Genomic DNA, 113,581 nt, shown 5'->3' with positions numbered 1-113,581 from the left:
AAGGCAAGCGGACGGCGGCCCGGTGGTCTCGGATTGCAGCCTAGCAACTCGGAACGTCTTGGGAAAAAGTGGAGTCGGAGTAACGCACCCGGGGGAGCCGCTCGCCTTGCGAACGGCACAGGCCGCCTATGCCGCGCCGATACGGCATCCCACAAAGAAAAACGCCCGCCACATGGGCGGGCGCTTTCAGCCGGGACTTGGCCGTTGCGGTTACAGCTGGGTGCCGACGCGCAGGAACACGAGGTTGTCCTTATAGTCGAGGCCGTTCACGTTCGACTTGCGGGTCTCGTAGGTGTAGCCGCCGGTCAGGTAGAGATAGCGGTTGACCAGGTAGGTGGCGCCGGCGCCGGCGGTGTAGACGTTGTCGGTGCGGTCGACGCCGGAGAAGTCGTCCTGGCGCCACTGCAGCCGGCCGTTCAGCAGCAGGTTGCGCAGCAGCTCGTGATCGACGCCGAGCGCGGCGATGGAGCGGGCGTAGCTGGACGCCACGCGGCCGCCCTGGGTCAGGTCGCTCTCGTGCACCGAGCGGCTGGCGCGGCCGGAGATGGTGGTGAGCTGGGTGACCGCCCAGTTCAGCTGGCCGCCGAACGCCAGACCGCCGAAGTCATCCATGCGCGGGTCGGAGTACTTCTTGGTCAGGTAGCCGGCGTACACCTCGCCGGTGATCAGGCCGGTCAGGTCCAGGGTCGTGCCGGCCACGAACTCATAGCCGTTGGCGTCGCGGTTGCGCCCGGCGAAGTCGGCGCTCAGGCGGTAGTTGGTGCGCGTGTAGCTCCCCTGCACGAACGGCTGGATGCCGGTGCCGAGGTCGTAGCCGACGCGCAGCGCGGTGCCGTACTCCCAGCGGTCGCGGTCGTCCAGGTTGGCCTTCGGGCCGCCGACCGTCGCCACGTCGTTGTAGCTGTAGTTGACGGCGGTGGCGCTCAGCCGCGCCCGGATGCGGTTGAAGCTCTGGGTGAGCGCCGCCTCGCCGCCGGTGGCGTAGTAGGTCACCGGCTCGGCGTACGAACCGATCCCGAAGGTCCCCTGCCCCACGGTGAACACGTCCGGATCGGAGCGGCCCTCGTGCAGGCGGCGGTGGAAGACGTCGCCGCTCACCGCGGTCTCGCGCGCGATGTCGTAGCGGCCGTTCAGGTCCAGCCGGTAATCGGTGTAGTTCTCGCTGGAGAACCGGTGGTAGCGGCCGAAATCGCCCGAGGCCGAGAAGTTCAGCGCGTGGTTGCTGAAGTCCGAGCGGATGTCGAGGCTCGGCCGGGCGACGAAGATCCAGTCGCTCTGCGTGTTGCGCTCGGTCAGGAAGACGTTGCTGTCGTAGGTCTCGCCGAGTTCGAGGCGCGGCAGGAAGTTGAAGGAGCCGGCGCGCACGCCGAGCTGCTCGACCTCGGGGCGGCGGCGCTGCAGGACGGTTTCGCCGCGTTCCAGCTCTTGCGCGGACGCCGGCATGCCGGTCAGGGCGGTCGCCACGGAGGCGAGGGCGAGGATCGACAGGGACGTGTGCTTCATTTTGGACACCGCGCTTGGGCTCGTTGGCCGTTATTTCTGTATGTCCGCCGACTCGGGATCCCGAAGGCAGTCGCCGCAAAGTCAACCCATACCGTGCTTCCAAGGCAACAGTGAAGCAGCCGCGCCCCGGATTTTGCCCGGCGCTGTGTTGTCGCGGCCACAAGACTTGCGCGTTACAGGCGGGTGGAAGCGTCGTCTCGCGCGCATTTCCTCCAAAGGTCATACGCCGCGGCCCGCCGGGACGAGCGAGGCCCCTGGTTGTTGTCGACGCAAGTCCACACAGGAGAGTCGAGCATGGCGAACCCACCGGAGGCGCCCGGCCATCTTCCCCAGTCGCCCAAGCGCCCGGATGACCAGACCAGCCCGCCCTACACGCCGGGCGGCGTGCCGGCGCCCCAGGGCGACCCGCCGCAGTCCCCCGCCGAGCGCACCCCGCCGCCGGACACCTACCCGCCCAAGCAGCGCCCGTGAGCGCGCCCGCCGGTTGCCGAGTCGGGCGGGCGCATGCTCGTGTATGTCGCATTTTACGGAAGTTTTTCTCAACTGTGTCCCTATGACGCAGGGGTTGGTGTTGCGATGCACACCCACAACCACTAAACTTCCGTAATAGACCTACAACGTTGGTGATATTCGTCTGGGCAGGTCTGATCGACAGGGGGGACGGCATGCGCGCGACTGCATTGAAGATTCCGTTCGAGGCCGATGTGCCGACCGACCTGCCGGCCGACGGCGGCTATGCCCTGGCCGAGCAGATCAACCACCGGCTCCGGCGCGCCCACCAGCGCGCCAGCGCCATCTTCCTGGAGACCATCGGCGACCTTCAGCTCACCCCCACGCAGTGGGCGGCCCTGGTGACGCTGCACGCCGAGGGCGCGCTGTCGCAGAACCAGCTGGGCCGGCTCACCTGCATGGACCCGGCGACCACCCAGGGCGTGATCCTGCGCCTGGTCGACCGCGCGCTGGTCGAGCGCCACCCCGACCCGCACGACCGCCGCCGCACCAGCGTGCGGCTGACCCCGGCCGGCCAGTCGCTGGTGACCGCGCTGATGCCGAAGGCGCAGGAGGCGCACGCGCGCACCCTGGCGCCGCTGTCGGCGGAGGAGCAGGACGCCTTCCTGCGCCTGCTGGCCCGGCTCATGTAGCCGAATTGCGCGGGTGCGGCAGCGGAACCGTGACTTTTCGCGTCGGTTTGGTATGAACGCGGGATCCCCTGGGGCATCCCCTGTCCTTCACGCCCGACGCAGGACGCCATGAATCGCCGCCACATCCTTCATCTCATCGGCGCCGCCGCCGCGGCGTGGTTCGCCGTTCCTTCCCCCGCCTCCGCGCAGCAGCCCATCAAGATCGGTGAAGTGAACAGCTACACCGGGCTGCCGGCCTTCACGATCCCCTACCGCCAGGGGTGGCAGCTGGCGGTCGAGGAGGTCAACGCCCGCGGCGGGCTGCTCGGCGGGCGGAAGCTGGAGGTCGTCTCGCGCGACGACGCCGGCAAGCCGGACGACGCCGTGCGGATCGCCGGCGAACTGGTCGCCAACGAGAAGGTGGACCTGCTGTCGGGCACCTATTTCTCCAACGTCGGGCTGGCGGTCGCCGACTTCGCGGCGCGCGAGAAGATCCCCTTCGTGGCGTCCGAGCCGCTGTCCGACGCCGTCACCTGGCAGAAGGGCAACCGCTGGACCTGGCGCCTGCGCCCCAGCACCTACATGCAGGCCGCCATGCTGGTGGAGGAGGCGGCCAAGCTGCCGGCCAGGCGCTGGGCCACCGTCGCACCGAACTACGAGTACGGCCAGTCGGCGGTGAAGTGGTTCAAGGAGCTGCTGAAGGCCAAGCGCCCGGACGTCGAGTTCGTCGCCGAGCAATGGCCGGCCCAGGGCAAGCTGGAGGCCGGGCCGACCGTGCAGGCGCTCGCCGCCTCCAACCCCGACGCCATCTTCAACGTCACCTTCGGCGCCGACCTCGCCAAGTTCGTGCGCGAGGGCGACAACCGCGGCCTGTTCGCCAAGCGCAGCGTGGTCAGCCTGCTGAGCGGCGAGCCGGAATACCTGGAGCCGATGAAGGACGAGGCTCCGAAGGGCTGGATCGTCACCGGCTATCCCTGGGACCAGGTGAAGACGCCGGAGAACACCGCCTTCGTCGAGGCCTACCGCAAGCGCTTCAACGAGCCGCCGCGCATGGGCTCGGTGGTCGGCTACGCCACCTTCACGGCGATCGCCGCCGCCATCGGGAAGGCCGGCTCGACCGACGGCGAGAAGCTGCTGGCGGCGCTGGCCGGCCTGAAGATCGACAGCCCGTTCGGCCCGGTGCTGTTCCGCGCCATCGACCACCAGTCGACCATGGGCGCCTTCGTCGGCCGCACCGACGTGAAGGACGGCAAGCCGACCATGGTGGACTGGCGCTACGCCGACGGCGCGGCGTACCTGCCGCCGGACGACGTGGTCCGCACGCTGCGGCCGGCGGAATAGCGAAACCCAGTCCCTCCCCCAGCCCCGCTGGGGGAGGTTAGGAGGGGGCAGCGGCCTTCCCGACAGGCCGCTGCCCCCACCCCTCCCGCGCTTCGCGCGGGGCCCTCCCTCCCCTCGCGGAGCGTGGGGAGGGCACGATGGACGCCCATGGACTTCTACCTCGTCCAGTTCCTCAGCGGCTTGGCGCAGGCGGCGACGCTGTTCCTGGTGGCGTCGGGGCTGTCGATCATCTTCGGCGTCACCCGCATCGTGAACTTCGCGCACGGCTCCTTCTACATGCTGGGCGCCTACCTCGCCTGGACGTTCGTCGAGCGCTGGGGCTCCGATGTGCTGGGCTTCTGGGGCGGCGTGCTGCTGGCGGCGCTGCTGGTGGGCGCGCTGGGCGCGGTGATGGAGGTGCTGCTGCTGCGCCGGCTGTACCGCTCGCCGGAGCTGTTCCAGCTGCTCGCCACCTTCGGCGTGGTGCTGCTGGTGCAGGACGCTGCCTTCGGCGTCTGGGGGCCGGAGGACCTGCTGGGCCGCCGCGCGCCGCTGCTGAAGGGTACGGTGGACATCCTCGGCCGGCCGTTCCCGCTGTACGACCTGGTGCTGATCGCGCTGGGGCCGGCGGTGCTCGGCCTGCTGTGGCTGCTGTTCAACCGGACCCGCTGGGGCACGCTGGTGCGCGCCGCGACGCAGGACCGCGAGATGACCGCGGCGCTCGGCGTCGATCAGGCCAGGCTGTTCACCGGCGTGCTGTTCCTCGGCTCGGCGCTGGCCGGGCTGGGCGGCGCGCTGCAGGTGCCGCGCGAGGCGGTCAACCTGCACATGGACATGGCGATGGTGGTCGAAGCCTTCGTGGTCGTCGTGGTCGGCGGCATGGGCAGCCTGCCCGGCGCCTTCCTGGCGTCGCTGCTGATCGGCCAGTTGCAGGCGTTCGGCATCCTGGTGTTCCCGCAGATCACGCTGGTGCTGGTGTTCCTGTTCATGGCGGTGGTGCTGGTGCTGCGCCCCTACGGCCTGCTCGGCCGCAAGGAGGAGGCGCCGCCCCCGGCCGCCGCTGCCGGTCCGCCCTTCGCGCCTACCGGGCGGCGTGCCGGCCTCGCGGCGCTGGCGGCGCTCGCCGCGCTGGCCGCGGTGCCGCTGCTGGCCGGCGAGTACGCGCTGATCGTGCTGACCGAGGTGGCGATCCTGGCGCTGGCGGCGGCCAGCCTGCACCTGCTGGTCGGCTTCGGCGGGCTGGTGTCGTTCGGGCACGCGGCCTATTTCGGCCTGGGCGCCTACGGCGCGGCGCTGCTGGTCAAGCACGTCGCGGCGCCGATGCCGCTGGCGCTGCTGGGCGCGCCGGTGCTGGCCGGCGCCGCGGCGCTGATCGCCGGGTGGTTCTGCGTGCGCCGCTCGGGGCTGTACTTCGCCATGCTGACGCTGGCCTTCGCGCAGATCGCGTGGTCGATCACCTTCCAATGGTACGGCGTCACCGGCGGCGACAACGGCATCCTCGGCGTCTGGCCGCCGGCGTGGGCGGCGTCCAGGGCCGTCTATTACGAGGTCACGCTGGCGCTGGTCGCGGCGGCGCTGTGGGCGCTGCGCCGCGCCGCCTTCGCGCCGTTCGGCTACACGCTGCGCGCCGGCCGCGATTCGCCGCTGCGGGCCGAGGCGGTGGGCATCGACGTGCGGCGCCACCAGTGGCTGGGCTTCGCGCTGGCCGGCACGGCGGCGGGGCTGGCCGGCGGGCTGTACGCCTTCGCCAAGGGCAGCGTCTTCCCCACCCTGCTGGCGGTGCCGCAGTCGGTGGACGCGCTGGTCATGGTGCTGATGGGCGGCATCCAGACCGTCGCCGGGCCGGTGGTCGGCGCCGCCGCCTTCCATCTCCTGCGCACCACCCTGATGGCCTCGGAGCATTGGCGGGTCATCCTCGGCCTGGTCATCGTGGCGCTGGTGCTGCTGTTCCCGCAGGGCATCGCCGGCTTCGCCCGCCGCCTGTGGAACCGGGGAGCCGAGGCATGAGCCGCCTCGTCGTCGAGAACCTCGCCCGCTCGTTCGGCGGCGTGCACGCGGTGCGCGGCGTGTCGTTCCGGCTGGAGGCCGGCGAACTGCTGGCGCTGATCGGCCCGAACGGCGCCGGCAAGACCACCTGCTTCAACCTGCTGAACGGCCAGCTGCGCCCCGATTCGGGCAGCATCCGGCTGGACGGCGCCGAACTCGTCGGGCTGGAGCCCTCCCGGATCTGGAGCCTGGGGGTGGGCCGCACCTTCCAGATCACCGCGACCTTCGCGTCGATGACGGTGCGCGAGAACGTGCAGATGGTGCTGCTGTCCCGCCACCGCCGCCTGCTCGGCCTGTGGCGCCCGGCGGCGCGGCAGTTCCGCGACGAGGCGCAGGCCGTCCTGGAGCGCGTCGGCATGGGCGGGCAGGCCGAACGCCCGTGCGGTGTGCTGGCCTACGGCGACCTCAAGCGCGTCGAGCTGGCCATGGCCATCGCCGGCGCGCCCAAACTTCTCCTGATGGACGAGCCCACCGCCGGCATGGCGCCGGGCGAGCGGCAGGAGCTGATGGCCCTCACCGATTCGCTGGCGCACGAGCAGGGCATGGCGGTGCTGTTCACCGAGCACGACATGGACGTGGTGTTCGGCCACGCCGACCGCGTCATCGTGCTCGACCGCGGCCAGCTCATCGCGGAAGGAGCGCCGGACGCCGTGCGCGCCGACCCGCGGGTGCAGGCGGTCTATCTGGGAAACGCCGCATGACCGCCCTCCTGACCGTCGACGGCCTGCACGCCTGGTACGGCCGCGCCCACATCCTGCAGGGCGTCGGCCTGACGGTCGGGCGCGGCGAGGTGGTGGCGCTGATGGGCCGCAACGGCGCCGGCAAGTCCACCACCATGAAGGCGGTCATGGGCCTGCTGGCCGAGCGGCGCGGCCGGGTCGCCTTCGCCGGCACCGACGTCTCCGCGTGGCCGCCGCACCGCATCGCCCGGCTCGGCCTGGGCTACGTGCCGGAGGACCGCCGCGTCTTCGCCGAGCTGACCGTGCGCGAGAACCTGGAGGTCGGCCGGCAGCCGCCGCGCGCCGGGGCGCCGTTGTGGACGCCGGACCGCCTGTACGCGCTGTTCCCCAACCTCGCCGAGATGAAGGACCGCCGGGGTGCGCGCATGAGCGGCGGCGAGCAGCAGATGCTGACGCTGGCCCGCACGTTGATGGGCAACCCGTCGCTGCTGCTGCTCGACGAGCCGTCCGAGGGACTGGCGCCGCGCATCGTGCAGCAGATGGCCGACGCCGTGCGCACGCTGAAGGCCGAGGGGCTGTCGGTGCTGCTCTCCGAGCAGAACCTCGGCTTCGCCGCCGCCGTCGCCGACCGCGCCGTGGTCATCGAGAAGGGCGTCGTGCGCTGGGACGGGGCGATGGCGGCGCTGCTGGAGGACGGGGACGCGCGGCGCGCCTATCTGGCGGTGTGAAGCGCCGCGTCGTCCGCCGCGCCGCGTTCCGCCGGCGGGGCGTCGGCCCGCCCGACGAAGACGATCACCACGCAGATCAGCAGCATGCCGGCGGCCTGCGGCACCTCGAACCGTTCGCCCAGCAGCAGATAGGCGGTCAGCGCCGCGAAGACCGGGTCGAGCATGCCGACCACCGTGGCGGGGAACGGGTCGATGTGGCGGAGTCCCTCCAGGTAGAGCCCGTAGGGCACGACGGTCCCGAAGACGCCGATGAACAGCGTGAAGCCGACGACCGGCCACGACGGCTCGACCGTCGTGTAGTCGATCAGCGGAGTCGCCAGCAGCCAGAACGCCGCCGAGACGAGGAACGGCCACGCGGTCATCCCCCAGCTGTCAAGGCCGCGGGCATGGCCCTTCGCCCCGTAGACGTTGTAGGCGGCGAAGCAGACGGCGCACAGCATCCCGGCCGCCACGCCCAGCGCATTGCCCCTCCACAGCCCGGCGTCGTAGCCGCCGACCAGCAGGAAGCACCCGGCCGCGTTGCCGGCCAGGATCAGCAGCACCGGCCGGGTCAGGCGCCGCCGGCCCAGAACCACCCCGGTGAACACGATGACCAGCGGCGCCGTGTACTCCAGCATCAGGGCGATGGCGACGTTGGTCAGCGCGATGGCGTAGAAGAACGTCACGTTGACCAGGGTCAGCAGCACGCCCATCAGGAGGAGGAACGGCCAGTCGGCCCGCCGCACGCGGATCGGCCGGCCCAGCAGCGGCATCATCGCCATCATGGCGGCGGCGGCGATGAAGCTGCGCACGGCGACCATCACCAGCGGCGGCAGATCCGCGACGAACAGCATCTTCGCCAGCGTGCCGGCGATCCCGAACAGCAGCGACGAGGCGGTGATGAGGCCATAGCCCAGCAGGCGGCTGCGGGTCCCCCGCGCGGTGCGCTCCATGACGTCCGGCTCCATCTGGTCCGCCGGACAGTATCGCGCGCCTCCCCGCCCGCCGCTGCGGCATTTCGCGCCGCGTCACCGCCCCTCCAGCGCCCCCGCCAGCCTTTCCAGGAACACCCGCACCTCGGCCGGATCGCCCAGGCTCCACGCCGCCGCGGTGTCGTCCGGCCGGTCCATCACCCGGATGCCGATGCCCCGCCCGGCGAGCGCGCGGAAGGCGTCCTCGTCGGTCTCGTCGTCGCCGATGTAGACCGGCACGGCGCTGCCCAGCCCCAGCGCGTCGATCAGCGCAAGCACCGCGCGCCCCTTGTCCCACGGCAGGTTCGGGCGCAGCTCGTGGATCTCCTTGCCGCCGGTGACGCGCAGGTCCGCCTCTCCCGCCGCCGCGGCGAGCACCGCCGCCGCGACCGCCGGCTTGGCGGCGGGTTCCACCAGCCGCGTGTGCACCGCGATGGCGAAGCGCTTGCGCTCGACCAGCGCGCCCGGCACGGCGGCCAGCCGCTGCCGCAACGCCGCGTCGGCGCGCTCCAGCGCCGGGGCGTACTCCAGGCCGATCTGCGTGCGCAGGCCGGGTCCGCGGATGTCGAAGCCGTGGCTGCCGGCGTAGACCAGTTCCTCCAGCCCGACCATCCCCGCCACGTCGTCGAGGTCGCGCCCGCTGACCACCGCCAGCGGGCACAGCACCGCCAGCCGCGCCACCGCCGCGCGCGTGGCGTCGTCGATCCGCGCGCGCTCCGGCCGGTCGACGATCGGCGTCAGCGTGCCGTCGTAGTCGAGGAACAGCGCCGGGCGCCGGCCGGCCAGCGCCTCCAGGAACGCCGCGAAGCCCCGCCCGGCGGACGGCGGCGTGTGGGGGTGGGTCGGCCTTGCCTCGCCCATGCGGAAGCCTCCGTGTCCTGGGTTCACGGCAACTTCAACACTGAGCACTGTAATTATGTTTCCGATCGGCCGCCGGAACGCGCACGAATTGTGGCGCGGCAGCAACAGCATACCCCGAAAAGCGACGGCCCCGTAAAAGGGGCCGCGCTTCGGTGTTGCCACACCTGGGTTTTTTGATATTTTTTGCAGCGCAGCAAGAGATTGCTGCTTCGCCCTTCTTGGGCGTTTCCTCCCTAAAACTCAGGCCGCTGAACTTCAGCGGCCTTTTTTCTGCCATAAGCTTGGCCGGCCGGCAAGCCCTGACAAAGGGAATAATCCTACCATACCAACGGTCTGACCGTTGCGGCCTTGCCGAATGCGTAGGCAGCGGGTTAGCTGGGCGGACAACCCATGCCGAACGGACGGTGACGCCCCGTGGACGCCCTGCTCGACGCCCAGATCCACACCGGCAGCGCGGTGCTGACCGACTCCGCGGTGCTGATCGACGGCGGCTCGATCCTCGGCGTCGTGCCGCGGTCCGAGGTGCCGGCCGGCGCGACTCGCCATGCGCTGGGCGGCGGCATCCTGGCGCCCGGCTTCATCGACCTGCAGGTGAACGGCGGCGGCGGCGTGCTGTTCAACGACCGGCCGGACGTCGAAGGCATCCGCGCCATCGTCGCCGCGCACCGCCGCTTCGGCACCACCGCGCTGCTGCCCACTTTCATCACCGATTCGCGCGACAAGCGCGCCCGCGCGGTGGAGGCCGTCGCCGCGGCGCTGGCGGCGGGCGAGCCCGGGGTGCTCGGCATCCATCTGGAGGGTCCGCATATCGACGCCGGCCGGCGCGGCGTGCACGACGCCCGCTTCATCGCCCCGCCGGACGACGTGGACCTCGCGCTGATGACGCGCCTCGGCCCCGGCCGCACGCTGGTCACCCTGGCGCCGGAGACGGTGCCCTCCGAGGTGATCCGCGACCTTGCCGCGCGCGGCGTCCGGGTCTGCGCCGGCCACACCGCGGCGACCTGGGAGCAGATGGAGGCCGGCATCGCGTCCGGGGTGAGCGGCGTCACCCACCTCTACAACGCCATGAGCCCGCTCGGCCACCGCGAGCCCGGCGCGGTCGGCGCGGCGCTCACCGACGACCGCGTGCGGTGCGGCATCATCGTGGACGGTCACCACGTGCACGACGCCGCGGTGCGCCTCGCCTGGACGGCCAAGCCGGCGGGCACGCTGTTCCTGGTCACCGACGCCATGCCGCCGGTCGGGGCGCCCCCCGGCGATTTCCAGCTGTACGGCGAGACGGTGACGGTGCGCGACGGCCGCTGCGTCAGCGCCGACGGGCGCCTGGCCGGCTCGGCGCTCGACATGGCGACGGCGGTGCGCAACTGCGTGCGGCGAATCGGCATTCCGCTGGACGAGGCGCTGCGCATGGCCGCCGCCTACCCCGCCGACTTCCTGGGAATCGCCGACCGCCGGGGCCGCCTCCTGCCGGGTCTGGCGGCCGACCTCGTGCACTTGGACGACGACGTGCGTCCCCTGGCCACCTGGGTCGCCGGAAAAATGGAGCGGTGCTGAATCGGGGGCTCCCCCCGCCGCGCGATCCGGCGTATAGAAGCGTCCGAACCCGCTTCAACCCTTACAATCCTGGGAGTCCCGTCATGGACATCGCCCTGCTGGCCCTCGCCGCGGTCTTCTTCTTCTGGCAGACGATCAGCGACTGAATCCCGTCCGCAAAGAGCCCCCTCCCCCGCGGTGCGGGAGAGGGGCAGGCTCCGCTCTTACTCCACGCCGCGGACGATCCGCAGCGTGTCGCGCGTCTCCAGGCTGCTGTAGGCAGTGTTCAGCAGACGCAGCGTCTCCATGATGGTGCCGATGGCCTCGTGCACCTCGTCCGCGCCGTGGGCGTGCGGCGACGGCAAGGCATCCAGCACCCCTTCCAGCTCCTCCACGGCGTCCTGAAGCAACACGCAGGCCTGCTCCAGCCGGCGGCGTGGCGGCTTGGCGCTTTCCATACCGCGATATGCAATTCGGTTTGCAATCTGCGACGCGTTCAGTTTGGCCACGCGCTCGAATCCGCCATTTCCGTGAATCATAGGGCACCGCTTTCCGTGTGATGCCCCATTTCCCGCAAACATCGTGCCAATCAGCGGTTGTCTTTTGGCCACAGCCAGGCGGCGCCGCGCATGCCGCTCTCGGCGCCATGCCGCGCCCGGACGATCCGCGTGCGCGGCGCCGGCGCCAGCGTGTAGCGGCCGAGCCTCGCCGACGCCGCCCCGGCCAGTCCCGGCAGGTGCGACAGCCCGCCGCCGATCACCACCGCGTCGGGGTCGAGGATATGCACGACCACCGCCAGCGCCCGCGCCAGCGCGTCGGCGTGGCGATCCAGGGTGGCGCGCGCCGCCGGGTCGCCGGCTTCGGCGCGCCGGGCGATCTCCGGCGGGTCCAGCGCCTCGCCGGTGTGGCGGTGGTGCAGCCGGGCGAGCCCGGCGCCGCACAGCAGCGTCTCGACGCAGCCCGGCCGGCCGCAGCCGCAAGGCTCCGCCGGGCCGTCCTCCGCCTCGTTCCGCCAGGGCAGCGGCGTGTGCCCCCATTCCCCGGCCAGCGCGTTGGCACCGGCCAGGATGCGCCCGCCGGCCACCAGCCCACCGCCGACGCCGGTGCCGAGGATGACGCCGAACACCACGTCGCACCCGGCGGCGGCACCGTCCACCGCCTCCGACAGCGCGAAGCAGTTGCCGTCGTTGGCGATGCGCACGCAGCGCCCGCAGCGCGCCGCGAGGTCGGCGGCGAAGGGCCGCCCGTCGAGCCACGGCAGGTTGACCGCCCGCACCGTCCCGGCCGCCGGATCGACCACGCCGGGCAGGCTGATGCCGACGCCGCGCGCCGGCCCGGCGGCGCGCTCCAGTTCCGCCACCGCATCGGCGAGATCCGCCAGCGTGGCGTCGTAGGCGCGCGGCGTGCCGGCGCGGGTGCGGGCGCGTTCCACCCCCTGGTCGTCGAGGGCGACGGCGGCGATCTTAGTGCCGCCGAGGTCGATGCCGATGCGCATGGAACGGGCTCGGGGTGAGGGCGTGCGGGGGCGGCAGCCTATACCGCGCACCCGGCGTCCGGCCAGCCCTCCCGTGGTGCCCCGCTCCCCCGGAAGAGGGTGGGGACCGCCCGTTTGCACCGTCGCACAGGGCGAGTCCGTCACTAGACTCAAGGTCGGGTCTCGAATTTGCACAGGCCGACGCAGCTCCATGGACCGTCACGCTCAGCAACCCTCGCCGCGCCGCGGCGCCGCTTCCCTTCGCACCGACCAGCAGGAGGCTTACGACGGACTTCTCCTCGCCCTGCTCGCCCGCAAGCGCCTGATGGTGCTGGCCGGCGGCACCGGGGCGGAGCGTACCGACGTGTTCGCCCGCGTCATCGGACAGGTGGCGGCCGACGGCTCGCTGGTGCTGCCGGTGGTGGCGCAGCACGGCATGCAGGTCGAGGATCTGGTCGCCGCCGCCGCGGACGCCGCCGGCATCCGGCCCGCCGGGGAGGAGGCCGACTTCGACGCGCTGGTCGGCGAACTTGAGAGCCAGCTCGACCTCGCCGGCAGCGGCCTGCTGGCGGTGGACGACGCCCACCTGCTGGCCCCGGCGACGCTGGCCGACCTCGCCGACCTCTCCCGGGCGGAGACCGCGAGCGGCCGCTTCGTGCAGATCCTGCTGTCCGGCGCGCCGGAGCTGGAACGCCTGCTGTCCCGCCCGGCGCTGCAGCAGGCGGTGCGCGACCTCGGCGTCATCTACCGCCTGATCGGCGGCGCCCCGCCCTCGGCGGCGCCGCAGGAGCACGACGACGCGGCGGTCACCCCGATCAGCTTCGCCCGCACCCATCGCCCGCCCGTCGCCGTCGCCGAGTCGCTCCCAGAGCCCGAGGCGCGTCCCGCATCGGAGTGGACGGTGCCGCCGTCGCTCGGCGTCGCGCCGCCGCGCCGTGGCCGGGCCGGCGCGTGGGCGGTGGCGGCGCTGGCGCTCGCCGTCGCCGGGGCCGGCGCGATGGTCGCCGTCCAGCCGTTCGGCGAGGACATGGACATGGACTTCGACCGCACCGCCGCCGACCTGCGCGGCAAGGCGGACGCGCTGTGGACCGACGCCGGCGCGGCGGTCGGCGCGTGGTCGCGCGACACCTTCGGCTGGCCGCCGGGCGGCGAGAGCGCCGAGAACAGCGACGCGCTGGCGCTCGAACGCAGCCGCTACCCGGCGCTGGCCGACCTGGCGCCCGCCACTCTCCCGCCAGCCACTCTCCCGCCCACCAATCTCCCTCTGGCCGAGCCGCACACCGGCGAGCGCGTCGCTGCGCTGCCGCCACCCGTCCAATCTCCCGCCGGCGAGCGCCCGCACCCCCGCCCGCCCGCTGCCGAACCACCGGCGCCCGCCCCGATGGCTCCGGCCCCGCTGGTACCGCCGCTGCCGCGCTCCGAATCGGCACCCGATGCCGGGCCGCTGCCGCCGACCATCCCGTGGGCCACGGCCCCCCAGATCGCGCCCGTGCCGCTGCCCGACCTCCCGCCGCCGCCCGCCGCGCCGCCCGCGGTTGCCGTGGCGCCGGCCCCGACGCCGGGCGCCCCGCCGCAGAACGCCGCGCCGGCCGAGGCCGCCACCGAACGCGTCCAGGCTCTCGTCGAGCAGGCGCGCCGCCAGATCGCCAGCAAGCGCCTGACCACCCCGCCGGGCGACAACGCCAACGAAACGGTGCAGCGCCTCCGCGAGCTGGCGCCCGATTCTCCGGAAATCCCCGCGCTGGTGGCGGCGATGGTGGACACCTACCGGCGCTGGGCGGCCTACGCCGAGAAGGACGGCAACAGCTCCGAGGCGCGCCGCTACCTGGAGCGCGCGCTGGCGGTCAGCCCCGACGACCCGGCGCTGCGCGCCCAGCTCAAGGGCGAGACCACCGCGGCCAAGCCGGAGCCGGCCAAGCTGTCGCCCTCCGACGCCGCCGACGTCTTCGCCGACCAGGAGGCGACGCTGGCGATCCTCGGCCAGCCGGCGGCCCTGCGCGCCGCGCTGGCGGCCGGGCACCACGACCCGAACAAGCGCCTGGAGAACGGCAAGACGCCGCTGATGCTCGCCGCCGAGGCCGGGCTGCGCGACGCGGCGCGCCAGCTGCTGGAGCGCGGCGCCAACGCCAACCTGCGCACCCGCGACGGTGCCACCGCGATCATGTACGCGGCGTGGAACGGACGCGACGAGATCGTGGCGATGCTCGCCGACGCCGGGGCCAACGTCAACGCCGGCAACGACGACGGCAAGACCGCGCTGATGGCGGCGGCGGCGCGCGGCCACGCCGGGGTGGCGCGCGCCCTGCTGGCCCGCGGCGCGGCGGTCGACCGCGCGGCCAACCACGGCTGGACGGCGCTGATGTACGCCGCGCACGCCGGCAACGAGGCGGTGGTCCGCCTGCTGGTGGACGCCGGCGCCAACCCGAACCGCACCGACCAGATGGGCAACTCCGCCATCACGCTCGGCCGCCAGCAGGGGCACACCCAGGTGGTGGGCACGCTGATGGGACGGTAGCCATGGAAGCCCTCCCCCGCCTCCGGCGGGGGAGGGGTGTTTTATTTCCCCGCGCTGGTCTCCAGCAGCGCCAGCAGCCCCGCCAGCAGCTCGACCGGGCGCGGCGGGCAGCCGGGGATGTGCAGGTCGACGGGCACCACCTCGGACACGCCGCCGGTCACCGCATAGCCGTCCTTGAACAGCCCGCCGTCGATGGCGCAGGCGCCGCAGGCGACCACCCACTTGGGGTCCGGCGTGGCGTCCCAGGTGCGGTGGAGCGCTTCCCGCATGTTCTTGCTCACCGGGCCGGTCACCAGCAGCACGTCGGCGTGGCGTGGCGACGCCACGAAGCGGATGCCGAAGCGCTCCAGGTCGTAGACCGGGTTGTTGAGCGCGTGGACCTCCAGCTCGCACGCGTTGCACGAGCCGGCGTCGACCTCGCGGATCGACAGGCTGCGGCCCAGCCGCGCCTGCGTCGCCGTTCGGAGCCTGGCGCCCAGTTCCTCCAGCGCGTCGCGCGACGCCGGGGGTGCATCTTCGGTGACCGGGCCGCCGCGCAGGGCCTTGAGGATGTGCGTCAGCATCAGAGGTCGTGCCCGGAGTAGGAGCAGTTGAACGACTTGTTGCAGAGCGGGAAGTCGGCCACGATGTTGCCCTCGATCGCCGCCTCCAGCAGCGGCCACTGGAACCAGGACGGGTCGCGCGGGTGGCAGCGGTCGATGGTCCCGTCCGGGTTCACCCGCACCCACACCAGGATCTCGCCGCGGAAGCTCTCCACCAGGGCCATGCCCTCGCCGCCGGGACCCTCAACCGGCACGCGCGGCAGCGGTCGCTCGCCCTTCTCGTTGCGCGGCGCGCCGGGCATGCGCTTGACGATCTGCTCGACGAGGCCGAGGCTCTGCTCCACCTCGCAGATGCGGATCCAGACGCGGGCGTTGACGTCGCCCTCGGTGCGCACCGGCACCTCGAACTCCAGGTCCTCGTAGGGCGCGTAGGACGGGGTGCGCCGTGCGTCCAGCCCGCGCCCCGAGGCGCGCCCGACGTGCCCGCCGGCGCCGAAGCGGTTGACCAGGCTGCCCGAGACGACGCCAGTGCCCACCGTGCGGTCCTGCAGGCTGGCCTTGTTCTCGTAGATCGCCACCAGCGGCGGGAAGCGGCGGCGCAGCTCCGCCACCAGTTCCAGCAGGCGCGCCGGGCCGTCCTCGCTGATGTCCACGGCGACGCCGCCGGGCACCACGCGGTCCATCATCAGCCGGTGGCCGAAGCAGGCGTCCGCCGTGCGCGCCACCAGCTCGCGCAGTCGGCTGAGTTCCGCAAGCATGAAGGCGAAGGCGGCGTCGTTGCAGACGGCGCCGATGTCGCCCAGGTGGTTGGCGGTGCGCTCCAGCTCCGCCATCAGCGCGCGCAGCCACACGGCGCGCGGCGGCACCGCGACGCCCAGCGCCGATTCCACCGCCTGCGCGAAGGCCAGGGAGTAGGCCACCGTGCTGTCGCCGGACACCCGGGCGGCGAGCTTCGCCGCATCCTCGACCGGCTTGCCGCGCATCAGCCCCTCGATGCCCTTGTGCACCCAGCCCAGCTGCTCCTCCAGCCGCACCACCGTCTCGCCGTTGCAGGTGAAGCGGAAGTGGCCGGGCTCGATGATGCCGGCGTGCACCGGGCCGACCGGCACCTGATGCAGCCCCTCGCCCTCGACGGGCAGGAAGGTGTAGGGCGGCGGGTTCGGCATCGGCGCGGCGGGCTTGTCCGACAGCGGCCGGCGCACGCCCCAGCGGTCGTGGTCGAGCCACGGGCGCGCGTCGGTCAGCCGCTCCGCCGTCAGGCCGAACAGGTCCTGGATGGCGCGCTCCAGCCGGATGGCGCCAGGGCGCGCGGCACTCAGGCTGGGGAACGTGCCGTCCGGGCAGTCCAGCGAGACGACGGCGAGATCGCCGGCCATGTCCTCGCGGATCGCCGCGTGCACCGTGCCGGGCTCGGCCCACAGCCCCAGCAGCGACCAGCCGTTGCCGCCCAGCGCCTCGATCATGGTGCGCCAGCCGCCCGCCGTGGTGGCGTAGCGCGGCCAGGGGCGGTGCCCCGCGACCGGCTTGCCGATGCGCCGCAGAAGCCCGAACAGGGGATCCTCGCCGAAATACATGGCCCGTTACCCCAACAGATGCGCGACGGTCTGGAACCACGCCACCAGCGGCCCCGGCAGCCAGACGCCGGCCACCAGCACCAGCCCGAGATGCGCGTAGAGCGGCACCAGCGAGCCGTGGATCGGCTGGGACTCGCCCTCCGCCTCGCCGAAGCACAGCTGCTGCACGCGCAGCACCAGCGCGCCGAAGGCCAGCAGCACGCCGGCGGTGAGCGGCAGCGCCAGCAGCGGCTCGCGGGCGAAGGTGGAGGTGATCAGCAGGAACTCGCTCATGAAGATGCCGAAGGGCGGCAGGCCGGCGATGGCGACCACGCCGACCAGCAGGCCCCAGCCCAGCGCCGGGTGGCTGATGGTCAGGCCGCGGATCTTGTCGATGGCCTGCGTGCCCTTGGCCTGGGTGACGTGGCCGACGGCGTAGAAGATCGCCGACTTGGTCAGGCTGTGCATGGCCATGTGCAGCAGGCCGGCGAAGTTGGCCAGCGGCCCGCCCATGCCGAAGGCGAAGGTGATGATGCCCATGTGCTCGATCGAGCTGTAGGCGAAGAAGCGCTTGATGTCGCGCCGCCGGTACAGCATGAAGCCGGCCAGCGTCAGCGACGCCAGCCCCATGGTCACCATCAGCGGCCCCGGGCTGAGCGCCGCCCCGTTGGCCGCCAGCAGCATCTTGAAGCGCAGCACCGCGTACAGCGCGACGTTCAGCAGCAGCCCCGACAGCACGGCGGAGATCGGCGTCGGCCCCTCGGCGTGCGCGTCGGGCAGCCACGCGTGCAGCGGCGCCAGCCCCACCTTGGTGCCGTAGCCGACCAGCAGGAAGACGAAGGCGAGGTTGAGGATCGCCGGGTCCACCTTGGCGACGAACCGCATCAGCTCGGTCCAGGTCATCGCCGCCATGCCCGGCCCCATCACCGGCTGCGCCGCGAGGTACATCAGGATGGTGCCGAACAGTGCCAGCGCGATGCCGACGCCGCACAGGATGAAGTACTTCCAGGCCGCCTCGATGCTCTCGGCGGTGCGGTACAGGCTGACCATCAGCACGGTGGTCAGCGTCGCCCCCTCCACCGCCACCCACATGACGCCCAGGTTGTTGGCGCTGAGCGCCAGCAGCATGGTGAACATGAACGCCTGATACATGGCGTGGTAGAAGCGCAGGTTGAGCGGCTTCAGCTTGCCCACCGCGATCTCGTGGCCGATGTAGGTGGCCGAGAAGATCGAGGTGGTGAAGCCGACGAAGCAGGTCAGCACCACGAGATAGATGTTGAAGGCGTCCACCACGAACAGCGCATCCGCGCCCGGTTCCCGCGCGAACAGCAGCAGCGACAGCAGCAGCGTCAGCCCCGACGCCGCCACGTTGAGCCACGCCCCCAGCCGGTAGCCGGGCACCAGCGCCAGGACCCCGCCGGCCAGCAGCGGCAATGCCACGATGCCGTAGATCGGGCTCAATGGCTTTCCCCCCGGAAGGACTCGATCTTCTGCATGTCCAGCGTGTCGAAGCGCTCGCGGATGTGGAACAGGAAGATGCCGAAGACGATGAAGGCCACCATCACCGAAAAGGCGATGGACATCTCGACGATGAGCGGCATGCCGGCGACGCCGACGGCGGCGAGGATCAGCCCGTTCTCGATGGACATGAAGCCGACCACCTGACTGACCGCGTTGCGCCGCGTGATCATCATCAGCAGCCCCAGCAGCACGACGGACAGCGACAGCGCCAGATCCTCGCGGGTCAGCGCCGAGGCGCTCTCGGTGACCGGCATCACCAGCAGGATCGACAGCGTCACCAGCGACACGCCGGCCAGCATGGTCAGGCCGACCGACAGCGCCGGCTCGATGGTGCGGTGGATGTTCAGCTTGACGACGATCCGGTGCAGCGCCACCGGCATGACGATGGCCTTCAGGCCCAGCGTCAGCAGCGCCGTGACGTAGAGGTGCGGCGCGTGCTGGATGTAGCCCTGCCACGCGGCGGCGGCGGACAGCGCCAGCGCCTGCGCGGTGAAGACGTGCAGCAGCGCGAACAGCCGGCGCTGGTAGAGCAGCGCGAAGCTCATCAGCAGCACGACGGCCCCCAGCAGGTGCGCGGCATCGTACCCAAGATCGTGCATCACACCCCCCGCGACACGTAGAGGAAGATCGCGCCGAGCAGGCTGAGCAGCAGCGCGCCGCCGAGGAACTCGCCGACGCGGAAGACGCGCATCTTGGCGATGGAGGTCTCGAACACCGCCAGCAGCACGCCGGCCACGCCCAGCTTCAGCACGAAGGTCGCCAGCCCGCGGATCACCGCCGCGCTGTCGGCGCCCGGCCCGGCCATGCCCCACGGCGCGAAGACGCAGCCGATCAGCGCGGCGTAGAGCAGCAGCTTCAGCATGCTGGCGCCCTCGATCAGCGCCAGGTGGCGGCCGGAGTACTCCAGCACCATGGCCTCGTGCACCATGGTCAGCTCCAGGTGCGTGGCCGGGTTGTCCACCGGGATGCGGGCGTTCTCGGCGATGGCGACCATGACCAGCGAGATCAGCGCCAGCGCCAGCGAGATGCGTAAGCCCACCGCGCCCGACATCATGAAGTCGGCGATCTCCGCCAGCGAGGTGCTGCGCACCAGGATCGCCACCGAGAACACCACCATCAGCATGGCCGGCTCGGCCAGCGCCGCGATCATCATCTCGCGCGACGAGCCGATGCCGCCGAAACTTGTGCCCACATCCATGCCGGCCAGCGCCAGGAAGAACCGCGCCGAGCCCAAGAGCGCGATCAGCGCGATCAGGTCCGCCGTCGGCGCCAGCGCCAACTGCGTCGAGAAGGTCGGGATCAGCCCCGCCGCCAGCCAGATCGCCGTGAACATGATGTACGGCGTGGTGCGGAACAGCCAGGAGGCGTTGTGCGCCAGCACCGCCTCCTTCTTCAGCAGGCGCAGGATGTCGCGGTAGGGCTGCAGGATCGACGGCCCGCGCCGCGCCAGCAGCCGCGCCTTCACCCAGCGCACGAACCCGGTCAGCCCCGGCGCCAGCGCCAGCACCACGAGCATCTGCACGATCTGCAGGAACACGGAGGTCAGGAGGGTCATCGCTGCGTCACCGCCACCATGACCAGCAGCACCACCAGCGCGAAGAACATCAGCATCAGGTAGCGGCGGATCGTCAGGAATTGCAGACGGTTCACCAGGTCGGCCAGGCGCGCCACCAGCCGGACCAGCGGCGTGAAGATCGCGTGCCACGCCGGGTCGGTCCAGGTGACGTGGAAGCGCGCGGGCCGCGTGTCGCCCGGCTGCGGCATGTCGACGTGGTCGCGGGCGCGGAACACCGTGGATCCGAAGGCACGGCGGATCGGCTGGCCGAAGCTGGACGCCGTGTACTGCGTCACCGCCAGCGGGTCGAGCCCGTCGTAGCCGCAGCCCCAGGGGATGGAGCGGCGCACCTTGGCCGAGGCCCAGCGGTGGATCGCCACCACCAGCACCATCGACAGCACGCCGATCACCAGCGCCATGACCAGCCCGTTGTACGAGTTGCCGATGGCCGAGGTCGGCGCCAGCCAGAACCAGGGCTGGTAGGCGCGGTCGTCGAACGGCCCGGCGTCCACCATCAGCCGCGTCGCCGGCTCGAACAGGCGCAGCAGCGGCGTCGGCAGCACGCCGAGCAGCACGCACAGCACCGCCGGCACCGCCATGCCCAGCCGCATGGCCGCATTCACCTCGCGCGCCTCCTCGGCTTCCCTGCCCCTGGGGCGGCCGAGGAAGGCGGTGCCGTACATCCGCACGAAGCACGCCGCCGCCAGCGCCGCCGCCAGCGCCAGCGCCGCGCCGATCACCGCGATGAGGATCTTCAGCGACCATTGCGGCAGCGCCGGCCCGTTGAGGATGGCCTGGAACAGCAGCCACTCGCCGACGAAGCCGTTGAGCGGCGGCAGCGCCGAAATCGCCGCGGCGCCGACCAGCACGAACACCGCCGTCACCGGCATGCGGTGGATCAGCCCGCCCATGCGCCCGAGGTCGCGGCTGTGCACCGCGCTCAGCACGGCGCCGGAGCCGTAGAACAGCAGGCTCTTGAACAGCGAGTGGTTGATGACGTGCAGCAGCGCCGCCGACATCGCCAGCGCCGCGATCACCGGCACGTGCGCCGCCTTGAACACCAGCGCCATGCCCAGCGCCGCGACGATCACCCCGATGTTCTCCACCGTGGAGTAGGCGAGCAGGCGCTTCAGGTCGTCCTGCAGCATGGCGTACAGCACGCCCATGATGGCGGTGACGGCGCCCAGCACCAGCATCACGCCGCCCCACCACCACAGCGGCTCGCCGATCAGGTCGAACAGCACGCGGGTGATGGCGTAGACCGCCACCTTGGTCATCACGCCGGACATCAGCGCCGAGACGTGGCTGGGCGCCGCCGGGTGCGCCAGCGGCAGCCAGACGTGCAGCGGCACCAGCCCGGCCTTCGACCCCGCCCCGACCAGCACCAGCAGCACGCCCAGCGTCGCCGCCCATCCCTCCGGCGCGTGGCTGCGGATGGCGTCGAAGCGGTAGTCGCCGTGCGCCCCGGCCAGCAGCCCGAAGGCCAGCAGCAGGCAGGCGGTGCCGAAGCTGGCCATGATCAGGTAGATGCGGGCAGCGCGCGGCGTGTCGGGGTCGCGGTGGGTGGACAGCACCAGCAGCCAGGAGGCCAGCGACATGAACTCCCACGCCACCAGGAAGCCGAAGGCGTCGTCGGCGATCAGCACCGCGTTCATCCCGGCGATGAACAGCGGGTAGAGCGGCAGCACCGGCCCGCTCCGGGCGTCGTGGTGCGCCCGCTCGTAGCCCCAGCCGAACAGGCTGGCGGTGGCGCCGGTCAGGTTGACGACCAGCAGGAACACCGCCGACAGCGCGTCGGCGCGCACGTGCGCCGTCATCCACGGCAGCCCGAGCGGCAGCGCCAGCGCCTCGGTCCCGGCGCCGCCGGCCAGCGACAGCACCGACCACAGCGCCAGCAGCGTGCACAGCGCCCCGGTGCCGCCATAGACGATCCCGCGTGCGAACGGAATACGGGACGCCGCCACCCCCACCGCCGCCAGCAGCAGGAGACCGACAATTGCCGAGACCACGAAAGCCAAAGCCGCGGACCTATGAAAGGAGTACGCACTTAGTAAGGATCTTTCCCCCCACTCGTTGCAAGGGGAAAAACTGTGGCTCGGCAATTTGCCGCGGTGTTGCTGCCGGGAGAAAGGCGGAGCGGCTGTTCCTGCCCCTTGGCCTGCCCTGTTCACGGCGCATCCAGCGTTCGTTCACAGTTGGAGCACTTTTTTAGCCGTCATCCCCGCGAAGGCGGGGATCCATAAGCCCCATGACGTGCAGTTGTGGAACGTATGGATCCTCGCCTTCGCGGGGATGACGGTCCGGAGGGAGCGCGGAACCCTTGAAAACGCGCGCAAAAAAGAAAGGCTCCCGGACTTGCGTCGGGAGCCTGAGGTTTGGTTCGGGAGGAAACGCAACCAAGTTGCTGAAGACCGTTCTACGCGGGTTTGGTTAAGGCAAGGTAAAGATATTAACCAAAATTCTTAACCCTGTTTCTGTCACAGCCGGCGACTCCGAACCGTGCCGTCAGCGCCCATGGATCAGCGCAGATCGGCCGGCGCCTCCGCCCGTTCCGTCATGCCGTAGTCGCGCAGCACCGCGGCGACCCGCAGGCGGTAGTCGCGGAACAGTTCGCCCCGCCCGCGCGCCTGCGCCACGCGGTGCTCGGCCTTGCTCCGCCACGCCGTCACGGCGTCCTCGTCGCGCCAGAAGGACAGCGACAGCACCTTGGCCGGATCGGTCAGGCTCTGGAACCGCTCCACCGAGACGAAGCCGTCGATGCGTTCCAGCTCCGGCCGCAGCCGGGCGGCGATGTCCAGGTACTCGGCGCGGCCGTCCTCGGCCGGCCAGACTTCGAAGATCACGGCGATCATGGGACCTCCCTCCCCAGTGTCAGGCCGGGCGCGCCGCCCGGCGGGTGAACGCGCCGGCGGGCAGCGTCATGGCGGCGACGCCGGCCACCACGCACAGCAGGCCCGCCCACGCCGTCGGCGGCAAGCCCTCGCCGAGGACGGCGCCCCCGATGGCGACGCCGATCGGCACGCGCAGGTACGCCTGCGCCGTGGCGCCGACCGAGCCCAGCGTGCGGAACAGCCGGAAATAGATGACGAACGCCAGCGCCGTGGAGAACACCGCCAGCCCGCCCAGCGCCAGCAGGGAGTCCGCCGACGGCGCCAGCGTCCACGGCCGGTCCACCGCGAGGCTGACCGGAATCAGCACGACGGTGCCGCAGAGCAGCGATCCGGCGGCCGGCACCATGGAGTCCAGGTGCTTGAATCGCGTGCCGAAGATCGCCGCCCCGGCGTAGGCCACGGTGGCGGCGACGATGGCGAGTTGCGCCAGCAGATCGACGCCCAGCCCGTCCAGCGCCCGCACCCCGACGATCAGCCCGGTCCCCGCCAGCCCGGCGGCGACGCCCAGCAGCTTGCGCCCGCTCACCGCCTCGTGCCGGGTCAGGCCCCAGGTCAGCAGGAAGGTGAACACCGGCGTCGTCGCGTTGAGGATGACGGCGAGGCTCGCCTCGACCCGCAGTTCCGCCCAGGCGATCAGCGTGAACGGCAGCACGCTGTTCAGCCCCGCCTGGATGAGGAACTGCCCCCAGGTGGCGCGGTCGCGCGGCAGCCGCACGCCGCGCAGCCGCAGCACCGCCAGCAGCACCAGCCCGGCGACCAGCGTCCGCCCGGCGATGAAGGTCACCGGCGGGATGGTCGTCACCCCGACCCGGATGAAGGTGTAGGAGGCGCCCCATAGCACCGCCAGCACTCCCAGCAGCGCCAGTTCTCTGGTCAGACCGCCGCTTCCCGTACCCCGCTCCGCCATCGCCCTGCCCTTTGTCGTGTCGCCGGGAAACCTGCCACGGCATTCCGCTCCTGTCGCGGCGGAACGCTTCGGCCGCGGCCGAAGCGTCGCGGCGTGACCGGACCGGCGCCCGCGGCTATGCTGGCCGTCATGAACACCATGGTCTCGGGCACCACGCTGGCCGAGGTCGCCGCGGCGATCGGCGACACCGCGCGGGCGAACATCCTGGCGGCGCTGATGGACGGCCGGGCGCTCACCGCCGGCGAGCTGGCGTGGCATGCCGGCGTGAGCGCACCAACCACCAGCGGCCATCTCGCCCGGCTGCGCCAAGCCGGCCTCGTCGCCGAGGAGCGGCAGGGCCGCCACCGCTACCACCGCCTCGCCGGGCCGGAGGTGGCGCACGCGCTGGAGGCGCTGATGGCGGTCGCGGCCTCCGGCCCGCCGCGCCACCGTCCGACGGGGCCGCGCGACGAGGCGTTGCGCGCGGCGCGCACCTGCTACGACCACCTCGCCGGCCGGCTCGGCGTCGGGCTGGCGGACGCGTTGCAGGCGCGCGGCCATGTGGTCATCGCCGACGGCGCCGGCAGCCTCACCGAAGCGGGAGGACGCTTCCTCTCCGGCGCCCTCGGAATCGATCTGGCCGCCGCGCGCAGCGGGCGCCCATTGTGCCGCACCTGCCTGGACTGGAGCGAGCGCCGGCCGCATCTGGCCGGCCGGCTGGGCGCCGCGCTGTGCGCGCGCTGCTTCGAGTTGGGCTGGATCGAGCCGGTGCGCGACAGCCGGGCCGTCGCCGTCACGGAAGCCGGAAGGCGCGGCTTCGCCGAGGCGTTCGGGTTGGCGTTTTGAAGACGATTCGCAGGTTGGGCTGAGCGCAGAAAAGCCCGACTTACCCTCATCCCCGCGAAGGCGGGGATCCATACGTTCCACCACCAACCGCTTTGAGAATTATGGATCCCCGCCTTCGCGGGGATGACGGCAATGTATTGAATCAATTTATGATTTTTGCATCACGGCAAGCGGACATGTCGCTGAATAGGAAATGTGTCGTCCTCCAAGCGATTGCCCTGAACCGCCTTCTTGCCAAACGCCGCGGCTTGTTCTAGGATTGTATACCTAGAAACACCCCGCGCCGGGTGGCGTACTGAACACGCGGCGCACAGTGTTTCACGGTGTTCCACAGCGTTCCATTCGGCGCCCGCCCCGGGCTCTGCCATCTCGCCAGTGGCGCGGCGGGGGCGGACGGGGGTATAGGAGCCTCCCTCGGTTCCACCACGGTCACGACCCGCCATGCTCCCGATCAGCCAGCGCATCGCCGATGAACTCCAGGTCCGCGAAGCCCAGGTCGCCGCCGCCGTCGCGCTGTTGGACGAAGGCTCCACCGTCCCCTTCATCGCGCGCTACCGCAAGGAGGCCACCGGCGGCCTCGACGACACACAGCTCCGCAACTTGGAAGAACGCCTCGGCTATCTGCGCGAGCTGGAGGACCGGCGCAAGACGATCCTCGCCTCCATCGCCGAGCAGGGCAAGCTGATGCCCGAGTTGGAGCGGCAGATCAAACAGGCGGACACCAAGACCCGCCTGGAGGACCTCTACCTCCCCTACAAGACCAAGCGCCGCACCAAGGCGCAGATCGCCCGCGAGGCCGGCCTGGAGCCGCTCGCCGACCTCCTGCTCGGCGATCCGTCCAAGGCCCCGGAGGCCGAGGCCGCCGCCTTCATCGACACGGACAAGGGCGTCGCCGACGCCAAGGCCGCGCTGGACGGCGCCCGCCACATCCTGGTCGAACGCTTCGGCGAGGACGCCGAACTGGTCGGCAGGCTGCGCACCACGATGGCCGAGAAGGGCAAGGTCTCGTCCAAGGTCATCGAGGAGAAGCGGGCCGAGGGCGCCAAGTTCTCCGACTATTTCGACTTCGACGAGCCCTGGGCCAAGGTGCCGTCGCACCGCGCGCTGGCGCTGTTCCGCGGCCGGGCGCAGGGCGTGCTCGACCTGAGCCTCGACCTGGAGGTGCCGGAGGGCGAGAAGCACCCGGCCGAGCGCACGATCTCCGCCCACACCGGCATCCACGACCAGGGCCGTCCCGCGGACAAGTGGCTGTCCGACGTGGTGCGCTGGACCTGGAAGCTCAAGATCGGCCCGCACATCGAGACCGACCTGATGGGGTCCTTGCGCGAGAAGGCCGAGGACGAGGCGATCCGCGTCTTCGCCCGCAACCTGCACGACCTGCTGCTGGCCGCCCCGGCCGGCATGCGCGCCACCATCGGCCTCGACCCCGGCATCCGCACCGGCGTGAAGGTCGCCGTGGTGGACGCCACCGGCAAGCTGGTGGAGACCACCACCATCTACCCGCACCAGCCGAGGAACGACTGGGACGGCTCCATCGCCGCCATCGCCGCGCTGGCGGTGCGCCACAAGGCGGAACTGGTCGCCATCGGCAACGGCACCGCGTCCCGCGAGACCGACAAGCTGGTCGCCGACCTGTTCAAGCGGCACCCGGAGCTGAAGCTCTCCAAGATCATGGTGTCGGAGGCCGGCGCCTCGGTCTACTCCGCCTCCGAGACGGCGGCGCTGGAGTTCCCGCAGCTGGACGTCAGCTTGCGCGGCGCGGTGTCCATCGCCCGCCGCCTGCAGGACCCGCTGGCCGAGCTGGTGAAGATCGAGCCGAAGTCCATCGGCGTCGGCCAGTACCAGCACGACGTGGCGCCGCAGAAGCTGGCGAAGTCGCTGGACGCGGTGGTCGAGGACTGCGTGAACGCGGTGGGCGTCGATCTCAACACCGCGTCGATCCCGCTGCTGACCCGCGTCTCCGGCCTCAACGAGACCATCGCCCGCAACATCGTCGAGTATCGCGACGCCAACGGCGCCTTCCGCTCGCGCAAGCAGTTGCTGGAGGTGCCGCGGCTCGGGCCGAAGACCTTCGAGCAGGCGGCCGGCTTCCTGCGCATCCAGGGCGGCGAGACGCCGCTCGACGCCTCCTCGGTGCACCCCGAGGCCTACCCGGTGGTGCAGCGCATCCTGAAGACGAGCGGCCGCGAGTTGGGCTCGGTGATCGGCGACGCGCGCTTCCTGCGCTCGCTCAGCCCGGAGGCGTTCACCGACGAGCGCTTCGGCGTGCCGACGGTGGAGGATATCCTCAAGGAGCTTGAGAAGCCCGGCCGCGACCCCCGCCCCGAGTTCAAGACCGCCGAGTTCAAGGAGGGCGTCAACGAGCTGAAGGACCTTCAGCCCGGCATGGTGCTGGAGGGGGTGGTGACCAACGTCACGGCCTTCGGCGCCTTCGTCGACGTCGGCGTGCACCAGGACGGTCTGGTGCACATCTCGCAGCTCGCCAACACGTTCGTGAAGGACCCGCACGCGGTGGTGAAGGCCGGCGACATCGTGAAGGTGAAGGTCCAGGAGGTGGACATCCCGCGCAAGCGCATCGGCCTGACGATGCGCCTCGGCGAGCCGGCGGCCCGGCCGGCGCCGCAGCAGGGGCCGCGGGAGGAGCGGCGCGGACCGCCGCCGGCGAAACCGCAGGGTGGCCGTCCGGCCCCGAAGCCGCAGCCGGCGAAGAAGCCGGAGCCGGCGGCGGACGGCACCCTGGCCGACGCCTTCGCCCGCGCGCTGGCCGCAAGGAAGGGCTGAGGCTGCCGGTCAGAAAAAAGCCCCTCCCCGCGGGAGCAGGGAAGGGGCCAGGATGGAGAGTCTACAGTGGAGCGTCAGCTCATTCCGCCGCCACCAGGAAGCGGTGCCCCCCGGGCTCGTGGTCCCCGTCCACGGCGGGTGGAACGAGGCCCAGCGTGCGGCCGACCTCGTTGAAGGTCGGCTGGCGCCGGTAGCCGGCGGCGTAGCGCTCCAGCGCCGCCAGGCATTCCGCGACCGTCCCGGACCCCACCGCCTTGCAGTCCTCGAAGGCGTAGGGGTCGGGGCGGAACCAGTGCGTCAGGTACGCCTCCTCGGCCCCGCCGGGGGGGCCGGTCAGCGACAGGGTGAGGGCGAAGCGGCCCTCGTTCCCGATGCGGGCGTGCGCCGCGCGCAGTCGGGCCCGGACCTCCTCGATGGTCATGGCTTTCGTGGTCCTTCTCATGTCAGGCGGCCCTTTCCGCCGGCTGGAGTTCCTCCACATGACGCGCCCACTCGGCGTCGCGGGCCAGCAGGTCCACCATCCGGCGCACCGCGCCGGCCGTGTCGGCCGGGGTGTCGGGGCGCAGGTGGTAGGACAGCTGCATCGCCATGCCCTCGGCCTCGGCCTCCACCCAGCGGACGAACTGGCGGTGCCGCTGGGCGCGGTCCCAGTACCAGCGCGGCATCTGGGCGTGGCGTCGTTCCATGTCGCCCTCCCAGGCGGCCATGCGGAACAGGCCGCTGGGGGAGCGTTCGGCGTTGGCGGTTGCCATGGGCGTTACTCCGCGGCTTCGCGGGACTCCTCGCGCTTGATGATCTCGGTCTTCTTCTGGGCGAACAGGCCGGTGATGCGGTGCTGCGCCGCCTTGTCCACCGCGCCGATCTCGCGCAGCCGGGTGCCGACGCCGGCGCGCCAGACCTCCTCCAGGTCGTCGAGGTCGAGGCAGGCGTTCAGGCGCGTCTTCACCTCCGCCTCGAAGGCGGCGATCGCCTCCGGCTGCAGGTCCGGGTTGGCCTTGGCGGCGAAGAAGGCTTCCGACTCCTCGCGGTACTTGGAGTCGTCGAACTGCCCCATGTAGACGTCGGCGGCGAGACCGATCTGCAGCAGGCACTTCCCCACCGCATCGGTCATCGACATCTTGAAGCACTCGTCGTCCGGCGCCTCGATGCCGTTGCGCCGGCGCACCATCTCCGTGCCGCCCCACTGCGGGCCGGTCCAGCACGTCTCGCCGGAGGTCGGGTCGATGTACCAGACGCGGGCGCAGATGAAGATCATGCGCTCGGCGATGGTCCAGTCCATCTGCTCGTAGCCCCAGCCCTTGCCGACCGGGCCGAACACCTCGGTCATCATCTGGAAGCGCCAGGTCGGGTCGATCTGCGTGCCGCGGAAGCCGCCGGCCCGGGTGAACGGCTTGGTGGCCTTCGGGTCGGTCCGCTTCAGCCGGTTCCACAGGTCGAGGTTGTCGAGGCGCACCACTTTGCCGGCGGGCGTCTCAACCTTGGTCTCGGCCTTCCCGGTCTCGGCCACGGTGTCGGTCTTGCTCATACGTCCCATCGCGGGGATCCCCTATACAAGCTGTTCGTCTTTCCCCTCACCCCAGCCCCCGTCCAGCACGGCGGACAGGCTGAGGTCAGGGGACAGAGCCGGTTCCCAGATCTCCACGCGCTCCAGCGCCCGCCGGGGCGGCTCGCCGTAGCGCAGGCTCAAGCGGCCCTCGCGGTCGCGCGCGAGGTACAGGCCGGCGACGAACGCCACCTTGGCGTCGGCCGGCATCAGCGCCTTCAGGGCGGCTTCCGCCTCGCGGCACTCCAGCGCCGCCGGGCGGCGCTCCACCAGCGTGGCGGCGAGCGCGGCGAAGCGGTTGTGCCGCTCCATGCTCACCACCCGCAGCGTCTCGTAGCGCGGCGCGTCGGCGGGCAGCGGATCGCTCGGCTCCACGCCGTTCGCCACGTGCCACCAGAAGGCCTGGAGATTGGCGAGCAGCCGGTCGCACTCCACCTCCGAGCGCCGCACCCGCATCAGCGAGTGCCCGGTCGGCCGCAGGATCGACAGCAGCCCGCGCTGCATCCCGGTCGCCAGGAACTGGTGCTGGAGTTGCCAGTGGTAGCGCTGCGCCAGCTCCGCGTCCGACTGGAAGCCGCCGGAGAACTTCGCCTCCACCAACGTGTCCGGCGCGCCGACCGGTTCGCCGTCCCAGCTCAGGAAGTCCGGGTGGGCGACCAGCCACGCGTGCTCGGGATGGACGGCGGTGTCCTCGGCGGCGATGCAGGGAATGCCGGTGGCGTGCTCGACGAAACGTGGGTGCAGGTGCTCGGTGGCGATGCCGATCTGCACGGCGGCCACCAGATCGAGGTTGGCCGGCTCGGCACGCCCGGTCTTCTCGCGCCACAGCGCGAGCCAGTCGCCGGCCATCACGCGGCCGGCGTCGGACGACCCGATCCGCCCGGCCCGCAAGGCCTTCTGCTGCTCCGTAATCGCCATGCCACGCCGCCCGATGCGAGTTCGCAGTCACTCCGGCGTTAACCATGGCGCCGGACCCTAAATATGGCTGCTTTTTCGCATCGTTCAAGAACAAAAAGAGAACCTGTAGCGTGGCCGTAAGGTCCGAAGGATCGAAGATTCGAGTGGGAAAATGGAATGGCGAAGCTTGAGCTTCCCTTGTCCTTTGACATCCTCCAGATCGTCACGCCCAGGCATGACGGTTAGGGAGCGTCACTCTTTCAGAGCCCGCACCACATGCACCGCCACGCCCGCCACGTGGGCGTCATCAATGGGCGTCGGCGAACAGTCGGGGTCGGTGGACACCGGCAGCAGGTGCGGCGGAAAGAAACGGTAGCCGCACACGGTGTGGTCCGACACGGTGACCACCACATCGCCGGGCTTCGGCGGCAGCAGGTCGGGCGGCTCCAGCACCACCCGGTCGTTGGGCAGCACCCCCGCCGCGTTCAGGCTGCGCGAGCCGATCTTCAGCGCGAAGGCACGGCGCGAGGCCGGGCGGTCCACCGCCACGCAGGGGTTGCCGTCGCGCAGCGCCGCGGCGAGGTATGCCTCCCCCGCCCGCCGGCCCAGCGCCATCAGCGCGCGCACCTGGTCGAGGTCGAGCAGCGGCACCCGGCACACCGCCGGATGGGCGCCGTCGTCGAGGAAGCGCGGCTCCGACCCGGCGACGCGGGCCAGCCGGCCGATGGTGTCGGCGCTGGGCAGGCTGGCGTTCACCGGATCGCGCAGAAAGCGGGTGAGGTTGGTCGGCGTCACCCCGGCCGCCCGCGCCCAGGCGCCGGCGCTCCAGCCGTGCGCCTCCATGACGCCGGTCATCCAGCGCAGCAGCGCCCGCCGCGTGTCGTCCATGCCCGCACCCTGACCCTTCGAGACCTGCCAGAAAGGTGCATGGGCTCTGCGCATGCGCAAGGGTTTCCTCTGGGGCGACCCCAAAAGCCACCCTCGAACGTGCAAAGTCGCAGGGGGGGGGTATCAGACGCCGACGTCGCGCTCCAGATTGGCGATCAGCAGCCCCAGCAGACGCATCGCCTCGCCCTTCTCCCCATCGTCGAGGCCTTGGGCGGCGGCGTCGCTGGCGTCGCGGGCCAGCGCCGTCACCGACTCCTCCAGCGCGCGGGCCCGGTCGGTCAGGAAGATCAGCACGCGGCGGCGGTCCTCCGGATCCGGTTCGCGGCGGATCAGGTCGTCGCGTTCCATGCGGTTCAGCGTGTTCGCCATGGTCGGCTGCTCGACCTGGACGATGCGGCAGAGTTCCGCCTGGCTGATCCCCTCGCGTTCCCACAGGGCCAACAGCGCCGGCATCTGGCCGGGGAACAGCCCGTGCTGGCCCAGCCGCCGCTCCAGCGCCCGCGTGAACAGACGGCCGAGATAGTTGACCTGATACCCAAAGGAGTCGGTGCGACGCAAGGACATGACGGCTTCCGGACGAGACGGTTTTCCCCCCAGATAAGAAGGGGCTTTGGTCTTACCACTCTTCGGCGCGGCACGAAAGTGGAAGCAACACGCTGCGTGTCACAGCCGCCGCCCCTGCCCTTCGCCCGGCTGGACAAGCGGGATTGCCCGCGTAGACTTTCCCAAAAACGATAAACAGGATCCGACGCTCCAAGACACGTCGATCATCCGGATACGGGAGAAAACTGCATGCGCAGAATGGTTTGGGCGTTGGGAAGCCTGGCGGTGGCCGCCGGGCTGGTCTTCGGTGCGCCCGCCTTCGCCTACGATGGCATCGTCGAGAAGAAGGTCTTCGAGATGCCGAGCTACACGACGCTCGGCAGCGAGACCATCAAGAACGTGCGAATCGGTTGGGAGAGCTACGGCACCCTCAACACCGCCAAGGACAACGCCATCCTCGTCACCCATTACTTCAGCGGCACCTCGCACGCCGCCGGCAAGTACAAGGCCGAGGACAAGGCGCCCGGCTACTGGGACGCCATCATCGGCCCCGGCAAGCCGCTGGACACCGACAAATACTTCATCATCAGCTCCGACACGCTGGTCAACCTGGGCGCCAAGGACCCGAACGTGGTCACCACCGGCCCGGCCAGCATCAACCCCGACACCGGCAAGCCCTGGGGCATGACCTTCCCCGTCGTCACCATCCGCGACTTCGTGGAGGTGCAGAAGGCGCTGGTCGAGAGCCTGGGCATCAAGACCCTGCACGCGGTGATGGGCGCCTCCATGGGCTCGCTCCAGGCGTTCGAGTGGGGGGCGGCGCATCCGGAGATGGTCAAGCGCGTCGTCCCGGTGATCGGCGGCGCGGAGGCCAACGCCTTCCTGATCGCCTGGCTGAACGTCTGGGCGGCGCCGATCAGGCTCGACCCGAACTGGAACAACGGCGACTACTACGGCAAGGCGGAGCCGGTGAAGGGCCTCGCCGAGGCGCTGAAGGTGGTGACGCTGCAGGCCAACTACTGGCAGTGGTTCGACGGCAAGTTCGGCCGCAGGTTCGCCGAGGAGGGCAAGGACCCGCGCGCGGCGATGGCCAACCAGTTCGAGGTGGAGGCCTTCCTCGACAAGGCCGCGACCGCCCGCGCCGCGACCAGCGACGCCAACCACTTCCTCTATCTGGTGAAGGCCAACCAGACCTTCGTCACCGGGCACGGCGGCTCGCTGGAGGAGGGCTTGGCGAAGCTGAAGATGCCGGTGCTGCTGATCCCCTCGGCCAACGACATCGTGTTCTTCCCGGACGAGAACCTGCGGTCGCTGAAGGACAGGCTCGGCAAGACCACCAAGGTCGAGTACAGCGAGGCGATCACCGGTCCGATGGGCCACCTGGACGGGCTGTTCAACATCGCCAAGGCCGGGGATACGATCGCGAAGTTCCTGGCGCAGTAACCCACCTCTCTGGCCGTCATGCCCGGGCTTGACCCGGGCATCCACGCGGAGGTGCTCAAGTTTGCACGTGGATGGCCGGGTCAAGCCCGGCCATGACGGCCAGAGGAAAGGCAATAGCGTCCTCAATCCCCCGGCAGCGGCCCCACATAGTGCGGCATCAGCTTGGCCTGATCGCCGACCCACACGCTGCACATCCCCTCCGGCTCCTCGAAGAAGTACACCTTCCCCGGCTTGCGCTTGTTCTGCGGGTCCACGAGGTTGGCACCGCCGGAGAACGCCACGCCGAAGGTGCGCTTGGGCGTGCGCGCCCAGTAGAAGCCGTTCGTCTCCTGGACGAACGCGCCGCGTCGGCACAGCTCCGACAGCTTGGCGTCCAGCTTCGCCAGTTCCGGCACGTCCTTCGGCAGGCGGTAGACGACCTGCGCGCGCTTGATCCGCGTGCGCGGCGGCGGGGGCTGCGGGGTCACGTACAGGTTCAGGATGCCGCGCTGGTGGGCTGGATCGGTGCGCTCCGGCTGCTGCTCGGCCAGGGCGGGCGTGGCAAGGAGCAGCAGTCCGGCGCACAGCCTCCGCATCATCGTACCGACGGGTTGTTGGCGACGAAGGCGATGAACGGCAACCGGCGCAGCGCGTCCGCCGCCAGCAGGTAGGCCAGCGCGAAGGCCAGCAGCGACGCCAGGAAGTAGCCGTAGCCGTACCACGCGAAGCCCAGTTCGCTGAACAGCGTGGTCAGCCCGGCGTTGGCGACCAGATAGAAGACCTGGACGAACAGGTTCCGCAGCCGCAGGTCGAAGTAGGCCAGGATGATGCTGGTGAACATGAACAGCACCTGGAAGAACGCCCCCAGCGTGCCGAAGCGGAACATGCCGATCTGCGTGTAGCTCAGCCCCAGCGCGCTGACGAGGGTCGGCGCCAGGAAGATGGTGATGGCGCACACCGCGCCCTGCAGGATGACGAGGTTGCGCGCACTCTCCAGCAGCGCGCGGATGATCGCCTTGTGGTTCCGCGCGATCTGGGCGTAGGTCGCGTGCTGCTGGATGTCGCGGTAGAAGGCCTGGTAGCGCTCGAAGAAGCGGGTCTCGACGTTGACGGTGAACATCGTCAGCGCCGGCACGATGGTCAGGCAGGCGATGAACATGGCGCTGTCGTAGGCGGTGTAGATAACCATGGAGCCGGTCACCACCTCGCGCTCCGGCGCGCTCCACATGATCCACTTGTCCACCCAGACCGCCAGGTTGCCGACCAGCCCGATCAGCGCCAGGTCCCAGTAGCGCCGGAAGTAGGACAGGAAGGCGAAGATGCGCGCCACCTTGTACGGGTACTCGGCGAACACGCGGGCGATCAGCGCGAACTGGATGCCGGCCAGCCCGATGTTGCCGCCCCACACCATGCCGGTCCCGCCGAAGGCCACGCCCAGGCCGATGGTCGCCAGGAAGCTCAGCAGCATGCCCGCGCCGAACGCCGTGGTGACCATCACGTAGTCCTTCAGCGCCGACAGGAAGATCGACACCACCCAGATGCCGCAGACCAGGAAGAAGTTGACCAGCGCGGCGTGCATCATCGCCGGCGGCAGGTCGCTGAGGAACAGGTAGAACGGCCCCGCCGTCAGCGCCGCCAGCCCGTACGCCACGCCCAGGTTGGCCAGCAGCATGCCGGGCGCGGTGTCCACCTGCTTCAGGTAGATGGCGTCGGCGAGGTAGCGCGTGGCGATCAGCACCAGCGGCCCGGTCAGCACCACCGAGAAGCAGAAGTTGTAGATGATGACGACGCGGAACAGCATCAGCTCGGCTTCCGGCGCCACGTCGCGGCCGACGAGGTTGATGCCGGCGATGGCCAGGATAGTGAACATCCACGGCCCCGAGGAGATGAAGGCGGAATGCGCGTAGCCCTGCAGCACGCCCAGCAGGTCGTCGCGGCGCGCCAGCTTGCGCAGCGTGAAGCCGATGCCGGCCATCAGGCGGCCTCCACCTTGGTGTCTGGCAGGACAATGTGCTCGTCGTAGAGGGCGCGGTAGATGCGGTCGATCTCCACCTTGTCGTAATGGAGCCGCACCCGCTCCTTGATCGCCGCGGCGCAGCGCTCGCGCCAGATCGGGTCGAGCAGCAGCGCGCGCAGCTCGCGCGCCGTCTCCAGCGGCGACGCCAGCGCGGTGATGGCGCCGCCCGCCCCCAGCGGCGGCTCCTCGTCCGGCCGGCCGAGGAGGAGTTCGGAGCAGGAGCCGACGTCGGTCGCCACGGTCGGCACGCCGGACGCCCCGGCCTCCAGGATCACCAGCGGCTGCGCCTCGGACACCGAGGTCAGCGCGATGGCGTCGACCTTGCCGAGCCAGTCGGTCAGTTTCACGCGGCCGGCGAAGATCACCGTGTCCTCCAGGCCCAGGTGGGCGACGATGGTGCGGCACTCCTCGACGTACTGCGGGTCTTCCTCCAGGGGCCCAAGGATCATCGCCTTCAGGTCGGGGATGTCCTCGCGCAGGATGCCGGCGGCGCGGATGTAGGTCTTCACGTCCTTGATCGGCACCACGCGGCCGATCAGCGCGATGGTCGGCGACCGGGGAGCCGTGTCGCGCACGACCTTGCTGTAGCCGGCGTAGTCGATGCCGTTCGGGATGATCGTCAGCTTCGCCGGGTCGGCGCCCTGGCGGCGCTGGAACTCCTGGTTGCCGCCGTACAGCGTGAGGATGCGGTCGCAGGCGTCGTAGCAGGCCTTCGAATAGCTGGCGAAGGTGTCGAGCCAGAGGTCGCGCAGGTCGCGCTTCTTCTTGTCCACCGACAGGCTGACGTCGGCGCCCTCGAACAGCCATTCGGCCATCAGGATCTCGATACGGCGCTCGTTGGTGTAGATGCCGTGCTCGGTCAGCAGCACCGGGCGCCCGGTCTCCAGCTTGGCCCGCGCGGCGAACAGCCCGGCGTAGCCGGTGGAGATGGCGTGGTACACCCGCGCCTTCGGCATCGGCGCCAGCATGGTGGCGAACAGCCCGCCCATCAGCGCCCGCAGGCCCCAGAAATACTCCAGGAACGAGGCGTCCGGCAGCGTCCCCTCGTACAGCCGCACCACCATGCGGAACGCGTCCTCGGAGTTCAGCAGCACCCGCCGGCCGGTCCGCCCGCGCTTGGGCGCCAGCAGCTTGGCCACCGCGGCCACCTCGGCCAGCCCGCCGCCCTGCTGGAGGCGGCGCAGCGGCTCCTCCAGCCGGCGGAACAGCTCGCCCTGGCCGGGCACCCACGGCCAGCCGGGGTCCGGGTCCTGCAGGTAGACGTGGGTCATCCCGGTGACGTTGGCCGGCAGTTCGTAGGCGAGCTTGCGGGTGCTGCGGTCGGCGACCAGCGCCACCACGTGGAAGGTCAGGTCCGGGTGCGCCTTGATGAGGTCGTGCGTCCAGGTGGACACGCCGCCCGCCACGTACGGGTACGATCCCTCCATCAGCAGGCAGACGTCTGCGGTGTCCGTCATGCGGCCTCCGCGAGCCCGTTCCAGAGCCCGATCACGCCCCGCAGCGTGTCCGGCAGCTCCGCGTCCGGCCCGAGGATCTCCGGCCGCCGCGCGCACAGCGCGCGCAGGTCGGCGAAGCGGCCCAGGCGGAACAGGCTTTCCGCGTACCACACCAGCAGCCGGCGGTCCGAGGCGCTGGCGACCAGCGACTCCAGCGTGTCGGCGGCCTCTTCCACGAGGTCGAGGCGCAGCAGCAGCCGGCCGAAGTCGTGGCGGATCTCGTCGTCGTCCGGCGCCATGGCGACGCAGGCGCGGTAGCCGTCCAGCGCCTTCTGCCGCACCTCGGCCTCGCGGTTGGCGTCGAGCAGGCCGCAGAACGCGTAGTCGTCCAGATGCCGGGCCAGCGCGACGCGCGTCGTCACGTCCTGCGGGTTGCTGGCCACCGCCTTGTCGAGGCTCTGCCAGCGCTCGTTGAACTCGTGCTCCACGCGCGCGGTGGCGGTGGCCGCCTGGACGCGGACCGAGGGGTCGGCGTCGGACAGCCCCAGCTTCAGCGCCGGCGTGAAGGCCGGGCGGAAGTGCCGCGCCACCAGCGCGATCACCGCCTGCTTCTGCTGCGGCGTGCCGACCGCCATCACGTCGGTGAAGGACTCCGCGGCGGCGAGGTGCGCCTGCTCGCGGCCCGAGACGATCAGCTCGTACAGCTCCTGCGCCGGCTCGATCTGGCTCTCCGGGAACAGCGACAGGTACCAGTCCTGGAAGCCCATGGCGTAGCGGCTGAAGACCGCGAACAGCAGCGCGCAGCCCAGCGTCGCCGCCGGCCCCATCGGCCCGAGGAACAGCGTGGTCACCGCCAGCAGCCCGGGCAGCCGCACATCCAGCCCGCGCCGGCGCCGCCACGGCAGCCACAACGCCAGCAGCACCGTCAGCCCGAGATGCCCGGCGATGCCGCCGTATGCTGCCCCCGGCACCGGCCAGACTCCCAGCGTCAGCAGCGTGACGCCGGCCTCGGCGCCCTGCGCGAGGAGCGCCACGGCGACGAACTCCGCGCTGCCGAGGCGCGGGGCCTCGTTGGGGAGAAGGGCGTCGGTCATGCTTCCCTCCCCCAGCCCCGCTGGGGGAGGGTCAGGGTGGGGGCAGCGGCCTGCGCGGGAGGCCGTAGCCCCCACCCTGACCCTCCCCCGCCGGGGGCGGGGGAGGGAGTGAACAAGCCCTCCATCATCCCTCCCCCACGCGTTCGGCGATGAACTCGATGCGCACGCCGGCCAGCGGGCGCGGCAGGGCGGCGCGCACGGCGGTCTCCAGCTTGGCGGCGACCACCCGCGCCTGCTCCACCGGGGTGCCGGGCAGCACCACGCCGTAGACGGTGCCGCTGTTGCCGAAATCGCCGGCGAGGTCGGTGTCGCGCAGGCTCGCGCGCACCGCCTTGCCGATGGCCGCCGCCACCTCATGGCGCTGGTGTGCGCTGAGGCGCGCCATGCCCGACGGCTTGATGGTCACCATCGTCGTCTCGAAGCCCAGCCGGCGTCCGAGATGCCCGAGGAACGCCGCCTGCCGGCCGATGTAGTCGGAGGTGTAGAGCGCGCCGTCCTCGGTGGTGACGCGCTGCGCCGCCGCCTCGCGGTACTGCCGCGCCTTGCCGAGCGCGGTGCCGATCCATTCGCACAGGATGCGGAAGTTCTCGACGCTGTTGACGCTGAGGTCCATGAACCCCAGGCTCTCGATCTTCACCATGCCGACCACGGTGCCGGTGTCCTCGCTGAGCAGCGGGCCGGCGAGGATGCCCTCGCCCTGCAGGATGCGCTCGTCCTCGGTGCGCGCCACGCACAGGAAGCGCTGGCGCCCCACCACCGTCTCGAAGATCGGCGAGCCGGCGTCGAACCAGCGGGCGTAGCTGTCGTCGTCCTCCCAGCCGTCGTTGGTGACCGACTCCAGCACGTCGTTGTTGAGCAGGAACAGCGAGAACTTGTCCGGCTTCATCACGGTGCGGATCAGGTCGGCGACGCCCAGCATAATCTCGCCCTCGTCCAGCTTGTCGATGGACTTGGCGGCCTGGTAGAGCGTGAAGACGGTGCGCAGCTGGCCGGCGACGCGGGTCTCCAGGCTTTCCTTCACCGTCTTCAGCTGGCGGTAGGAGCGCGCGATGGCGTCCGCCTCCTTGCGCGCGAGGTCCATGCCGGCGCGAAGCTCCTCGCGCTCGCGCAGCTGGCGCATGCGCAGCTCGCCGAACAGCACCGCGGCGACCAGCCACAGGATCGGCTCCCGGCTGACGGCGTAGAGGTACTGGTAGAAGTCCTGCGAGATCAGCTGCTCCGGCATGTTGCCGACCCGCAGCGCCAGGGTGGCGGCGATGGCCGCCAGCACGCCCTCGCCGGTGCCGTACTGCACGGCCAGCAGCAGCACCGGCACCCAGAACGGGTGCGGCTGGAGCCCCTCGAACCGCCCGCCGGCCAGCAGCAGCGTGTCCACCGCCAGGGCGGCGCCGAAGAACAGCACCAGTTCGACCAGCGCCGCCCGGCGGAAGCCCAGCAGGCGCGCCGGCGCGTCGTCGCGCACCGCGGGGGCGGCGTCCGGCGTCGGATCCGGATCGAGGGTGGAGGCGCTGCTCATGCGTGCAAGGTCCGCGTCGCGTGCATCCGACCAGTCTTAAAGCGGCACGGATAGCAAGTGGTTAATGCCGCCACAGCAGGTACCCCCCCACCGCGTTCACGGTGCTGCCGGTGCCGCGGGTGGTGCTGATGGTGTGGCTGGCGCGCAGGCCGCTCTCCAGCCCGTCCAGCATTTCGTACCCGAGCGTCCCGGCGGCGAACGGCCCGCCCTTGCTGAAGCGGTCGTACGACCAGCCCGCCTGCAGCGCATAGCGGAAGCCGCCGTCGTAGCTGTCCTCGAGCGCCACCTGCAGCGAGTGCACCTCGCGCCGCGCCACCGGCAGCGGGACGTAGAGGTTGCCCAGCGGATCGAAGCGCTCGACGCGGCGGCCGACGTACTCCGCATCCAGCACGTAGGCCAGCGAGGCGATCGGCCGCTCCACCCAGAAGGTGTAGCGCAGTGATCCCTCCACCGACGCCGAGCGCGCCAGATCGCCCTGCCCGGCCAGGCCGTAGCGGTTGAGCGCCCCGCCCAGGGTGGCCCCCCAGCGCTCCGAGAGACGCTGCTCGCGCAAGACCCACAGCCGGTCGCGCCGGCCGGCGTTGACGATGCCCTCGACGAAGGCGTAGGTCGGCTCGCTGAACCCGAGGCTGAAGCGCGTTTGCCCCGTGGTGTCGCGCAGGTCGTGGCCGATGCCGACGCCCAGCGTCCGCGGCGCAGCGAACAGGGTGAGCCTCGACTGGTCGAGGTTGTCCCAGTCGTGCAGCAGGCTCATCTCGCCGCGCAGGCGCTGGCCATGGAACGGTTCGAGCCGGCCGTCGGCCTGGCGCGCCTGGTCGACGTCCAGCGTGCGGCGCTCGATGGCGTAGCGCAGGGTGCTGTTCCAGCCGACGTCCTGGTTGCCGGTCAGCCGGGTGATCCGCTGCACGTCGGCGTTCTTCACATGGAACAGGTCGAAGTCGAGCCGCGTCTGGTCGCCGTACTCGCGCAGCAGGCGCTTGCGGGCGTCGAGCGCCGGCTTGTTGTCGGGGCTGAGGTTCAGGGCGCGGCCGTACAGCGCCACCGCCTCGCGCCAGCGCCCCTGCCGTTCCGCCACCTGGGCCAGCAGGTCGACCGCCTCGCGGTCCGCCGGGTCGTGCTCCAGCATGGTGCCAAGCAGCGTGCGCGCCGCGCCGACGCGGCCGTCCTCCATCATCGTCACGGCGCGGAAATAGTCGAGCCGGCGCTCCGCCGTCTGGTCTTCGGCACTGGGGGCGCTGGGCGCGGCGGCGCGCGGGGCGGGGGCGAAGGCGACGCGCACCCCGTCGCGGTCCACGCCGACCGTGGCGGCGACGTCCGGCGCCAGCACCAGCAGCAGGCTGTCGTAGCCGTACTGCACGCCGTCCACCCAGCCGGACAGCCGCTCGGCGATGGCGTCCACGCGCGCGTCGCCGATGGGCTTGCTGAAGCGCAGCGTCAGCTCGCGCCCGTCCTGCGCGTGCTCGGCCTTCACCGCGCCGGGCCAGGACAGGACGAGCGAAGCGGCGGCCTCCTGCCGCTCGGCGGCGATGCGCATCTGCGCGTGCGCGGGCGTGGCCGCCAGCAGCATCGTGGCGAGCGCCGCGCTACGGACCCAGCACATGGCGCGCCTCCTCCAACCGGCGGTTCTCGATGAGCATGGCGGCGTAGTCGGCTCGCAGTTGGCGGTCGTTGGGGCGGGCGCGCAGCAGCGCGCCGAACAGGGCGACGGACTCGTCTATACGGCCCAGGCGGTGCAGCAGATTGGCCTCGGTCTGGCGCACCGCGTCGCTGCGGTTCGGCATCGCCTGGACCTGCGCCAGCGCGCGGCGCAGGAAGGGCTCGGCCTCCTTCGGCCGCTTCTGGGCGACCAGCGCCTCGCCCAGGAAGTAGTTGGCCTCGTAATCGCCCTCGGAGCGCGCCAGCAGCCGACCGAGCGTCCGCTCCGCGTCGGCGAAGCGCGCCTCGCCGTAGGCGGTCATGCCGACCTGCCGCAGCGCCTCGGCGTCGTCCGGCCGCAGCGCCAGCACCGCCCGCCACGCCTCGCCGGCCGCCGCGGTCTGCTTCTCGCGCTCGGCGAGGCGAGCCCAGCGGCGCAGCTTCTCCGGGTCGCGCTCGCCGGGCACCGCGGCGCGCACCGCGGCGCCCAGCTCGGCCGGCTTGCCGGCGTTTGCCAGGGCCTCGATGTAGGGGCCGCGCAGCGCGCCCTCGTTGCCGCGCGCCGCCAGCGCCGCGGCGACGCGCTTGGCCCCGCCCAGTTCAGCCAGCTTGTCGTACCACGCGCCCTGCTCGGCCGGCGCCGCGGCGCGGGCGCGCGCCTCCAGCCAGTCGAGCGCCACCCCGCCCGGCCGCGGTCCCCACAGGAACAGCAGTTGCCGCACGTCCGGCCCGTCGATGCCCTGCTTGGCCGCCAGCGCGCGGAAGGTCGCCTCGGCCGCCGCCCGCTCGCCCATCTCCAGCAGGGTGAAGGCGATGCCGCGGCGGTCCTGCGCCGGCATGCGCTCATCACCGGCGCGGGCCAGCAGGTGGCGGCGCAGCTCGTCCCTGCGGCCCAGCTTGCCGAGGGTCTCGCGGTACAGGCTCTCCCACGGCCCGGCCGGCGCGGCGTCGGCGAGGCGCTTCAGCGCCGGCAGCGCCTTGGCCGGCCCGGCGGTGTCCACCAGCAGGCCGGCCATCGCGTCGCGCGCCTTCGGGTCGAGGCCCGGCCGCTCCAGCGCCGCCGCCAGGAAGCCGGCCAGCTCGTCGACCGCCCCCGCCCTGGCGGCGAGGTCGGCGTACGCGTACACCCACTCCATCCCGCGCGTCTCGGCCCGCGCCCGCACGTACGGCAGCGCCGCCCGGTACGCCCGCCCGTCGATCAGCGTCTGGACGAGCTGGTCCTTCTCCGCCTCGCCGACCGCCGGGTCGTCCAGGCGGGCCGTCACCGCGCGGGCCAGCTCCGCCACCTCGCCCGCCCCGGCGAGCGCCGTGACGTACAGCGCCAGCACGTCCGGCGCCGCCCCCTCGGCGACCAGCGCGCGCAGGTGGCCCAGCGCGTCCTTCGGCCGGCCGGCGGCAACCAGCGCGTTGGCGAGCGCCAGCCGACTGCGCGGCGTCGGCGCCTGGGCGTACACCCGCTCGGCCGCCTTGACCGCCAGCGCCGCGGCGCCGCGCTCGGCGGCCAGCGATGCGACGTCCTGCAACAGGCCCGCATCGAGGCGCGGGTGCGCGTCCAGCCACGCCGCCACCGCGTCGGCGTCGCCGGCCCTGGCGGCCAGCCGCACCCAGCCGAGGTCGGCGCCGTTCGACGGCCGCGCCGCGCGCCGCGCCTCGAACCACGCCAGCCCCTCCTTGACGCGGTCGAGGTCGAGGAACAGCAGGCCCAGCTCCTCCAGCAGATCGTCGGGCACGCGGGAGTCGGGCGCCAGCCGGTCGAACTCCGCGACGGCCCGCTCCTTCGGGCCGGTTCGGGTGAGCAGGCGGGTGGCGCTCAGCCGCTCGGCGAAGGTGCTGTCGCGGTCGGCCAACGCCCGCCCGGCCCAGCGCGCCGCCGCCCCGCGGTCGCCGCGCGCCCAGGCGATCTCGCCGGCCAGCAGCGGGCGTTCCGCCAGGAACGTGTCGCCCAGCTCGTCGATCAGGCGGTCGAGGAACGGGCGGTCCTGGCCGCGGTAGGCGGTCTCGGCCAGCGACACCAGCGCCCAGTCGGGGAGCAGGCGCAGGTCGCGCCGGCGCGCCACGTCGAAGGCGAGGCGCGTCTGCCCGGCGTTGATGCTCAGCGCGACGAAGCGGCCGAGGGACGCGTCGTCGATCGGCTTGCCCCCGGCCCAGGCGCGCAGCTGGCGCTGCGCCGCCTCGACGCGGCCCTGGGCGATCTCCAGGTCGATCAGCGTCAGTTCCAGCGCCGGCTCGCGGCTGGCCCGCTCGGCGAAGGGGGCGATCAGGCGGTAGGCGTGGTCGGGGCGGCCGATCTCCATCATCAGGCCGGTGAGGCTGAGGATGGCGTAGCTCGGCGGGTCGCCGGTCAGCCAGCGCTCGGCCCGGCGGAACGCCTCGTCGGCGCGGTCGAGGTCGAGCAGCAGGCTGGTCAGCAGCACGCGCCCGTCGTACTCGATGCCGCCGTTCTTGCGGTCGTCGGCCGCGGCCAGCGTCCCGGCCGCCTCGGCGAGCCGGCCGCGCGCTGCGAGCAGCTGGCCGAGATCGACCGACGCCTCGGCGTCGTCGGGCCGCAGCGCCACGAGGCGCTTCAGCGCCTCCGCCTGCCGGTCGAACTCGCCGTAATAGGCGTAGGCGTCGGCCAGCTCGCGGAGGACGGCGTCCGACGGCTTCAGGCGCGCGATGGCCTCCAGGTTGTCCAGATAGTCGAACGGGCGCTGGGCGTGCTTGTACAGCGTGCCGAGCAGCTCGCGCGCCTCCAGCTGCGCCGGCTCGTGGGCGACGTAGCCCTCCATCAGCGCAATGGCCCGCTCGACGCTGCCGTCGGCCAGATACAGCCGGGTCAGCGGCATCACCGTTCCCGCGGTGCGGTCGCCCTGGGCGTAGCGCGCCTCGTAGGCGGCGAGCGCCGGGGCGAACTCCTGGTCGCGGAAGCGCTGCAGGGCCAGTTCGCTGCCGCGCGGGATCAGCAGCAGGCTGACCGCGATGCCCGCCAGCAGCACCAGCACGACGACCAGGAGGTTGGCGCGCATGGGATCAGCGCCCCTCGCGCGCGAAGCGCAGCGTCAGCGGAACCTCCGCTCCCGTGGCGACCGTGACCGCCAGCCGCCCGTCCGCCCCGGCCTCGGCGGCGCCCTGCCACAGCGTGCGGCCGTCGCGCTCGGCGACGATCGTCCAGCGGCCGGCCTCCGGCACCCGCCACGCCATCGCGCCGGGACCGAACCCCTGCGCCCGCACCGTGAAGCCGCCGCCATCCAGGGACAGCCCGGCCAGCGCCCAGCGCCCCTGCACCAGATAGGGCCGGGGCGCGGCGGGATCGGCGTCGGCGCGGTCGATGTCGGCCAGCGCCACCACCGGCTCCGCCACCGCGGGGTCGAGCGCCACGTAGAGGCTGCCTTGGTGGTGGCGCTGGCCGATCACGCCCGACGAGCGGGCGAAGTCCACGCCGCGGAACACCGCGCGGTCGAAGCGCAGCGTCGCGAGGTCGCCGCGGTCCACCACGCGCCAGCGCCCCGGCCCCTCGGCCACCAGCCGCGTCGTGTAGAAGCCGTCGGCGATGGCGGCGTAGGCGGTGGCGGTGACCGGCGCCAGCTCCGCGGCTTCAGCAAAGGCGAGGTTCTTCTTCAGCGCGTTGACGCTGGCCAGCTTCTGGCCGGAATACATGTGGTAGTAGATGTTGAACGGCTTGAGCCGCACCGGCGTCTCGGTGCCGCGCACGGTGTGCAGCAGGTTCTGGAAGCCGAAGAAGCGGCTGCTCCACAGGTCGGTGTAGGTGTTCTCGTTGCTGGCGGCGGAGTAGATCTGCCGCTCCGCCCCCACCGGCACGCCGATGGGCGACACCGAGGTGAGCGACGGATACTCCGGGTCGTAGCGGGTGTCGCCGCCGTTCATGTTGCGCGCACCCGCCCGGCGCGTCTCGGTGACCGCCGCCTCGAAGGGCGTGGTGTCGCCCGGCCACTGGATCAGCCGCGCCGCCTTGCCCTCCGGCGCCAGCCGGGAGAAATAGTCCAGCGAGCCGCCGATCTCCTGCCTGAGGTCGAACGGCGTCTGCAGGAAGGCGCGCGGCACGGCGTAGCGCCCGATGTCCGCGCCGGGAGCGGATTCCGCCACCTCACCGACGTTCTCGTAGTGGTCGTCCGCCCCGCCCTTGCGGAAGCGGGCGAGGAAGCCGCCCTTGCGCGCCGGCGCCCGGTCCCGGAACTCCTCCTCCCTGGACGGGTCGTAGTCCTTGAAGAAGCCCCAGAAGAACGGGTGGGTCCAGGTGTGGCTCGCCGGCTCCACCTGCGGCAGGGCGAACAGGCGCCTGGCGGCGGCGAGCGCCTGCGGCGTTCCCTTCCACCCGGCGTCGAGGTCGCCGACGATCGGTGCCACGGTGACCGGCAGGTCGGGGTGCGCCTCGATCGCCTCCTTCAGCACCACCTCGGCGGCGAGGCGGGACTGCTCGGCGTAGGGCTTCACCTCGGTAACGTTGCGCCACCCGTCGCCGTCGATGTGGCTGAAGTACATCCGGCGGCCGGACAGCGTGGTGACGTCCGGCTTGGGCAGGTCGTCGGTGGCGAACACCCGGCGGAAGAAGGCGAACGGGTCGATGATCCAGCGCTTGCGCAGCGATTCCGGGTCGAAGTAGCGGGCATAGCCTTCGGTGACCAGACCGCCGCCCGGGCCGGTGACGATCAGGTGGCTGTCCGTCGCCGGATCGTCGGCGCGCCGCATGACGAGGTGCGAGGTGAAGCGGCCGTCCAGCAGCCGCAGCCGCGGATAGCCGGGCAGGACGCCGTCCAGCTTGCGCTCGAACCCGACGAGCGCCGGGTCCTGCACCACCGGGCGCGAGCGGTAGGTGAGATCCGAATAACCCTCGTCGTCGAACAGACCGAAGGTCCGGAGAAAGCGGTTGACCAGCGCCATCGGCATCGCCTTGCCGCCGCGCGCCGCGCGCACGCCGTACTGGCCGAGCACGGCGATGCGCACGCCGCGCTCGGTCAGGGAGCCCAGCCACGCCACGTAGGCCGGCGGATCGTCGAACGGCTCGCTGGCGAACCACGTGACGACGCCGCGCAGGTCGGGATAGGCGGCCGGGTCCGGCAGGCCGTTCGCCACGTCCCAGTACGCCACCGTCAGGCCGAGGTGGTTGAGCGGCATCTCCACCATGGAGTGGATGCGCGACTGCTTGATCTTCGGCTCCTCGCGGCCGTCGTACAGGGCGAGGACGGTGCGCGGCATGGTCTGCGCCGCGGCGGGGACGACGGTCAGGAGAAGCAGCAGGAGGGCGGCGAGGGCGCGGCCCGTCACGGCTTCGGCTCCCGCACCACGCGGTCCAGCTCCACCGTTGCCACGTAGGGCGAGAAGCCGCGCGCGCGTTCGGTGGCGTAGAGCCTCGCCACGCCCGCCGCGTCGTCCGGATTCCAGTAGTCGAGCGTCATCACCTCCAGCGCCGGGTTGGCGCGCTTGGCGGCGGTCAGCGCCTCGACCTGGAAGGCGGTGTCGTCCGCCGGCTGCAGGTGCGGCGTGCCGCCGGCGAAGTCCCAGCCGGCGGTGACGGACTCGCCCAGCGCATAGTCGATGACGCCCGCCGTCTGCGGCAGCAGCTCGTACGCCCGGTTCTGCATGATGCGGATGCCCGGGTAGTGCCGGCGCAGCGCCGTGACCAGCCGCGCCGCCGCCTCGGTCATGCCGGCGAAGGCCTTGGGATCGGTGCGCTCCAGGTGCGGCGGGTTGTCGAGCGTGTCGAGGAAGATCCCGTCGAAGCCCTTGCGCAGCAGCGCCGGCACCAGCTCGGCCACGACCAGCTCGGTCCAGCGCTTGTCGCGCACGTCGACGTAGAAGCTGCCGGGCCAGTTCGGGTTCTCCGCCGACAGGATGCCCCAGCCCTTCACCGTCTCGTACCAGGGCCGGTGGCTCTCCACCTCGCCCAGGCTGATGTAGCCGAGCAGCGTCTTGCCGCGCTCCTTCAGCGGGCGCAGCGGCGGGTGGTGCTCGCTGTCGAGGACGACGAGTTTGTAGGGCTCGAAGGCCGACAGCGGCTCCTTGTCGGCGTAGTAGACGACCCAGGGCGTCTCGGCCCGGAGGGATGGCGCCGCGAGCGTCATGCCGGCGAGAACCGCGGCCGCCAGGGCCCGTTTCACCCCAGCCATGCCAGCGTGTCCCGCAGACCGTCCTCCAGGGCGGTCTCGCAGGCCGTGCCGAAGGCGGCGATCAGGCGCGCCGGGTTGCCGATGGAGACCCGGATGTCGCCGGACCGCGCCGGCCCGTGGCTCTTCGCCAGGGAGCGGCCGGACAGCTCCGCCAGCACCTCGGCCAGCCGGTTCACCGACGTCGCCTTGCCGGTGCACACGTTGTAGACCGGGGCGCCGGCCTGCGGCCGGTCCATGGCGGCGGTCAGGCAGCGCACGAGGTCCTTCACGTAGACGAAGTCGCGCACCTGCTCGCCGTCGCCGTTGATGGTGATCGGCTGCCCCTGCGCGATGCGCCCGGCGAAGATGGAGATGACGCCGGAATAGGGCGACTTCGGGTCCTGCCGCGGGCCGTAGACGTTGAAGAAGCGGAAGCCGGTCGTCGGCACGCCGTGCACCCCGTCGGCGACGCGGGCGTGCAGCTCGCAGCCCAGCTTGTCGGCGCCGTAGGCGGACAGCGGACGCGTCGTGGCATCCTCGGTCAGCGGCATCACCGGGTTGTCGCCGTAGACGGCGGCGGAGGAGGCGTAGACCACCGGCACCGGGCCGTCGGCGCGCGCGCGGCGCGCCGCGTCGAACACCGCGACGGTGCCGGACAGGTTGGTGTGGTGCGTCTCCAGCCACGCCTCGCGCGAGCGCTCGACCGAGGCGACGGCGGCGAGGTGGAAGCAGCCGTCCACGCCCCGCATGGCCTCGTCCACCACGGCCGGATCGGCGACGGTGCCGACGGTGACCGGCACGCCGGCGGGCAGGTTCTCCCGCTTGCCGGTGGACAGGTCGTCGAGGACCCGCACCTCGTGCCCTGCGGCCAGCAGCCGCTCGATCAGGTGCGAGCCGATGAAGCCGCAGCCGCCGGTGACGAGATAGCGCGCCATGGGGATCCGTTCCGTCGTGGTGGGGTCAGGCCGGGTGGGGTCAGGCCGGCTCCGCCGCCGCGGTGCCGAAGAAGGAACCGACCGTGGCGATGAAGTCCTTCGGCTTGATCGGCTTGGAAACATGGCCGTTGAACCCGGCATCGGCAAGGCGCCGCTTGTCCGCCGGGGTGGCGAGGTTGGTCACCGCCAGCACCGGCGTCCTCGACAGCCGCGAATCGCCGCGGATCAGCTTGATCAGCTCCACCCCCGACATGCCCGGCATGACGATGTCCATCACCACCATGTCGGGCGTGGCGTCCAGCATCAGCTCCACCACGTCGCGCGGGTCCTCCGCCTCGATCACGGTGTAGCCGCCTTCTTCCAGGCAGCGGACGAACAGCTTGCGCATCAACACGTTGTCCTCGACCACGAGGATGGTGCGTGCCTGCTCGAGCGTGTCCATGTCCAAACCACCCATCAGCTTGAGGTGCCCGGCGGCGGGCCGGTCGGTCGTCAGCGGGTCCATGCCGTAAGATGTCCTGTCGGTGAATCCAGTACTACGCCGTCTAAGGAAAGTTTCTCGCAAATTTTAGTTAACAGCGAGTTACCGGTCGGCGCGGCATGAACATTAGACTTCGTCCAACGGTTGCGACCAATCAGCGCGGCACACCACCGGACGCGCCCTCGGCATGCGCGCCGGCGTCCGCCCACCACGCATCGAAGGCCAGCCCGTAGGGCGGCACGGCTGACGGGCGCTTCAGCCGGGTCCAGTAGGCGACGCGGAAGGCCCCGAAATGCCACTGCGGAATGACGTAGTGGTTCCACAGCAGCACGCGGTCCAGCGCCGCCACCGCGGCGTACAGGTCCTCCCTGGTGCTGGCGCGGACGATGGCCTCGATCAGCGTGTCCACCGCCGGGTTGCGGATGCCGGCGAAGTTGCGGCTGCCCGGCCGGTCGGCGCTGTCGGTGCCCCAGAAGTCGCGCTGCTCGTTGCCCGGCGTCAGCGACTGGCCCCAGACGTTGACGATCATGTCGAAGTCGAAGTCGCGGGTGCGGTTCTCGTACTGGGTGGTGTCCACCGTGCGCAGGCTGGCCTGGACGCCGAGGCGCTTGAGGTTCTCGATGAAGGGCAGCGCCACCCGCTCGAAGGTCGGCGAGTCGAGCAGGATCTCGAAGGCCAGCGGCTGGCCGGTCTTCCGATTGACCCGCGTGCCGTCCTTCACCGCCCAGTCGGTCTCGTCGAGCAGGCGCTTGGCCTCCAGCAGGCTCTTGCGGATGCCCTGTTGCCCTTCGGTCTTCGGCGGCTTGTAGCGCTTGGTGAAGACCTCCGGCGGGACCTTGTCGCGCAGCGGCTCCAGCAGTTTCAATTCGCGCGGCCCGGGCAGCCCCTCGGCCTGCAGGTCGGAATTCTCGAAGTAGCTGTCGGTGCGCTTGTACGCCTTGTAGAACAGCGTCTCGTTCGCCCATTCGAAGTCGAAGGCGTAGCCGATCGCCTGCCGCACCTTGGAATCGGCGAACACCGGCCGCCGCGTGTTGTACACGAAGGCCTGCATGCCCGAGGGGATCTTGTTGGGGATCTCCTCGACCTTGACCTTGCCCTCCTTGACCGCCGGGAAGCTGTAGTCGGTCGCCCAGGCCTTGGCCGAGTTCTCCTGCCGGAAGTCGGCCAGCCCGCCGCGGAAGCCCTGCAGGGCGACGGTGGCGTCGCGGTAGTACTCGAACGCCATGGTGGCGAAGTTGTAGCGGCCGCGGTTGACCGCCAGATCCTTGCCCCAGTAGTCGGCCACCCGCTCGTAGGTGATGGAGCGGCCGGGATCGACCGCGGCGATCTTGTAGGGACCGCTGCCCAACGGCGGCTCCAGCGTCGCCTGGCTGAAGGTCCGGCCCTCCCAGTAATGCTTGGGCAGCACCGGCAACTGGCCGATGATCAGCGGCAGCTCGTGGTTGTCGCCCGGCTTGAAGGTGAAGCGCACCTTGCGCTCGCCCTCCGCCTCGGCCTTGGCGACCGGGGCGTAGTAGCTCTTGTACAGCGGGTGCGCGTCGGTCAGCGTCTTGAAGGAGAAGACCACGTCCTCGGCCGTCACCGGTTTGCCGTCGTGCCAGCGCGCCTGCGGGCGCAACGTGAACACCACCGAGGAGCGGTCGTCCGCCACGTCGATGCTCTCGGCCAGCAGGCCGTACTCCACCGACGCCTCGTCGGACGAGCCGGTCATCAGCGTGTCGTAGGTCAGCCCCAACCCGGCGGCTGGCACGCCCTTGATGGTGTAGGGGTTCAGCGTGTCGAACGACCCGATGGAGGTCGTCGTCACCTTGCCGCCCTTCGGCGCGTCGGGGTTGACGTAGTCGAAATGCGTGAAGTCGGGGCCGTATTTCGGCTCGCCGTACAGCGCCATGGCGTGCCGCGGCGCCGCCTGCGCGCCCGCCGCCATGCCGGCAACCATGAACACCAAGGCCAGCGCCGTCCGTCGCATCCCGATCCTCCCCTTCGCGGTCGAAGCATCCTTACTACAATGGGGTAGCAGGGCGCGCACTCCCATTCTCCTTTCGGAACCTTCACGGCACAGGTCCGGTTTACCGGCCAATCCAGGTTCCTTCGGGAGCGTCGCCATGCCCTACCACCCCGTCGACACGCAACACGTGCTGATGCTTCTGCGGCAATGGCTGAAGGCGGCAGCCCCGCCGGAGGGAGTGGACTGGCTGGACACCCAGCGCGACGCGCTGAACGACGGGGCGCCGGACGAGGCGTTCTTCACGGCGATGGCCCAGGCGCCGCGCCGGGTCGGCACGTCCCTGCTGCGCCTGCGCCCGGAGGACCGCAGCGAGGCCGAGCGCGCCCGCGCCGGCTGGCGCCCCACCCTGTGGACCGCCGACCAGGCGGCGCGGGCGACCCTGCTGCTGGTCTACGACGACAGCGATCCGGTGGCCTACGGCGACATGCTGAACCACATCCTGCGCGGCGGCGACCGGGTGCAGGCGGCGGCGCTGTACCGCGCCCTGCCCCTGCTGCCCTACCCCGACCGGCACCTGCACTGGGCGCAGGAGGCGCTGCGCGCCGACGACCGCGCGCTGTTCGAGGCGGTGGCGCTGTTCAATCCCTACCCCGCCGACGTCTTCGACGAGCCCTGCTGGAACCGCATGATCCTCAAGGCGGTGTTCCTAGGCGTGGCCGTCGCCGGCATCGTCGGGCTGGAGCGGCGCGCCAACCCGGTGCTGGCGCACGAGCTGCGTGACTTCGCCAGGCAGCGCCGGACCTCCGGCCAGCGCGTGCCCATCGATCTCTGGCAGGCGGCCGGCGACGCGGTGAGCAACCATGTCGTGGATGAACTGGCGGCGGAGCTGGACGGCCCCGATGTCGACACCGCGATGGCCGCGGCGCTGGCCCTGTCGCGCAGCCGCGACCCGCGCGCCGCCGACGCGCTGGCCAAGCGCCCGGAGCTGGCCGAGGCGATCCGCAAGGGGCAGCTCACCTGGGAGCGGCTGGCCTCCGGCTCGCCGAGCCTGCGCGCGGTGGGGTGATCGGGCTACCGCCCGCCGACCATCCGCTCCAGCAACCCGGCCAGCGGCACCAGCAGCAGCAGCGTCAGCCCGGCGACCGTCCCGGCGAAGCCGGCGGCCAGCGCGGCGGCGAGCGCCGGGGCGGAGAGCCGGCCGGCGGTCAGCGCCGTCTGCACCGGCAGCGGGCGCGGGTCGCTCGCCCCCCACAGGAAGTCCGGCAGCACCCACCACGTCAGCACGGCGGCGAACGGCAGGGCGCTCATGCCCGCATAGTCGTCGAACCAGCCCAACGTCAGCGGCAGCAGCAGCGCCGTCAGCAGCAGCCCGATGGCCAGCAGCGCCGGCCGCTGGTCGCCGCGCCACAGCGGCCCGTGCCGCACGATGCCGAAGGCCGCGCCATAGCACACCGGCGCCAGCGCGGCCGGCGCGGCCGGCACCAGCGCCGCCGGCTCCTCCGCGGCACCCAGCAGGAACAGCGCGCCGAACGCCAGCCCCGACAGCAGCGGCCCCAGCCACGGGCTGCGCTCGCCGCCGAGATGCAGCGCCGCCAGCAGCGCCCCCGCCACCGCGGCCAGCACGCCCGCCCCGGCCGACGCCTGCGCCGCCATCGCCACGGCGCCGAGCAGCAGCCCGCCGGCGATCCCGCCCATGGCGCGCCCGACCGCCGGCGCCTGCATCACCCCGCTCGCCAGGCCCAGCGCCGCCGCCGCGCCGAGAATCCACGCGAGCCCGGACGCGCCCTCCGGCAGATGGGCGCCGGCCGCGGCGTGCCCGGCCAGCGCCGAGGCGAGCGCCGCCGCCACCGCCGCCGGATGCAGCAACGCAAGACGCGCCACGGCGGCGCGGGCGGGAATTGGGTCGGCGGACTGCACGGATGTCATGCGGCCTTTCTCCGACGGAAAGAACCTACGAATTGAACCCGGCGGACGCGCGGGTGTTCCCCGCTACCCCTCCCGGACGGTCGGTGCATTGGAAGGAACGCCGATCGGCAGGGGAGTATTCCCGGAGCGAGCGGCAGTCCCTCCCCCCGCGGCGCGGGGGGAGGGCGTTCAAGCCCGCTTCAGCCCGAGGAACGCTCCCAGCGGCGGCAGCACCAGCGCGCGGCCGTCACCCGTGATCTCCACCTCCGGCATCCCCGGCAGGACGAGCGGGATCGGGATCTGTCCGCGTGCCAGCGCCACCTCCGCCGGCCGGTCGGCAAGGTTGAACACGGCCAGCAGGCTTTCGCCCTCGGCCGAGCGCTCGAAGGACAGCACGTCGCCCCTCGCCTCCACCGCCGAAAGAGCCCCCACGGACAGCGCCCGGTGGTTGCGGCGCAGGCGCAGCGCGGCGCGCCAAACCTCCAGCGGGGTGCCGGAGCGGCGCTCCTGCGCGTCGACGGCCAGCACCCGATGCGCCGCGGGCACCGGCAGCCACGCCTCGGACGCGGTGGTGAAGCCGGCGTGCGGCGCCGCGGCGCGCCAGGGCATCGGCGTGCGGGAGCCGTCGCGGCCCTTGAACTCCGGCCAGTAGGCGATGCCGAACGGGTCGCGCAACCGTTCGCGCGGGATCTCCGCCTGCGACAGCGCCAGCTCCTCGCCCTGGTACAGGCACAGCGTGCCGGGCAGCGCGCAGAACAGCGAGGCCAGCAGCGCCGCGAAGCGCCCGGAATCGGCGCCCTCCGGCAGCCAGCGGCTGACCGCGCGCTCGACGTCGTGGTTGGAGAAGCTCCAGCAGATCGCCCGCGCGTCCGGCGTGCCGGTCAGCGCCGCCGCCAGCGCCCGCGCCGAGAACGGCTGCTTGGCGAGGCTGAGGCTGTAGGCGGCGTGCAGCCGCCCCGGCGCCCCGTACGAGGCGATGCGCTCCGCCGCCCCCGGCTGGCTCGACAGCTCGCCGAGCAGCACCGCGCCGGGATAGCCGTCCACCGTGGCGCGCAGCCGCTCCAGCACCGCGTGGATCGACGGGTGCATCATGTCGTGGAGGTGACGCTGCAGGGCGAAGGGCTTCAGCGGCGGCTCCCCCTCCCAGGGCATGGCCGGGTTGGAGCGGAGGTCCGGGTCGTGCGCGAAGAAGTCCACCGCGTCGATGCGGAACCCGTCCACCCCGCGCTCCAACCAGAAGCGGGCGGTGTCGAGCACGCCGTTCAGCGCCGGCTCGTGGTGCAGGTTCAGCGCCGGCTGGCTGGCGAGGAAGTGGTGCAGATAGTACTGCCGCCGCCGCGGCTCCCACGTCCACGCCGGCCCGCCGAACACCGACAACCAGTTGTTGGGCGGCGCGCCGTCCGGCCGGGCGTCGGCCCAGACGTACCAGTCGGCGAACTCCCCCTGCCGCGACCGGCGCGAGGCGGCGAACCACGGGTGCTCGTCCGAGGTGTGGCCGCACACCAGATCGACCAGCACCTTGAGCCCCAGCCCATGCGCCCGCGCCAGCACCCGGTCGAACGCCGCAAGGTCGCCCAGGCGCGGATCGACGGCGCGGTGGTCGGCGACGTCGTAGCCGAAGTCCTTCAGCGGCGACGGGTAGAACGGGCACAGCCAGACCCCGTCCACCCCCAGCGAGGCGACGTGGTCAAGCCCGGCCAGCACGCCCTCCAGGTCGCCCCAGCCGTCGCCGTCGCCGTCGAGGAAACTCAACGGATAGATCTGGTAGAGGGCTGCGCCGTGCAGCCAGGACGATGCGGTCGACAAGAGGCCACCCTCCGCGCGGGATATCCTGCGGAGGCTGGACCTCTACTCCTAACGATTGGCTAAGGGCCGGAAATGGTCACCATAACCCCTCTCCCGCCCCGGGAGAGGGTGGCGCCGAAGGCGTCGGGTGAGGGTAAAACCAAGGATCCTTGAAGGCGCCCTCACCCTCCCGCTCGTCCCGAGCGGGCCCCTCCCTCTCCCGGGGCGGGAGAGGGGCTTTACTTCCGCTCCAGCAGCCTCGCCCCCGCGCCCATGACGTTCAGCCAGGGCGCCCACGCCTGCTGCACCAGCCCGGTCCACGCCTGCATCGGCGCCATCCACAGCGCCAGCAGCGGCAGGTTCGGCGCCAACATCCTCGACGCGGCCTCGAAGTTCGGCGTCGCCGTGAAGGTGATGGAGATGGCCTCGGCGTTCTGCTCGGGCAGCGCGCGGTGCACGATCTGCACGTCGAGGTTCGGCAGAGCGGCGGTCAGCTTGGTCTCGTCCATGCCCTTGGCTCCTTCTTGTGCGGCGCAGCACGATAGCCGCTTCCCCATGACGGCAACAAGCGCGGCGGCGCGCCGTTGTGCTGGCATGGACGCATACTCCCCCGATCCCGCCGACCCGCAACAGGCCGCCGCCTGCGCCGGGCTGACCTACGTCTCCGACGAGGAGCCGGGCATCCGCCGGCGCCGCGCCGGCAAGGGTTTCAGCTACCGATGGCCCGACGGAACCACGGTGACCGAGGAGGACACGCTGGCGCGCATCCGCAAGCTGGCGATCCCCCCCGCCTACACCGGCGTGTGGATCTGCACCGACCCGGAGGGCCACCTCCAGGCCACCGGCCGCGACGCCAGGGGGCGCAAGCAGTACCGCTACCACCCGCGCTGGACCGAGCTGCGCGAGGGCACCAAGTTCGGCCGCATGCTGGAGTTCTGCCGGGCGCTGCCGAAGATCCGCGCGCAGGTCGAAGAGGATCTGTCGCAGCGCGGCCTGACGCGGGAGAAGGTGCTGGCCACCGTGGTGCGCCTGCTGGAGACCACGCTGATCCGCGTCGGCAACGAGACCTACGCGCGCGAGAACCGCAGCTACGGCCTCACCACGCTGCGCGACGGCCACGCCGAGGTCGAGGGCGCGCAGATCCGCTTCGCCTTCAAGGGCAAGTCCGGCAAGGAGTGGGAGGTCGAGCTGAAGGACCGCCGCCTCGCCCGCATCGTCCGCGCCTGCCGCGACCTGCCGGGCGACGAGCTGTTCCAGTACGTCGGCGAGGATGGCCAGCGCCACGCGGTCACGTCGGGCGACGTCAACGACTACCTGCGCGCCATCACCGGCGAGGACTTCACCGCCAAGGACTTCCGCACCTGGGCCGGCACCGTGCTGGCCGCGCTGGCGCTGCGGGAGTTCGAGAGCTTCGACAGCAGGGCCAAGGCAAAGCGCAACGTCACCCGCGCCATCGAGCGGGTGGCGGCGCGCCTCGGCAACACGGTCAGCGTCTGCCGCAAGAGCTACGTCCATCCCGAGGTGCTCGACGCCTACCTGGAGGGCACGCTGCTCGACGCGCTGAAGGCCGAGGTGGAGGCCGAACTGCGCGACGACCTGCACGGGCTGAAGGGCGAGGAGGCGGCGGTGCTCGCCTTCCTGCACGAGCGGCTGGAGCGCGAGCGGGCGTCGCGGGCGCGGGAGGGCGCCCAAAGTCGGAAAAACCGCAGACGCAACGCCGCGTGAGGCCGGCTGTTCGACTCCCAGAGGTGCCACCGCGAAGGGAGGCCGCCATGGCCAAGACCACGACCGACCACGAGAAGATCCGTCACTGGGCCGAGCAGCATGGCGGCAAGCCCGCCGTCGTGCGCAGCACGCACGGCGAGGGCAAGGCCCGCAGGACAGGAGTCGGCCTACTGCGCCTGATGTTCCCCAAGGCGCGCCAGAGCGACCACGACGAGTTGGAGGAGATCGGCTGGGACGAGTTCTTCAGGCAGTTCGACGACTCGCAGTTGGCGCTGCTCTACGAGGAGGGGTCGAACTTCAACAAGCTGATCGGCCGCGACACCGCCGAGAAGCGCGCCCACGGCGACCACAAGGCCAGCCGGCACTGAAAATCCCTCTCCCGTCCCGGGAGCGTGGAGCCGATGCCGTAGGCAACGAGCACCGAAGGCGATCGTAGGCGGAACGCGGTCGCCCGACTTGCGGGCGGCCGGTGGAGGGGCCCGCTCGGAACAAGCGGGAGGGTGAGGGTTGCATCAAGGATTCATGACCGCACCCTCACCCGGCGCCTTACGGCGCCACCCTCTCCCGGGGCGGGAGAGGGTTGTTTCCCCACGGCAGCATGCGCGCCAGCACGCCGTCCTTCAGCACGTATTGGTGCACCAGCGCGGCCACCGCGTGCAGCCCGGCGAGGATCAGGATCGCGTTGCCCAGCACCTCGTGCACCCCCTCGGCGGCCTCTTTCAGCCCCGGATTGGGCGGCAGCAGGGTCGGCAGCGTGAACAGGCCGAACACGGCGATCGGCCGCCCGCCCGACCACGACATCACCATGCCCACCACCGGCACCGCCACCATCAGCACGTAGAGCGCCACGTGCGCCCAATGGCTCGCCCTCTCCATCCACGGGGCCATCGGCGGCAGGGCCGGCGGCGGGCTGAGGTGGCGCCACGCCACGCGGATCAGGACCAGCGTCAGCGCGGTGACGCCGAACGACTTGTGCAGGCCCATCATGAAGGCCCGGGTGTCGCCCTTGGGCAGCCCCTCGACCACCTGGATCAGCACGAAGGCGCCGACGATCGCCAGGGCGGTCGCCCAGTGCAGCGCCTGCATGCCAAGGTCGTAGCGGGTCTTCGGAACGGAATCGGTCACGGCTCTCTCCTTGCCTCTCAGCATCTGGAGGACACCATACCGTACCCCGGCTGAACCCAAACTGAACAGATCGTTCAGGGTTCCGCCACCGAAGGTTCGGCCTTCAGCTTCTCGGCGGTCTGCTCCAGCTTCGCCGCGCGCAGCTGGAGTTCCGCCTCCAATCCCTGCTCGCGCGCGTCGATGGAGGCGGCCATGGCGCGGAAGGCGCGGGCCAGCCGGCCGACCTCGTCCGGGCGCTCGCGCAGCGGGTCGAGGGTGAAGGGGTTGAAGCGGCCGTTCTCCATGGCCGTCGCCGCTCCGGTCAGCGTCGCCAGCGCCGCCGTCTGCCGCCGCAGCGCCAGCCACACCGCCCAGACGCCCAGAATCACCGCCAGCGCGCCGGCCGCCAGCCCGATCCACAGCGTGGCCGGCAGCCCCGGCAGCGCCACGCGCACCACCGCGGCCCCGCCGCCCTCCACCGGCGCCACCGCGCTCAGCGCACCGCCATCGGCCACCAGGGCGGGCTTCCGCGCGCCCTTGGCAACCTCCAGCTCGGCCGGGGAGAGCTGTGCCTCGGCGTGACCGCCGCGCGCCAGCACCGCCGCGTCGCCGCCCAGCACCCAGGCAGCCGCAGCGCCGCCGGACAGCGCGTCGGCGACGGCGCGGTCGAGGGTACCCAGGCGCTTGGCGATGTCGGTGAGGCGGCCGACGTCGGCCGTCACCTGCACGATGCGCGGCTTGTCGGCGCCGGCGACGCCGACGCTCCGGACGGTGCGGCCGTCCTCGCGCTTGGCGGCAGGAGCGACGACCTGGGCCGGGCTGCGCGACAGCAGGCCGTAGAAGGCGGCGCCCTTGCCGTCCGGCGTGAAGGTGACGTCGAGGTTCGGCGCGCTGCCCAGCACCACCTTGCCGCGGGAATCGGTGATCTGGATGTCCTTGAGCGCGGTGGAGTCGGTCACCGCCTTCAGCCGGTCGGTCACCGCCTTGACCGGCAGCTTGGCGCCTTCGGCCGAGGCGGCGTACTGCGCCACCAGCGCCGCCTGGGCGACGATCTGCTCGGTCACCGCCGCGTCCACCTCGGCCGGGATGGTGCGGATGAGTTGCGCGGATTGGGCGAGATGCCGTGCGGCGCGTTCGGCCTCGGCGCGGGCGCGGCCGTGGGCGGCGTCGCGCACGCCCCAGGTCAGCGCCCCGGCGGTGGCCGCGACGGCCAGCGCCAGCAGGCCGGCGACGAGCAGGAGGATGCGGCGTTCGAACGTCATGGCTGTCCCGGACTTGCGGCCTCGCTGCCGTCGCTTCTAGGGGAGCAACGGCCGGTTTGTCCAGGACGCCAAATGCCTCAGCAACCGTTGTCTCAGCGTTCGCCGGTTATCGCTCGACGAACGCCTTCTCGACCACGTAGTGGCCCGGCTCGCCGCTCGAGCCTTCCTCGAAGCCGCGCTCCTCCAGGAGGTTGACCGTGTCGGTCAGCATCTCCGGGCTGCCGCAGATCATCACGCGGTCGTTCTCCGGATCCAGCGGCGTGGTCCCGACGTCGGCGAACAGCCGGCCGGAGCGGATCAGGTCGGTGATGCGGCCCTCGGTGCGGAACGGCTCGCGCGTCACGGTCGGGTAGTAGGTCAGCTTCTCGCGCACGCCCTCGCCGAAGAACTCGTTCTCCGGCAGAGCGTCCCGGATCAGCTCCTGGTAGGCCAGTTCGCCCACCGTGCGGCAGGTGTGGGTCAGCACGATGCGCTCGAAGCGCTCGTACACCTCGGGATCCTTGATGATGCTCATGAACGGCGCCAACCCGGTGCCGGTGGAGAGCAGGTACAGCGTCTTGCCCGGCAGCAGGTTGTCGACCAGCAGCGTGCCCGTCGCCTTGCGGCTGATGATGATCGGGTCGCCTTCCTTGAGGTGCTGCAGGCGCGAGGTCAGCGGCCCGTTCGGCACCTTGATGGAGAAGAACTCCAGCGTGTCCTCGTAGTTGGCGGACGCCATGGAGTAGGCGCGCAGCAGCGGCTTGCCCCCGACCTCCAGCCCGATCATCGTGAACTGCCCGTTCTCGAAGCGGAACGACTGGTCGCGCGTGGTCTGGAAGCTGAACAGCGTGTCCGTCCAATGATGCACGCGCAGCACACGTTCCGTGAGGAGGTTGCTCATGAAGCCAGAATCCGTTTTTTATGGCGCCGCAGAACGCTGGCATAAATATTACCCCAGCGCCTGCCGCGTCAATAATTCACAATTCACATGATTTTTTGGCCTTATTGATGATGCGGTTAAGCGGCCGCAGCTTGCACGGCACCTTGGAATCGTTCGCAACACCATCAATACCAACAGCCGGTGCCCCGGTCGTGCGGGCAAGGTCACTTCACCATCGGCAGCCGCTCGAACTGGTGGTGCGGCGGCGGGCTGGAGAGCGTCCATTCCAGCGTCGTGGCGCCCTCGCCCCAGTAGTTCGCCGCCACCCGCTGGCCGTACCGGATCGTCCAGATCGCCGTGACGATGAAGACGATGTGCCCAGTGAACGAGATGTACGAACCGAGGCTCGACACCATGTTCCAGCCGACGAAGGCGTCGGGGTAGTCCGGGATGCGGCGCGGCATGCCGGCGACGCCCAGGAAGTGCTGCGGGAAGAAGGTCAGGTTGGCGCCGATGAAGGTCAGCCAGAAATGCACCTTGCCCCACCGCTCCGGGTACTGCCGCCCGCTCATCTTGCCGATCCAGTAGTACCAGCCGGCGAAGATCGAGAACACCGCGCCCAGCGACAGCACGTAGTGGAAGTGCGCGACGACGAAGTAGGTGTCGTGCAGCGACTTGTCCAGTCCGCCGTTGGCCAGCACCACGCCGGTCACGCCGCCGATGGTGAACAGGAAGATCACGCCCAGCGCGAACAGCATCGGCGTCTTGAACTCGATGGAACCGCCCCACATGGTGGCGATCCAGCTGAAGATCTTGATGCCGGTCGGCACCGCGATGATCATCGTCGCCGCGGTGAAGTAGGCGCGCGTGTCGACGTCCATCCCCACCGTGTACATGTGGTGCGCCCACACGACGAAGCCGACGACGCCGATCGCCACCATCGCATAGGCCATGCCGAGATAGCCGAACACCGGCTTCTTCGAGAAGGTCGACACCACGTGGCTGACGATCCCGAAGCCCGGCAGGATCATGATGTAGACCTCGGGGTGGCCGAAGAACCAGAAGAGGTGCTGGAACAGGATCGGGTCGCCGCCGCCCTCCGGGTTGAAGAAGGTCGTCCCGAAGTTGCGGTCGGTCAGCAGCATGGTGATGGCGCCGCCGAGCACCGGCACGGCGAGCAGCAGCAGGAACGCCGTCACCAGCATCGCCCAGACGAACAGCGGCATCTTGTGCAGCGTCATGCCGGGGGCGCGCATGTTGAAGATCGTCGTGATGAAGTTGACCGCCCCCAGGATCGACGAGGCGCCGGCGAGGTGCAGCGCGAAGATCGCCATGTCCACCGACGGCCCCGGATGGCTGGAGGACGACAGCGGCGGATAGATCGTCCACCCCGTCCCCGCCCCCTGGCCGACGAAGGCCGAGCCCATCAGCAGGATGAACGCCGGCACCAGCAGCCAGAAGCTGATGTTGTTGAGGCGCGGGAACGCCATGTCCGGCGCGCCGATCATGATCGGCACGAACCAGTTGCCGAAGCCGCCGATCAGCGCCGGCATGACCACGAAGAACACCATGATCAGCCCGTGCGCGGTGACCACGACGTTCCAGAACTGGCCGTCGCCGACGATCTGCAGGCCGGGGTGCTGCAGTTCCGCCCGGATGATGGCGGAAAACGCCAGTCCGGCGATGGCGGCGATGATGGCGAAGATCAGGTAGAGCGTGCCGATGTCCTTGTGGTTGGTGGAGAACAGCCAGCGCTCGGCGAAGCCCGGCGCGTGGTGGCCACCATGGTGGTCGTCGTGAACGTGTGCCTCGGCCATCTCAGTCCTCGCTCGTCTGCGCTCAGCGCCCGGCGCTGGCGACGTCCTGCTTCAGGGGTTCAGGGGAGGGATCGCGCGCCGCGAACCTGGCTTTGGCCTGCGCCGCCCACTGGGCGAAGCGCTCCTTCGAGACCACCTCGACGGCGATCGGCATGAAGCCGTGGTTGGTGCCGCAGATCTCCGAGCACTGGCCGTAATAGACGCCCTCCCTGGTGATGCGCATCCACGTCTCGTTGATGCGGCCGGGCACCGCGTCGTCCTTGATGCCGGAGGTCGGCAGCGCCCAGGAATGGATGACGTCGCCGGCGGTGATCAGCACCCGGACCGTGGTGTCCACCGGCAGCACGACGCGGTTGTCCACCTCCAGCAGGCGGCGCTGGCCGGGCTTGATCTCCTCGCTGGGAACCATGATGGAGGAGAAGGTAAAGCCGCCCTGGTCGGGATACTCGTAGTCCCAGTACCATTGCCGGCCGGTGACCTTCAGGGTCATCTCCGCCTCGGCGTTGCGGTCGAGGAAGTAGAGCAGCCGGAACGACGGCACCGCGATCACCACCAGGACGATCACCGGCACCACGGTCCAGATCACCTCGATCAGCGTGTTGTGCGAGGTGCGGGACGGCACCGGGTTGCGCCTGGCGTTGAAGCGCACGAAGACGATGCCCATCAGCACCATCACCAGGATCACGATGGCGACCATGATCCACAGCAGCAGGTGATGGAAGCTGTTCATCATCTCCATCACCGGCGAGGCGGCGGGCTGGTGCCAGACCTGCCAGTTGTGCGGTTCTCCGCGCACCGGCGGCGCGGCGTCCTGCGCGTGCGCCGCCCCCGCCACCATCCAGGCCAAAGCCCAGCCCAGGGCCGCCACGGCCCAAGTTCCCGCGCGTCTCATCGTTCCTCCCGCGCCTTGGATTCCGTCTGAAGCGCTGAACAGCGGAACGGGGAGGAAAGTTCATTGCCCGCTACAGGCGCCCCTCCTCCTTCAGCAGCGTCCGGTGGATCGTCGTGGCGGCGATGGCGGCATGCCCCATGGCGACGGAGATCTGGTTCAGCCCTTCCACCACGTCGCCGATGGCGAACAGCCCCTCCACATCGGTGCGGCAGTGCGCGTCCACCTCGAACCGCCCGCTGGCCCCGGTCCGCGCCCCCGCCGGCCGCGCCGGATCGGTGCGCGGCACCGCGCCCAGCGCCGAATAGAGCGTGTCGAAGGCCAGCCGCTCCCCCGCCGCCGTGGTCAGCGCCGCGATGCGCCCGGCCTCGGCGTGCACCTCGGCCACCGGCTGCTCCACGGCGCGGATGCCCCGCCCCGCCAGCCGGCGGCGGTCCCCGTCGGACAGGCCGAGCGGCTCGCCCAGGGTCAGGAGCGTTACGTCGTCGGTGTAGGTGCGCATCCACAGCGCATCCCCCACCGCGTCGGCGCCGTGGCCGAGGACGCCGATCCGCTGCCCGATCACCTCGAAGCCGTCGCAGATCGGGCAGTGGCGGATCAGCCCGCGCTGCACCGCCTGGTAGAGGTTGGGCAGCACCGGCTCCACGTCGATGACCCCGGTCGCCATCACCGCGGTCCGCGCCGCCACCTCGTCGCCGGCCTCGGTTCGGGCGACGAACAATTCGCCGCTCTTCCGTAGCGAGGCGACGCAGCCGCGCTCCACCGGTGCGCCGTAACGCTTGGCCTGCGCCCGCATGCGGGCCAGCAGGTCCATGCCGGTGACGCCGTCGGGAAACCCCGCGTGGTTGTGCGACAGCGGGATCCACGCGGCGCGCGGCGCCCCGGCGTCGATCACCAGGAAGCGCCGGCGGTAGCGCGCCAGATAGATGGCCGCGGTCAGCCCGGCCGGCCCGCCGCCGACGATGATGCTGTCCAGGGGGGTGTCGGCGGCGCCCGCCATGATCCCTCACGCGCGTGATCCGGACCCGGACAACGCCGTCCGCCACGTACGGTTCCCGCGATACGGCGAGCGTCCTTTCGTCGCGCCCGCCACGCGTTGACGCCCCCTGGTTGCTTGGAAAGCATCTTTGCATCTCTCAAGGATGCATCGCCGTGCCCGCAGCAACCCATCCCGGCCGGATCTCCGACGCCGTCATCGACCCGGAGATCCTCGACCTCGAACCGATGGTCCGCAACTTCGGCGGGCTGACCGCGCTGGTGAACGACCTCTACGCCCTGTTCCTGCGCAACGAGGAACAGCTGCGCGACGACCTCGCCGCCCGGCTGGCGGCCGGCGACCTCCAGGCCGCCCGCCTCGCCGCGCACGCCGCCGGGGGCGCCGCCCGCACCGCCGGCGCGCGCCGGCTCGCCGAGCTGTGCACCGCCATCGAGGAGGCGCTGGTGCGCGGCGACCCCGCCGCGGCGAGCCGGCAGTCGGCGCTGCTGCCCGACGCCATCGCCGACGTCCGCAGCATGGTCGCGCGGATCTGACGCCGACCCACGCACGGTCGAACGCGTACATTATTGTTTTAGCAACCAATCCGGCCTAGACCTTGAGCGTGGCGCAACGGGAGGTGCCCCATGCCCTTGAGCGTGCTGGAAGTCGCGATCTACGCCATGGTCCTGACCGCGGCGGACCCCAAGCCCTACGAATGCGTCACCGTCCAGCCCGACGGCGTGAACTGCACCAACGGCCTGTTCGCCGAGCCGCTGCCGACCGGCGGCATGAAGTTCAACACCGGGGTGACCGTCGCCATCGGCCGCGACCGCAGCGTCACCTTCTCCAACGGCATCCAGATCCATCTGGATTCCTCGGCCTGGGCGCACTTCAAGCGCGGCACCGCCACCATCGTCTCGGCCCGCCGCACCGACCCAAAGGGCACGCGCTTCACCTTCAACAACGGCTACGCCTGCCAGATCATGGACCAGGAGATGGCCCGCTGCTTCAAGGTGCTGTAGGCGCCCCGGCTATTTGGCCGTCTCCGCCGTCTGCGGCGCGAGGTCGCCGACCGGCATCATGATGTGGGCGTAGGGCGTGCCGCCCCACATCACGTAGGGGACCCGCGGGTTCTCGGCGCTGCGCGGGTGGCCCTGCATGGAATCGACGCCGTTCAGGATCATCACGTGCGGGCCGGTGTCGACCCAGGTGTGGCCGGCGGCCGGCGCCGCCGCGTACGGGTCGTCGTTGCTGGCGTCGGAGCCGCCGGCCAGCATGTAGCCGAGGCCGATCTGCCCCTTCGGCGGTTCCGCGTGCTCCATCCACGCCTTCGCCCACGCCATGCCGTTCTTGTCCAGGCACATGGGGTCGTTGCCGGGCGTCATGGGATTGTCGGGCATGCAGGTGAAGAGGCCCGTTCCCGGGCGCAGCGTGCGCATCTCGCCCTTCTCGTTCATGGCGATGATGGTCGCCGTCTCGGCCACGGCGCGCGGCGCGGCGGACAGGGCGTTGGTGATCATCTCCGCGTCGGTCTTCGGAGTCATGGCGCCGTGGCCGCCGCCCTGGGCGAGCACCCCGGCGGAGGCCGCGGCGAGGACCGTGGACAGGCACAGGATCGTCCGGAAAGGAGTCATGCGTAATCCTCCCTCATGCGTGCAGCGGACATCGCTGCCGGAGGAAGCATGAACCCTTAGGCCCCGAAGAAAACAGCGCAGGAGGGGATACGCCCCCTGAGACGGAACCCGGCGGCGCCCTCTCCCAACGGTGGGGAACGTTACGCCGCCACCAGTTCGAACCGGTCGACGTCCACCAGCCCGCGGTCGGTGATCTTCAGGTGCGGGATGACCGGCAGCGGCAGGAAGGCCAGCTGCAGGAACGGCTCGGCCAGCGGGCAGCCCATGCCCTCGCGCACGGCGCGGCGCAAGGTCCGCAGCTGGCGCTCCACCTCCTCGAACGGCTCCAGGCTCATCAGCCCGGCGAGCGGCAGCGCCAGCTCGGCCAGCACCCGGCCGTTGCGCACGGCGACGAAGCCGCCCTGCAGCTCGATCAGCCGGTTGACCGCCACCGCCATGTCGCCGTCGTCGGCCCCGACCACGCAGACGTTGTGGCTGTCGTGCCCGACCGAGGACGCGATGGCGCCCTCCCGGATCTCGAACCCGCGCACGAAGCCGCGCCCGATGTTGCGGTTCACCCCGTGCCGGGAGAGCACGCAGACCTTGAGGATGTCGCGCTCGGGATCGGCCACCGTCTGCCCGCCGCGTCGCGGCACGTCGAGCGCCAGCCGCTCGGTGAGGATCTTGCCGGGCAGCACGCCGATCACCGGCTGCGTCGCGTTGCCGGCGGGCACCGCGAAGTCCGCCGCCGTCACCGGATCGAGCTTCACCGAGCGCAAGCCCACCGGCTCCACCGCCGTGCGGTGCGCGAAGCTCTCCGCCGTGACCACGCGGCCGTCCTTGATGACGCGGTTGACCGCGCAATCCTCCAGGTCGTCGAGCAGCACGAGGTCCGCCTTCTGCCCCGGCGCCACCAGCCCGCGGTCGAACAGGCCGAAGCCGCGCGCGGCGGACCACGTCGCCGCCCGGTAGACGTGCGCCACCGGCGCGCCGAGCTTGATGGCGGCGCGGATCAGGTGGTCCATGTGCCCCTCCTCGGCGATGTCGAGGGGGTTGCGGTCGTCGGTGCAGAAGCCAAGGAACGGCGAGGTCTCCGGCGCGATCACCTCGGCCAGCGCGTGCACGTCCTTCGACACCGAGCCGTCGCGGATCAGCACCTGCATTCCCTTGCGCAGCTTCTCCATCGCCTCGGCGGCGCTGGTCGTCTCGTGGCAGTTGCGGATGCCGCAGGACAGGTAGGCGTTCAGCTCCCGCCCGTGCATCAGCGGGGCGTGGCCGTCGATGAGGCGGCCGTCGAAGGCGGCGAGCTTGTCGAGCACCGCCGGCAGCTTGGCGAACACGCCGGGGAAGTTCATGAACTCGGCCAGCCCGAGCACCCGCGGGTCGTCGCGGTGGCGCACGAGGTCCTCGGCCTCCAGCCTGGCGCCGGAGGTCTCCAGCTCGGTCGCCGGCACGCAGGAGGACAGCTGCACCCGCAGGTCCAGCGCCATGGTGGACGCGCTGTCGAGGAAGTAGCGCAGCCCCCGCTCGCCCAGCACGTTGCAGATCTCGTGCGGATCGCAGATGGCGGTGGTGGTGCCGCGCGGCAGGACGCAGCGGTCGAACTCGGGCGGCGTGACGCAGGTGGATTCGCAGTGCACGTGCGTGTCGATGAAGCCGGGCACCACGGTCAGCCCGCGCCCGTCGATCTCCTCGACGCCGTCATAGCTTTCGTAGGTGCCGACGATGCGGTCGCCGCACAGCGCGATGTCACCGTGCGCCGTCTCGCCGGTCACCACGTTGAGGAAACGCGTGTCCTTGATGACCAGATCCGCCCGGGCGTTGCCCAGCGCCTGGTCGATGCGCTTCCTGAGATCGTCCCGGCTCACCGCCATGCCCCGTCTCCCGCTGCCGTCCAAGGAAAGTGGGGGGCGCGGAGTGATATTTGAGTCCCTCCCCCAGCCCCGCTGGGGGAGGTTAGGTGGGGGCAACGGTCTGCCCAGAAAGCCGTAGCCCCCACCCTCCCCACGTCGTGGGTCCCCTCCACGGCCACCCGCAAGTCGGGTGGCCGCGCTCCGCCTACGATCGCCTCCGGCGCACGTTGCCTTCGGCACCGGCTCCACGCCCCCGCCGGAGGCGAGGGAGGGCACGATTATTTGTACACCTTCGTCCGGGAGTTCCGCTCCGTCCACTCCTTGCCGTCGCACTCGGGCTTCTCGATGCGCTTCAGCAGGGTCATCGTGTCCGCCTGGACGCGGTACAGCATGTGGGTGCCGCAGTCGCCGGCGCCGCGGCCCTGGTCGAAGACGTCCACCATGTCCTTCGACACGGTCAGGGTGCCGGTGGTCAGCGCCGTCGGCACCTTGCGCGGCACGTCGCCCTTGTCCGGCATCTCCACCGCGAGGCGCGCCGCCGCGCCGGCCTTGCGGTCGAGCACGAAGGGCATCGCCGCGCACTGGTAGGCGCCGCACTCGTCCGGTACCGCGACGAACAGCCGGCCGTCGGACAGCGGCGCCATCAGCGTGAAGCCGGAGTACAGCTCGTAGGTGGACAGCACGTCGCCCTCGTCCGGACGCTTCGGCGCCGGCGGCTGCGGGAACATCGTGGTCAGCACGAAGGCGACGAAGGCGGCGTTCTCCTCCGCCGCCGTTCCCGCCTCGCGCAGCGGGTCGATCGGCGAGGCGGCGGCGATGGCGGCGGCCAGCCCGCGCCGGCCGGCCTTGGCCAGCAGCTCGCGCAGCCGCAGCTCGTGGGCGCGGATCAGCGGCAGGACGTTGGTCTGCGTGTAGGCGGCGTCGCGCGCGGCGATCCAGCGCCGGTGGTCGGCGCGCAGCGCCTCCGCCCCGGCGGGGTCGGCCTCCAGCGCGAATCGCAGGCCGCGGGCGACCAGCCGGTCCAGCCCGGCGAGCGCGCCGTCGTCGCAGATCGCCTTCTCGACCTTCGAGGCGGGCCTGGCGCAGTCGATGGCCTGCGCGGACACGGCGGCCGGCGACAGGAAAGCGGCGGAGACGGCGAGGACGGCGAGCAGACGGCGCATGCTGGGTTCCGGGTGCCTGCGGAAAGGGGCGACAGGACACCCAACCGACGCCCGCCTGTCAACAGCCCTTATTTCTTGAGCCCGCCGCCGACGCGCGCGCAGTCGTAATCGTCGGTGCCGGGATCGGCGGCGCCGGTGGTGACGGCATAGCGCGGGTCGTCGCACTTGCCGTCGAAGGCGTAGCGGTAGCCGGTGCCGGACTTGCCCCAGGCGGGGTTGGCGGTGGTGGCGCGGGCCGACACCTTGGCGGCGTCGCCGGGGCCGAAGGCGTTCGGCAGGCGGTCGAAGGCGAACGCGCCGCCGGCGAGCAGCACGGCGAACGACGCGAGCAGGCGAAGCGAAGCGGATCGCATCATGGCGGCGGACATGGAGAAGCGGCGGACGGTCGTCCCAATGACGAACGGGCGCAGCGCGCCTTTATTCCACATCACCCGGCCGCGGGCAAGCGGACTCGCACGGTGGTGCCGCGCCCTTCCACGCTGTCGATCGACAGCGTGCCGCGCATCAGGTCGACGAAGGAGCGCGCCAGCGGCAGCCCCAGCCCGGTGCCGCCGTGCCGCCGCGCCAGCTGGCTGTCCACCTGCCCGAACGGCTGCAGCGCCACTGCGATCCCCTCCTGGCTCATGCCGATGCCGGTGTCGGCCACCTCGATCAGCCCCCAGTCCCCGTCGCGCCGGGCGCGCAGTTCCACCCGGCCGCCGGCCGGGGTGAACTTCACCGCGTTGGACAGCAGATTGATGAGGATCTGCTTGAGCCGCACCGGGTCGGCCAGAACCGGCGGCGTGTCCTCGGCGACCTGGACGCTCAGCTGCACCCCGCTTTCCCCGGCCCGGCCGCGGATGAGCTGCACCGAGCTGGCGACCGCGTCCCGCGCGTCCACCGGCTGCGGGTAGATCTCGAACTTGCCGGCCTCGACCTTGGCGATGTCGAGGATGTCGTTGATGACCGCCAGCAGGTGCTCGCCCGAGGCGACGATCAGCCCGCCGTACTCGGCGTAGCGCGGCGTTCCGACCGGGCCGACCAGTTCGCGATGGATCATCGAGGCGAAGCCGATCACCGCGTTCAGCGGCGTGCGCAGCTCGTGGCTCATGTTGGCCAGGAAGTCGGACTTGGCGCGGTTGGCCAGTTCCGCCTGCTCCTTGGCGGCGAGCAGCGCCTCCTCGGCGCGCCGGCGCTCCTGCACCTCCTGACTCAGCTCGGCGGTGCGGGCGCCGACGCGCGCCTCCAGTTCGTCGTGCGCCTCGCGCAACGCCAGCTCAGCGCGCTTGCGCCGGGTGATGTCCTGCCCGACGCAGACGATCGCCGAAGCGACACCCTCCGCCTCCGGCATGCGGTTCATGTTCCACAGCACCACGCGCTCGACGCCGTCGCGGTCGCTCCAGGCGTGCTCGAAGTTGCGGATCTCCATGCCCGTCATGGCGGCGACCAGCTGATAGGCGAAGGGACCGCCCTGCTGCTCCGGAATCAGGTCGCGCCAGGTCCGGCCCACGGCGCCGCCGGCCGGCAGCGCGAAAGCGCGTTCGGCCTCGCGGTTGGCCTCGGCCACCACGCCGTCGGCGTCGAGCACCAGGATGATGCCGCCCGCGGTCTGCACCAGGGAGCGGAAGCGCGCCTCGCTGGCGCGCAGGTCGTTCTCGCGCCGCTTCAGCTCGGTGACGTCGCCGATGGAGCCGACCATGCGGTAGGCCCGCCCGTCCGCCCCGCGCAGCGCCAGGCCGCGGGCCAGCACCCAGCGCCAGTTGCCGGCGTGGTCGGCGACGCGGTAGGCGTGCTCGAAATGGCCGGTGGCGCCCTTCAGGTGCCCGGACACCGCGCGCTCGTAGGGGCCGCGGTCGTCGGGGTGGACGATCTTCAGCCACTCGTGCGTGGTGGTGCGCAGCTCGTTGCTGCCGAAGCCGAGGATCGAGAGCAGACGGGCCGACAGGTACAGGTCCTTGGTGATCGGGTTCCAGTCCCACAGCCCCTCGTTCGGCCCGCGCATGGCGAGGCTGAGCAGCTCCTCCCGGTCGCGCAGCAGGTCGATGGTGCCGGTCAGGCGGCTCTGGTCGGCCTGCAGCTCCGCGACGCGACGCTCCAGCCGGAGGATGCGCTCCTGCGGTGTCTCGAAGGGCCAGTCGGCGGCGGGTGCGGGTCTCGGCACGTCGGCGCGGTCCTCGTCGGCGGCGAGCGCGGCGGACGCGCGCCGGTATCCCGCGAGTATGCCGGCCGCAGCACGACCGAATCAAGGGCATCGGCAACCATTCCATGCGGAAGGCTCTTGACTCGTAACAGTTACGACACTAAAGTTAACATTGTCTGATGTTTTGACGGCCTTGCAGCGGGGTGATGGGATGGAGCGGGCTGACGGGGCGCGCCGGTTGCTGCCGGGGGTGAGATGGCTGCTCCTCCTGTTCGTCCTCGGGATCGCCGCGGCGGGCGCCCTGGCGTCCCGTGCAGCCACCGATGTGCACGGCAAGCTCGCGGCGGCCCAAGCGGCGACCGCGTTGCGCGCGCAGATCGGCCGCGTCGGCGCGCTGGTCGCCGCCTCCGGAGACCCCCGCCCGCTGCGCCGGCCGGACGTCGCGGCCCGCCACCTCGACACGCTGGACCAGCTCGACGCCGCCGCCACGGCATTGGGCGCCGCGACCGCGTCGGACGACCGCCAGCGCGCCGAGGCGCTGGCCGCCCGCGTCGCCGAGTTCATCCACCTGCGGCGCGAGGCGGCCCGCGTCGCCGCGGAGCGCGGGCTCGACGACGTCCGTCTGCTGCCGGGCAGCGAAGCGATGCGCCTGAACCGCCTGTCGCTGACGCACGAGTTGGACGCCCTGGCCCTCGCCGCCGACGAGCGGATCGTCCGCAGCGCCGCCGCGCTGGCCGAGGCGCGCCAGCACTGGCTGTCGCTGCTGGTGGGGCTATTGGCGGGGGTAGTGCTGCTGGCCTTCCTGCAGGTGGTGCGGCTGGCCCGCCGGCCGGTGCGGCTCGCCGATCCCTTCACGCTGCAGGCCGGCTGAGCCCGCCTTCAACTGCGGCATTTTGTCCCGGCCGACGTCCGGTCGGGTGCCGGCCCCGGCGCATTTTCCGTGCACGCAGCAATTGCCAAGCACGTTTTTTCCGACTTTGGTCGGACCGATCCTTTCGTGTTCACCAACCCTCCCGACACAAATCACCGGTGACAGCACCCCCGGATGGTGCAATACCCTTACCCAAACTATGCCTATTCGCCGGTTCCGCCATACGGACCGGGCGGCGGGGCTGTGCAGCGTTTCGGGGGGAAGTCATGCCGGATGGTCTTGTGGGTCTCGATGCCGAGCAGCTCGGCGACCTCGACAGCTACGAGGGAACGCTGGGCGGCCTGACGCGCCGGGAGTTCATCAACTACTGCGCCGGCGTGGCGGCGTTCCTCGGCCTGCCGTCGGCGATGGGCGTGAAGATCGCCGAGGCCGCCGCCGGGGCGGCGAAGCGCCCGTCGGTGATCTGGCTGTCGGGCTCCGCCTGCACCGGCTGCACCGAGACGCTGCTGCGCACCAACCACCCCAGCCTCGACACGCTGATCCTCGAGCAGATCTCGCTGGAGTACTGCGAGACGCTGAGCGTCGGTTCCGGCCACCAGGCCGAGAACTGGAAGAAGAAGGCGATGCAGGAGAACCACGGCAAGTACCTGATGGTGCTGGACGGCGCGGTGTCCACCAAGGACAACGGCATCTACGCCAAGGTCGCCGGCCAGACGGTTCTGGAGATGGTGCAGGAGGTGGCGGCCGGCGCCGCTGCGGTGGTCTCCATCGGGTCGTGCGGCTCGTGGGGCGGCTGGCCGTCCACCGGCGTCAACCCCACGGGGTGCAAGGGCCTGCCGGAGGTGCTGAAGGGCAAGCCGGTGGTCACCATCCCGGGCTGCCCGCCGAACCCCTACAACTTCCTCTCGACCGTGCTGCACTTCGTCACCTTCGGCAAGCTGCCGGAACTGGACGACAAGGGCCGGCCGAAGTTCGCCTACGGCCGCCTGATCCACGAGAACTGCGAGCGCCGCCCGCACTTCGACGCCGGCCGCTTCGCCATCGACTTCGGCGACTACGGCCACCGCCAGGGCTACTGCCTGTACAAGCTGGGCTGCAAGGGGCCGGAGACCTACGCGAACTGCCCCTCGATCGGCTTCAACGACGTCGGCCAGGGCAACTGGCCGGTGGGCACCGGCCACCCCTGCTTCGGCTGCACCGAGAAGGGGGTCGGCTTCTCCAAGTCGATCCACGAGCTGGCCAGCCTGAAGTCGGTGGCGCCGCCCAACACCTACCCCGACGTGCGCTCGGAGAAGGGCAACGGCGCCAGCCCCGGCGCGGTCGCCGCGGTGGCGGGCATCACCGGCGCCGCCATCGGCGCGGGCGCGGTCATCGCCAGCCGCCTCGGCAAGCAGGACAAGGCCGACGATACCCCGAAGACCGGCGCGTGAGGAGACGGCCATGACCCTCTCCCGCCGCAATTTCCTCAGCAAGGCGGCCCGCGGCAGCGCCGCGGCGGCCACGGCGGCCTGCGCGGCCGTGGCCGCCGCGCCCGAGGCCAACGCGCTGCAGCGCCCGCCCAAGCCGATGCCGGCAGAGGCCGTCGGCCTGCTCTACGACAGCACGCTGTGCATCGGCTGCAAGGCCTGCGTGAAGGCGTGCAAGGACGCCAACGGCATGCCGGTCGAGGTCGCCCCCGACCAGACCGCCTGGAACGGCGGCGAGTGGGACACCCCGGTCGAGCTGTCGGGCAAGACGTTGAACGTCATCAAGGCCTACACGAACGGCACGATGGCCGAGAAGGACCGCGAGACGGACGGCTTCGCCTTCATCAAGCGGCAGTGCCTGCACTGCGCCGACCCGTCCTGCGTATCGGTCTGCCCGGTCACGGCGATGACCAAGGACGCCAGGACCGGCATCGTCAGCTACAACCCCGACGCCTGCATCGGCTGCCGCTACTGCGTGCTGTCCTGCCCGTTCGGCGTGCCGAAGTACGAGTACGACTCGCCCACCGGCCAGATCCGCAAGTGCCAGCTGTGCAAGCACCGGCTGGCGGAGAACCAGCTGCCGGCCTGCTCCGACGTCTGCCCGACCGGCGCCACGCTGTTCGGCCGCACCGAAGACCTGAAGGCCGAGGCCAAGCGCCGCGTCGCGCTGAAACCGGGCGAGCGCACGCACTACCCGCGCGGCGACATCGCCGGCAAGGTCGGCGGCAGGCGCGACGGCCACGAGGCGACGGTCCGCGTCGCCTACCAGCAGCACATCTACGGCGAGAAGGAACTGGGCGGCACGCAGTGCCTCGCGGTCTCCGCGGTGCCGTTCGACAAGCTGAACCTGCCGACCAACGTGCCGGAGACCGGCTATCCCACGGTGTCGGAGGGCATCCAGCACACGCTGTACGCCGGCATGGTCGGCCCGGCGACGCTGCTGGCGGGGCTCGTCTACCTCGCCCACCGCAACACCAAAGACCACGACGTGGATTGAGGGGAAGCCATGAGCAGCATCCTTTCCGACCAGACGCCAAATTCCCCTGGCGCCCCCTCCGGGTCCACGTGGGTCAACCCGCACAAGCCGATCGGCGGACGCCTCATCACCGAACCGTTCCTGATCGCGCTGGGCTTCGTGGCCATCGGCGGCGTGCTGATGGCGCAGCGCTTCATGGGCGGCCTGGGCGCGGTCGCCAACATCTCCGACGGCTATCCCTGGGGCATGTGGGTGGCGGTGGACGTGGTCATCGGCTCGGCCTTCGGCTGCGCCGGCTACGTCATGGCCTTCCTGGCCTACATCATGAACAAAGGCAAGTACCACCCGCTGGTCCGCCCGGCGGTGCTGGCCAGCCTGTTCGGCTACGGCCTCGCCGGTCTGGCGGTGCTGGTCGACCTTGGGCGCTACTGGAACTTCTACCACCTGCTGCTGCCCTGGTACGCGCAGCCCAACTCGGTGATGCTGGAGGTCGGCCTGTGCGTGGCCACCTACACCATCGTCCTGACCGTGGAGTTCGCGCCGGCCTTCCTGGAGAGATTCGGCTTGGAGAACGCCCGGCGCAAGCTGAACCGCCTGCTGTTCCTCTTCGTGGCGCTGGGCGTGCTGCTGCCCACCATGCACCAGTCGTCGCTGGGCACCATGATGGTGATCGTCGGCCACAAGCTCTCGCCGCTGTGGCAGACGCAGCTGCTGCCGGTGTTCTTCTGGCTCACCGCCGTGCTGATGGGCTTCGGCGTGGTGGTCTGGGAGTCGGTGATGGCGTCCCTGTGCTTCAACCGCCCGACCGAGAAGGCGGTGCTGCGCAAGGTGGCGGAGCTGATGCTGGTCACCACCGCGGTGTTCGTCGTGCTGCGCATCGTCGATTTCGCGGTGCGCGGCCAGCTCGGCGCCCCGTTCGGCGCGCACGGCACGCTGATGTTCTGGGTGGAGACGGCGCTGTTCCTCGCCGGCATGCTGGTCGTGCTGCCGAAGAAGGCCCGGACGGAACGCAAGGCGCTGTTCCTCGGCTCCTCGCTGGTGCTGTTCGGCGGGATCATCTACCGCCTCAACGTCTACATCGTCGGCTTCATCCCGGCGGTCGGCCCGTGGAGCTATTTCCCCTCGCTGGCCGAGATCTTCGTCACCGTCGGCATCTTCGCGCTGGAAGTGCTGCTGTACCTGATCTTCGTGAAGACCCTGCCCGTCATGCACGCCGTCGGCGCTAAGCACGGCTGATTTAGGAGGAACGTACCGTGGCTCAGCGAATTACCGTGGACCCGATCACCCGCATCGAAGGCCATCTGCGGGTCGATTGCGAAGTCGATGGCGGCAAGGTGACCAAGGCCTGGGCGTCCGGCCAGATGTGGCGCGGCATCGAGCTGATCCTGCAGGGCAAGGACCCGCGCGACGCCTGGGTGTTCACCCAGCGCATCTGCGGCGTCTGCACCACCTCGCACGCGATCACCTCGGTGCGCACCGTCGAGAACGCGCTGAAGCTGGAGATCCCGCTGAACGCGCAGTACATCCGCAACATGATCCAGGGCGCCCATGCGGTGCACGACCACATCGTGCACTTCTACCACCTGTCGGCGCTGGACTTCGTGGACATCGTCTCGGCCCTCAAGGCCGACCCGGCGGCCACCGCCAAGCTGGCGCAGTCGCTGTCCGACTGGCCGAACAACTCGGTCGCCGACTTCGCCACCGCGCAGAAGCGTCTGGCGGCGTTCGTCAACTCCGGCCAGTTGGGCATCTTCGGCTCCGGCTACTGGGGCCACCCGGCGATGAAGCTGCCGCCGGAGGCCAACCTGATGGCCGCCACCCACTACCTGCAGGCGCTCGACTACCAGCGGCGCATCAACAAGGTGGTGGCGATCCTCGGCTCGAAGACGCCGCACATCCAGAACGTCGCGGTCGGCGGCGTCACCAACCCCATCAACTTCGACAGCCAGTCCACGTTGACGCTGGAGAAGCTGATGTATATCAAGACGCTGATCGGCGAGGTCGGCGACTTCATCACCAAGGTCTACATCCCCGACGTCTGCGCGGTGGGCGCGCTCTACGCCGACTGGACGGCGATCGGCCGCGGCGTGGTCAACTACCTGACCACCCCCGACATGCCGATCGACACCAAGGGGACCAAGTTCGCGCTGCCCGGCGGCTACATCGAGAACGCCGACTTCGCGACCTTCAAGCCGATCACCAGCTTCTCCGACCCCTACTTCGAGCAGGGCGTCAAGGAGAGCACCAAGCACTCGTGGTACGAGACGGGTTCGGGCCCGCTCCACCCCTACAAGGGCGAGACCAAGCCGCAGTACACCGACTGGCAGGACGACGGCAAGTACAGCTGGATCAAGACGCCGACCTTCTACGACAAGCGCGCCCAGGTCGGCCCGCTGGCCAACGTGCTGGCCATGTACGCCGCCGGCCACGCCCGCACGAAGTTCTGGGTGGGCGAGGTGCTGAACACCGTGTCGGCGATCGCCGGCGCGAAGGTCGGCGCGGACGCGCTGCACTCCACCATCGGCCGCCACGCCGCGCGCGCGGTGCGCTGCGTAGTGCTGCACGAGGAGCTGTCGAACCAGTGGAACTTGCTGATGGAGAACATCGGCAAGGGCGACACCACCACCTTCAACAAGCCGGTCTTTCCGAAAGAGGAGATCCGCGGCTACGGCGTGCACGAGGCGCCGCGCGGCATGCTCTCGCACTGGGCGGTGATCAAGAACGGCAAGATCGAGAACTACCAGGCCGTGGTGCCGACCACCTGGAACGCCGGCCCGCGCGACGAGAAGGGCAACCTCAGCGCCTACGAGGCGGCGCTGATGGACAGCCCGGTCGCCGACGCCGAGCAGCCGCTGGAGGTCATCCGCACCATGCACTCCTTCGATCCGTGCCTCGCCTGCGCCGTGCACCTGACCGACACGGAGAGCAAGTCGACCTATCAGGTCAAGGTGGCCTAAGGACGGGAAGGCTCTACCCCCACCCCAAACCCTCCCCCGCTGGGCGGGGGAGGGAGTTCCGCCGCCATCCCTCAATCCCCTCCCCCGCCCAGCGGGGGAGGGTCAGGGTGGGGGCTCGTACAGGCACGCTTCCAAGCTAACGGACCCTTATGAACTCCCCCATCCTCGTCCTCGGTCTCGGCAACATCCTGATGCAGGACGAAGGCATCGGCGTGCGGGTGGTGGAGGCCCTAGAACAGGGCTGGACCTTCCCGGATCATGTGTCGCTGGTAGACGGCGGCACCTGCGGCATGGACATGCTGGACATCATCGCCAGCCACCGGCACATGGTCGTGGTGGACGCGGTGAAGACCGGCGCGCCGCCCACCACGCTGGTCCGCCTGGAGGGCGACGCGGTGCCCGCCTTCTTCAAGGGAAAGCTGTCGCCGCACCAGGTCGGCCTGTCCGACCTGCTGGCCACGCTGCGCCTGCAGGGCGAGGGGCCGGAGAGCACCGTCGTCATCGGCTGCGTCCCGGCCGGCATGCGGATCACCCTCGACCTCACGCCGGAAGTCGCCGCCAAGGTGCCGGACCTGGTGCGGATGGTGCTGGACGAGCTGCGCGCCCTCGGCGTCGAACCGGCGCCCCGCTGAAAGTCTGCGACCGCAAGCGTCAGGCGCGGAAACCTTTCCCTTACCAATTCAAGAGATACTCCCGCCCCAAGCAGAAAAACGTCTGGTAGCACCAGCGCATCCATCGGGAGTTTCGCATGGCTCGCCTTCTCAACCGGCTGACCCTCGCGCAGAAGCTGGTCGCCCTGAACATCGTCGGCACGCTCATCAGCTGCGCCGCCATCGTCTTCATCGCCCTGTACTTCGTCTCCAGCCAGCTCAAGCAGCAGGAGATCGAGCGGCAGGACATGAACATGAAGGTCGCCCTCGAACTTCTGAACCCGAAGAACGAACCGTACGCGCTGGTCGACGGCAAGCTGAGCGTCGGCGGCCGCACGCTGGACGGCAATTTCGGGCTGGTGGACAGCCTGAAGCGCATCCTCGGCATCACCTCCACCATCTTCCGCGGCGACAGCCGCATCGCCACCACGGTGTTCGCCGCCGACGGCTCCCGCGCGCTGGGAACCAAGATGCTGCCGGCGATCCACGACCAGGTGATGCAGCGCGGCGTGCCGTTCCTCGGCGAATCGGACGTGCTCGGCACCAAGTATCTGGTTTCCTACGAACCGCTGAGGGACGCCCAGGGCAAGGCGCTGGGCGCCATCGCGGTGGGCATGAAGTCGTCCGACTTCTACGCCATGGTCGGCGCGCTCGGCTGGCGCATCGCCGGCGTGGCGCTGCTCATCGGCGTCGCGCTGTGCGCGCTGACCTACCTGTACGTCCGCCGGCAGATGGACGCGGTGCACCGGCTGTCCGACGTGATGGGCGCGCTGGGCCGCCGGGACTACGCCGCCACCGTCACCGACACCGAGCGCGGCGACGAGATCGGCGTGATGGCCCGCACGGTGTCCGGCTTCAAGGACTCGCTCCAGCAGGCCGAGGAGGCCGAGCGCCGCCAGCGCGAGGCCGAGGCCGAGCAGGCCCGCCGCCGCGCCGAGATCGACCGCGCCACCCAGAGCTTCGCCGGCAGCATCGACGTGGTGGTGCGGGCGGTGTCCGACAGCGCCACCCGCATGCGCGGCAACGCCGAGCGCCTGTCGCGCTCCGCCGAGGAGACGCAGGCGGCGGTCGGCACCGTGTCGTCGGCCTCGCAGCTCGCCTCCGCCAACGTCGAGACGGTCGCCGCGGCGGCCGAGGAGCTGACCGCCTCCATCGGCGAGATCAGCCGCCACGTCGGCGAGGCCAGCTCGGTCGCCGACCGCGCGGTCGGCGAGGCGCAGACCACCAACGAGACCGTGCAGGGCCTCGCCGACGCCGCCAACCGCATCGGCGAGGTGGTGAGCCTGATCAACTCGATCGCCAGCCAGACCAACCTGCTGGCGCTGAACGCCACCATCGAGGCGGCGCGGGCGGGCGAGGCCGGCAAGGGCTTCGCGGTCGTCGCCTCGGAGGTGAAGAACCTCGCCAACCAGACCGCCAAGGCCACCGAGGACATCCAGGCCCAGGTCGGCGCCATCCAGGGCGAGACGCAGCGCGCGGTCGGCGCCATCTCCGGCATCGTCGACACGATCCGCCGCATCAGCGAAATCACCACGACGGTCGCCGCCGCGGTGGAGCAGCAGGGCGCCGCCACCAACGAGATCGCCCGCAACGTCCAGCAGGCGTCCAGCGGCACCCGCGCGGTGACCGGCAGCATCGACGGCGTCTCCCGCCAGGCGCAGGAAACCGGCGCCAACGCCGAGGAACTGCTCGGCGCCGCGCAGGCGCTGCTGGGGGAGAGCCAGAAGCTGAGCAACGAGGTGTCCGGCTTCCTGCACATCGTGCGGCGGGCTTAAGCCCCGCCACCGTTGACCCACATCAATGCGGCGGACCGCCGCAAACCCGAGGCTTTCCCACACCATCCCGGAACGACCAACGATGTGTCTCGGCATCCCCATGCAGGTCCTGGAGACCGACGGAATCCTCGCCCGCTGCGCCGGGCGGGGCGAGGAGCGCATGGTCAACCTGCTGCTGGTCGGCGAGGTGCCGGCCGGTGGCTGGGTGCTGGTGCACCTGAGCAACGCCGTGCGCGAGTTGGAGGAGGATGAGGTCGCGCCGCTCAACGACGCGCTCGACGCCATCCTGCTGTCGGCGCGCGGCGAGAACACCGACCACCTGTTCGCCGACCTGATCGCCGCCCGCGAGGCTACCCCATGACCAGCGCCGGCTTCGCCCTCGACGAGACGCTGCGCTGCGGCGCCTGCGGCACCGCCTACGACGGGCGCAAGGGCGACCTTCTGCGCGAGGTGCCGCCCGGCGTCAGCTTCGGCCGGCTGCCGGCGCACTGGCGCTGCCCCGGCTGCGGCGGGCCGCAGCACGGCTTCTTCCCCGCCACGCCCGGCGCCGACCCGATGCGGGAACGCGTCGACGCGCTGGTCGCCGCCCACCGCGTCGTCGCCGACACCGACATGAAGGGCCTGTCGGTCTGCAACACCGCTTTGGAGGTCGAGGCCGTCGGCTTCCATGACATCGATCTGTCCGATGGGGGCTTCGCCTGGCTCGGCGTGCTGATCGCGCCGTGGACGCTGAACGCCGTGCTGATCCCGCACGACCCGGCGCGCTGGATGGCGCTGAGCGACGGCGATCGGACGGTGGAGACCCTGCCGGCCGGCGCCTTCGCCTTCAAGGCGGCGCGCGTCGGCGCGCTCGGCACGCTGGCGGTCATTTCCGCGGTGTCCGACATGACCGTGCTGCGCGGCCAGGACGACGCCCGCGAGGCCGCGCACGCCGCCCTCGACGCGCTGCTGGTGCCGAAGGCGCCCGACGAGCCGCCGGAGATTCCGGAACCCACCCTGCCCCCCACCCCGCCGCCGGTCGGCGCCAAGCCGGCGAAGCCGCCGCGCTCGCGCCGCGCGCTGTTCGGCGGACGGGGATGAGCGGCGGGCTCGAAGGCAGCGTCGCCGTCCGCCTGACGGTCTCCGGCGGCACGGTCCGCGCCGCGCACGTCGCCGTGCACCGCCCCACCGACGTCGCCGCCGCGCTGCGCGGCAAGACCGTGGCCGAAGCGCTGCGCCTGATGCCGCTGCTGTTCAGCGTGTGCGGCATGGCGCAGGGGGTGGCGGCGCTGTCGGCGTGCGAGGCGGCGCTCGGCCTCGAACCGGCCCCGGCGCACCGCACGGCGCGCAGCCTGCTGGTACTGGCCGAGACCCTGGCCAGCCACGCCTGGAACGTCTTCATGGACGGCCCGCACCGCCTGGGCGAGCCGCCGGACACCCAGCACCTCGCCACCCTGCGCGCGGTGACCGCGGGCATCCTGCCGGCGCTCTACCCGGCGCGCGACCACCTGCGCCCCGGCGGCGGCGCCCTGCAGCCGAACCGCGAAGCCCTGGCCGTCGCCGCCGCCCGGCTGGACGCCCATGTCGCGCAGACGGTGCTGGGCGGCGTGCCCTTCCCGGTGGAGATCGACGGCCTCGCCGCCTGGGCCGAGCAGGGCCTGACGCCGGCCGCCCGGCTGCTGCGCCGCGCGCTCGGCGCGCCGGGCTTCGGCGCCTGCGCCGTCGCCCCGCTGGCCGACCGGCCGGCGGACTGGTTCGCCCGCCGCCTCGCCGCCGATCCCGCTTTCGGCGCCCGCCCGCACGACGACGGCGCGCCGGCCTACACCGGCCCGCTTGCCCGCATCGCCGACCGGCCGCCGGTGGCCGAGATCCTGGAACGCTTCGGTCCCGGCCTCGCCGCTCACGCCGTCGCGCGGCTGGCCGAGCTGGCCGGGCTCCCCGCCCGCATCGCCGAACTGGCCGAGGAGGTGCCGCCCGCCGGCCCCGGCGTCGAGCGCACCCCGCCCGGCGAAGGCGCCGGCGTGGTGGAGACGGCGCGCGGCCGGCTGGCGCACTGGGTGCGGCTGGAGCAGGGGCGCATCGCCGATTACCGCACCGTGGCGCCCACCGAGTGGAACTTCCACCCCGACGGCCCGCTCGCGCGCGGCCTCGCCGGTGCGCCCGCCGACGCCGATCTGCCGGAGCGCGCCGGGCTGCTGGTGGCCGCGCTCGACCCGTGCGTGGCCTTCGCCATCGACATCGGGCGGGAGGGCTGACCGGCATGCCCCGCAACAACCGCGTCACCCCGTTCGGCGCCTTCATCGCGACGCCCGCGCGCGGGGCCTTCCTGGGCAACCGCGGCTGCCTGACGGGGCGCTCCGACCGCATCGGCGCGCGGCGCTGGGGCGTGCGCGCCTGGATCTGCTGCCGCCTCGACTACCCGCGCGCCACGCCGCTGCCGCTGTCCGGGCCGGGGCTGTATACGCAGCTGTTCTTCCTCGACGAGGCGACGGCGTTCGCCGCCGGGCACCGCCCCTGCGCGCTGTGCCGCCGCGCCGACTTCGAGCGCTTCCGCCGCCACTGGGCGCACGGCAACGGCCTGCCCGCCCCGCCGCGCGCTCCCGAGCTGGACGCCCGCCTGCACGCCGAACGCCTCGCCGAACACGCCGCCGCCCTCGATACCCTGCCCGACGGCGCGATGGTCGCGCTGCCCGGGGCGCCGGACACCGCGTGGCTGCTGCACGGCGGCGCGCTGCACGCCTGGACGCCCGGCGGTTACGGCGAGCGCCGGCCGCGCCCGTCCGGCACTGCCCGCCTGCTGACGCCGCCGTCCGCCGTCGCGGCGCTGGCCGACGGCTATGTCCCCCACACCGCCCTTCCCGCCTGACGGAGCCCGCATGCACGAGATGGCCCTGTGTCGGAGCATCATCGAGTTGTGCCGCGAACAGGCGGAACAGCAGGGCTTCCGCACGGTCAAGACCATCCGTCTGGCCATCGGCACGCTTTCCCACGTGGAGCCGCAGGCGCTAGAGTTCGGCTTCGACGCGGCCAGCCGCGGCACGCTGGCGGAAGGTGCGGTGCTGGAGATCGAACGGCCACCCGGCCAGGCTTTCTGCATGGTGTGCGAGGCGACGGTGCCGCTGGCGCAGCGCTTCGACCCGTGCCCGCGCTGCGACGGCCACCAGCTGATCGTCACCGGCGGCGAGGAAATGCGCGTCAAGGATTTGGAGGTCGAGTGATGTGCACGGTCTGCGGTTGCGGCGACGGCGAGACGAAGGTCGAGGGCCATCACCACCACGATCACCATCATGACCATGGGCATGACCATGGCCATCATCATCACGATCATGGCGACCACGAGCACGTGCTGCCCGACGGCACGGTGATCCGCCACGGCCACCACGAGCACCACGATCATCACCACGGGCACGGGCACCATCACCACCACGACGACGGCGTGATCGACCTCGGCCGCGGCCCGGCGGGCACCGAGGTGCCGGGCATGAGCCAGACCCGGCTGGTGCAGATCGAGCAGGACATCCTCGCCAAGAACGACAGCTTCGCGGCGGTGAACCGCCAGCTGTTCGCCGCCCGGGGGGCCTTCGTCCTCAACCTCATGTCCAGCCCCGGGTCGGGCAAGACGACGCTGCTGGCGCGCACGCTGACCGACCTGAAGGGCCGTTTCCCGGTGGCGGTGATCGAGGGCGACCAGCAGACCAGCTTCGACGCCGACCGCATCCGCGCCACCGGCGCCCCGGCCATCCAGATCAACACCGGCAAGGGCTGCCACCTCGACGCCCAGATGGTGACGCAGGCGCTGGGCCGGCTCGGCACACCGGAGAACGGCGTGCTGTTCATCGAGAACGTCGGCAACCTCGTCTGCCCGGTCGGCTTCGACCTGGGCGAGGCGCACAAGGTGGTGGTGCTGTCGGTGACCGAGGGCGAGGACAAGCCGCTCAAGTACCCGAACATGTTCGCCGCCGCCGACCTGCTGCTGGTCACCAAGGTGGACCTGCTGCCGCACCTGACCTTCGACGTCGAGCGCATGATCGCCTACGCCCGCCAGATCAAGCCGAGCCTGGAGGTGCTGCCGGTCTCCGCCACCTCCGGGGAGGGGCTGGAGGCGTGGTACGCCTGGATCGACGCCGGGCTGGCGAAGGCGCGGCGGTAGCAGGGCCGCGCGAAGCAAACACTGGAAAAGGACTAATGTCCTATGATAACCTGTCCGTCCCGGTGCCCCAGGCGACGCTTGCGCGGATGAAACCAACCCCTGACGAGCGTTTCATAGCGTTTCATCCGGTATCATCCGCCCGCCTGCGCGTCCGGGTCCGCGGCCAGGTGCAGGGGGTGGGCTTCCGCCCCTACGTCCACGCGCTGGCCCGCGCATACGGCCTGACCGGCTGGGTGCTGAACGACGGCGAGGGCGTGCTGCTGGAGGTGCAGGGGCCGGACGCCGCCGGCTTCCTCGCCGCCCTGCCCGCGCAGTTCCCGCCGCTCGCCCGCGTCGACGCGGTGGAGCCGCAGGAGGTCCCGCCCGTCCCCGGCGAGGCGGAGTTCGCCATCCGCGCCAGCGACCCGACGCAGCGCGTCACCACCGCGGTCACCGCCGACGCCGCGGTCTGCCCGGCCTGCCTCGCCGAGCTGTTCGACCCGGCCGACCGCCGGCACCGTTACCCGTTCCTGACCTGCACCCACTGTGGCCCGCGCTTCACCATCACCCGCCGGCTGCCGTACGACCGGCCGCAGACGTCGATGGCCGGCTTCCCGCTGTGCGACGCCTGCGCCGCCGAGTACCACGACCCCGCCGACCGCCGCTTCCACGCCCAGCCCACCGCCTGCCCCGCCTGCGGCCCGCGCCTGTCGCACCCGGTGGAGGAGATCCTGGCGGCGCTGCTGTCGGGGAAGATCGTCGCGCTGAAGGGCCTGGGCGGCTTCCACCTCGCCTGCGACGCCACCGACCACGCGGCGGTGGACCGCCTGCGCCGGTTGAAGCAGCGCAACGACAAGCCGTTCGCCATCATGGTCGCCAACACCACGTCGGCGAAGCGGTTCGTGGAGGTGAGCGAGGCAGAGCGCGCGCTGCTGGAAGGGCCGGCGCGGCCGGTGGCGCTGCTGAAACGGCGCGACGTGCCCCCATCCCAACCTTCCCCCGCTGGGCGGGGGAAGGGGCTCAATTTCCCTCCCCCGCCCAGCGGGGGAGGGTCAGGGTGGGGGCAGGAGCTGGCACCGCAGATCGCCCCCGACCTCGCGTGGCTCGGCGTCATGCTGCCCTACACGCCGCTGCATTACCTGCTGTTCCACGAGGCCGCCGGCCGCCCCGACGGCACCGCGTGGCTGGCCGGGCCGCAGCCGCTCACCCTGGTGATGACCTCGGCCAACCCCGGCGGCGAGCCGCTGGCCATCGGCAACGAGGAGGCGCACCGCCGCCTCGCCGGCATCGCCGACCTGATCGTCGACCACGACCGCGACATCGTGGTGCGCGCCGACGACTCCGTCGTGCGCGTCCTGGCCGGCGCCCCGGCCTTCCTGCGCCGCGCCCGCGGCTTCGTGCCGGTGCCGGTCCACCTGCCCCACGCGGTGCCGCCGATCCTCGCGGTCGGCGGCCACCTCAAGGCCACCGTCTGCGTCACCCGCGGCGCGGAGGCGTTCCTGTCGCAGCACGTCGGCGACCTCGACAACGCCGCGACCGTCGGCTTCCTGGAGGAGACCGTCGCCCACCTCCTGCACATCCTGGAGGTGGAGCCCATCGCCGTCGCCCACGACCTCCACCCCGACTTTCAGAGCACCCGCTTCGCCGAGCGCCTCGGCCTGCCCGCCGTCCCGGTGCAGCACCACCACGCCCACGTCGCCGCGGTGCTGGCCGAGCACGGCGTCACCGGCCCGGCGCTCGGCCTCGCACTCGACGGCTTCGGCCTGGGCACGGACGGCGGCGCCTGGGGCGGCGAGATGCTGCTGGTCGAAGGCCCACGGTTCCAACGTATCGGCCACCTCGCGCCGCTCGTCCAGCCCGGCGGCGACGCGGCGGCGCGCCAGCCCTGGCGCATGGCGGCGGCGGCGCTCGCCCATCTCGGCCGCGCCGACGAGATCGCCGCCCGCTTCAAAACGCACGGCCCGGCCGAGGGCGTGCGGCGGATGATCGAGACCGGCTTCAACGCGCCGCCGACCACTTCCTGTGGACGCTGGTTCGACGCCGCCTGCGGCCTGCTCGGCGTGCGGGCGGTGGCCGGCTTCGAGGGCGAGGCGCCGATGGTGCTGGAATCCCTGGTGTGCGCGCCGACGGTCGCCGACGGCGCGTGGCGCGTGGCCGGCGGCGTGCTCGACCTCGCGCCGCTGCTCGAACGATTGTTGCAGGTCAATGCGGCTGATGGTGCCGACCTGTTTCATGGCACCCTGACCGCGGCGCTGGTGGACTGGGCGATGCCGGAACTGGCGGCGCGCCGCCTCGACCGCATCGCGCTGTCCGGTGGCTGCCTGATGAACGGCGTGCTGGCCGAAGGGCTGGTGACGGCCTTCGCGGCGCGCGGAGTCACGGCGCTGCTGCCGCGCCGCGCCCCGGCCAACGACGGCGCCCTCAGCCTCGGCCAGGCCTGGGTCGGGGCGCTCAGTGTGATGGAGACGTGAAGCGATGTGCCTGGCCGTACCCGCCCGCGTGGTGGCCCTCCTGGACGACGACCGCGCCACCGTGAACCTCGGCGGCGTGACCATGCCGGTGTCGCTGGCGCTCGTCGAGGGGGTGGAGGTGGAAGACTACGTGATCGTCCACGTCGGCTACGCGCTCACCCGCCTCGACCGCGCCGAGGCGGAGAAGACGCTGGCGCTGCTGGCGGAAGCGGGCGTGACCGCGGAGGCCGGCGCATGAGCCGCCTGTTCACCCGCAAGCTCGACCTCGCCGCCGGGGCCGTGGACATGAGCCACGGCTCGGGCGGCAAGGCGATGGCGCAGCTGGTGCGCGACCTGTTCGCCGCGGCCTTCGCCAACCCGTTTCTCGACCAGCAGAACGACCAGGCGGCGTTCGACGCGCCGGCCGGGCGCATGGTGGTGAGCACCGACGGCTTCGTCGTCTCGCCGCTGTTCTTCCCGGGCGGCGACATCGGCTCGCTGGCGGTGCACGGCACGGTGAACGACGTGGCGATGGCCGGCGCCCGGCCGCTCTACCTCACCGCCGGCTTCATCCTGGAGGAGGGCTTCCCCCTCGCCGACCTCAAGCGGATCGTCGACTCCATGGCCGCGGCGTCGCGCGACGCCGGCGTGCCGGTGGTCACAGGCGACACCAAGGTGGTGGAGCGCGGCAAGGGCGACGGCGTCTTCATCACCACCACCGGCATCGGCGTGGTGCCGGCCGGCGTGGCCCCCTCCGGCGACCGCGCCCGGCCCGGCGACGTCATCCTGGTCAGCGGCACCATGGGCGACCACGGCGTCGCCATCATGTCCACCCGCGAAAACCTGACCTTCGAGACCGCCGTCGTCTCCGACAGCGCGGCGCTGCACACGCTGGTCGCCGCCATGGTGGCCGCGGTGCCGGACGTGCGCGTGCTGCGCGACCCGACGCGCGGCGGGCTGGCCACCACGCTGAACGAGATCGCCAACCAGTCGGGCGTCGGCATGCTGATCCGCGAGGCCGACGTACCGCTGCGCGGCGAGGTGGCGGCGGCGTGCGAGCTGCTCGGCCTCGACCCGCTCTACGTCGCCAACGAGGGCAAGCTGATCGCCATCTGCGCGCCCGCGGACGCCGGGCGCCTGCTGTCCATCATGCGCGCCCACCCGCTGGGCCGCGACGCCGCCGCCATCGGCACGGTGCACGAGGACGCGCACCACTTCGTCCAGATGGAAACCCGCTTCGGCGGCAAGCGGATCGTCGACTGGCTGAGCGGCGAGCAGCTCCCCCGGATTTGCTAGCCCTCCCCCGTCGCGGTCATCCGGATGCGCTCCGCCTCTCCGATGATCCGCGTCTCCGGCGTTCCGGAATCCCGCCCGGCCTGTTGAACGCGGCGTCCCGGATGACGGCCCCGATGAAGGCGAGGATGCGATGGCGACGCTGCACACCCTACGGCTGGCCGGCCTTCCCTCGGCGCCGCCGCGCCCGCTGCACGCCAACCGGCTGAAGCGGACGATGGATGTGGCGGGGGCGCTGGCGCTGCTGCTGGTGTTCGCGGCGCCGATGCTGCTGATCGCGCTGCTGGTCGGGATGGACCGCGGCCCGGTGGTGTTCGGCCACCGGCGGATCGGCGCCGACGGGCGGACCTTCACCTGCTGGAAGTTCCGCTCCATGGTCGTCGACGCCCACGAGGTGTTCGAGGAGCTGCTGAAGCGCGACCCGGCCGCCCGCGCCGAGTGGGCGGCGACCCACAAGCTGAAGGACGACCCGCGCGTCACCCGGATCGGCCGCTTCCTGCGCCGCACCAGCCTGGACGAGCTGCCGCAGCTCCTCAACGTGCTGAGGGGTGAGATGAGCCTCGTCGGCCCGCGCCCGATCGTCGACGACGAGGTCGCGCGCTACCGCGTCTGCTACGCCGTCTACACGCAGTGCCGGCCCGGCCTGACCGGCCTGTGGCAGGTCAGCGGCCGCAACGACGTGGACTATGGCCGGCGCGTGCAGCTCGACACCGCCTACGCCTTCGGCTGGAGCTTCTGGGGCGACGTGGCCATCCTGCTGCGCACGGTAAGGGTGATGGTGTCCGGCCGCGGCGCCTACTGAGCGCCGCATTTCCGCCGATTTCGCGTGATTCGATACGACGCGCCGGGCAAACCGCGCGTCCCGACCCCATGTCTGGTACGGAAACGCGGCCAAGCCCTGGTCAATTTGTGATCGGCGGCGCGCCATGCTACCTTTCCGGCGGGTCGCCGGGGCCCCGGTGCGTCGCCGCGGCGCACCCGTGTGTCTCCGGCCCTGGTGCGACCCGGACGAACCACGTGGTGCGATGACGTCGATGACCAGCATGAGGCCGGCGGAGCCGGTGAGCCGAGAGGGGCGCAGGATGGGGAAGCTGCTGGTGGCGCTGGTGATGCTGTTGGTGGGCTCCGGCACGGCGTGCGCGGTGGCGCCGGCCAGCCGCGCCGACGTCGGCGCCGCGCTGGACCGCTACCGGCACGAATACGCCAAGGTCCGCCCCAGCGGCACGCTGCCCAGCACCTCCGACCGCAACTACATCCTGTTCGCCGACGTGATGCGCCGCGTGCTGACCGAGCACGTCAAGCCGTTCGACCCGCAGGTGCTGGTCGACAAGGCCGTCCAGGGCCTGCAGAAGAAGAAGAAGGAAGACCCGTCCGCCGGCGACCGCGCGCTGACCGAAAGCGCGCTCGACGTCATGCTCACCTCGCTCGACCCCTATTCGAGCTTCCTCGACTCCGAACATTTCCGCTACATGCGCGAGCAGACGCAGGGCGAGTTCGGCGGCCTCGGCATCGAGGTCACCATGGACGACGAATCGGGGTTGGTCCGCGTGGTCAGCCCGATCGACGGCTCCCCCGCCGCCCGCGCCGGCCTGCGCACCGGCGACCTGATCGCCCGCATCGACGAGACGCAGGTGAAGGGCATGAACCTGCGCGATGCGGTGGCCCGCATGCGCGGCCCGGTCGGCACCTCGGTGGCGCTGACGCTGCAGCGCACCAGCGCCAACGCGCCGCTGCGGGTGTCGCTGACCCGCGCGGTGGTGAAGATCCAGCCGGTGCGCTACCGCCTGGAGGGCGACGTCGCCTACATCCGCATCGCCGCCTTCAACCAGCAGACCGCGCACAGCCTGGACGAGGCGGTGGAGGACATGCGCCGACAGACCGCCGGCAAGCTGGCCGGCGCCGTCATCGACCTGCGCAACAACCCGGGCGGCCTGCTCGACCAGGCGGTCAACGTCGCCGACCGCTTCCTGGAGGCGGTGGAAATCGTCTCCGTCCGCGGCCGCGACCCGGACGAGAACCGCCGCTACAGCGGCACGCCGGGCGACCTGCTGCCGGGCCTGCCGCTGGTGGTGCTGGTCAACAGTGGCTCCGCCTCGGCCTCGGAGATCGTCGCCGGCGCGCTGCAGGACCACAACCGCGCCCTGCTGTTCGGCGTGCGCAGCTACGGCAAGGGATCGGTCCAGACCATCTCCTCGCTGTCGGGCGAGGTCGGCATCCGGCTGACCACGGCGCGCTACTTCCGGCCGTCGGGCGGGCTGGTGGACTGCTTCGGCATCTCGCCGAACCTGGAGATCCGGCCGGCCGGCCCGCCGCCGCCGCCGGGCGCCCCGCCCAGCGCCGCCAACGCCGAGGAGACGCACCCCGACCCCGCGACCTGCGACCCGGACGCCAAGGCCCCGCCCGCGCCGCGCAGCTGGCGGATGGAGGACCTGTGCCCGGACGTGTCGATGTCGGGCGCGCCGAAGCCGGAGGACGACCGGCCGCTGCAGTGCGCCGTCGCCGCCATCCGCACCCGCCTGACCGGCGCGCTGGCCGGCCGCTGAGCGGGCGATGATCCGCATCCTGACGGTGGCCGCGGTGGCGGCCACCCTGGCGGCCTGCGGCACCACGCCGCCGGCCGCGCCCATGAAGTCCGTCGCCCGCGACGCCGAGGAGGTCACCCGCCTGCTGCCGGCGATCCCGCTGAAGCTGGAGCGCTGCGCCTACGCCGACTTCGAGAACGACGCGGCGTACCGCAAGGAGCGGCAGCGCTATCTCCAGGAGCACCGCCGCCTGGAGGAGGTCGCCCACCGCGTCGCCGCCCGCACCACCGGCCAGTCGCTGGCCGACCTGCGCGCCACCGCGCAGGCCATCGCCATCGCCCGCGCCGAGCGGGAGTTCGGCGGCACCACCCCGCCGGTGCCGATGTGCCGGACGCTGCTGGACGGCTGCCAGGGCCGCGACGTGAAGCGCTGTCCGCCGGTCAACGTCATGGCCCCGGACGCGGTGCGCGCGGTGCTGGCGGCGGAGTCGTAGGACGTCCGGCATCCTCCCCCCATCGTCCCCGTCGCCAACCCCTTCGGCAGCACATATACTGCACCGATGGATCAACGTGGTTGCGGAGGGAGGATGTCGCCGTCGGGTCTCGCGAAGCCCCTCGCCGCCCTGTCCGCATTGGCCCTGTCGGTGCTGTCCCTGCCCGCCGTGGCACGGGCACAGGAGCTGCGCATCGCCCTGTCGGAGGAGGTCAGCACCGCCGACCCGCAGCGCGACAACCTGCGTTCCCACAACAGCTTCTCCCGCCACGCCTTCGAGCCGCTGGTGGAGCGCGATGCCCGCCTGCAGCCGGTGCCGCGGCTGGCGACCGCTTGGCGCATGCTCGACGACCGGCGGTGGGAGTTCACGCTGCGTTCGGGCGTGACGTTCCACGACGGCAGCGCCTTCACCGCCCGCGACGTGCTGTACAGCCTGTGCCGCGTGCGCGTCCTGCCCGGCGGCGCGGTCCCGTTCAAGGGCTCCCTGCGCGGTGTCGAGGAGGTGACGGCGCCCGATCCCGGCACCATCGTCGTCCGCACCCACGATCCCGACCCCGGCATCCCCTCGGGCCTCGGCCAGATCGCCATCGTCCGCGCGCCCGCCGGCGCCGAGCCGGTCTTCCATCCGGAGGGCTGCACCGGCGCCGCCTGGGCGCCACAGGAGCGCTTCGACGACGGCAGCGAGGCTGTCGGCACCGGCCCGTTCCGGCTGGCGTCGTTCCAGCGCGACGGCGTGAGCCGCTTCGTGCGCAACGACGCCTACTGGGGCGTCCGGCCGGCGTGGTCGGCCGTGTCCATCCGGACCATCGCCGACGAGGTGGCGCGCATCCGCTCGGTCATCGCCGGCGAGTCGGACATCATCGACCGCGTCGCCGTCGAGACGCTGGACTTCCTGAAGTCCTGGCCGAGCGTCCGCGTCGTGCAGGCGGAGTCGGCGCTGCTCTGGTACATGCAGGTGGACCAGGAGCGCGAGCCGCCGCCGTACATCGCCGGCACCAACGGCCGCAACCCGTTCAAGGACCACCGCGTGCGCGAAGCGCTGTCGCTGGCGATCAGCCGGCCGGCGCTGGCGGAGCGTGTGCTGGGCGGATTCGGCGCCGCGGCCGGGCAGATGGTGCCGCCCGGCCTCGTCGGCCACGACCCGACGCTGCCGCTGCCCGACCACGACCCGGAGAAGGCGCGCCGCCTGCTCGCCGAGGCCGGCTATCCCGACGGCTTCGAGGTGCGGTTCCTCGGCCTGGGTTCGCGCCGCGCGCTGATCGAGGCGCTGGAGCAGATGCTCGGCGCCATCGGGCTGCGGGTCACGGTCGATGGCGCGGTCGGCAAGGCCTACGCGGAGCGGCGTGCCAGCCGGGAGTTCGGCGTCCTCATCTCCGGCTGGGCGACGACATCGGGCGAGCTGGGGCAGCCGCTGCGCGACGTGCTGATGACCCACGACCGCGCCGGCGGCACCGGCACCGTGAACTTCGGCCGCTACGCCAACCGGGCGCTGGACGGGCTGGCGGTCGAGGCGCTCGGCACCGTCGACCGCGACGCGCGCGAGGAGCGGCTGCGCACGGCGGCCCGGCTGATCGCGGAGGATGTGGCGATCATCCCGCTGTTCTTCGACCCGCTGCTGTGGGCGATGCGCCACGACCTGGAGATCACCCAGCGCATGGACTTCTTCACGGTCGCCACCGACGTGCGGCCGCGCCCCTGACGCCATGATTATGACGCCATGACCGTGCCCCTGCCCCGGCGCCTGTGGATCAAGTTCCTCGTTCTGGCCGTCCCGCCGGTGCTGCTGACCATCCTGGCGTTCTCGGCGATCTCCACCGCGCTGGTCCGCGCGGAGCTGCAGGAAGCCACCCAGAACGAGCTGCGCGAGTTCGTCGACGCCAGCGCCGCCGCTCTGCGCGAGCCGATCTGGTCCTTCAACAAGGCGAGCATCGAGGGCGTGCTGGCCGGCATGCTGTCGCACCCCGACGTGCTGTGCGCGCGCCAGAGCGACCGGCTGACCGGCCGCGTCCTGGCCGCACCGCACCCGGACTGCCTGGACCGCCTTGCGCCCGACCGAATCCTGTCGGTGGACATCGTCAAGGACGGCACGCTGATCGGGCGCCTCGACATCGGCTATTCGACGGAAAGCGTCACCGCCCGCCTCGCCGAGCGGTTCTGGCAAGGCGTGCTGAGCCTGCTGCCGCTCACCGCAACGCTGGGGGTGGTGGCGCTGGTGGTGTTCCGCCGACTGATCGGCGTGCCGCTCGCCCACCTGCTGGCCGGCATCCGCCGGCACGAGCGCGAACCGGGCGACGTGGTCGTCCCCTGGCGCTCCGACGACGAGTTGGGCGAGGTCGTCCTCGCCTTCAACCGCATGACCGTGCAGGCGGAGGAGCGGCGCGCCGCACTGGAGCAGGCGCGGACCGAGGCGTTGTGGGCGTTGCGCGACCTCCAGCAGGCGCAGCAGTCGCTGATCCTGGCGGAGCGCATGGCGTCGCTGGGCCAGATGGTGGCGGGGGTGGCGCACGAGGTCAACACGCCGGTCGGCGTGCTGGTGACGGCGTCCTCGCACCTCGCCGACGGGATCGACCGGATCCGCGCCAAGAACGCCGAGGGCCGGCTGACCCGCACCGACTTCACCGCCTTCCTGGGCGACGCGGCGGAGACCGCGGCTCTGGCCGTCGCCAACAGCCAGCGCGCGGCGGCGCTGGTGCAGAGCTTCAAGCGCGTCGCCGTCGACCGCGCTGACGACGGCCGGCAGCGCTTCCGGCTGAAGGACCACCTGGACGACGTGGTCATCAGCCTGGAACGCCAGTTCCGCGACCATGGCTGCGGCATCGGCGTGTCCGGCCCGGCCGACCTCGACATCGAGTGCAGCCCCGGCACCATCGACCAGATCATCATCAATCTGGCGATGAACGCGCTGGACCACGCCTTCGCCCCCGGGCAGGCCGGCCGCGTGCGGGTGGAGTTCCGGCTGGACGGCGGTGCCGTGGAGCTGTGCTGCAGCGACGACGGGCGCGGCATCCCGGAGGCGGACATCGGCCGCGTCTTCGACCCGTTCTTCACGACGCGGCGCGCCGACGGCAAGCTCGGCCTCGGCCTTAACGTGGTCTACAATCTGGTGACGCTGGCGCTGGGCGGCTCCGTCGCGGTGCGCAGCCGCGACGGCGAGGGCACCACGGTCCTGATCCGCTTCCCCCGCGTCGCCCCGGCCGGCCGCATCGGAACCGACGCCGCTCCGGCGGGGGCGTGATCCTTCCCTACTTCGACATCTCCTTCAGCACCGGGTCCCACGCCTCCGAATAGGCGCCGAGCTGCTCGCTGTCGCAGGAGCGGAAGAAACGGAGCCGCACGTCCGAGGGGATCACCACCTCCGGTGCGTCCAGCAGCGCCGGGTCCATGAACGCGTCGGAGCCGCGCACCGCGTTGGCGTAATGGGTGAAGTTTGTTTGCGCGGCGGCGTTCTCCGGCTTCAGCAGGAAGTCGATGAAGGCCAGCGCCGCCTCTCTGTTCTTCGCCCCCCTGGCCACCGACAGCGCGTCCGACCAGACGATCAGCCCCTCCTTGGGATAGACGTAGCGCAGGCTGGGCTTCGCCTCGCGCGCCTTCAGCGCGTCGCCGTTCCAGGCGATGCCCACGGCGACGCGATCGCCGGCCAGCACCGCGGCGACGGTCGAGATGTTGTAGATGCGGTCCTTGTGCAGCAGCGGGCGCAGGAAGCTCACCGCCTTCTGCAGCAGCGCGGGATCGGACGTGCAGGCTGGCAGGCCGAGGTGGATCAGCGCCATGCGCAGCGTCTCCTCCGCCCCTAGCATGAAGCCGACCTTTCCCTTAAGCTCCGGCGGCGGGTCGAACAGCAGGGAATAGCTGTCCGCCGGGCCCTTGTAGACCGCCGTGTCGACCACGAAGGCGGTGGTGCCCCAATGGAACGGCACGCTCCACTCGTTGCGTGGGTCGTAGGGCGGCGAGCGCCAGCCGTCGAGGATGTTGGCGTAGCCCGGCAGGCGGCCGATGTCGATGCGCTCCAGCAGGCCCCGGCGGGCGAACTCCGTCACCTGATAGTCGGCCGGGTTCAGCAGGTCGTACGCCTGCGGCGCCGCCAGGAACTTGTCCCGCAGGTCCTTGTAGTTGTCGATGGTGTCGAGGACCACCCGGTGCCCGGTCTGCGCCTGGAAGCGCGCGATGACCTCTGGCGCCACATAGTCGGCCCAGGTGAGGACGCGCAGTTCCGCAGCCATCCCGCTTGCCGCCCCCAGGCCGGCACCGATCAGCGCAGCCAGGGCCATCGCCGCCTGCCGGATTCCGCCCATGCCGATCCCCCTTTGTTGCGCGCGCGAATTCGCTTAACCTTCGAACGATACGCTGGGCTTTTCAACACCCCGCCTCGATCGACCGACAGGAAGAGGATGCGGCAGAACCGCACGCGCAGCGTCCGGGTGGTTGTGATCGCCGCGGCCTGCGTGGTGGCGGCGATGACGCTGGTTGCCGGCGCGATCAGCTGGCACGGCTACCAGCGGATCGAGGACCTGCTCGTCTCCATGGTGGACGACCAGGCCGGCACGCTCGCCCAGGCGCTCAAGCTCGCGGAGATCAGCAACCGCTACGCGGCCGGCGGCGGCGAGATCGAAGCGGCGCGCAACCAGGTGCAGCGGCAGAACGCCGCCGTCTCCCTCGCCCAGCACGCCTTTGCCCTGCACGAGGCGATCGCCGCGCTGCGCCGCCTGCCGGAAACCACGCAACGCATCCCGGCCATCGAACGGCTGGTGGGCAGCCTGGACGACGCCTTGCACCAGCAGAACCGGCTGGCCGAGCGCCGGCTCGACCTCGAAGGCCGGGCGCGCCGGACTCGGGTTGAACTGGCGCGCCTGAAGGCCGACGCCGGTGCGCTGCTGGCCCGCCTGGATTCGGATTCCACAGCGGCGCCGGGCCTGGAGACAGCGGCGCTGTATGCGCTGCTGCTGCTCTCGGACGCCGGCCAGATCGAGACCACCGCCCAGCTGCGCGCCGCGCAGGCCGACCTCGCCGCCGCGCGCGACCGCTACGCCCGCGCCGTCGCGGCGCTGCCCGAAGGCTCTCCGCAACGGGCCGCCGCCGGGCGCCTGCTGGCCGGCATCGACGCTCTGGCCAACCCGGAGGACGGCGTCCACGCGACGCGCGAGTCGCTGCTGTCGGTGCGCACCGACATCGACCGCACCGGCGCCGAGGTACGCGAGGTGGTGTCCCGCCTGGGCTCGGCCGTGTCGCGGCTGGTGACCGCGGTGGAGACCGAGAACGAGCACGCCAAGGAAGCCGTCCGCGCGCAGATCGAGGCCGGGGAGACCTGGTTGCTGCTGGTGGCGCTGGCGACCTTCCTGGGGCCGCTGTCCATCGTCTGGCTGGCGGTCAGCCGCACCATCGTGGGGCCGCTGTCCGGGCTGGCGGCGGCAACGCGGCGCATCGCGGAGGGCGACCTGTACGCGCCCATCCCGCCGGCCCGCCATCGCGAGTTCCGCGAGATCGCCGACGCGCTGACCGTGTTCCGCGACAACACCGTGGCGCTGGCCGAGCGCACCGAAGCGCTGGCGCGCAGCGAAGGCGCACACCGCGCCGCGCGCCAGGAGGCGGAACGCACGCTGGCCGACCTGCGCATCGCGCAGGAACAGCTGATCCAGAGCGAGAAGCTGGCGGCGCTGGCCAGCGTCGTCTCCGGCGTGGCGCACGAGGTGAACACGCCGCTGGGCATCACGCTGACCAGTGCCAGCCTGCTGATCGAGGAGTTGTCGGCCATGGCGGCGGCGCTGCGCGCCGGCCAACTCCGCCGCTCGGAGTTCGAACAGTTTCTCGCCCGCGCCACCGAGATCGCGACGCTGATGCAGAGCAACATGGAGCGCGCCGCCAACCTCGTGCAGGCGTTCAAGCAGGTGTCGGCCGACCAGTCCAGCGAGCACCGCCGCGTGTTCGAGTTGCGCGACGTCATCGAGCAGACGGTGGTCAGCGTCCGTCCCGCCTGCGACAGGGCCGGACACGCGGTGCACTTCACCTGTCCCGAGGGCATCATGATGGACACCCACCCCGGCGCGCTCAGCCAGGTGCTGACCATCCTCATCATGAACTCGCTCGACCACGCCTTCGAGATCGGCCAGCACGGCACCATCACCATCGCCGCCACGCCGGCCGGCGACGGCGCCGTGCGCGTCAACTACCGCGACGATGGCCGCGGCATCCCCGAGCCCATGCGCCGGCGCGTCTTCGAACCGTTCTTCACCACCCGCCGCGCCCAGGGCAACACCGGCCTGGGGTTGCACATCGCCTTCAACATCGCGCATCAGAGCCTGAAGGGCCGCCTCGACCTGATGGCCGACACGCGGCACGGCGCACACTTCGCCCTCGTCCTGCCGCTCGCCCTGCCGGTCGATGAGGCGGAGGCCGACGGCGCCGATACCCTGCTGTCATGAGCCGGCGTCACCCTGCCGCAAAGCCGCCGGACTCGCCCGGACGGGTCCAGCCCACCGCGATCGCCGCGGGATCCCGCGACCAGTCGGCGGGGGGCGCCGTCCAGCCGGCACCGCCCAGGCCCGTCCCGTCGCTGGAGTCGAGGCTGAGCCGTGCCCACGCCGCGACGTCGGCGTCCGATGCCGGCGCGAGCGCGGTGACGGCATCGTCCGTTTCCGGGCGGCCGAATGCGGCCACGGCTTGGCTCTGCCACGCAGCGGCGTCCGCCGCCTCCATGTCTGCCGGTGCCGCCGAGCCGGACGCCGCGCTCACGGTCAGGGTGTAGGGCTGGGGAACCCGGGGGGAATAGGTGGAGGAGGCGTAGACGTACCCGGTTGCCCCGATGAAATGGTTCCCAGTCCGGGTCGCCGTGTAGGTCAGGGTGACCCTGTCGGTGTTGGTATCGTCCCCGCGATACGCCAGCTGGCTGCCGGTCTCGCTGTACAGGTAGAGATAGGGGCCGCCCAGAGTCGCGGATCCGGTGGGATTCCCCGTCAGGGTGATCTGGACCGCCTGGCCGGCGGTCAGCCGAACGCGGTACCAGTCTCCGTCGCTGAATCCGGAGGCGGCGAAGGTGCCGGCCACCCGGCCGCCGACGGCGACGACTCCGCTGGTGGCGGTGGTCGCCGGCAGGTCGGTCGCGCCCTCCGACACCGACAGGGTCGCCGGGTCCGGCGTTGTCGGTCGGTTCTCGCGCCATCCGGTCTGCACGTAGTGCAGGGTCGCCGACGCCAGATTGGCGCCGAACTGGCTGGCGAGGTCCGGGTTGGCCTGCAGGTAGTCGGCCGCGGAAAAGGTCGACCGGCGCCCCTCCTGGGCTCCATTCGTCAGGTAGTGCAGCGTGGCCGCCATGGCGTTGGTGCCGAAGGCCGCGATCAGGTCGCGGTAGGAGGCGACGTAGGCCAGCGCGTCGAAGCTGCTGCGCCGGCCCTCGCGGTAGCCGTAGGCCACGTAGTGGCGGGTCGCCGCCGCCGTGTCGGTGCGGAAGACGCTCATCAGATCCGCGTAGGACGCGATGTACGACAGCGCGTCGAAGCCGTTGCGCCGTCCCTCGCGGTAGCCGTAGGTCACGAAATGCTGGGTGGCGGCGGCGGTGTTCGTCCCGAACGTGGTGATGAGGTCGCCGTAGGACGCGAGGTAGGTCATCGCGTCGAAGCTGCTGGAGCGCCGCTCGCGCGCGCCGTCGGTCACGTAGTGGCGGGCCGCCCTCTGGCTGCTGGTGCCCAGGCTGACGATCAGGTCGGGGTTTGCGGCGAGGTACGACGTCCCGTCGAAGGCAACGCTCCGCCCCTCTGTCCGGCCGAAGCTCAGATAATGATCGGTGGCGGCCGCCGCGTTGGCGCCGAAGGCGGCCCGCAAGTCAGCGTAGGTGGCGAGGTAGGACCACGGATCGAAGGTGATCCTGCGCCCCTCCAACAGGCCGGAGGAGAAGAAATGCGCGTTCGCCGCCGCGGTGTTCCGGCCGAACGCGGCGGAAAGGTCCGCATAGGACGCCAGATAGGTTGACGGATCGTATTCGATCCCGAGGTAGCGGCTGAGGAACCAGCGCACCGACCCGTTGTGGTCGTACAGGAAATAGCGTGTCACCCCGTCCGCCGGGTCGGGCTTGGAGCGCGGGCCGTTCCCGCCCTGCTGCAGCACCCACTTCATCTCGTCCAGCGTCAGCGTCCGGCCCAGCGTGCTGCTGGCGTAGGCCTGGATCGAGGCGACCGTCGCCGCGACCTGCGGGGCGGCGAAACTGGTGCCGTTGATGTTCGGCTCCGGCATGTTCTCGCCCTGCGCCAGCACGACGATCTGCGAGGGGTCGTTGCGCGACCACGAGGTCGGGGTTCCGCCGCCGTCGTGCGAGCCGACCGCGATCACGTTCGACAGGCCCGCCGGATAGGTCGCAGCCTCGAACACGCGCGGACTGCCGTCGTTTCCCGATGCCGCCACGGCGAATATTCCACGGCTGGCAAGGGTGCTCAGCTCATTGGTGATCGACCATGGATAGGAGAAGCCGCCCCAGCTCAGGTTTATCGCGCCGATCTGGTAACCGCTGTTGCTCAGCGCGATGACGCGGCTGAGGGCCAGTTCAGCATCGCTGTTGTAAACTCTGCCGTTGTTGTTGACGATCTTCAGGTCGATATAGCCGAGCGCCGGGTTCGCCCGGAACGCCGTCATGGCGACCAGGGTGCCGTGTGTCCGCGCCTCTCCGTAATCGGTCTCGCTGTCCCAGTCGTAGACGTCGTACTCATAGACGTTCCGCTTGTAGGTCCTCTCGAACCAGTTCGAGATTCCCTGGTCAAGCACCGCCACCGTCCACATCGCCGCCGCTCCCGCACCGGCGCCGCGCATTCTCCGATACGCGGCGGCGCGCTCTCCATGCCACCTCCACGAGTAGGCGCGAGCACCGCCGCGCTGTCAATGTGAACGAGGTCGCACCCCGTGCGCCGTGACCGCATCCCGTGCATCCACCGCGACCGTATAGCGCTTCATTCCCACGCCATCACCCGGTAATGTTGCGGATTTCGCCTTCTGCGTCAGTCATTACGAGTGTATGCTACTTCAAGCAGCTTTGGAATGCCGGAGCCGGGCCGTGGCCCGTCCATCATGGACACCGGCAGAACATCGGGAGCCTCATCTGTGGCGTTCGTAAAAAGCGGAAGCGAATTCATCGTCAACACCACGACCAGTTCGGTCCAGAGGCAACCCAGCATCGCGGCGCTGAGCAACGGCGGCTACGTCGTCACGTGGCTGGACGCCAGCGGGATTGGCGGCGACGCCAGCAACGGCGCCGTGCACGGGCAGGTGTTCGCCGCTGACGGCACCCGCGTGGGTGAGGAGTTCCTCGTCAACACCACGACCGCCGATCAGCAACATGAAGCCAAGGTCGCTGCGCTGAGCAACGGCGGATTCGTCGTCGCGTGGCGGGACGAAAGCCGGAGCGGCGGCGACACCGACAACGCCGCCGTGCGTGGGCAGGTGTTCACCGCCAGCGCCGCCAAGTCGGGGAGCGAGTTCCTCGTCAACACCATCACCACCGCCGCTCAGGTGTCGCCCAGCATAACGGTGCTGAGCAACGGCAACTTCGTCATCACCTGGATGGACGTGAGTCCGTCCGAGCAATTCAACCAAACCGTCTTCCAAAGGGTCGTGCGCGGGCAGGTGTTCACCGGCGACGGCACCCGTTCGGGCAGCGAGTTCCTCGTCAACGCCCCCGAAAGCGACACGGCTTTCTCCAAGTACTACCGCAATGCCGAGCCCAGCGTTTCCGCATTGAACAACGGCGGGTTCGTGGTCACCTGGACGGGACACTCCACCTTGGCCATCAATGTGCTCGGGCATGTGTTCGCGGCCGACGGCTCCCGCGTGGGCGGCGAGTTCGTCGTTGCCGGCACCGACACATCCTCACACTCAAGTTCCAGCGTCGCCACGCTGAGCAACGGCACGTTCGTAGTTACCTGGGTGGGAGAGTATTCCAGTGGACGAATGGTGGCCGGACGGGTGTTCGCAGCCGACGGCACCGCCCTGGGCAGCGAGTTCCTGGTCGCCCCCGCCCCCTATTACGCCATAGTGTCTAGCGCGCCCGAGCCCCGCGTCACGGCGCTGAGTTCCGGCGGCTTCATCGTCACCTGGAGCGACCTCCGCTATGTCGACGGCGACGCCTCCGGCCAAGCCGTGCGGGGGCGGCTCTACGCGACCGACGGCACGCCCCTGGGCAGCGATTTCCTGGTCAACACCACCACCACGTCGAACCAGAACGCGCCCAGCGTGGCGGCCCTGCACGATGGCAGCTTCGTCGTCGCCTGGACGGACGAGAGCGCGAGCGGCGGCGACACCTCCAGCGCCGCCGTGCGGGCTCAGCGCTTCGTCAACCCCGGCCTGCCCGAAAGCCCCGTCTACCGCTTTTTCAACGTCGACACCGGATTTCACTTCTACACGGCGTCCCTGAGCGAGCGGAACGGCGTGATGCAGACCCTGCCGCAGTTCCACTACGAGGGCGAGGCGTTCAATGGGGTCAGCGGCGCCACGCCCTACACGTCGCCGGTCTACCGGTTCTTCCACACCGGGCTGGGGAGCCACTTCTACACCGTCAGCGAAAGCGAACGGGACAGCATCATGGCCAACCTATCCCACATCTACTCCTACGAGGGCACCGCCTATCATGCGCTCGCCACTGGCACGGCCGGCGCACCCGCCGCCGGGGTGGCCGCGGTCTACCGCTTCTTCAACTACCAGCGCGGCTCGCACTTCTTCACCGCCTCGTCCAGCGAGCGCGATTCGGTGATCGCCAACCTCGCGCACACCTTCCGCTACGAGGGGATCGCCTGCTACGTGCCGGCGGGCAGCACGACCAGCGCGGCGGCCGGGGACAGCCTGTACGACGCCGACGCCGCAGCCTTCTTCGGCGCCGCGCCGGCCTCGGGCTCGGGCGACCTGTTGAGCGCGGACGCGATCGGGACCGTCTTCGACGACGGGAGGCCGCTGCTGTCGGCGGCTCTGCTGGCCGCCGCGCCGAGCGTCCAGTCCCTCACCGGCGATCTCGCCGCCGGCTTCACCGGCCAGGATCCGAACCCGATCTACCACTGACCGATCTACCACTGACCATTGCGGTTCGGTGCCGGTGCAAAAGCCCGGTGCTAGATCGTTTGTCGGGTTTGAACATAAGTGAGAAGCGGGCACGCCCACAGCGGCAATGCTACGGCCCGTATATGGCAGTCCTTGGCGGCAATATGCGAGATGGATCCGTAATTGCCGGTTCTGGTTGAGCTAAAACACCAGCCATCGCCGGCTCTGCTGGGAGCGTTGACGTCCATTGCATACCGTCAGAATCTTGAAATTATGCTGAAATTGAGTCCGCTCGTATAGCGGCCACCAATTGCCCGAAGCTCCGTCGAGCCGGCAATCTGCTGAGACCAATAAAGATCCGCGTCGATATGACGATCAAGATGTACGCGCAAACCAATCCCTGCGGTCAACACCCTATGCCCGGGACCTTCCGTTTGTCTCAGGGCACCCTGGTCGGCAAAGGCTAGGCACTCCAAAGCCAACCAGCGAAGGGAGAAAGCCGGCACCGCGAATTCCAGCGATGCGGAATGCCCGCTGTCCCCGGACAGCGCGCCGGCGTCAATTCCGCGCAAACTCCCGCTTCCGCCGAGCGCAAAGCGCGCGGCTGGAACCACGCGGTCGGCGGTCCATTGACCGCGCGCGCGGAAACGCACGTAGGCGTCCCACCACGGAAGGTTCCGCACCGCATCCAGTTGCGCGTCGAGGATGGAATGGGTACCCCACCCCATGCGGTCCGAGAAACGCGCGAACAGCCCCCGCATGCCACGCCGGGCGCCCAGGTATCCACCGATGCCGCCGTCCCGGCTTTCCCACCGCGCCTCAAAGCCAAGGCTCGGTTCAAGCAGGTCGATCCAGCCGTTGCGGGCCGCCGCGTCGAAGGAGAACGGCTCGCCCAGCAGGAACGTCCGGGTCCGGTTCTCGCGGATGCCCGCCAGCAGGTTCAGCGCAGTGTGCTCCGCACGCGTCTCCCCGGCTGCCGCCGGAGAGACGCGCCACTCGTCGAGGATCCGTAGGTTCGCCTTGATCTCGACTTCGACGGTTCTGCTCCCGATGCCGAGGTCGGAGAACACGTCTTCCACGAACGCTGTTCGCGAGCGGCTGACCGACCACGACCAGCGATGCCCCGCCGAGGTGAGCGGGCCTTCGTAGCCGAGGGCATGGCGGGACAGGCCAGCGCCGCGCGCCGCGCTCGCGGAAAACGCGTCGAACCCCGGAAGAAACGCCGGGACCGTCATCATCGCCTGCGTGATGGTCGAGCCGAGCGCCTTCGGCAGGTCGTTCGCCACCCCGACCGCCACCGACGGGGACCACGACGGCGTTTCGGTCAGCACCACCATCCGCGCCGTGCCGGGGGTGACGCCCGGCTCCACATGGACGCTCGGACGCCCCACGTGGCCGGCGGCCGTCACGGCCCGCATGCCCTGCTCGACGGCGCCGGTGTCGAACGGCTGGGCGTCGTCGGGGACCAGCGTGTGCCGCAGCCAGCGCACGACGAACTCCGGCTGCGGCGCCTGCGTCCGGCGGTCGACGGCGGCCAAGGCGACCTCGCCGGCGCGCCCGACCCGGATGTGGTAGGTCGCCACGCCGCCCTCGATGTCGATGCGATCCACGCCGGTGGTCGGATAGCCGGCCCGGTACAGGCATTCGTTGATGCGCCGCATCAGCATCTGGATCTCGGCGCGGTCGTAAAGCGCGGCGGCCCCGCGGTTCCGCGGTTTGCGCCGGGTGTAGGCGCCCAGTTGCGCGCCGATGGCCGCGGCCATCGGCGCATCCGGGTCGGATGGGGCGAACGCCTCCACCGCGATGTCCCCTCCGGCGGCAAGCGGCGCGTCGGCGGGAAACGCGGAGCGGCAGCGCTCGACACGGCCAGGCGCATCCGCGGCGTGCGCTGGCGGCACGCCAACGCCGGCCGGCATCGCCAGCGCCGCCGCAAGCGCCATCCACGTGGCCGGCTCGCCGGGACGCCTCATTATCCGCCAGCCTTGCACGAGGCCGGAGCCGTGATCGACGACCAGTCGCCGGATACGACGAAGCCCGCCCAGTAGTAGGGATGCGACCACCCGGGGTGGGCAGACACCGCCCGCTGCGCCAGCCGCAGCGCCGCAGCCTTGTCGCATCCCGCCTTGAGGTTGGCGTAGAATTCCCGCATCAGCGGCCCCGTGGACGCCGAATGGACTTGCCACAGGGTTCCGACCGATGCCCGCGCCCCGGTCCGAAGCGCCATGCTCAGCATCCCCAGCTCCTGGCCGTCGGCCCCCACCCCGGGGCCGGCGGACTGCGCGTCGGAACCGGTGCCGGACCCGACGCCGGTCTCGCAGGCCGACATGGTGAGAAGGGCAAGCGACGGCTTGCCGCCGCGCCGGGTGGCCCGCACCAGCCGGTCGATGTCGGACGCGTTGCCGAGCGCGCCCCCGGCGAAGGAGACGCTCGCGCCGTCGTCCCGGGTAAACGCGGCGTGCGTCGCAAGGTGCAGGACATCGACCGGCTGCCGGGCGCCCGCATCGAGAAGCGCCTCCAATCGAAAGCGGTCGCCGAGGAACATCGTGGCGCCGGGGAACATGGCCGCGATGTCCCGCACCTCGTTCGCCATGGCCTCTTCGGCCAGGGCGCCCGCCAGGATCCGAGGTGCACCCGGCGCCGTCGCCCCCCCGGGAGCCTCGGCCGGCCAGGGACCGTACTCTAGCGACGGCATCATCACGATGTCGGTGGTGCGGGCCAGGACGTCACCTCCCTCGCGCAGAGGAAGCGCCGCAAACGGAATTCCGGCGGCCCAGGCGTCGGGCACGATGATGAACCGCGCCGGCACCTTCTGCCCAAGTCGCTGCGGGATATCGCCGACGAGCCTCTGCAGCAACCGCTGGGCGTCGGCGGACGGCGGTTTCGGCGATTGCCCGTGCTTCACCGACGTCGTGATGCGCCGCCAGTCGTCGAGGAGGGGGCGGAGTTCCGCCTCTGCGGCAGTGTGCCTTTCCACCACCCGCTTCGAGTCGGAGCCCGGTGACGAGGCGAGGACGATGGCGTGGACGCTGTTGCCGATCCGCGAGACGACCATGATCCAGGTGCCCGGTTCGCGCAGAGCGCGCGCCGGCCCCTCCGGATCGCGGGTTCGCTCGCCGTCGAACCCGCAGTCCGACTGGAAGAAGCGGACGATCTCGAACCTCCGGCGATCCTCGGCAACGTCGGCCACGCGATCCGGCCAGTCCGCCGCGGCGACGGCGTTGGCGAAGGACCGCTCGAAGACCTCTTCAACGGCGGCGCTGAGCCAGCTCCGCCCCTCGTGTTCGTGGCGCGCGATCGCCAGCCGGTTCCGGGCAACCATGTCGCGGGCATACCTGAGGAGACGGGCCGTTTCGTCATCACGCTCCGCCGCCGCCGCTGACCGGATCTGCCCGACCAGCGCTTCGAGCTGCCGGATCGGATCGCCCGGCAGGCCGACGTTGACCGGATCGGCCACCGATGCGGTGCTTGCGCGCACCTCGTCCGGGACGGTGAGCCGGCGGATCGCGTCCGTCACGCCGGCCGCCTCGGCCACTGCACCCAAGCCGCGGATGTGCGCCGCCGCACAGGCTTCGGCCTCCCTGACCCGCTCCGGGGGCATGCGGCCGGGGTGGTCGAGGCGGGCGCGGTACAGGCAGGCGTACGCCCTGGAGATCCGGAGGTTGTTCCGGCAGTCGGCGGCATCGCACAGCGTCTCGGGCGCCGCCGCCTTGTGCAGCACCTTGCCGAACTCGGCGCCGGCTTTCCGGCGCAGTTCCTCCGGACGTTCGGCCCATTCCGCTTGGCGCGCGTGCGACATGCCGGCCAGGAGGTCACGGATCGATTTGACGTCCGGCACGTCGAGCCGGGACATCTGACCGTCGAGGATCGATCCGACTTGCCTCTGCGATGCGTATGAGCATCGGTTGGCCGCCGCGTCGAACAGCGCCGCGGTCAGTGCCACCGCCTTCCCGCGCGTGTCCAGATAGGGCTTGCACGCCTGCAGGAAGGCGAGCCAGGACGGCCATTCGCCCGGATCGCGCTCCGTCCAGAGGGTGGTGCGCAGGCGTCCGATCCGCTCCAGGCACCGCGCGTCGAGGTCGGGCGAACAGGACGGCCCACCCCCATTGCGGCACTCGGCGGCATTATAGACGTACGTCTCCCGCCAGGTGTCGTCCGGACATGGCGTCGCCGCCCGGCTCTCGCCACCAGCGAGGGCCGTCAGGCACAGGAGCGCCGGAACGGCCTGCCGGAGCACGCGCATGCCCATCAAAGGTTAGGCAGCTTGAGGTCGGCGAGGGCATCGGCGCACAGGTGCCATTGCTCCTCCTCCTTGCGCTGCGCCAGCGAATAGAGGTTGATGCCGCTCTCCACGGCGGACACCAGGGCAGCAGTCGTGCCGATCACCAGCAAGACCATCTGCACCGCCGGATGGCGCGTGCCCGAGGGGCTTGGGATCAGTTTCAGAGAATCTCGAAGCTGATACAGGTCGCGCTCGATGGTTTCGAGATCGACCAACTTGGTATCGGTGAGCTTTCCGGTCTTGCGGACTTCTCGGGAGATCAGTTTGAAGGCATCGTTCCATTTGATTTCAGCCACGGCATACCGCCTGAACACTTCGCGGTAGGCGGCCTCAAGGCCCGAGCCCGCCGGAAGACCCTTCCAATCGCTCTTCGCCTGGATCATGTCCTGCAAGAGCGCCTCTCTGTCGACCCTCATCCGTTCGTAGAAGGGATTGACGTCGCCGCACAGCGGCGGTTCCCCGCCCTTCGTCACTGCGATCGTCTGCGCGGAAACAGAGTTCACGTGCATCCCAGAAAGCAGGATTGCGACGGCACACAGGCGCACCAACACGGCCATGACCTTGCCCCCTCTTCCGATTTAGGGAAAAATATGTAGCATATGCCGAAAGAGTAAGGAACCGGGGGCGTCGATGACGATCATATGGCGAATTATTCTTGTGGCTCTGATGGCGTTTGCGGGAGCCGCGCGTGCGGACATCCGCACCGATGGAACCATGGGGCCGGCGGTCTCGCTCTCCGGGTCCACCATGGAGATCCCAGCATCCTACGGAACCCGCGCCGGCCCGAACCTCTTCCACAGCTTCGAGCGGTTTGAAGTGAAGGCCGAACAGGCGGCACGCTTCACCGGCGACGGCGGCATCCAGCGAGTCATCACGCGCGTGACCGGGCCGGACCCCACGCGGATCATGGGCAACCTGTCGTCGGACCTTCCCTCGGCCGATCTGTACATGATCAACCCCCACGGGATCGTCATCGGCCCGAAAGCGGCGATCAACGTGAACGGCTCCTTCCATGCCGGCACCGCGAGTTCCATCTCCTTTCCGGACGGCAGCAGCTTCGCGGCGCGCACCGACCGCCCGGGAACGTTGTCGGTGGCCGCTCCTCAGGCGTTCGGCTTCGTCGGCGAACCGGTGGCGATCGCGATCACCGGCGGCAGCGTCACGGCGCAGGGCAATCTCAGCCTCGCGGGCGGCGACGTGGTCCTGCAGGATGCCGCCGTCCGGTCACAAGGGGGCACGCTGCGGATCGTAGCGGCCGGGGCCGCGCCATCGGTGCGCCTCGACGCCGGGACGCCGGCGCGCGGAGCCTACACCGGCACCATCACCGCCGGCGGCAGCGAGGTGAACGCCGGACGCGGGACGATCCGCATGGGCGCCGGGACCCTGACCGTTGCGGGCGCCTCCATCCTCGTCCGCTCGGATTCGGGCGGCCCGTCCGGCGGCATCGAAGTTGCGGCGGAGTCCGTCCGGCTCTCCTCGTCGGGCTCCTATGTCGGGGAACTGGCATCGCTGACCGCCGGCGACCACGGCGGCGGCCCCATCCGCTTCAACGTCGGGGACCTCACCCTGGACGGCGGCCGCATTGCCGCAGAGACGATTTCCACCGGCCGGGGCGCCGACATCAACGTCGATGTCGCCCGGCATCTCCGGCTGTCCGCTTCCTCCACGATCAGCGCCAACGGCTACGGCCGCGGCAACGCCGGTTCGGTCACGGTGAGCGCCGGGGAGATCGCCCTGGACGGGCGCAGCGGCATCGGCGGCGTGGTGTACGGCGCGGGCAAGGGCTCCGCGGTTTCGGTCACCGCCCGGGAACGGCTGTCCATCGTCGGCGACACCCCCATCGAGTCTCCGTTCGCCACGCAGTCCGGGCTTTTTGCCCTGGCGCGCCCGGGAAGCACGGGCGACGCCGGCAGCGTCACCGTGCGCACCGGGGAACTGTCGCTGAGCCGCTTCGGCCAGATCGGCAGCGGCAGCTTCGGTTCCGGAGCCGGCGGCCCCGTCGAGGTGGTCGCGAACAAGTTGAGTCTCGGCGGTGGCGGAACCATTGGTTCCTCGGCAGGCACCACGGCCGCGCGCGGCGGTTCGGTCGTCATCCGCGGTGGTTCCATGGACGTGGCGGATGGCGGCGAGGTGACGGTGCGCAGCCTGTCGGCCAGCCCGGCCAGCGACCTTCACGTGTTCCTGACCGGGCCCTTGAGCGTCGACAACGGCACGCTTAACGCTAGCGCCACGCGGGCGGCGGGCGGCAACGTCCTGGTCGAAGCCGGGCGCCTCGTCCGCGTTCGGGGCGGACGGGTGACCGCCTCCGCGGGCGGTCAGGGCGGCGGCGGCAACGTGACCATTGGTGCCCGCTCCGTGGTGCTGGACGGCGGCACGGTCGCGGCCACGGCAGTGGACGGCGACGGCGGCGCCATCCGTGTCGCTTCGTCGACTTACCACGCCTCTCCCGACAGCGTGGTCTCGGTGTCATCGACCTTCGGATTCAGCGGCACGATCCGTCTCGACACCCCGCTGTTCGGCCGCATGGACCCGACGGGAAACACGCGCCCGGTCAACGCCATCCCTGCCGCGCCGGCCCTGGCGAGTTGCGACCAAGGAGGCCGTGCCGAGGCCATGCGGGCGCAGGACTCGCTGATCGTGGACAAGCCCCTGGGCCGCGCGCCGACAGCGTTCCCGGTGCCGGGAGAACGCGCGGCAGCGTCGCCGGACCACAAGCATGCCGGCGGATGCCGCACCGACGGAGCGGGGATGTAGCGTCATGAGCACATCGCCCCCTGCCGCCGCCCGTGTGCAGCCGGTCTACGACGACAGTCCGATCCCTTACATCCACTATTTCGACGTGACGTTCGAGACGCTCACCACGTCGCTTACCGAAGGCAGCACCGCCGACGCGGTCAAGGTCACCACCACGTTCGTAAAGACGACGTGGAATAACATCGACGTGTACGATGATTCCGCCCGGACCCTGTCCTTCAGCATGCCGCTGCAGTCTACCGGTCGGGCGGGGGCGGGCGACTTCACCATCGAGGGCGTGACCGACAACGCGTTGACCATAACGGGGGAGAGTGTCCGCACCTTACGGATCACGGCGCTGCAGGACAGCGACGGCAACGAGAGTGGAGAGACGATCCAGCTTTCGGGACGGAGCGGTACGTACAGCCTGAGCAGCACGCTGTATGTGAACCTCACCGTGTCTTCGAGCATGTCGATCAACATCATCGATGCGCCGCCGCTCCCGCCGCCGACGCCCACTCCATCGCCGATCACCACGATTCCCGGCACCGACGGCGCCGAACGCCTGTTCGGCGGCACCTCGGCCGAGATGTTCAGTGCCCTTGGCGGGGATGACACGATCGAGGGCGGTGGCGGCAACGACACCATCGTCGGCGGCAGCGGCAACGACACCGCCATCCTCGGCCGGACTGGAGGCAGCGTAACGCTTCACGGCGTCGAATTCGTAACCGGGGACGCGGGGTACGACGCTGTCTTTCTGGAAGACCCGTCCAACGCGCTGACGATCCTGTCGGGAGTCGAGTTCCTGGCCGGTGACACCGGCGTCGATACGGTCACTCTGGGAACCGGAAACGGATCGATCGTGCTGCGCGGCATCGAGACTTTGGTCGGTTCAACGGGTGGCGACTGGGTCACCATAGCCGACGGCGGCAGCACCATGACGGTGAGTGGCGTCGAGACCTTGCGCGGCGGTGCCGGCGTCGACGTGGTCACCCTGGGCGGCGTCGGCAGCACCCTGATCATGGCGGCTGTCGACGTGCTGACCGGTTCCGCGGGCGGCGATTGGATCACCCTTTCCAATCTGGGCAGCACGATGGTGGTGAGCGGCGTGGAGACGCTGCGCGGCGGCAGCACCGGGGCGGACGTGGTCACCCTGGGCGGCTCGGGTAACACGATCATCGTGGCGGCCATCGACACGCTGAGCGGATCATCTGGCGGCGACTGGGTGATCTTCTCCAACCTCGGTGGCGCCGTGACGGTGAGCGGAGTCGAGACGCTGCGCGGTGGGGCCGGCTTCGACTCGGTTCGACTGGGTGACGGCGGCAACACCCTGATCGTTGGGGGGATCGAGGATCTGACCGGCGGCACCGGGGCGGACGTGGTCACACTGAGCCACATCGGCCATTCCATGACGGTCGCCGCAGTCGAGACCCTGGCCGGCGGCCTGGGGGCCGAATGGATCACCCTTGGAATGGCCGGCAGCACCATCACGGTCGCCGGCGTCGAGACGTTGCGCGGCGGAAACGGTGTGGACGTCGTCACGCTGGGCGGCTCTGGCAACGCGGTCCTGCTGGCGCGCGTGGAAGTGCTGACCGGCTCCGCGGGCGGCGACTGGATCACGCTGACCGATCTCGGCCACACCATGACGATGACTGGCGTAGAAACGTTGCGCGGCGGTTCCGGTATGGACGTCGTCACGCTGGGCGGCCTAGGCAACACGATCATTTTGGCGGCCCTCGAGGCGCTGACCGGCTCGGCCGGGGTGGACGTGGTGACGCTCAGCAACCTCGGTGCCACCATGACGGCGAGCGGCGTCGAGAGTCTGACCGGTGGGGCGGCGGCCGATTCGATCACGGTAAGCGGCGGCAATGTGCGCTTTCAGGGCAACGGCGGGGCCGACACGCTAGCGTTGCAGACCGGGGTCGGGGCTGACCGCATCGTCTTCGCCGGCACAGAGGACGGCGGCGCTCCCAGCGTGACCGCAGGCTTTGATGTGGTGACCGGTTTCCAAGCCGCGGACGACCGCATCGTCGTCACCGGCGCGTTGTGCCTTGCGGCCGACGATGACAGCAACGGCGCTCTGGCCGCCGCGACGCGGACCGCGGGGACGGTCAACCTGCAGAACGATGAACTGGTGGTGCTCACGACGGCCGCGGCGCCGCTTGACAACGGTGACTTCGCCGCCCTACGCGCCGCGCTCGGAGCGATGGCAAAAACGGCGATCGGGGCAGACGCCCTGGTGCTGGCAAGCAACGGCATCAGCACCGGCCTGTATTGGATCGTCGATGGCAACGGCGACGGCACCATCGCTTCTGGCGAGGTGCGATTGCTGGCCAAGTTCTTCGGTTCGCCGGGGCTTGTCGCGGGCAGCTTGGCACTTGAGTGATACATGGTGAGCGCTTGGCGTGCTATTCGCGCCGCGAAGCTGGCCGAGACGCCTCTCCAGAATCAGTGAGAATACATACCAGAGCTAAATGTCATTGGTACCAAAACTATGTGTCGCGCTACAGCCCAGCGAACGCACGCCGAACACATGAGTGTCTAACTTCTGTCTAACGACAGTTTAGACGACTTTAAAAGGGATGGCTAAGCGCTTGAAAAGTAAGTGGTGCCCAGGGACGGAATCGAACCGCCGACACGGGGATTTTCAGTCCCCTGCTCTACCAGCTGAGCTACCTGGGCGCCGTGGCGGTCGTTGCTTCCGGAGATGGTGCTCCGCGTCCCGCCGGGGTGGGGCGCTTATAGGCAAAATCGCGGAGGCTGTCCAGCCCCTAACGCGATGTTTTTTCGCTACTCCTCATCTTTTTTCGGGGAGTCGGGACTCTCCTCGGTCTCCACCCGATAGACGCCGCCCAGCCAGCGCGACAGGTCCACGTCGGCGCAGCGCTTCGAGCAGAACGGACGGTACGCGGCCGCCGTCGGCTTGCCGCAGATCGGGCAGGCCCCGGTGTCGGAAGCGCGCTCTGTCATGGGTTTCCTCCTCGTGAATCGGGGGGCAGCAGGTCGACCAGCGCCGTGCCCCGCCGCGCCCGCGTCATCTCCACCAGTCCCAGCTTGGACAGCCCGTAGACCTGGGTCTGCGCCGGGTCGTCGGCCACCGCCGCCGACAGCGCGGCCAGCAGACGCTCCGCCTCGCCGCGGCCCTTCATGTTGACGAAATCCACCACCACGATGCCGCCGACGTTGCGCAGCCGCAACTGACGGGCAATCTCGCGCGCCGCCTCCAGGTTGGCGTCCAGCGCGTTGCCGCGCTCGCCGGCGTTGACGTCCACCACGGTCAGCGCCTCGGTCCGCTCGATCACCAGCGAGCCGCCGGCCGACAGCGGCACCCGCATGCCAAGCAGCGTATCGATCTCCGAATCGAGGTCGCTCATCTCGAACAAGCCTGGTGTGGCGGTATACGCCTCGACGCGGCCGGCGAGGTCGGGGGCGAACTCGGCGCACCACGCCGCCACGGCATCCGCGAGGTCCTTCCCCTGCGCAGCGATCCGCAACGGGGTGCCGTGCTCGATCAGGGCGCGCTGGGCGGCATCGGGGCCGAGACGCAACAGGGCGGGCGCCGGGCCGGCGGCCTGCGCCTGCACGGCGCGCCACGCCAGCACCAGCGCTTCGGCCTCCTGCGCCAGCAGGTCCGGATCGGTGGTGGCGGCGCCGGAGCGGGCGATCCAGCCCTCACCCAGCACCACGGCCTCCAGCCGCCGCACCAAGTCGGCCTTGGCCGCCCCCTGGGCGAGGCGCTTCGATACCGCGATGCCACGCCCCAGCGGTGCGTGCACCAGGAAGCGGCCGGGCAGCGTGACGTCCATGGTCAGCGTCGGCCCCTTGGCGCCGACCGCGTCGGCCTTCACCTGCACCAATACGGATTGCCCGGTGCGCAGCAGCGTGCCGATGCGCTCGATGCGCCCTTTCGGCCCACGCGCATCGGCGACGCCGAGCAGGCCGGGCTTGCCGGCACCGAGGTCGATGAAGGCGGCATCCAGGCCGGTGGCGATGCGCTCGACCCGGCCCAGGAAAATGGAGCCGAGCAGTGACGGCCTCTCGGCGTTGTCGATGTAAAGGTCGCTGAGCCGGCCGCCGGTCAGCACCGCCGCCCGCGTCAGCGGCCCATCCCGGTCAACCAGGATCTCGCGGGCGCTCATCGCGTCATCCTCAGGGCAGCGGGAAGCCGGCGCCGCGCAGCATGCCGGCCACCTCGAACAGCGGCAGCCCGACGACGTTGGAGTAGGAGCCGCCGATCCACCGCACATACGCCGCCGCCCGCCCCTGGATGGCGTAGCCGCCGGCTTTGCCGTGCCATTCGCCGGAGGCGATGTAGGACTCGGTCTCCTCGTGCGACAGTGGCTTGAAGGTGACGTCGGTGCGGACGAGGCGTTCGATGGGCCGCTCCGCGCCGGGGGCGAGCAGCGCCACGCCGCCCAGCACGCGGTGGCGCCGGCCGCTCAGCAGGCCCAGGCAGGATCGGGCCTGCGACTCGGTCTCGGCCTTGGGGAGGATGCGGCGGCCGCAGGCGACCACGGTGTCGGCGGCCAGCACGACGGCATCGGGATGGCGTTCCGCCACCGCACGCGCCTTGGCCAGCGCCAGGCGGGCGGCGTGCTGCGGCGGCAGTTCGCGGGGAAGCGGCGATTCGTCGATGTCGGCCGGGTCCACCGCGTCGGGGACGAGGCCGAGCTGGCGCAGCAGGTCGAGCCGGCGCGGCGAAGCCGACGCGAGGACGAACCGTTGCGCCGGGCGCTGCACCTGCATGCGAAGAACCCGTGAGCCCGAGGGCTTACTTGAAACGGAAGGTGATCCGACCCTTGGTCAGATCGTAGGGCGTCATCTCCACGTTCACGCGGTCGCCCGCCAGCACGCGGATGCGGTTCTTGCGCATCTTGCCCGAGGTGTGCGCCAGCACTTCGTGGTCGTTGTCCAGCTTCACCCGGAACATCGCGTTCGGCAGCAGTTCGACCACCGTGCCGGAGAACTCGATCAGATCTTCCTTGGCCATATGCCCTTTAGTCCACTTTGGTTTTGCGGCAATAACTGACCCTCCCGGGGCTCCGGGTCAAGGGGGATTACCGCCCGCGCATGCTTGAACTGCGCAGAGAGTGATATTTTGCGCGCGCCGAACCGTCAACCCAGCGGTTCGTCGTCCGGCACCTCGCCCGAATCGGTGGTCCGGAATGAGCCGAGCGGCGAATTGGCGCCGCCGTCGAGCAACTGACGCCGCGCCTCCGGCTGGGTGATGGCGGCGAACATGGCGCGCTGCTGATTCTCCATGCGGTCGGTCAGGCGCGCCACAGTCTCCTGGGCGCTCAGCGCGCGGCCGCTGGCGCGGTCATAGAACAGGTTCTTGTTGGCCTTGGCGGCGCCGGGCAGCAGCTCCGCCGCCTGGGCACCGGGCGACACCTCGGCGGTGCGGATCAGCTTGGCAGCGCCGCCAACGCCCATGACGTAGGCAATGCGGCTCTCGGCCTCGGTCACCGGGCGCTTCAGGCGCTTCTCCAACCGTTCCCGCCCTTCGGACAAATAACGGCCGGCCATGCCGGCGGAGATGTCGACGTCGTGCCGCAGGTCGAGGATCTGCTTGCGCACCGCCGCGCTCTTGACCGACGGGATGCCGTTGCGGCTGTCGATCTGCCGGGCGAGGTCGCCCAGCCCGTAGGCGGAACCGTGCCGGCGGAACAGGTCGAGCCACGTGCGCTCGAGGAACTGGAACGGCCCGGCGGCCGAGCTGGTGCGGTTCTTGGCGGCGGCGTCCAGCCCGCTCTCCTGCGTCGCCTGGGCAAGGATGGCGGCGTAGCTGTGCCCGGACAGACCGGCGACGCTGCGGCTCGCCTGCACGATTCGGCCGGCATCGGCGGTGGAGGTCTCGATGAGCGGAACGGTGGGGCGCATGGTGGAGAGCGTCTGCGCCTTCTGCGCGCCGACGGCCTTCAGGTCGGCCAGCGCGGCCTGGAACGCACCGCTGGACGCGCCGGCGGTGGCCGGCGGCTCCGGCTTGCGCTCGGGAATCGGTGCGACGGTTGGCTGCGCGACCTTCATGCGTTTCCGATGCCGGACGACCGGCACCGCCTGCTCCATGGACCTACCTCCATTGATAGCACGGCTGGTTAACAATGTCCTGATTTCAGCGACGGGCGGGAGCGGCGGGTCACTGCGTTATCACGCGCCAATACCCCCTCCCCCAGCCCCGCCGGGGAGGAAGGGGCTCACGCCGCAGGCGTGGAAAGGTGGGGACTACACCATCGGCCCGCGCTGCGTCGGGAAGCGGTCCTTCACCCGCTCCATCAGGCCGTCGCGCACCTTGCGGTAAGCCTCCAGCATGGCCTCGCGGTTGCCCTCGACCAGGGTGGGGTCGAAGGTGTTCCAGAACTCCACGTCGCAGGCCATGGTGCGGGTCAGCTCCAGGGCGCGGTGGTGCGCCTCCGGCGACAGCGAGATGATCAGGTCGAAGGAGGTGTCCTCCAGCTCCTCGAAGGTCTTCGGGCGGTGCCGGGAGATGTCCATCCCCAGTTCCTCCATCACCACGACGGCGAAGGGGTCCACCTCGTCGGACTCGCGCACGCCGACCGAATCGACGAACAGGCGGTTGCCGTGGAAATGGCGCAGGATGCCGGCCGCCATGGGCGAGCGGATGATGTTGTAGGTGCAGGCGAACAGGACGCTGGTGACCGGGAGGGGCTGGATCGCTGCCGCCATGCCGGAATCCGCCGCCTCAGCCGCGGATGTGGAGGACGCAGATGAGCGTGAACAGCCGGCGCGCGGTCTGAAGGTCCATTTCGACCTTGCCGGCCAGCCGTTCGCGCAGCAGCTCCGAGCCCTCGTTGTGCAGGCCGCGACGGCCCATGTCGATCGCCTCGATCTGCGAGGGCGTCGAACGCTTGATGGCGTTGTAATAGCTCTCGCAGATCAGGAAGTAGTCCTTGACGATGGTGCGGAACGTCGTCAGCGGCAGCGCCACCTTGGACAGCGCCTCATCGTTCTCGCGCCGGATGTCGAAGATCAGGCGGTTGTCCTCGATGGACAGGTGCAGATGGAACGGCCCGTCGTCCATGTGGTCGCACGGGCAGAACTCGTTCTCCTCCAGCAGGTCGAAGATGGCGACCGCGCGCTCGTGCTCGACCTCCGGCTTGCGCCGGACGACGGACTGCTCGTCCAGCGTGACGTGGACGATGCGGCGGTTGGCGCGGGCGTTCACGCGCCGCC

Annotated in this window: 99 protein-coding genes and 1 tRNA gene (1 of these 100 running past the window's edge); 41 read left to right on the top strand and 59 right to left on the bottom strand. The window is 70.9% G+C overall.

Annotation, left to right across the window (positions count from 1 at the left end):
* Window positions 1-210: 210 nt before the first annotated feature.
* Entirely contained in the window at window positions 211-1,503 is a 1,293-nt protein-coding gene (locus TSO221_RS21140; RefSeq protein ID WP_109120496.1) for an outer membrane beta-barrel protein, read from the bottom strand.
* Between the two features lie 294 nt (window positions 1,504-1,797).
* Between TSO221_RS21140 and TSO221_RS35565 the strand changes: the two genes are divergently transcribed.
* The 6 genes from TSO221_RS35565 (at window position 1,798) to TSO221_RS21115 (ending at window position 7,398) form a co-directional block, all read left to right on the top strand.
* Window positions 1,798-1,974 carry a hypothetical protein gene (locus TSO221_RS35565; RefSeq protein ID WP_158284164.1) on the top strand — a complete coding sequence of 59 codons (177 nt, stop codon included), beginning with the start codon at window positions 1,798-1,800 and terminating at the stop codon, window positions 1,972-1,974.
* 194 nt (window positions 1,975-2,168) lie between these two features.
* Window positions 2,169-2,645 (top strand): MarR family transcriptional regulator, encoded by a 477-nt coding sequence (locus TSO221_RS21135; protein WP_109120495.1) that lies wholly within the window; start codon window positions 2,169-2,171, stop codon window positions 2,643-2,645.
* Between the two features lie 108 nt (window positions 2,646-2,753).
* Window positions 2,754-3,965, top strand: coding sequence for an ABC transporter substrate-binding protein (locus TSO221_RS21130; protein ID WP_109120494.1), 1,212 nt, complete (start codon window positions 2,754-2,756; stop codon window positions 3,963-3,965).
* 147 nt (window positions 3,966-4,112) lie between these two features.
* A complete protein-coding gene (locus TSO221_RS21125) occupies window positions 4,113-5,951 on the top strand; it encodes an ABC transporter permease (protein WP_109120493.1) in 1,839 nt (612 codons plus the stop codon).
* A complete protein-coding gene (locus TSO221_RS21120; RefSeq protein ID WP_109120492.1) occupies window positions 5,948-6,691 on the top strand; it encodes an ABC transporter ATP-binding protein in 744 nt (247 codons plus the stop codon). The genes TSO221_RS21125 and TSO221_RS21120 overlap by 4 nt, the downstream gene beginning before the upstream one ends.
* The gene (locus TSO221_RS21115) at window positions 6,688-7,398 is read left to right on the top strand and encodes an ABC transporter ATP-binding protein (protein WP_109120491.1); all 711 of its coding nucleotides are present in this window, start codon (window positions 6,688-6,690) and stop codon (window positions 7,396-7,398) included. Before TSO221_RS21120 ends, TSO221_RS21115 begins: the two co-directional genes overlap by 4 nt.
* On the opposite strand, the gene TSO221_RS21110 is transcribed toward TSO221_RS21115, so the two are convergent.
* Both TSO221_RS21110 and otsB read right to left on the bottom strand, forming a co-directional pair.
* Window positions 7,383-8,330 carry an EamA family transporter gene (locus tag TSO221_RS21110; protein ID WP_158284163.1) on the bottom strand — a complete coding sequence of 316 codons (948 nt, stop codon included), beginning with the start codon at window positions 8,328-8,330 and terminating at the stop codon, window positions 7,383-7,385. The genes TSO221_RS21115 and TSO221_RS21110 overlap by 16 nt on opposite strands.
* A gap of 75 nt (window positions 8,331-8,405) precedes the next feature.
* The gene (otsB, locus tag TSO221_RS21105) at window positions 8,406-9,209 is read right to left on the bottom strand and encodes a trehalose-phosphatase (RefSeq protein ID WP_109120489.1); all 804 of its coding nucleotides are present in this window, start codon (window positions 9,207-9,209) and stop codon (window positions 8,406-8,408) included.
* A 414-nt stretch (window positions 9,210-9,623) separates the two neighbouring features.
* On the opposite strand from otsB, the gene nagA reads away from it, so the two are divergent.
* Window positions 9,624-10,763, top strand: coding sequence for an N-acetylglucosamine-6-phosphate deacetylase (nagA, locus tag TSO221_RS21100; protein WP_109120488.1), 1,140 nt, complete (start codon window positions 9,624-9,626; stop codon window positions 10,761-10,763).
* Window positions 10,764-10,966: 203 nt separating this feature from the next.
* On the opposite strand, the gene TSO221_RS21095 is transcribed toward nagA, so the two are convergent.
* Both TSO221_RS21095 and TSO221_RS21090 read right to left on the bottom strand, forming a co-directional pair.
* Window positions 10,967-11,200 (bottom strand): hypothetical protein, encoded by a 234-nt coding sequence (locus TSO221_RS21095; protein WP_109120487.1) that lies wholly within the window; start codon window positions 11,198-11,200, stop codon window positions 10,967-10,969.
* Window positions 11,201-11,331: 131 nt separating this feature from the next.
* Window positions 11,332-12,237, bottom strand: coding sequence for an ROK family protein (locus tag TSO221_RS21090; RefSeq protein WP_109120508.1), 906 nt, complete (start codon window positions 12,235-12,237; stop codon window positions 11,332-11,334).
* Between the two features lie 190 nt (window positions 12,238-12,427).
* Between TSO221_RS21090 and TSO221_RS21085 the strand changes: the two genes are divergently transcribed.
* A complete protein-coding gene (locus TSO221_RS21085; protein ID WP_158284162.1) occupies window positions 12,428-14,731 on the top strand; it encodes an ankyrin repeat domain-containing protein in 2,304 nt (767 codons plus the stop codon).
* Between the two features lie 41 nt (window positions 14,732-14,772).
* Here TSO221_RS21085 and TSO221_RS21080 read toward each other — a convergent pair whose 3' ends face one another.
* The 8 genes from TSO221_RS21080 to TSO221_RS21045 all read right to left on the bottom strand — a co-directional run bounded on the left by TSO221_RS21080 (window position 14,773) and on the right by TSO221_RS21045 (window position 23,700).
* The gene (locus tag TSO221_RS21080) at window positions 14,773-15,294 is read right to left on the bottom strand and encodes an NADH-quinone oxidoreductase subunit B family protein (RefSeq protein ID WP_109120485.1); all 522 of its coding nucleotides are present in this window, start codon (window positions 15,292-15,294) and stop codon (window positions 14,773-14,775) included.
* Window positions 15,294-16,847 carry a nickel-dependent hydrogenase large subunit gene (locus tag TSO221_RS21075; RefSeq protein WP_109120484.1) on the bottom strand — a complete coding sequence of 518 codons (1,554 nt, stop codon included), beginning with the start codon at window positions 16,845-16,847 and terminating at the stop codon, window positions 15,294-15,296. Before TSO221_RS21075 ends, TSO221_RS21080 begins: the two co-directional genes overlap by 1 nt.
* A gap of 6 nt (window positions 16,848-16,853) precedes the next feature.
* A complete protein-coding gene (locus TSO221_RS21070) occupies window positions 16,854-18,287 on the bottom strand; it encodes a hydrogenase 4 subunit F (protein WP_109120483.1) in 1,434 nt (477 codons plus the stop codon).
* Window positions 18,284-18,946: a hydrogenase-4 component E gene (locus TSO221_RS21065; protein ID WP_109120482.1), complete on the bottom strand. Its 663-nt coding sequence runs from the start codon at window positions 18,944-18,946 to the stop codon at window positions 18,284-18,286. The genes TSO221_RS21070 and TSO221_RS21065 overlap by 4 nt, the downstream gene beginning before the upstream one ends.
* Window positions 18,946-19,902, bottom strand: a complete 957-nt coding sequence (locus TSO221_RS21060; protein ID WP_109120481.1) for an NADH-quinone oxidoreductase subunit H — start codon at window positions 19,900-19,902, stop codon at window positions 18,946-18,948. The genes TSO221_RS21065 and TSO221_RS21060 overlap by 1 nt, the downstream gene beginning before the upstream one ends.
* Entirely contained in the window at window positions 19,899-21,911 is a 2,013-nt protein-coding gene (gene hyfB, locus TSO221_RS21055; RefSeq protein ID WP_247878161.1) for a hydrogenase 4 subunit B, read from the bottom strand. The genes TSO221_RS21060 and hyfB overlap by 4 nt, the downstream gene beginning before the upstream one ends.
* A gap of 510 nt (window positions 21,912-22,421) precedes the next feature.
* A complete protein-coding gene (locus TSO221_RS21050; protein ID WP_109120479.1) occupies window positions 22,422-22,754 on the bottom strand; it encodes an antibiotic biosynthesis monooxygenase in 333 nt (110 codons plus the stop codon).
* 19 nt (window positions 22,755-22,773) lie between these two features.
* Complete coding sequence (locus TSO221_RS21045) at window positions 22,774-23,700, bottom strand: EamA family transporter (RefSeq protein WP_109120478.1); 927 nt, start codon at window positions 23,698-23,700, stop codon at window positions 22,774-22,776.
* A gap of 117 nt (window positions 23,701-23,817) precedes the next feature.
* Between TSO221_RS21045 and TSO221_RS21040 the strand changes: the two genes are divergently transcribed.
* Together TSO221_RS21040 and TSO221_RS21035 are read left to right on the top strand one after the other, a co-directional pair.
* Window positions 23,818-24,525, top strand: coding sequence for a helix-turn-helix transcriptional regulator (locus tag TSO221_RS21040; RefSeq protein ID WP_199229554.1), 708 nt, complete (start codon window positions 23,818-23,820; stop codon window positions 24,523-24,525).
* Window positions 24,526-24,966: 441 nt separating this feature from the next.
* Window positions 24,967-27,306 (top strand): Tex family protein, encoded by a 2,340-nt coding sequence (locus TSO221_RS21035; protein WP_109120477.1) that lies wholly within the window; start codon window positions 24,967-24,969, stop codon window positions 27,304-27,306.
* A gap of 79 nt (window positions 27,307-27,385) precedes the next feature.
* On the opposite strand, the gene TSO221_RS21030 is transcribed toward TSO221_RS21035, so the two are convergent.
* From TSO221_RS21030 to TSO221_RS21005, 6 genes are all read right to left on the bottom strand, one after another.
* Window positions 27,386-27,727: a hypothetical protein gene (locus tag TSO221_RS21030; RefSeq protein ID WP_109120476.1), complete on the bottom strand. Its 342-nt coding sequence runs from the start codon at window positions 27,725-27,727 to the stop codon at window positions 27,386-27,388.
* 22 nt (window positions 27,728-27,749) lie between these two features.
* Entirely contained in the window at window positions 27,750-28,058 is a 309-nt protein-coding gene (locus TSO221_RS21025; RefSeq protein WP_247878160.1) for a hypothetical protein, read from the bottom strand.
* Window positions 28,059-28,063: 5 nt separating this feature from the next.
* A complete protein-coding gene (locus tag TSO221_RS21020; RefSeq protein ID WP_247878159.1) occupies window positions 28,064-28,831 on the bottom strand; it encodes a hypothetical protein in 768 nt (255 codons plus the stop codon).
* 21 nt (window positions 28,832-28,852) lie between these two features.
* Window positions 28,853-29,767, bottom strand: coding sequence for a YqaJ viral recombinase family protein (locus TSO221_RS21015; RefSeq protein ID WP_109120474.1), 915 nt, complete (start codon window positions 29,765-29,767; stop codon window positions 28,853-28,855).
* A 231-nt stretch (window positions 29,768-29,998) separates the two neighbouring features.
* Entirely contained in the window at window positions 29,999-30,634 is a 636-nt protein-coding gene (locus TSO221_RS21010; protein WP_109120473.1) for a hypothetical protein, read from the bottom strand.
* A gap of 123 nt (window positions 30,635-30,757) precedes the next feature.
* Window positions 30,758-31,198, bottom strand: coding sequence for a MarR family transcriptional regulator (locus tag TSO221_RS21005; RefSeq protein ID WP_109120472.1), 441 nt, complete (start codon window positions 31,196-31,198; stop codon window positions 30,758-30,760).
* A gap of 228 nt (window positions 31,199-31,426) precedes the next feature.
* Here TSO221_RS21005 and TSO221_RS21000 point away from each other — a divergent pair, with 228 nt between their 5' ends.
* Complete coding sequence (locus TSO221_RS21000) at window positions 31,427-32,620, top strand: homoserine O-acetyltransferase (protein ID WP_109120471.1); 1,194 nt, start codon at window positions 31,427-31,429, stop codon at window positions 32,618-32,620.
* Window positions 32,621-32,742: 122 nt separating this feature from the next.
* On the opposite strand, the gene TSO221_RS20995 is transcribed toward TSO221_RS21000, so the two are convergent.
* The 12 genes from TSO221_RS20995 to TSO221_RS20940 all read right to left on the bottom strand — a co-directional run bounded on the left by TSO221_RS20995 (window position 32,743) and on the right by TSO221_RS20940 (window position 49,765).
* On the bottom strand, window positions 32,743-33,198 hold the full coding sequence (locus tag TSO221_RS20995; RefSeq protein WP_109120470.1) for a hypothetical protein: 456 nt from the start codon (window positions 33,196-33,198) through the stop codon (window positions 32,743-32,745).
* Window positions 33,195-34,574, bottom strand: coding sequence for an exopolysaccharide Pel transporter PelG (gene pelG / locus TSO221_RS20990; RefSeq protein ID WP_109120469.1), 1,380 nt, complete (start codon window positions 34,572-34,574; stop codon window positions 33,195-33,197). The genes TSO221_RS20995 and pelG overlap by 4 nt, the downstream gene beginning before the upstream one ends.
* The gene (gene pelF / locus TSO221_RS20985) at window positions 34,574-36,073 is read right to left on the bottom strand and encodes a GT4 family glycosyltransferase PelF (RefSeq protein WP_109120468.1); all 1,500 of its coding nucleotides are present in this window, start codon (window positions 36,071-36,073) and stop codon (window positions 34,574-34,576) included. Before pelF ends, pelG begins: the two co-directional genes overlap by 1 nt.
* Window positions 36,070-37,146 (bottom strand): hypothetical protein, encoded by a 1,077-nt coding sequence (locus TSO221_RS20980; RefSeq protein WP_199229553.1) that lies wholly within the window; start codon window positions 37,144-37,146, stop codon window positions 36,070-36,072. Before TSO221_RS20980 ends, pelF begins: the two co-directional genes overlap by 4 nt.
* Window positions 37,147-37,270: 124 nt before the next feature.
* The gene (locus tag TSO221_RS20975; RefSeq protein ID WP_109120467.1) at window positions 37,271-38,662 is read right to left on the bottom strand and encodes a GAF domain-containing protein; all 1,392 of its coding nucleotides are present in this window, start codon (window positions 38,660-38,662) and stop codon (window positions 37,271-37,273) included.
* Window positions 38,663-38,723: 61 nt separating this feature from the next.
* Window positions 38,724-40,262, bottom strand: a complete 1,539-nt coding sequence (locus TSO221_RS20970; RefSeq protein WP_109120466.1) for a tetratricopeptide repeat protein — start codon at window positions 40,260-40,262, stop codon at window positions 38,724-38,726.
* Entirely contained in the window at window positions 40,246-43,302 is a 3,057-nt protein-coding gene (locus tag TSO221_RS20965) for a tetratricopeptide repeat protein (RefSeq protein ID WP_109120465.1), read from the bottom strand. The genes TSO221_RS20970 and TSO221_RS20965 overlap by 17 nt, the downstream gene beginning before the upstream one ends.
* A gap of 4 nt (window positions 43,303-43,306) precedes the next feature.
* A complete protein-coding gene (locus TSO221_RS20960) occupies window positions 43,307-45,559 on the bottom strand; it encodes a hypothetical protein (RefSeq protein WP_109120464.1) in 2,253 nt (750 codons plus the stop codon).
* A complete protein-coding gene (locus TSO221_RS20955; protein ID WP_109120463.1) occupies window positions 45,556-46,401 on the bottom strand; it encodes an endo alpha-1,4 polygalactosaminidase in 846 nt (281 codons plus the stop codon). Before TSO221_RS20955 ends, TSO221_RS20960 begins: the two co-directional genes overlap by 4 nt.
* Window positions 46,389-47,315: an NAD-dependent epimerase/dehydratase family protein gene (locus TSO221_RS20950; RefSeq protein WP_109120462.1), complete on the bottom strand. Its 927-nt coding sequence runs from the start codon at window positions 47,313-47,315 to the stop codon at window positions 46,389-46,391. The genes TSO221_RS20955 and TSO221_RS20950 overlap by 13 nt, the downstream gene beginning before the upstream one ends.
* Before the next feature lie 40 nt (window positions 47,316-47,355).
* Window positions 47,356-47,820 (bottom strand): response regulator, encoded by a 465-nt coding sequence (locus tag TSO221_RS20945; RefSeq protein WP_247878158.1) that lies wholly within the window; start codon window positions 47,818-47,820, stop codon window positions 47,356-47,358.
* Between the two features lie 130 nt (window positions 47,821-47,950).
* Window positions 47,951-49,765 carry an extracellular solute-binding protein gene (locus TSO221_RS20940; protein ID WP_109120461.1) on the bottom strand — a complete coding sequence of 605 codons (1,815 nt, stop codon included), beginning with the start codon at window positions 49,763-49,765 and terminating at the stop codon, window positions 47,951-47,953.
* 136 nt (window positions 49,766-49,901) lie between these two features.
* Here TSO221_RS20940 and TSO221_RS20935 point away from each other — a divergent pair, with 136 nt between their 5' ends.
* Window positions 49,902-50,810, top strand: a complete 909-nt coding sequence (locus TSO221_RS20935; RefSeq protein ID WP_109120460.1) for an EboA domain-containing protein — start codon at window positions 49,902-49,904, stop codon at window positions 50,808-50,810.
* Between the two features lie 5 nt (window positions 50,811-50,815).
* On the opposite strand, the gene TSO221_RS20930 is transcribed toward TSO221_RS20935, so the two are convergent.
* The 3 genes from TSO221_RS20930 to TSO221_RS20920 form a co-directional block, all read right to left on the bottom strand.
* Complete coding sequence (locus TSO221_RS20930; protein ID WP_109120459.1) at window positions 50,816-51,670, bottom strand: hypothetical protein; 855 nt, start codon at window positions 51,668-51,670, stop codon at window positions 50,816-50,818.
* A 168-nt stretch (window positions 51,671-51,838) separates the two neighbouring features.
* Window positions 51,839-53,455, bottom strand: coding sequence for an alpha-glucosidase family protein (locus tag TSO221_RS20925; protein WP_109120458.1), 1,617 nt, complete (start codon window positions 53,453-53,455; stop codon window positions 51,839-51,841).
* Window positions 53,456-53,673: 218 nt separating this feature from the next.
* Window positions 53,674-53,943, bottom strand: coding sequence for a hypothetical protein (locus TSO221_RS20920; RefSeq protein ID WP_109120457.1), 270 nt, complete (start codon window positions 53,941-53,943; stop codon window positions 53,674-53,676).
* Window positions 53,944-54,028: 85 nt separating this feature from the next.
* Here TSO221_RS20920 and TSO221_RS20915 point away from each other — a divergent pair, with 85 nt between their 5' ends.
* Window positions 54,029-55,159, top strand: a complete 1,131-nt coding sequence (locus TSO221_RS20915) for a DNA topoisomerase IB (protein WP_109120456.1) — start codon at window positions 54,029-54,031, stop codon at window positions 55,157-55,159.
* Between the two features lie 47 nt (window positions 55,160-55,206).
* Window positions 55,207-55,527 carry a hypothetical protein gene (locus TSO221_RS20910; protein ID WP_109120455.1) on the top strand — a complete coding sequence of 107 codons (321 nt, stop codon included), beginning with the start codon at window positions 55,207-55,209 and terminating at the stop codon, window positions 55,525-55,527.
* Between the two features lie 178 nt (window positions 55,528-55,705).
* On the opposite strand, the gene TSO221_RS20905 is transcribed toward TSO221_RS20910, so the two are convergent.
* The 6 genes from TSO221_RS20905 to TSO221_RS20880 all read right to left on the bottom strand — a co-directional run bounded on the left by TSO221_RS20905 (window position 55,706) and on the right by TSO221_RS20880 (window position 62,090).
* Window positions 55,706-56,284 carry a cytochrome b gene (locus TSO221_RS20905; RefSeq protein WP_247878157.1) on the bottom strand — a complete coding sequence of 193 codons (579 nt, stop codon included), beginning with the start codon at window positions 56,282-56,284 and terminating at the stop codon, window positions 55,706-55,708.
* Between the two features lie 74 nt (window positions 56,285-56,358).
* Window positions 56,359-57,525, bottom strand: coding sequence for a HAMP domain-containing protein (locus TSO221_RS20900; protein ID WP_109120453.1), 1,167 nt, complete (start codon window positions 57,523-57,525; stop codon window positions 56,359-56,361).
* A 106-nt stretch (window positions 57,526-57,631) separates the two neighbouring features.
* Window positions 57,632-58,405: a ferredoxin--NADP reductase gene (locus TSO221_RS20895; protein WP_109120452.1), complete on the bottom strand. Its 774-nt coding sequence runs from the start codon at window positions 58,403-58,405 to the stop codon at window positions 57,632-57,634.
* A 203-nt stretch (window positions 58,406-58,608) separates the two neighbouring features.
* Window positions 58,609-60,201, bottom strand: a complete 1,593-nt coding sequence (ctaD, locus tag TSO221_RS20890; protein WP_109120451.1) for a cytochrome c oxidase subunit I — start codon at window positions 60,199-60,201, stop codon at window positions 58,609-58,611.
* Between the two features lie 22 nt (window positions 60,202-60,223).
* Window positions 60,224-61,093: a cytochrome c oxidase subunit II gene (gene coxB, locus TSO221_RS20885; RefSeq protein ID WP_109120450.1), complete on the bottom strand. Its 870-nt coding sequence runs from the start codon at window positions 61,091-61,093 to the stop codon at window positions 60,224-60,226.
* 70 nt (window positions 61,094-61,163) lie between these two features.
* The gene (locus TSO221_RS20880; protein ID WP_109120449.1) at window positions 61,164-62,090 is read right to left on the bottom strand and encodes an NAD(P)/FAD-dependent oxidoreductase; all 927 of its coding nucleotides are present in this window, start codon (window positions 62,088-62,090) and stop codon (window positions 61,164-61,166) included.
* A 152-nt stretch (window positions 62,091-62,242) separates the two neighbouring features.
* On the opposite strand from TSO221_RS20880, the gene TSO221_RS20875 reads away from it, so the two are divergent.
* Entirely contained in the window at window positions 62,243-62,620 is a 378-nt protein-coding gene (locus TSO221_RS20875; protein ID WP_247878156.1) for an Hpt domain-containing protein, read from the top strand.
* A gap of 90 nt (window positions 62,621-62,710) precedes the next feature.
* The gene (locus TSO221_RS20870) at window positions 62,711-63,088 is read left to right on the top strand and encodes a hypothetical protein (protein WP_109120448.1); all 378 of its coding nucleotides are present in this window, start codon (window positions 62,711-62,713) and stop codon (window positions 63,086-63,088) included.
* A gap of 9 nt (window positions 63,089-63,097) precedes the next feature.
* Here TSO221_RS20870 and TSO221_RS20865 read toward each other — a convergent pair whose 3' ends face one another.
* From TSO221_RS20865 to TSO221_RS20845, 5 genes are all read right to left on the bottom strand, one after another.
* Window positions 63,098-63,700, bottom strand: a complete 603-nt coding sequence (locus tag TSO221_RS20865; RefSeq protein ID WP_109120447.1) for a hypothetical protein — start codon at window positions 63,698-63,700, stop codon at window positions 63,098-63,100.
* 140 nt (window positions 63,701-63,840) lie between these two features.
* Window positions 63,841-65,553, bottom strand: a complete 1,713-nt coding sequence (gene ade / locus TSO221_RS20860) for an adenine deaminase (RefSeq protein ID WP_109120446.1) — start codon at window positions 65,551-65,553, stop codon at window positions 63,841-63,843.
* Window positions 65,554-65,810: 257 nt separating this feature from the next.
* Complete coding sequence (locus TSO221_RS20855; RefSeq protein WP_109120445.1) at window positions 65,811-66,695, bottom strand: DUF1176 domain-containing protein; 885 nt, start codon at window positions 66,693-66,695, stop codon at window positions 65,811-65,813.
* A 68-nt stretch (window positions 66,696-66,763) separates the two neighbouring features.
* On the bottom strand, window positions 66,764-67,051 hold the full coding sequence (locus TSO221_RS20850) for a hypothetical protein (RefSeq protein WP_146208861.1): 288 nt from the start codon (window positions 67,049-67,051) through the stop codon (window positions 66,764-66,766).
* Between the two features lie 71 nt (window positions 67,052-67,122).
* Entirely contained in the window at window positions 67,123-68,835 is a 1,713-nt protein-coding gene (locus TSO221_RS20845; protein WP_109120443.1) for an ATP-binding protein, read from the bottom strand.
* 190 nt (window positions 68,836-69,025) lie between these two features.
* Between TSO221_RS20845 and TSO221_RS20840 the strand changes: the two genes are divergently transcribed.
* The 21 genes from TSO221_RS20840 to TSO221_RS20740 all read left to right on the top strand — a co-directional run bounded on the left by TSO221_RS20840 (window position 69,026) and on the right by TSO221_RS20740 (window position 91,609).
* Entirely contained in the window at window positions 69,026-69,685 is a 660-nt protein-coding gene (locus TSO221_RS20840) for a hypothetical protein (protein ID WP_146208860.1), read from the top strand.
* Between the two features lie 266 nt (window positions 69,686-69,951).
* The gene (locus TSO221_RS20835; protein ID WP_109120441.1) at window positions 69,952-71,115 is read left to right on the top strand and encodes a hydrogenase small subunit; all 1,164 of its coding nucleotides are present in this window, start codon (window positions 69,952-69,954) and stop codon (window positions 71,113-71,115) included.
* Window positions 71,116-71,125: 10 nt separating this feature from the next.
* Entirely contained in the window at window positions 71,126-72,148 is a 1,023-nt protein-coding gene (gene hybA / locus TSO221_RS20830; protein WP_109120440.1) for a hydrogenase 2 operon protein HybA, read from the top strand.
* A gap of 9 nt (window positions 72,149-72,157) precedes the next feature.
* Window positions 72,158-73,363: a Ni/Fe-hydrogenase cytochrome b subunit gene (gene hybB, locus TSO221_RS20825; RefSeq protein WP_109120439.1), complete on the top strand. Its 1,206-nt coding sequence runs from the start codon at window positions 72,158-72,160 to the stop codon at window positions 73,361-73,363.
* A 17-nt stretch (window positions 73,364-73,380) separates the two neighbouring features.
* On the top strand, window positions 73,381-75,084 hold the full coding sequence (locus TSO221_RS20820) for a nickel-dependent hydrogenase large subunit (protein ID WP_109120438.1): 1,704 nt from the start codon (window positions 73,381-73,383) through the stop codon (window positions 75,082-75,084).
* A 149-nt stretch (window positions 75,085-75,233) separates the two neighbouring features.
* A complete protein-coding gene (locus tag TSO221_RS20815; protein ID WP_109120437.1) occupies window positions 75,234-75,716 on the top strand; it encodes a HyaD/HybD family hydrogenase maturation endopeptidase in 483 nt (160 codons plus the stop codon).
* 116 nt (window positions 75,717-75,832) lie between these two features.
* Window positions 75,833-77,509, top strand: a complete 1,677-nt coding sequence (locus TSO221_RS20810; RefSeq protein ID WP_109120436.1) for a methyl-accepting chemotaxis protein — start codon at window positions 75,833-75,835, stop codon at window positions 77,507-77,509.
* An 82-nt stretch (window positions 77,510-77,591) separates the two neighbouring features.
* Window positions 77,592-77,870: a HypC/HybG/HupF family hydrogenase formation chaperone gene (locus TSO221_RS20805; RefSeq protein WP_109120435.1), complete on the top strand. Its 279-nt coding sequence runs from the start codon at window positions 77,592-77,594 to the stop codon at window positions 77,868-77,870.
* On the top strand, window positions 77,867-78,589 hold the full coding sequence (hybE, locus tag TSO221_RS20800) for a [NiFe]-hydrogenase assembly chaperone HybE (RefSeq protein WP_109120434.1): 723 nt from the start codon (window positions 77,867-77,869) through the stop codon (window positions 78,587-78,589). Before TSO221_RS20805 ends, hybE begins: the two co-directional genes overlap by 4 nt.
* Window positions 78,586-79,743, top strand: coding sequence for a nickel-dependent hydrogenase large subunit (locus TSO221_RS20795; protein WP_109120433.1), 1,158 nt, complete (start codon window positions 78,586-78,588; stop codon window positions 79,741-79,743). The genes hybE and TSO221_RS20795 overlap by 4 nt, the downstream gene beginning before the upstream one ends.
* Before the next feature lie 5 nt (window positions 79,744-79,748).
* Window positions 79,749-80,354 (top strand): hypothetical protein, encoded by a 606-nt coding sequence (locus TSO221_RS20790; RefSeq protein ID WP_109120432.1) that lies wholly within the window; start codon window positions 79,749-79,751, stop codon window positions 80,352-80,354.
* Between the two features lie 10 nt (window positions 80,355-80,364).
* On the top strand, window positions 80,365-80,706 hold the full coding sequence (hypA, locus tag TSO221_RS20785) for a hydrogenase maturation nickel metallochaperone HypA (RefSeq protein ID WP_109120431.1): 342 nt from the start codon (window positions 80,365-80,367) through the stop codon (window positions 80,704-80,706).
* Entirely contained in the window at window positions 80,706-81,638 is a 933-nt protein-coding gene (hypB, locus tag TSO221_RS20780; protein WP_109120430.1) for a hydrogenase nickel incorporation protein HypB, read from the top strand. The genes hypA and hypB overlap by 1 nt, the downstream gene beginning before the upstream one ends.
* Window positions 81,639-81,724: 86 nt before the next feature.
* Entirely contained in the window at window positions 81,725-84,088 is a 2,364-nt protein-coding gene (locus TSO221_RS20775; RefSeq protein WP_109120503.1) for a carbamoyltransferase HypF, read from the top strand.
* A gap of 4 nt (window positions 84,089-84,092) precedes the next feature.
* Window positions 84,093-84,326: a HypC/HybG/HupF family hydrogenase formation chaperone gene (locus TSO221_RS20770; RefSeq protein ID WP_109120429.1), complete on the top strand. Its 234-nt coding sequence runs from the start codon at window positions 84,093-84,095 to the stop codon at window positions 84,324-84,326.
* Window positions 84,323-85,363, top strand: a complete 1,041-nt coding sequence (gene hypE / locus TSO221_RS20765) for a hydrogenase expression/formation protein HypE (RefSeq protein ID WP_109120428.1) — start codon at window positions 84,323-84,325, stop codon at window positions 85,361-85,363. Before TSO221_RS20770 ends, hypE begins: the two co-directional genes overlap by 4 nt.
* Before the next feature lie 130 nt (window positions 85,364-85,493).
* The gene (locus tag TSO221_RS20760) at window positions 85,494-86,162 is read left to right on the top strand and encodes a sugar transferase (protein ID WP_109120427.1); all 669 of its coding nucleotides are present in this window, start codon (window positions 85,494-85,496) and stop codon (window positions 86,160-86,162) included.
* A gap of 280 nt (window positions 86,163-86,442) precedes the next feature.
* Entirely contained in the window at window positions 86,443-87,903 is a 1,461-nt protein-coding gene (locus TSO221_RS20755; protein ID WP_109120426.1) for a S41 family peptidase, read from the top strand.
* 7 nt (window positions 87,904-87,910) lie between these two features.
* Complete coding sequence (locus TSO221_RS20750; RefSeq protein ID WP_109120425.1) at window positions 87,911-88,375, top strand: hypothetical protein; 465 nt, start codon at window positions 87,911-87,913, stop codon at window positions 88,373-88,375.
* Window positions 88,376-88,468: 93 nt separating this feature from the next.
* Window positions 88,469-90,073 carry an ABC transporter substrate-binding protein gene (locus tag TSO221_RS20745; protein WP_158284161.1) on the top strand — a complete coding sequence of 535 codons (1,605 nt, stop codon included), beginning with the start codon at window positions 88,469-88,471 and terminating at the stop codon, window positions 90,071-90,073.
* An 18-nt stretch (window positions 90,074-90,091) separates the two neighbouring features.
* Complete coding sequence (locus TSO221_RS20740; RefSeq protein WP_109120423.1) at window positions 90,092-91,609, top strand: HAMP domain-containing sensor histidine kinase; 1,518 nt, start codon at window positions 90,092-90,094, stop codon at window positions 91,607-91,609.
* Window positions 91,610-91,616: 7 nt separating this feature from the next.
* On the opposite strand, the gene TSO221_RS20735 is transcribed toward TSO221_RS20740, so the two are convergent.
* Window positions 91,617-92,666, bottom strand: coding sequence for an extracellular solute-binding protein (locus TSO221_RS20735; protein WP_109120422.1), 1,050 nt, complete (start codon window positions 92,664-92,666; stop codon window positions 91,617-91,619).
* A 96-nt stretch (window positions 92,667-92,762) separates the two neighbouring features.
* Between TSO221_RS20735 and TSO221_RS20730 the strand changes: the two genes are divergently transcribed.
* On the top strand, window positions 92,763-94,790 hold the full coding sequence (locus tag TSO221_RS20730) for an ATP-binding protein (protein ID WP_109120421.1): 2,028 nt from the start codon (window positions 92,763-92,765) through the stop codon (window positions 94,788-94,790).
* A 7-nt stretch (window positions 94,791-94,797) separates the two neighbouring features.
* On the opposite strand, the gene TSO221_RS20725 is transcribed toward TSO221_RS20730, so the two are convergent.
* Window positions 94,798-97,164, bottom strand: a complete 2,367-nt coding sequence (locus TSO221_RS20725; protein WP_109120420.1) for a S8/S53 family peptidase — start codon at window positions 97,162-97,164, stop codon at window positions 94,798-94,800.
* 288 nt (window positions 97,165-97,452) lie between these two features.
* Between TSO221_RS20725 and TSO221_RS20720 the strand changes: the two genes are divergently transcribed.
* The gene (locus tag TSO221_RS20720) at window positions 97,453-99,399 is read left to right on the top strand and encodes a hypothetical protein (RefSeq protein ID WP_109120419.1); all 1,947 of its coding nucleotides are present in this window, start codon (window positions 97,453-97,455) and stop codon (window positions 99,397-99,399) included.
* Window positions 99,400-99,635: 236 nt separating this feature from the next.
* Here TSO221_RS20720 and TSO221_RS20715 read toward each other — a convergent pair whose 3' ends face one another.
* From TSO221_RS20715 to TSO221_RS20705, 3 genes are read right to left on the bottom strand one after another with little or no spacing between them, the layout of a single operon-like run.
* Window positions 99,636-101,318 (bottom strand): ShlB/FhaC/HecB family hemolysin secretion/activation protein, encoded by a 1,683-nt coding sequence (locus TSO221_RS20715; protein WP_146208859.1) that lies wholly within the window; start codon window positions 101,316-101,318, stop codon window positions 99,636-99,638.
* A gap of 29 nt (window positions 101,319-101,347) precedes the next feature.
* Entirely contained in the window at window positions 101,348-103,618 is a 2,271-nt protein-coding gene (locus TSO221_RS20710; protein ID WP_158284160.1) for a CHAT domain-containing protein, read from the bottom strand.
* Window positions 103,619-103,623: 5 nt separating this feature from the next.
* Complete coding sequence (locus tag TSO221_RS20705; RefSeq protein WP_109120416.1) at window positions 103,624-104,214, bottom strand: hypothetical protein; 591 nt, start codon at window positions 104,212-104,214, stop codon at window positions 103,624-103,626.
* 73 nt (window positions 104,215-104,287) lie between these two features.
* Between TSO221_RS20705 and TSO221_RS20700 the strand changes: the two genes are divergently transcribed.
* Together TSO221_RS20700 and TSO221_RS20695 are read left to right on the top strand one after the other, a co-directional pair.
* Window positions 104,288-106,411 (top strand): filamentous hemagglutinin N-terminal domain-containing protein, encoded by a 2,124-nt coding sequence (locus TSO221_RS20700; RefSeq protein WP_109120415.1) that lies wholly within the window; start codon window positions 104,288-104,290, stop codon window positions 106,409-106,411.
* A 4-nt stretch (window positions 106,412-106,415) separates the two neighbouring features.
* Complete coding sequence (locus tag TSO221_RS20695; protein ID WP_146208858.1) at window positions 106,416-108,776, top strand: calcium-binding protein; 2,361 nt, start codon at window positions 106,416-106,418, stop codon at window positions 108,774-108,776.
* A gap of 220 nt (window positions 108,777-108,996) precedes the next feature.
* Here TSO221_RS20695 and TSO221_RS20690 read toward each other — a convergent pair.
* The 9 genes from TSO221_RS20690 to hisD form a co-directional block, all read right to left on the bottom strand.
* Window positions 108,997-109,072 (bottom strand) — tRNA-Phe (locus TSO221_RS20690).
* Window positions 109,073-109,180: 108 nt separating this feature from the next.
* Entirely contained in the window at window positions 109,181-109,360 is a 180-nt protein-coding gene (yacG, locus tag TSO221_RS20685) for a DNA gyrase inhibitor YacG (protein ID WP_109120413.1), read from the bottom strand.
* On the bottom strand, window positions 109,357-110,529 hold the full coding sequence (locus tag TSO221_RS20680; RefSeq protein WP_109120412.1) for a ribonuclease E/G: 1,173 nt from the start codon (window positions 110,527-110,529) through the stop codon (window positions 109,357-109,359). The genes yacG and TSO221_RS20680 overlap by 4 nt, the downstream gene beginning before the upstream one ends.
* 10 nt (window positions 110,530-110,539) lie before the next feature.
* Entirely contained in the window at window positions 110,540-111,136 is a 597-nt protein-coding gene (locus tag TSO221_RS20675) for a Maf family protein (protein WP_109120411.1), read from the bottom strand.
* Between the two features lie 25 nt (window positions 111,137-111,161).
* Window positions 111,162-111,380 carry a translation initiation factor IF-1 gene (infA, locus tag TSO221_RS20670; protein WP_012977999.1) on the bottom strand — a complete coding sequence of 73 codons (219 nt, stop codon included), beginning with the start codon at window positions 111,378-111,380 and terminating at the stop codon, window positions 111,162-111,164.
* A 125-nt stretch (window positions 111,381-111,505) separates the two neighbouring features.
* Entirely contained in the window at window positions 111,506-112,456 is a 951-nt protein-coding gene (locus TSO221_RS20665) for a lytic transglycosylase domain-containing protein (protein WP_109120410.1), read from the bottom strand.
* 156 nt (window positions 112,457-112,612) lie between these two features.
* Entirely contained in the window at window positions 112,613-113,074 is a 462-nt protein-coding gene (locus TSO221_RS20660) for an arsenate reductase ArsC (RefSeq protein WP_109120409.1), read from the bottom strand.
* Between the two features lie 16 nt (window positions 113,075-113,090).
* On the bottom strand, window positions 113,091-113,573 hold the full coding sequence (locus TSO221_RS20655) for a UPF0262 family protein (RefSeq protein WP_109120408.1): 483 nt from the start codon (window positions 113,571-113,573) through the stop codon (window positions 113,091-113,093).
* A protein-coding gene (gene hisD, locus TSO221_RS20650; protein WP_109120407.1) for a histidinol dehydrogenase crosses the window boundary here: on the bottom strand, window positions 113,570-113,581 show its 3' end. 1,293 nt of this gene lie beyond the right edge of the window; 12 of the gene's 1,305 nt are visible here — the last part of the coding sequence; its start codon lies beyond the right edge, outside the window — the gene reads right to left on this strand; it ends in the stop codon at window positions 113,570-113,572. The genes TSO221_RS20655 and hisD overlap by 4 nt, the downstream gene beginning before the upstream one ends.

The organism is Azospirillum sp. TSO22-1, from assembly GCF_003116015.1.
Lineage (GTDB): Bacteria > Pseudomonadota > Alphaproteobacteria > Azospirillales > Azospirillaceae > Azospirillum.
This window is presented reverse-complemented; position numbering and strand designations above follow the sequence as displayed.

Coding starts and splice junctions, on each gene's coding strand:
- TSO221_RS21130 (WP_109120494.1), top strand. CDS start 2,754: ATGAATCGCCGCCACATCCTTCATCTCATCGGCGCCGCCGCCGCGGCG.
- TSO221_RS21060 (WP_109120481.1), bottom strand. CDS start 19,902: ATGACCCTCCTGACCTCCGTGTTCCTGCAGATCGTGCAGATGCTCGTG.
- TSO221_RS20695 (WP_146208858.1), top strand. CDS start 106,416: ATGAGCACATCGCCCCCTGCCGCCGCCCGTGTGCAGCCGGTCTACGAC.
- TSO221_RS20930 (WP_109120459.1), bottom strand. CDS start 51,670: ATGACATCCGTGCAGTCCGCCGACCCAATTCCCGCCCGCGCCGCCGTG.
- TSO221_RS20750 (WP_109120425.1), top strand. CDS start 87,911: ATGATCCGCATCCTGACGGTGGCCGCGGTGGCGGCCACCCTGGCGGCC.
- TSO221_RS20730 (WP_109120421.1), top strand. CDS start 92,763: ATGCGGCAGAACCGCACGCGCAGCGTCCGGGTGGTTGTGATCGCCGCG.
- hypE (WP_109120428.1), top strand. CDS start 84,323: ATGAGCCGCCTGTTCACCCGCAAGCTCGACCTCGCCGCCGGGGCCGTG.
- TSO221_RS20910 (WP_109120455.1), top strand. CDS start 55,207: ATGGCCAAGACCACGACCGACCACGAGAAGATCCGTCACTGGGCCGAG.
- TSO221_RS21095 (WP_109120487.1), bottom strand. CDS start 11,200: ATGGAAAGCGCCAAGCCGCCACGCCGCCGGCTGGAGCAGGCCTGCGTG.
- TSO221_RS20660 (WP_109120409.1), bottom strand. CDS start 113,074: ATGGCGGCAGCGATCCAGCCCCTCCCGGTCACCAGCGTCCTGTTCGCC.
- TSO221_RS21090 (WP_109120508.1), bottom strand. CDS start 12,237: ATGCGCATCGGCATCGACCTCGGCGGCACTAAGATCGCCGCCGTCGCC.
- TSO221_RS20740 (WP_109120423.1), top strand. CDS start 90,092: ATGACCGTGCCCCTGCCCCGGCGCCTGTGGATCAAGTTCCTCGTTCTG.
- TSO221_RS20915 (WP_109120456.1), top strand. CDS start 54,029: ATGGACGCATACTCCCCCGATCCCGCCGACCCGCAACAGGCCGCCGCC.
- TSO221_RS20745 (WP_158284161.1), top strand. CDS start 88,469: ATGTCGCCGTCGGGTCTCGCGAAGCCCCTCGCCGCCCTGTCCGCATTG.
- coxB (WP_109120450.1), bottom strand. CDS start 61,093: ATGAGACGCGCGGGAACTTGGGCCGTGGCGGCCCTGGGCTGGGCTTTG.
- TSO221_RS20835 (WP_109120441.1), top strand. CDS start 69,952: ATGCCGGATGGTCTTGTGGGTCTCGATGCCGAGCAGCTCGGCGACCTC.
- TSO221_RS20795 (WP_109120433.1), top strand. CDS start 78,586: ATGAGCGGCGGGCTCGAAGGCAGCGTCGCCGTCCGCCTGACGGTCTCC.
- TSO221_RS20815 (WP_109120437.1), top strand. CDS start 75,234: ATGAACTCCCCCATCCTCGTCCTCGGTCTCGGCAACATCCTGATGCAG.
- TSO221_RS20895 (WP_109120452.1), bottom strand. CDS start 58,405: ATGAGCAACCTCCTCACGGAACGTGTGCTGCGCGTGCATCATTGGACG.
- TSO221_RS21020 (WP_247878159.1), bottom strand. CDS start 28,831: ATGAGCAAGACCGACACCGTGGCCGAGACCGGGAAGGCCGAGACCAAG.
- TSO221_RS20940 (WP_109120461.1), bottom strand. CDS start 49,765: ATGCGACGGACGGCGCTGGCCTTGGTGTTCATGGTTGCCGGCATGGCG.
- TSO221_RS21030 (WP_109120476.1), bottom strand. CDS start 27,727: ATGACCATCGAGGAGGTCCGGGCCCGACTGCGCGCGGCGCACGCCCGC.
- TSO221_RS21080 (WP_109120485.1), bottom strand. CDS start 15,294: ATGCTGACGCACATCCTCAAGGCCCTGCGCGGCGGCCCGGTCACCGAA.
- TSO221_RS20870 (WP_109120448.1), top strand. CDS start 62,711: ATGCCCTTGAGCGTGCTGGAAGTCGCGATCTACGCCATGGTCCTGACC.
- TSO221_RS20880 (WP_109120449.1), bottom strand. CDS start 62,090: ATGGCGGGCGCCGCCGACACCCCCCTGGACAGCATCATCGTCGGCGGC.
- TSO221_RS20935 (WP_109120460.1), top strand. CDS start 49,902: ATGCCCTACCACCCCGTCGACACGCAACACGTGCTGATGCTTCTGCGG.
- TSO221_RS20810 (WP_109120436.1), top strand. CDS start 75,833: ATGGCTCGCCTTCTCAACCGGCTGACCCTCGCGCAGAAGCTGGTCGCC.
- TSO221_RS21040 (WP_199229554.1), top strand. CDS start 23,818: ATGCTGGCCGTCATGAACACCATGGTCTCGGGCACCACGCTGGCCGAG.
- TSO221_RS20955 (WP_109120463.1), bottom strand. CDS start 46,401: ATGGCTGGGGTGAAACGGGCCCTGGCGGCCGCGGTTCTCGCCGGCATG.
- hypA (WP_109120431.1), top strand. CDS start 80,365: ATGCACGAGATGGCCCTGTGTCGGAGCATCATCGAGTTGTGCCGCGAA.
- TSO221_RS20965 (WP_109120465.1), bottom strand. CDS start 43,302: ATGCGCGCCAACCTCCTGGTCGTCGTGCTGGTGCTGCTGGCGGGCATC.
- TSO221_RS21050 (WP_109120479.1), bottom strand. CDS start 22,754: ATGATCGCCGTGATCTTCGAAGTCTGGCCGGCCGAGGACGGCCGCGCC.
- TSO221_RS21035 (WP_109120477.1), top strand. CDS start 24,967: ATGCTCCCGATCAGCCAGCGCATCGCCGATGAACTCCAGGTCCGCGAA.
- TSO221_RS20850 (WP_146208861.1), bottom strand. CDS start 67,051: ATGATGCGATCCGCTTCGCTTCGCCTGCTCGCGTCGTTCGCCGTGCTG.
- otsB (WP_109120489.1), bottom strand. CDS start 9,209: ATGGGCGAGGCAAGGCCGACCCACCCCCACACGCCGCCGTCCGCCGGG.
- TSO221_RS21000 (WP_109120471.1), top strand. CDS start 31,427: ATGCGCAGAATGGTTTGGGCGTTGGGAAGCCTGGCGGTGGCCGCCGGG.
- TSO221_RS20920 (WP_109120457.1), bottom strand. CDS start 53,943: ATGGACGAGACCAAGCTGACCGCCGCTCTGCCGAACCTCGACGTGCAG.
- TSO221_RS20700 (WP_109120415.1), top strand. CDS start 104,288: ATGACGATCATATGGCGAATTATTCTTGTGGCTCTGATGGCGTTTGCG.
- ade (WP_109120446.1), bottom strand. CDS start 65,553: ATGGCGGTGAGCCGGGACGATCTCAGGAAGCGCATCGACCAGGCGCTG.
- TSO221_RS20975 (WP_109120467.1), bottom strand. CDS start 38,662: ATGAGCAGCGCCTCCACCCTCGATCCGGATCCGACGCCGGACGCCGCC.
- hybA (WP_109120440.1), top strand. CDS start 71,126: ATGACCCTCTCCCGCCGCAATTTCCTCAGCAAGGCGGCCCGCGGCAGC.
- TSO221_RS20705 (WP_109120416.1), bottom strand. CDS start 104,214: ATGGCCGTGTTGGTGCGCCTGTGTGCCGTCGCAATCCTGCTTTCTGGG.
- TSO221_RS20665 (WP_109120410.1), bottom strand. CDS start 112,456: ATGGAGCAGGCGGTGCCGGTCGTCCGGCATCGGAAACGCATGAAGGTC.
- TSO221_RS20680 (WP_109120412.1), bottom strand. CDS start 110,529: ATGAGCGCCCGCGAGATCCTGGTTGACCGGGATGGGCCGCTGACGCGG.
- TSO221_RS21045 (WP_109120478.1), bottom strand. CDS start 23,700: ATGGCGGAGCGGGGTACGGGAAGCGGCGGTCTGACCAGAGAACTGGCG.
- TSO221_RS20735 (WP_109120422.1), bottom strand. CDS start 92,666: ATGGGCGGAATCCGGCAGGCGGCGATGGCCCTGGCTGCGCTGATCGGT.
- TSO221_RS21120 (WP_109120492.1), top strand. CDS start 5,948: ATGAGCCGCCTCGTCGTCGAGAACCTCGCCCGCTCGTTCGGCGGCGTG.
- pelG (WP_109120469.1), bottom strand. CDS start 34,574: ATGGCCGGCATCGGCTTCACGCTGCGCAAGCTGGCGCGCCGCGACGAC.
- TSO221_RS35565 (WP_158284164.1), top strand. CDS start 1,798: ATGGCGAACCCACCGGAGGCGCCCGGCCATCTTCCCCAGTCGCCCAAG.
- TSO221_RS21065 (WP_109120482.1), bottom strand. CDS start 18,946: ATGCACGATCTTGGGTACGATGCCGCGCACCTGCTGGGGGCCGTCGTG.
- TSO221_RS20980 (WP_199229553.1), bottom strand. CDS start 37,146: ATGACCGACGCCCTTCTCCCCAACGAGGCCCCGCGCCTCGGCAGCGCG.
- TSO221_RS21015 (WP_109120474.1), bottom strand. CDS start 29,767: ATGGCGATTACGGAGCAGCAGAAGGCCTTGCGGGCCGGGCGGATCGGG.
- TSO221_RS20995 (WP_109120470.1), bottom strand. CDS start 33,198: ATGATGCGGAGGCTGTGCGCCGGACTGCTGCTCCTTGCCACGCCCGCC.
- TSO221_RS21075 (WP_109120484.1), bottom strand. CDS start 16,847: ATGTATTTCGGCGAGGATCCCCTGTTCGGGCTTCTGCGGCGCATCGGC.
- TSO221_RS20865 (WP_109120447.1), bottom strand. CDS start 63,700: ATGACTCCTTTCCGGACGATCCTGTGCCTGTCCACGGTCCTCGCCGCG.
- TSO221_RS20715 (WP_146208859.1), bottom strand. CDS start 101,318: ATGGCGCTTGCGGCGGCGCTGGCGATGCCGGCCGGCGTTGGCGTGCCG.
- hybB (WP_109120439.1), top strand. CDS start 72,158: ATGAGCAGCATCCTTTCCGACCAGACGCCAAATTCCCCTGGCGCCCCC.
- TSO221_RS20945 (WP_247878158.1), bottom strand. CDS start 47,820: ATGGACCCGCTGACGACCGACCGGCCCGCCGCCGGGCACCTCAAGCTG.
- TSO221_RS20900 (WP_109120453.1), bottom strand. CDS start 57,525: ATGACGTTCGAACGCCGCATCCTCCTGCTCGTCGCCGGCCTGCTGGCG.
- TSO221_RS20805 (WP_109120435.1), top strand. CDS start 77,592: ATGTGTCTCGGCATCCCCATGCAGGTCCTGGAGACCGACGGAATCCTC.
- TSO221_RS20840 (WP_146208860.1), top strand. CDS start 69,026: ATGGAGCGGGCTGACGGGGCGCGCCGGTTGCTGCCGGGGGTGAGATGG.
- infA (WP_012977999.1), bottom strand. CDS start 111,380: ATGGCCAAGGAAGATCTGATCGAGTTCTCCGGCACGGTGGTCGAACTG.
- TSO221_RS20775 (WP_109120503.1), top strand. CDS start 81,725: ATGAAACCAACCCCTGACGAGCGTTTCATAGCGTTTCATCCGGTATCA.
- TSO221_RS21005 (WP_109120472.1), bottom strand. CDS start 31,198: ATGTCCTTGCGTCGCACCGACTCCTTTGGGTATCAGGTCAACTATCTC.
- TSO221_RS21115 (WP_109120491.1), top strand. CDS start 6,688: ATGACCGCCCTCCTGACCGTCGACGGCCTGCACGCCTGGTACGGCCGC.
- ctaD (WP_109120451.1), bottom strand. CDS start 60,201: ATGGCCGAGGCACACGTTCACGACGACCACCATGGTGGCCACCACGCG.
- pelF (WP_109120468.1), bottom strand. CDS start 36,073: ATGACGGACACCGCAGACGTCTGCCTGCTGATGGAGGGATCGTACCCG.
- hypB (WP_109120430.1), top strand. CDS start 80,706: ATGTGCACGGTCTGCGGTTGCGGCGACGGCGAGACGAAGGTCGAGGGC.
- TSO221_RS20710 (WP_158284160.1), bottom strand. CDS start 103,618: ATGCGCGTGCTCCGGCAGGCCGTTCCGGCGCTCCTGTGCCTGACGGCC.
- hybE (WP_109120434.1), top strand. CDS start 77,867: ATGACCAGCGCCGGCTTCGCCCTCGACGAGACGCTGCGCTGCGGCGCC.
- TSO221_RS21085 (WP_158284162.1), top strand. CDS start 12,428: ATGGACCGTCACGCTCAGCAACCCTCGCCGCGCCGCGGCGCCGCTTCC.
- TSO221_RS21140 (WP_109120496.1), bottom strand. CDS start 1,503: ATGAAGCACACGTCCCTGTCGATCCTCGCCCTCGCCTCCGTGGCGACC.
- TSO221_RS20755 (WP_109120426.1), top strand. CDS start 86,443: ATGGGGAAGCTGCTGGTGGCGCTGGTGATGCTGTTGGTGGGCTCCGGC.
- TSO221_RS20770 (WP_109120429.1), top strand. CDS start 84,093: ATGTGCCTGGCCGTACCCGCCCGCGTGGTGGCCCTCCTGGACGACGAC.
- TSO221_RS20725 (WP_109120420.1), bottom strand. CDS start 97,164: ATGCGCGGCGCCGGTGCGGGAGCGGCGGCGATGTGGACGGTGGCGGTG.
- TSO221_RS20790 (WP_109120432.1), top strand. CDS start 79,749: ATGCCCCGCAACAACCGCGTCACCCCGTTCGGCGCCTTCATCGCGACG.
- TSO221_RS21110 (WP_158284163.1), bottom strand. CDS start 8,330: ATGGAGCGCACCGCGCGGGGGACCCGCAGCCGCCTGCTGGGCTATGGC.
- TSO221_RS20855 (WP_109120445.1), bottom strand. CDS start 66,695: ATGCGCCGTCTGCTCGCCGTCCTCGCCGTCTCCGCCGCTTTCCTGTCG.
- TSO221_RS20950 (WP_109120462.1), bottom strand. CDS start 47,315: ATGGCGCGCTATCTCGTCACCGGCGGCTGCGGCTTCATCGGCTCGCAC.
- TSO221_RS21010 (WP_109120473.1), bottom strand. CDS start 30,634: ATGGACGACACGCGGCGGGCGCTGCTGCGCTGGATGACCGGCGTCATG.
- TSO221_RS21025 (WP_247878160.1), bottom strand. CDS start 28,058: ATGGCAACCGCCAACGCCGAACGCTCCCCCAGCGGCCTGTTCCGCATG.
- yacG (WP_109120413.1), bottom strand. CDS start 109,360: ATGACAGAGCGCGCTTCCGACACCGGGGCCTGCCCGATCTGCGGCAAG.
- TSO221_RS21135 (WP_109120495.1), top strand. CDS start 2,169: ATGCGCGCGACTGCATTGAAGATTCCGTTCGAGGCCGATGTGCCGACC.
- TSO221_RS20675 (WP_109120411.1), bottom strand. CDS start 111,136: ATGCAGGTGCAGCGCCCGGCGCAACGGTTCGTCCTCGCGTCGGCTTCG.
- TSO221_RS20760 (WP_109120427.1), top strand. CDS start 85,494: ATGGCGACGCTGCACACCCTACGGCTGGCCGGCCTTCCCTCGGCGCCG.
- TSO221_RS20970 (WP_109120466.1), bottom strand. CDS start 40,262: ATGTGCTGGGTCCGTAGCGCGGCGCTCGCCACGATGCTGCTGGCGGCC.
- TSO221_RS21125 (WP_109120493.1), top strand. CDS start 4,113: ATGGACTTCTACCTCGTCCAGTTCCTCAGCGGCTTGGCGCAGGCGGCG.